The organism is Pusillimonas caeni (assembly GCF_003545815.1).
GTDB lineage: Bacteria > Pseudomonadota > Gammaproteobacteria > Burkholderiales > Burkholderiaceae_B > Pusillimonas > Pusillimonas caeni.
In genome coordinates this window covers 1-106,148 of the sequence record NZ_PDUW01000011.1, presented here as the reverse complement: position 1 = coordinate 106,148, position 106,148 = coordinate 1, and the positions used below count along the sequence as shown (strand labels likewise).

Genomic DNA, 106,148 nt, shown 5'->3' with positions numbered 1-106,148 from the left:
GCGAGATACGTGAAGACATAAACGGCTCAACGGCCGGGCAGGAAACCTGAGCTTAAGAAAAGCGCATCGACGCTGATTGAGTTCTTAGGCTTGCCCGGCGCGGCTCTCATCATGGAGCGGGGATGGAACCCCAACTGACTCCGGATAGATTCAAGCAAGCCTAATTTACGTCAACACCGTCACGCTTGCAAAATGCGGGCTGACCATAGATTCTTTAGCGCCGCCGGAGGGGCAGAGCCTGGGCCGGACGTTGGAGGGCGCTGCCTCGGTCCGCCCGACCGGCCGGCCCAGGCTCTGCCCCTCCGGCGGCGCTTTAGAACACAATAGAAGCCCTGCAAAACAAGGCCAGCGCCAATTTAGAACCCAACAAAGAGACCCAGAGAAGTAAGCTCAGCGCCACCTTGGAACACAGCAAAATCACGGCAACATAGAAGACCAGCGCCGCTTATAAAAAGACGATCGACTCAGCTCTCAGCCTGAAGAGCAGCATGCGCCGGTGCGTCATCCAGCAACCCAGCCCCATGCAGCGCCTTGACCTCTTCCCAGGCGCGGCGGATGAAACGGGCGGCCTCGACGTTCTGCTCGAACAGGTTGTACTTGGCGTTCAAGGCATAGTCGGGCAGATTGATCATCTCGGTCGTGATGTAGCGCAGGGGGCTGTCCGCATGCGTGATGTGGTAGCGCATGGCCCGGCGTATCGCCTCTTTCGAGGGCTCCACCATGTAGGCGTGCCAGGGCGAATGCCACTCGCCCGGCTCGGGGCGCGTGATGGGATACTGGATGCCGCGGCCATTCGAACCATCTTCGTTCACATGCCATAGGTTCTTGGGCTGATTGGGACCCACCGTGCGCAGCTGCGTCCACTTGACGATGCCCAGATCGAGCCATTGCTGGCACAGCGAATCGTGGGCGAAAGGGTCCAGCACCATGTCCCCGGCCTCGACCGCTTCGCGGCATTCGGAGATGTCCAGCTCTTGCGGATCGCCGATCTTGAAGATGGCGTGGCTGTAGTCCATGGTGTAGTTGAACGGTATGCCCCGCGCCATGATGCGCTGCGCGATCGGCGTGACGCGGGCGAAGGACTCCGTCCACATATTGACGTGCAATTCGAACGAGGGCTCGACGCCCAGCTTCATGCCGACGTCGTAGGCGTCCAGATAATGATCGACGATCTCGTCGTCGGTCAGCACGTGCCCATCGGCATGATGGGTGAAGGTCATGATGTTGTGGCAGGTGGCCCCGACTTCCTGGCAGATCTTCAGGTTGTCGTGCAGCAGCGCCTCGTCGCGGCCCAGCATGTAGAACCAACTGCAGGTGTGCACCGGCAGATCGTACTTCTGCATGGCCTTTTCGTACTCGCCCTGGTTGCTGCGCAGCGGCAGGCGGTCGAAATAGTCGAAGACGCCCGCCTCTTTCACCAGCCTGAACTGCTCGTCGATGGAATGCTCTTCGAGCGACACCGGCCTGTCGATCGACGAGGCCTGCGCGCCGCGTCCATTGCATCCCAGCAAGAAGGGAAAATCATCTTTCATGTGTTTTGTCTCCGTCCGGAACAGTTGTTGCAGCGGCAAGCCCGCGCCCGTGGACGCGGGCTTGCGGGCATGGTGCAGAAAAACGAGAAGGCGGCCCCGCTTGTGTTGCCGGGGCGGGCCATGGTCAGGCGTGCGAAGGCTCGGGCTGCGCGATTGTCGCTGCGCCCTGGCTGCGCTCGGTCTTGATCCATTCTTCGACCATCTTGCGCATGCGTATCGGCGAGGCGTCGATGGCCAGCCGGACCGGAGTGGGGTTGACCGAGCGCTGCTCGTTCTGGTGAATGGCTTCGAGTATGGTCTTGTCTTCGTTGAAAGCCACGCGGAACTCGGCGGACAGCTTCTTGTTGGTTTCTTCGTCGGCCTTGAAATTCTTGACGTGCAGCCAGTGGTCGATGGTGGTGTTTTCGTCGACCGGCGTCATGAAGTGACAGGCGTAGATCTGGATGCAGTCGTCGCGATTGCCCTCGGGCGCGCCGGTGCCGGTGGGCGCGCTGCCGAAATCGATGACGGCGATGCTGGGCGCCGTGTAATGGTAGTAGTGCCAGCGATCGACGTTGGTGGTGAAATTGCCGAACTTCTGGAACAGGGGTATGGCGGGAGAATCATTGATCCAGCGCCACGTGACGAGGCCGTCCGGAGTCTGCTTCATCTGCACGGGAATGTCCTCGCCCGCGGGGGTGCCCAGGGTGCTGAGGTGAACGAAGCTGACGTGGGCGGGGTCGCACAGGTTGTCGCACAGGTTCAGGTAATGGCAGCCGATCTCCAATGCATCGCCCTCGGCCGAGCTCCAGGCCGGGTCGTGATACTGGGGCAGGTTGTACACCAGCGAAGTGTCGGCCTTGGCCGGGTCGCCCATCCAGATCCAGACCAGGCCCATGTTTTCATGGGTGGGATAGGTTTCGACGGCCGGGCTGCCGACGATGCGCTGGCCCGGTATCCGGATGCAGGCGCCGGAACAATCGAAAGTCATGCCATGGTAGCCGCACTCGATCGAATCGCCCTTGAGCCGGCCCATGGAAAGCGGCGCCATGCGATGCGGGCAGACGTCCAGATGGGCCGCCACCTGGCCGGTGCTGCTGCGGTACAGCACGATGTCCTTGCCGACGATGCGGCGCTTCGCCAGCTCGTATGAAATGTCGCGCGACCAGGCAATGGGATACCAGGTGTTCAGAACGTAATCAGCCATGATGTGTCTCCAGATGCAGAGGTTTGCGCCCCGCCGCCCGCCAAACTGCCCGGCAGCCGGGGCCCGAACCGCCAAGTTTATTTAGTACTCACTACATTAGCGTATAATATACTGGAAGGCGCCTGATGTGGCAAACTGTTTTTTTTCGCCCTCTCCGGGCCGCCCGAGGCGAAGGCGCCCCACCACTTTGAGCGAGCCATGAACACCAACGACGAAGACATCCGAGGCAGCACGGCATTTGACGCAAGGTCCGAGGCCCCCGGCCCGGAGCCGGCCAAACGCAAGTCCCGGCCCCGGTCGGCCAAGACCACGCGCGAGAACATTCTGCGGGCGGCCAAGAAGATTTTTTCCAAGGACGGCTACGACGGCGCCCGCGTCGACAAGATCTCGAAGGCGGCCAAGTCGTATGACAGCCTCATCTACTATTACTTCGGCAGCAAAGAAAAGCTGTTCGTGGAAGTGCTGGAAGGGGCGTACAAAGACATTTTCGAGGCCGAGAAGAATCTCGAGCTCGACATGGAAGACCCCGTGGGCTCGCTGCGCAAGATCATCGAGTTTCCCTTCCGGTATTACCTCGCCAACCCCGAGGTGATCACCCTGCTGGGCACCGAGAACCTGCAAAAGGGCAAACACATCGGCAAGTCGCGCACCGCCGACCAGTACGCGCTGCCCGCCATCTCCATTCTCGAGGAGGTCATCCAGCGGGGCGTCGACAAAGGCCTGTTCCGCAAGGGCGTCAACTGCCGCAAGCTGTACATGGCCATGACGGCGCTGGGCTATTTTTATGTTTCCAACCGCTATACGTTCTCGGCCTTCCTGAACGTCGACCTCATGGACGCCGAAAAGATCGACGGCTGGGCCAGCTACATGAGCGACCTGCTGCTGGATTCGGTGCTGAAGAAATAAGCCGGGTTAGGGCCTGTTCCGCAAGGGCGTCAACAGGCCCTAGATGGCTTTCAGGGCCCGCAGCTCGGCCACCCGGGCGGCGTCCACGCCCAATTCGGCCAGCACCGCCTCGGTATCCTGGCCCAGTTCAGGCGGCGCCGAATCATAGTGGATGGGGGTCTCCGAAAACCGCATCGGGCTGGCCACCAGCCCCACTTTGCCGTAGCGCGGCGAATCGACGTCGACCCGAACCTGCCTGGCCCGGATGTGCTCGTCGTCGAATACCCGGTCGACCGTGTTGATGGGCCCGCAAGGGAAGCCATGGCGAGTGGCCAGTTCGCACCACTGGTCGATGGTCTTGGCCTGGATGCGCTCCTGCAGCAGCGGGATGAGCTGTGCCCGGTTGTGCACCCGGTCGGCGTTGGTGGCAAAGCGCGCATCGCCTGCCAGCTCGGGGCAGCCCGCGGCCTGGCAGAAGTTGGCGAACTGGGTGTCGTTGCCGATGGCCAGCATCACATGGCCGTCGGCGCAGGAAAACGGCTGATAGGGCACGATGGAAGGATGGGCGCTGCCCAGCCGGCCGGGCACCTGGCCCGCGATCAGGAAGTTGCTGGCCTGGTTGGCCAGTGCGGCCACTTGTACGTCGAGCAGCGCAACGTCGATGTGCTGCCCCTTGCCGCTGCGGCCGCGATGGTGCAGCGCCGCCAGGATGGCGGTGGTGGCGTACAGGCCGGTCAGGATGTCCACCACGGCCACGCCCACTTTTTGCGGCCCGCCGCCCGGCGCCTCGTCGGGTTCGCCGGTGATGCTCATGAGCCCGCCCATGGCCTGGATGAGGGCATCGTAGCCGGGGCGTGCGGCATAGGGGCCGGTCTGGCCGAAGCCGGTGATGGAGCAATAGATCAGGCGCGGGTTGATCTCGGACAGCGTTTCGTAGTCGAGCCCGTATTTCTTCAGGCCGCCCACTTTGTAGTTCTCGACCAGGATGTCGGCTTTCTTGACCAGTTCGATCAGCACGGCGCGGCCCTGCTCGACGGTGAAGTCGAGCGTGAGCGAACGCTTGCCGCGATTACAGCAGAAGAAGTAGGCAGCGTCGCCGGCGGCGCCGTCGCTGCCGATGGCAAAGGGGGGCCCCCATCTGCGGGTGTCGTCGCCCGTCTCCGGGCGCTCGACCTTGATGACGTCGGCGCCCAGGTCGGCCAGATTCTGAGTGGACCAGGGCCCCGCCAGAATGCGCGACAGATCGAGTACCACCACATCCTGCAATGCTGCTGTCATGTCTTGCCTTGATCCCTTGACTCGGTCAGTGCCGCTCGATGGCCGGAAGCTCGGTGGCCGGCGGCGTGTTGCGGCTGCGCTGGCAGCGCACGATGCCGTCGATGATGACCATGCCGATGCCCGGCAGGTCGCCCAGCTGCACGCTTTCCAGCAGCGTCGACGCGGCCGTGTGCTGCGCGCGGTCCATGATGACGAAGTCGGCCGCGCGCCCTACCTCGATCAGGCCGCAGTCGAGGTCGCGCATGCGGGCGGTGTTGCCTGTTGCGAAACAGAAAGCAATCTCGGCGGGAATGTCGGCAAGGCTGGAAAGCTGTGAAACCATGCGCAGTATACCCAGCGGCTGCACGCCCGATCCGGCCGGGCCGTCGGTGCCCAGGATGACCCGGTGCAGGCATTTGAGCTCGTGGGCGTGGCGGGCGGTAAGGATGGCGATGCGCTCGTTGCCGTTGTGGACGATTTCGATGCCCCGGCTCGAACGTTCGCACAGTTCGCACACGTGCTTGTAAGGCAGGGAGGTATGGCCGCCGTTGATGTGGCCGATGATGTCGGCATCGGCTTCCAGCACCACGTCCTTGTCGATCAGGCCCGAACCCGGAATGGAGGGCCCGCCCGTATGGATGGTGCTCTGGATGCCGTACTTGCGGGCCCATTCGACCATCTGGCGCGCCTCGTCGCCGGCCTTGACGCTGCCCAGGCCGATTTCTCCCAGCAGCTTCACGCCCGCGTCGGCCAGTTCCTTGAAGTCGGACTCGACCATGCCTTTTTCGATCACCGGCGCGCCCGCCAGCACCTTGACGCCGCCCGGCCGGGCGTTCTCGAAGGCGCGCTGCGAGGTGATGGCCAGGGCCTTCAGGCCCAGGATGTCCTTGGGGCGGCCGGGGTAGTGCACTTCGCCGGCCGAGATCATGGTGGTCACGCCGCCGTTCAGCGACGAGTCGATCCAGCCCAGCTGGCCTTGGCGCGGCGTCCAGTCGCCGGCCACCGGATGCACGTGCGAGTCGATGAGGCCCGGGGACAGCGTGGTGCCGCGGCAATCGATGACGGTCTTGGCGCCCTCGACGTCGCAGTCGGCGTACTTGCCGACCGCCGCGATGCGGCCGTCGTCCACGACGATGGTGTCGGCATCGAGTATGGGCTTGTCCAGATCGCCCGACAACAGCAGGCCGATGTTCTTGATGACGACTTTTCCTGATTTCTCCACTGCAGCGGCGGTGGCCATGTTTACTCTCCTTTCTGTGTCGATGCGGGACGCCGCATCGCGTCCGCCGGCCCATGGCCGTGATCGCGATGCGGCGCGCTGCGGCCTAGCGCAGGCCGTCCTCGCCCTTGATCTCGCTGACCTGCAAACCGCCCACGCGCGGCAGCGGCCGGCCCGAATCGGTGACCGCGACGGCGACCACGATCTCGTTGGCGCGAGGCGCATCGGAAACGCGCGCTTCGACCGCGTCGAAATGGCTGCGCACGAACGCCGCGTCCTTGTGGCCCAGCGGCACGTCGATGGCCGCCCCGATGCCGCCCATTTTTTTGGACGAGGGTACCAAGGCCGCGCCCTTCTGGACCGCCTTGCGCAGCGGCGCGCCGAGCTTGGGATGCAGGATGGCGGCGGCATGCTCGAGCTCGCCCGCCTCGCCGACGATGGCCGCCTTGCCATAGCTCTCGGCCTGTTCGGGCTGGATGCCCAGGGCCTTGACGCACTGTTCGCCCAGAAGGCCGCCCAGCTCTTCGCCGATGGCGGTCAGCTCGTCGAGGTTCTCGGCGTAGCGCCCGGAATAGGGATTCTCGATGACGGCCATGGCGACCGCGCGGCGGGTCGCCGGCTCGATGCGCCGACCCATTTCGACGCGGGTTTCATCGACCACGACCACCAGTTTGCGGATGTTTGCTGACATGTATTTCTCCTCGTGTATTCAATGTTGCCACATGGCCCGGATCGATCGCTACGACCGGGATGCGGCGATCAACGCAGGCCGTCGTACTTGCTGATCTGTTCCGGGCGCAGGCCGCCCACGCGCTGGTGTATGCGTTCGCCGGTCGTCATGACCAGGACGAACACGATCTCGTCCGCCGCCGGCGCCCCCGGCACATGGACCTCCATCGCGTCGAAATGGCCACGCACATAGCTGGCGGTGACGTGGGTGAGGGGAACGTCCAGCCGGGTGCCCGGGCCACCCACTTTCTTGGTGGACGGCACGATGGACAGGGCGCGGCCCATCTCCAGGCCCTTGGGGCCGGAGCTTTGGCCCTGCTTGTAGGACGAGCGGTCGCCCTTCCATCCCAGCAGTTCGCGCATGGCGTAGCCGCCTGGCACGTGCCACAGCGCGCCATGCTCGAGCTCGCCGGCGCCGCCGACGATGGAGCCCTTGCCATAGCTCTCGATATCGTCGGGTTCGACGCCCATGGCGGCCACCAGCCGCCTGGCCATGTCCAGCCCTACGTCGTTGAGCTCTTCCATCATGGGCAGGATGTTCTCTTCGTAGCGCCCGGCGTAGGGGTTCTTGAGCACCGCCGCGACCGTGCCGCGGATCAAGGGCTTTTTATCCCTGGGCCCGAACTCGTGGAAGATGGTCTCCACTTCGGTCAGGACCTGGCGTACTTCGATCAAGTCAGACATGGCTTTCCTTTTGTCGTTGCATTCCGGAGAGGCTGGCGCGCCCCTCCATCGCTTTGAATTGAGTGAGCGGGCGCGGGCCGGACTCCAGCGCATCCGGACCGCAGGCGATGCCCACGGTGCGCACCGAGCCTTGCAGCATCAGTACCGCCCCATGGATAGAGCCGTCGTCGCACAGGCGCTGCGCATAGGCGGCTCCGAAGCCGAGCGCCTGATCGATGGCGGCGCGAGGCAGCGGCCCCACGTCCACGGTGACGAGGCGGGAGCCCAGGTCGGTGTCGTCCTTGAGCGTGTCGGCCGGCGCGCGCCGTACTGCGGCATGATCGACGAACACCTGGTTGGCGACCAGCGTGGCGGCCACATCGGCCTGGGCCGCGTCGGCAGCCAGCACCGTCACGCTGTCGGCGATGCCCATGCTGAAGCTGCGACCGCGCCATCCGCTGGTGGCGACGCCGCGCACCGGCATGCCGGCCGTGATTTCGAAGGCCCCGTCCAGGCCCGGCGGAAGGTGGCCGACACGGCCCAGGTCGGAGAACAAGCCGATGCGATACGTCCGGTCCGGCCCGATATGCAGCGCAATGTCGCCGCCGTTGTTGATATAGGCGCGTTCGATGCCTGCCTGAGCCGAAAAGAAACCGATGAGCTCGTCGGCCACCGAGCCCGCCACGGCGGCCATCGGCGTCACGAAGACCTGCGCGGCATAAGGCCGGCATGCCGCAAGCATGCGGGCGGCGACCCGGCCTTGCGCTTGTGTGCCCTGCCCGGCAGGCCTGCGCAGCCAGGCCAGTTCGCCGGCGAGTTCGGGCAGTATCTGCGTGAAGCGCTGCCAGGCGCCCGGAATGGCGGCGTGGACGGCGTCCGAAGACCCATCGACGCCGATGACGAGGTCGATGGGCCCATGCTGGAAATGCCAGCGGCCGTCCTGCAGCATCGCGCATGCGGCCCCCGACGGATGGGGGGCCGCCACGGCGGCCGCCATGGAGGGAATGGACACAGGCCTGCTCACGCCCGTCCTAGCCCAACACGGGCTTGCCGGCGATGGGCCAGGGGCTTGCGCCGTCGACCCAGTCGATGATGCGGTGGTTGGCCCTGGCCAGCACGTCGCCGATGGCCTGCACGTCGCCTACGTGACCGCCCAGGCGCTCGTAGTCGCTGAGCCGCATGCTGAACTCGATGGGGGCCACGATGGCGGGCGTGGGCACATAGCCGAAAGAGTTGTCGGGCATGCGCATGACGTCGACCATGACGGTGATGCCGCCGCCCGCCCAGATGTAGGCAGGCGCGCCGCCGCAGGTGACGTTGACCAGGGACTTCTTGATGGAATTGGTGAGCCAGATGGGGTTTTCGGTGACGCCGGCGCGCAGGGACCCCCCCGCCCCGCCGAGGAACAGGACACTGGCCAGCGACGGCTCGCAGTTCTCGCCGATGCGGTCGACCGTTTTCTGCAGGGGCGCGGGCATGGGCTTGCGCTGCGGCTGCAGGGAGTCGTCCAGTTCGTAGTATTCGGCATGCTCGCCCGTGGTGGAGGTGATGAGCAGGCGCAGGCCCGGCCGGGCCACTTCGGGGTCGAAGCCCTCGATGATGGAAAGGGGGTCGGAGATGTCGGTGCCGCCCCAGCCGTTGCCCGGGTTGGCCACCTGAAAGTAGCGCCCCGGCGTCGACTTGCGCCCCTTCATCTTGATGCCCGAGAGCGGAATGTCCAGGCAGCGGCCGGCCTGGTGCTCGGTAAGCACGCCGGTGATGTGGTCGTCCACCACCACCACCTCGTCCGTATGGCCGTACCACTGCTTGGCGAAAATGCCGATGGCGGCCGATCCGCAGCCCACGCGCATGCGTTTTTCTTCGACGCCGTCGACGATGGGCGCCTTGCCCGCCTGCACCACCAGCTGCGCCCCGCCGTCGATGCTGAGCTCGACCGCCTGCTTGTTGCCCAGCGCCATCATCACATCGCAGGTGATGCGGCCTTCTTTCTTGCTGCCGCCCGTAAGGTGGTGCACTCCCCCCAGGGAAAGCATCTGCGAGCCGTATTCGGCCGTGGTGACGTGGCCGACGATCTCGCCCTTGTGGCGGATGTTGGACTGCTCGGGGCCCAGGTAGCGGTCGGTGTCGATCTTTACCTTGAAGCTGCAATAGCTGAATATGCCTTCTGTCACCACGGTGACCATGTCGACGCCGTCGGCCTTGGAGGCCACGATGAAGGGCGCGGGCTTGTAGTCGGGATAAGTGGTTCCCGAGCCGACGCCGCTGACGAACAGGTCGGTTTCGGGCACCAGTCCGGTGGCCGCCGACGCCTCCTGCACGGCGACATCGCCCTCGGCCCGGGCTTCCGCCTCCAGGCGCGAGGCCGGCGACGCGGGCGGCCCGAAGGGACGGCGCATGAGAATGACCGGGTCGATGCGCGTCAGTACTCCCTCGACGTTGCCCCAGCGATCACAGGCGCCCGTGCGGCCCTCGGTGATCTGGCACAGAACCGGACAGGCATTGCACTCGACCTTGTTGGCCGCCATGTTGGCGCTGCGCGGCTTGGACTTCTCGAGCACGGTGGGGCCGGGCGTGGACGGCATGGTCTCGTCCAGGTTGTCGGAGCTGTGGTCCACTTTGGTATGTTCGGTCATTGCCGGCGACTCCTTGCTTGGGTATCGAACCGCGCCACATCCAGGCCCGGTGACGCCATCCGCCTGAAAACTGAATGTAGTGCTTACTATAAATTGTAGTGGTTACTACATTTACTGCTTGATATTAGCGTAAAAGCCATGGCGCGACAAGACGGTTTCAACCCTTAGAGTTCGGCTCGTTGCGCGACGGCCGTTTACTCAGGCAGCTTGAGCAGCACGCTGCGCAGGACGGTGTCGGTGATGACGGATTTCCAGTGCTCGAGCTCGCCTTTGCCGCGCAGGTCGGAGTTCAGGAAGACGCTGAGCGTGTAGCGGTTGGACAGATAGAAATAGCCCAGGGCCGCGATCTCGATGTAGAGGTCGCGCGCGGTCTTGTCGGAGCGGAACAGGCCCAGCTGGACGCCCGAGCGCAGGACGTCGTCCAGGATGGCGACCGCGGGCGAGGACAACTGGCTGGCGCGCGCCGACTTCTTGATGTGCCTTCCCTTGAGCAGGTTTTCGCTGTTGAGCAGGGTGATGAATTCAGGATGGTCGAGGTAGTACTGCCACACGAAATGCACGACGGTGGTCAGCGCATCGACCGGCTCGCTCAGGTCGATGTCGATCTTTGCTTCGGCCTCGTTCATTTTTTCGTAGGCCGTTTCCAGTACTTCGACGAACAATTGCGCCTTGCTGCCGAAGTAGTAGTAGATCATGCGGTCGTGGGTGCGCGACAGGCGCGAGATGCTTTCGATCTTGCCGTCGGTGAAACCGTTGCGCGCGAAGACGCGGGTGGCCGCCTTCAGGATGGCCTCGCGGGTCTTGTGGGCGCGGACCTGGGTGGCCACGTGTATCGAAGCCTTGCCCCGCACGCCCTCGGCCGAGCTTTTTCTGCCCCCGGCGCGCTTCGAGGCAGACGCCCCCTTGGAAGGCGGCAAGCGGGCGTCGGAAGGCACGGCGCGCGGGCCTTCTTCGGGGGCGATGGCTTTCTTGCGCGCGTTGGTGGGCATGGGCATGAAGGCTTGAGGGTTCAGACCCATCCAGATTCTACCTAACAAAAAAATGTAGTCAATACCGAAAAATTTGGTGTTTACTACATTCATTGAATACACTACGATACGCCGGAAATCATCGTCCGAATCCATTTTAAGATAGGTTCACCATGACCCACGTCGTCACCGAAGCCTGTATACGCTGCCGCTACACCGACTGCGTCGACGTCTGTCCCGTCGACTGTTTCCACGCCGGCCCGAATTTCCTCGTCATCGATCCCGACGAATGCATAGACTGCGCCGTGTGCGTGGCCGAGTGCCCCGTCGAGGCGATCTACGCCGAAGAAGACCTGCCGGCGGACCAGACGCACTTCATCGAGATCAACGCCGAGCTGGCCCAGCAATGGGAGGTCATCTCCCGCAGCGTGGGCCCGCTGCCCGATGCCGAGGAATGGAAGGACAAGACCGGCAAGCTGGACGAGCTGGAACGCTGAAACAGGCAATAGCGCCTTGGCTGCGATAGGCAGTATTCTGTCATCCCTTCGCACACCCAAACGGAAACCGCCCCATGCACGAGAATTGGATCGCCGGACAATGGACCGGGAGTGACAACGTTCAGCAGAACATCAATCCGTCGGATCTGTCCGACGTCGTGGGCGAGTACGTACGCGCCAGCGCCGCCGACGTGGACATGGCGCTGGAAGCCGCGCACGCCGCCTGGCCCGCCTGGTCGCTCAGCACGCCGCAACAGCGCTTCGACGCGCTGGACATGATCGGCAGCGAACTGCTGGCGCGCAAGAGCGAACTGGGCGAACTGCTGGCGCGCGAAGAAGGCAAGACACTGCCCGAAGGCATCGCCGAGGTGGGCCGCGCGGGCCAGATATTCAAGTTCTTCGCCGGCGAAGCGCTGCGCATCGAAGGCGAGTCGCTGGCATCGGTGCGCCCGGGCATCCAGGTCGAGGTGTCGCGCGAACCCATCGGCGTCGTGGGCATCATTACGCCCTGGAACTTCCCCATCGCCATCCCCGCCTGGAAGATCGCGCCCGCCCTGGCCTATGGCAATTGCGTGGTGTTCAAGCCGGCCGACCTGGTTCCCGGCTCGGGCTGGGCGCTGGCCGAGATCATCAGCCGCAGCGGCCTGCCCGCCGGCGTGTTCAATCTGGTCATGGGACGCGGCTCGATCGTGGGCGCCGCCTTCATCGAAGACCCCCGCGTCGAGGCCATTACCTTCACCGGCTCCGTGTCCACCGGCCGCCAGGTGCTGCAGCAGGCGGCGGCCCGCCAGAAAAAGGTGCAGCTCGAACTGGGCGGCAAGAACCCGCTGGTCGTGCTGGACGACGCCGACCTCGAGGTCGCGCTCGACTGCACCATACAGGGCGCTTTCTACTCCACGGGCCAGCGCTGCACGGCCAGCAGCCGCATCATCGTCCAGCGCGGCATCTACGACCGCTTCGTCAGCGAACTGGCCCATCGCACCCAGGCGCTGCGGGTGGGCCACGCCCTGCGTCCCGACACGCAGATCGGCCCGGTCAGCGAGGCGTCCCAGCTCGAACAGGACCTGTCCTACATAGACATCGGTCGCCAGGAAGGCGCGCGGCTGCTGTGCGGCGGCGAGCGCCTGCAACGGGATACCGAGGGCTATTATTTCAGCCCCGCCGTCTTTGCCGACGTCGCCAGTTCGATGCGTATTGCGCAGGAGGAAATCTTCGGCCCGGTCGCCAGCGTGATCCCGGCCGACGACTACGAACATGCCCTGGCGCTGGCCAACGATACCGAGTTCGGACTGAGCTCGGGCATCTGCACGCGTTCGCTCAAGCATGCCACCCACTTCAAGCGCTCGGTGCGGGCCGGCATGGTGATGGTCAACGTGCCTACGGCCGGCGTCGACTACCACGTGCCCTTCGGCGGCCGCAAAGGCTCCAGCTACGGGCCCCGGGAGCAAGGGCGCTACGCGCGCGAGTTCTTCACCATCGTCAAGACCGCTTATACCGCGGCCTGATCCCGCTACAGAAACATCCCGCCCGAAACCTCGATGCGCTGCGCCGTCACCCAGCGGTTGCCTTCGCCCAGCAGGGCGGCGATGGCGCCGCCGACGTCGTCCGGCAATCCCGCCCTGCCCAGTGCCGTCTGGCCGGCGAGGTAGCGGTTGAGCTCGGGGTCGTCGCGCACGGCGCCGCCGCCGAAGTCGGTCTCGATGGCGCCCGGTGCAACGATGTTCACGGCGATGCCGCGCGCGCCCAGCTCCTTGGCCTGGTAGCGCGTGAGCACCTCCATGGCGCCCTTCATCGACGCGTAGGCCGCATGACCGGGCAGGGCGAAGCGGGTCAGGCCGCTGGATATATTGACGATGCGCCCGCCATCGGCAATCAGCGGCAGCAGCGCCTGGGTCAGGAAGAACGGACCCTTGAAGTGCACATTCACCAGGTCATCGAACTGTTGCGGTGTGGTTTCAGCATAGGATGCGTACACGCCCATGCCCGCGTTGTTGACCAGAAAATCGAACTGGCCGCGCTGCCACTGCGCGGCCAGTTCCCGGCCGATCCGTTCGGCGAAGCCGGCAAAGCTCGCTGCGTCCGCAACATCCAGCTGCAGGGCGGCGGCGCGACGGCCCATGGCCCGGATCTCCGCCACGGCCTCTTCCGCCTGGCGTTCGCCGCTTCGGTAGGTGAGGATGATGTCGGCGCCCCGGCGGGCGGCGTGAAGGGCCGTATTGCGGCCTAAGCCGCGGCTGCCGCCGGTGATCAGTGCGATCTTGTCTTGCATGGTGGTTCCTTTTTGCTTGATCGGATGCCGCACATCGGCACCTCGTGGATACGAGTCTATTGATGTATATGAAGGCAATAAACCGGGGTTCTGGAACTACACTGTTGTTAGTGTGTAGACAATAAGGATAGCGTCATGAATCGCATGGACGCCTTGCAGGTATTCGTGAAGGTGGCCGAACTGGCCAGCTTCACCCAGGCGGCGCTGGCCCTCAACCTGCCGCGAGCCACTGTCTCCAAGGCCGTGCAGCAGCTCGAGGCCCAGTTGGGCGCGCGATTGCTGCAGCGGACCACGCGCCAAGTGCAGCTCACGCAGGAAGGCCAGGCCGCATACGAACGAGGCAGGGAGCTCCTGGCCGGGCTCGACGACCTGCAGGGCATGTTCCGGCGCACGCCGGTGGCACTGGCCGGGCGCCTGCGCGTCGACATGTCCTCGGGCATAGCCCGCCATGCGGTGATTCCCCGCCTTCCCGAATTCCTTCTGGCGCATCCGGGCCTGTCGCTCGAGTTGAGCAGCACCGACAGGCTGGTCGACGTGGTGCGCGAGGGCTTCGATTGCGTGCTGCGCGCCGGCGGGCCGCGCGACTCCTCTTTGGTGGGGCGCCCGCTGGGGCACATGACGCAGATCAACTATGCCAGCCCCGCCTACTTGAGCCGCTACGGTACGCCGCAGCGGCTCGAAGATCTGGCTCGGCATCGCCTGGTGCACTACGCCAGCGTGCTGGGCGCCCGGCCGTTGGGTTGGGAATACCACGAGCGCGGCCGCAGCCGCGCCGTGGAGATGGGCGGCGTGCTCACCGTCAATAATGCCGACGCCTACATGGCCGCCTGCCTGGCCGGGCTGGGCATGATCCAGGCGCCCTTGCTGGGCGGCGCCGCGCATCTGGCGAGCGGCGATCTGGTAGAGGTGCTGCCCCGATACAGAGCCGCCCCGCTGCCGCTGACCCTGCTCTATCCCGACCGCCGCGTGCCGCCCCGCGTGCGTGTTTTCATGGAATGGCTGGAAGATGTGGTCGGCCGGTGCCTGGCCGAGTTCCAGTCCGAACCGCCTCCCGATTCCGTCTAGGATTTCGGCCGGGTGTGCTGGTGCATCAGGTCCGCGGCCGGCTCTTCCTCTCTACCCTCGCCATGGTCATGCCCATGGCCGTGATCATGCGCGTGGCTTTCGTCCGGCACATGCGCATGGCTGTGCGTACGGATATCCACCGGGACCAGATTCATGCCTCCATGCCTGACCCCCCTTTCGGCCGTGAGGCGGTCGGCGCAGGCGCGCACCCGGTCTATGGGACCTTTCAGGAACAGGCTTTCCATGCACTGATCGTGGTCCAGATGCACGTGCATGGTGGCAATGGCGAGGTCGTGGAAATGGTGCTGCAGGGCGATGACCCGATCGGCCAGTTCGCGCTCGTGATGGCTGTACACATAGCTGACATTGGCCACGCAATGCGAGGCTTCGCGCACCCGTAGGCGCTGTTCCTCGATGTGCCGGCGCAGGATGTCGCGCATCGCTTCGGAGCGGTTCTGGTATCCCCGCGCATGGATCAGTTCGTCGAACTCGCGGGCCAGCTCCGCGCTGAGGGAAATCGTGAAACGCTCCATGTCTTTTCCTTTGAAGAGGTGTGGTCGCGTATGAAATTTCAGGCAGACCACATAAAGAAGTGCTTGACGCGTCAAGACGGCTTGGGTACGATTAAACCATATAAAGGAACCACGTTCCACTTATCAGAACATAAAGATGCTGATGGGAGGAAATCCGGTTCCGCCGTTGCTAGATTTTCGCCGCAGCAAGCGCCAGAAACACCGGCAAAGGCCAATTCGTTGGCTTTTATTTTGCGCATATGTATGAAGAAAAATCTTTTCTTCATACAGCAAGGATCGGGAAAGCGGGAGCCATGCGCGAAGCAGAATAAAAGGAGACTCGTCTTGCTGCACTTCACCCCCTTGCGTCTCGCCGTCCTGGCCGCGGGCGCCGCCCTTGGAGCCGGCACCGCCCACGCATTGGAAACGCCGGACACCGGAAGCGAGCCGATGCTGCTCGCCCAGGCCGAGCCCGTCCAGCTTTCCCGTCTCGTCGTCAAGGGACAGCGCTTCGCCCCCGAAAATTCCGGCTTCACCGCCAACGTGCTGGAACAGGACACCATCCGCGAACGCCACGCCGGACACATCCAGGAACTGTTCCGCGAGGTGCCCGGCATGTCCGTGAATGGCCTGGGCCTGGGCGGCGTGGCCGACAATCTCGTCATGCGCGGCTTCGCCAACGGCGGCCACGGCGGCGACATCGGCATGGTCATAGACGGCATCCCCCTCAACGAAGCCATGTCGCACGCCGACGGCTATGTCGACCAGAACGTCATCATTCCGCTCGAGATCGAGCAGATGACGGTGTTCAAAGGCCCTTCGTCCGCCCTGTACGGCAACTACAATCGCGGCGGCACGGTGGCCTTCGAATCGCGCAAGGGCGGCGACTACCGCGAGCTCGATCTCAAGACAGGCTCTTTCGGCACGGTCGACCTGCAGGGCGCGCTGGGCACGCCGCTGGGCGATGGCCACGAAGGCAACTTCGCCGCCCAGCTTTATCGTTCGGACGGCTTTCGCGAGCAATCCAAGACAGAACAGGGCACCGTCGCCGGACGCCTGGGCTTCCAGCTGGGCGGCGGCACCACGCTCGCCGTGTCGGGCCGGGCCCACCAGGGACGCTGGGACTCCGCCGGCTACATCACTGAAGAACAAAACGACAGTTCGGGCCGGCGCTTCGACAAGGATCCGCGCGTGCAGAACGACGGCGGCAAGAAAGACTTCTACACCGGCCGCATCGACCTGAGCACGCCGCTTTCCGACGACGTCAGCCTCCTGGCCTATGGCTACTTCACGCGCCAGACCTTCACCCGTTCGTTCAGCCGGCCCGTTTCCGCGACGGAATGGCGGCAGCGCGAAGAAGATTACGACCGCGACGTCCTGGGCGCCGGGGTCAGCCTCAACGGCTTGAACGCCGTGGCCGGACACGACCTGAACTGGATCCTGGGCACCGAAGTAGTGGACGAGTCCACCCGCTATCACTTTCGCGACGGCCTGGACAACCGGCAAGACACGGCGCTTACCACCAGCGGCACGCTGCCTTACCTGGACCGGGATTACGGCAGCAAGACTTTCTCGGTATACGGGCAGGCCGAATGGAACCTCTCGCCCCTGTTCCGTCCCATACTGGGCCTGCGCCACGACCGCATGACCGGCGACTGCAGCGCCAAGCCCGACGAGATCCTGGGCGGCACTTCCTGTGGCGATATGCCCCGCTACACGCACACCAGTCCCAAGATAGGCATCCGGTCCGCCTGGTCGCCCATGGTCGAAACCCGGGTCAGCTATTCAGAGGGCTTCCAGCTGCCGCCCTCCGACGCCCGCTACGGCCCCGACGGGCAGGCGCTGGACCCTACAGTGCTGCGCCAGATCGAAGCCGGCCTGACCCTCAAGCCGCTGGACGGCCTGTTCATCGATACCGCATTGTTCCGCATCGATACCTCGAACGAAGTGCGCAGCCTGGGAGACGGCATCTACGAGAATTTCGGCAAGACCCGCCGCCAGGGCATCGAACTGGACGTCAGCTATGCCGTGACGCCCCGCTTCGACCTTTCCGCCGCCCTCACCTGGCTGGACACCAAGGTGCTGGAACACGCCGACACCGCCATCGAAGGCCAGGCGGTACCGACCGTGCCCAGGCGCACCGCCCTGCTTCGCGGCACCTATCGCTTCGACAACGGCTGGGCGGCCGACCTGGCCCTGCAGCGCAACTCGGGCTATCCGGTCTCGCCCGACGGGTCAAAAACGCTCGATGGCTTTACCATCGCCGACCTCACTATTTCGTACGAACGCAAGCTGTGGGGCCAGAACCAGCGCTTCTACCTGGCCATCAACAACCTGACCAACCGCGACTACAGCACCAACTCCTTCATCATGGGCGGGCAGCAGCTGTATGCCCCCGGCGCGCCCCGCAGCTTCATGGTGGGCGTCAACCTCAATCTCTGAACCGGTGGAACGACATGAAACATCTGATAGGCAAACTCTCCCTCATGGCTCTTGCCGGCGCGGCGGTCGTGCTGCCTTGCGCGCAGGCCCACGATGCCTGGCCGGTGGCGCAGGACGGCGGCTATACGGTTGTCTACGGGCATCTCGGCAAACAGGAAGCCTATGCCGGCGACAAAGTGCGCCGGATCCAGGCCTTCGACGCCCAGGGGCAGGCGCTGCAAACCACGCGCCACGACACGGACAAGGGCGTGCACTTCGCCGTGCAGGGCGAGCCCGCCGTGCTGATGCTGGAATTCGACAACGGCTACTGGAGCAAGACCACCAAGGGCTCGGTCAATCTTCCCAAGAACAAAGCCGAAGGCGCGCTGAGCGCCTCCCATGCGGTCAAGTTCAGCAAGACCGTGCTGCGCTTCAGCCCGGCCGCGGCCGCGGCCCATGGCCAGCGTCTCGAGATCGTCCCGCAGGGCGGCGAAGCGCCGAAGGCCGGCGGCGCCCTGCCGGTGCAGGTGCTGTGGGACGGCAAGCCCCTGCCCGACGCCAGGCTGATGCGCGGCCATGACGACGACAAGCCCGTGGTCACCGACGCCCAGGGCAAGGCCAGCCTGCCCGTGGAAGCCGGCAGGCAGGCGTGGGCCGTCATGCACAAGCAAGCCCTGCAAGGCGACCCCCGGGCCGACGAGTACTCGGCCTCGGCCAACCTGATCTTCCAGGCGCAGTAAACGCGCCATCCAGCGTAGACCCATAAAGGAGCTTTTTTGACGATTCTGCTTTCCCTGATGCGAAACGGCGCGCACCGCGCCGTGGCCCTGGCGGCCATGGCGTTCATCTTCGCCGCCCCCTCGCGGGCCCATGAGGTAGTGAACGAGATCCAGCGCCGGCAAGCCGTGACGGTCACGCTGGAGTACTCGGACGGCGAACCGTTTTCATATGAAACCTACGAGCTCTACGCCGGCCACGGCAAGACGCCGGTGCAAACCGGCCGCACCGATGCTCATGGCCGGGTCGTGTTCCTGCCGGGCCGGGAAGACGCGATGCGCCTGCGCGCCTTTTCCGCCGACGGGCATGGCGTGGACCTGCGCTTTCAAGTGCCGGCCGCCTCGCCGGAAGCGGCGGCCGGCGACGAGGCGGCCGCGGCGGCGCTGGGCAGACCCGCAAAACTCCTGGCCGGGCTGGCCGCCATCCTGGTGCTATTCGCCGGATGGCAGCTGTTCGTCCGCAAGAAGAACAAGCCCTGACCACGGCTTACCGCAAGGCCTTCGCATGCATATCCCAGACGGCTTCCTCTCTCCCCAAACCTATCTGCCGGCTTACGGCGTGGCAGCGGCCGCCTGGTTCTGGGCCGCCAAGGGCCTGCGCCGGCGGCTGGACGAGCAGACCGTGCCCAAGCTGGCTGCGATGACCGCGCTGGCCTATGGCCTGGGACTGATCATGGTGCCCATACCGGGCGGAACGTCCGGGCACGCGCTGGGCATCGCCATGCTGGCGCTGCTGTTCGGCGCGAGGCTGGCCTTTCTTTCCTATAGCCTGGTGCTGCTGCTGCAATCGCTGTTGTTCGGAGCGGGAGGCGTCACGGCCCTGCCCGTCAATGCTCTGGCCATGGGACTGGTCGGCGCCTGGTCGGCCGTCGCCGCCTTCCACGCCCTGCGCAGCCTGAATGAATCCCTGGCCGTCGTGGCGGCAGCCTGGCTGTCGGTCATGACGTCGGGCCTTGCGGTGGCGCTGGTGCTGGGCGCCCAACCGCTCGTCGCCCATGGCGCCGACGGCGCGCCGCTGTTCTTTCCGTTCGGATTGTCCATCGTCCTGCCGGCCGTGCTGCTGCCCCATGCCCTGATCGGCGTGGGCGAAGCCCTGCTGACATTATTCGTATGGCGCTTTGCGCGCAAGCGAAACTGGTGCCCCGCATGAAGACTCAAGCACTGCAAAGAATCCCCGCGCTGCGCGCTCCGTCGCCGTTCAAGGGCCGCGCCACGACCCAGTTCTGGCTGGCTGCCTATCTGGCCGGCGTGGTGGCCATTACCTTCGTTCACCAGCCGGCCTGGCTGGCCGCCGCCCTGGCGGCCGCCATCAGCGCCGCGGGGCCCGCGCGCTGGCGGCTGCTGCGCCGCACGATACTGGCGGTGCTGGCCTTCAATCTTGCGGTCAGCGCGGGCTATGCCGCCGTGGCGTGGTGGCAGGGCCGCTATTCCGGCCACTACCTGCTGATGATCAATCTACGCGTCGTGCTGCTGGTGTTTCTGGGTTTCTGGTTCATCAGCCGCGTCAATGTGTTGCGGGCGCTGGGCTTCTCGCGCACGCTGGCCTTCGTCGCCACCCTGGCGGTCGGCCAGATAGGCACGTTCACGCGCATCATACGGGACTTCCGGCTCGCCTTCGCCAGCCGCAACCCGGTGCGGGCGAGCTTGGCCTCGCGAGGACGCCATGCCGCCGCCCAGGCCGGGCACCTGCTGGACAAGTCGGTCTGCGGCGCGGCCGACACCGCCATGGCCATGCGCTCCAGGGGATGCTTCGATGATTGAACTGCAAGGAGTGGATTTCGGCTGGCCCGACTCGCGCGAGACGTTGAAGGATATTTCCCTGTCCTTGGCCCCCGGCGAGAAGACCATATTGCTGGGAGCCAACGGCTGCGGCAAGTCCACCCTGCTCAAGCTGCTGAACGGCTTGGTAACGCCCAGCCGGGGCAGCTACCGCTACGAAGGCCGGGCCATCGACAAGGCCAGCATGGCCGACCGCCAATGGCTGCGGCGCTTCCGCCAGGAGGTGGTCCTGCTGTTCCAGCACCCCGAGGCTATGCTGTTCAACCCCACGGTGCGTGACGAAATCGCCTACGGCCCGCAGCGCCTAGGCTGGAAGAACACGGACGAGCGCGTGGCCTACTGGGCCGATCAGTTGGGTCTGCGGCCCATCCTGGACCAAGCCCCGTTCACGCTGTCGGGCGGCCAGAAACAGAAGGTGGCGCTGGCCAGCATACTGATACTGGAACCCAAAGTCATTCTGATGGACGAACCTTCGGCAAGCCTGGACCCGCGCTCGGTGGGCTGGCTGGTGGACTTTCTGCTGGATACAACGGCAACCGTGGTGGTCAGCACCCACAATCTGTCGATGGCGGCGGAGTTCGGTTCACGCTGCCTGGTATTGGGCGAGAACGGGCAATTGGCTTACGACGGACCCGTCGGCCCCGCGATGCGCGACATGCAATTGCTGGAACGCTGCAATCTCGCGCATCGGCACCGTCACCGCCACGGCAGCGGCGAGCACACCCATTTGCATGGGCATGAATGGGAAAGCTCCTGACTCGCCCCGCGGCGCCCGCGGCCGCGATGGTTCAGTCGAGATCTGTGCGCGTCCAGCCCAGCCAGCTGTCGCACTCGTAGACGATGGCATTGCCCGATTTGGCCGCCAGCTGGGATTGAATGATGCCCATGGGCTCGCCATGGCTGAAAGCATGCTTGAATTCTTTGCCGATCAAGGCCAAAAGAGCGGCTGCGAGCGAAGCCAGGCTGGTCGCCTTGCCCCGGGACACGCCGGCGTTGTCGTCGATGGTAACGACGGACATATGCTACTCCTAACTGTACAAGGGAATTGTGCAGTGCAGTGTAACATACCTCTATGCGGAACGCCAGGCGCTATGACGGCACATTATGAAATAGCGGCATGGCCGGCCTGGGGAGTGCGGCGGGCCAGGCATTTTTATGCGCTGCAAAAAAATCGCATCATGCCGGCTGGTAGGACAGCACCAGCGGAGAGCCGGCATGACGGCGGCCCAACCCATTTTTGTCGCGGCCTACACCGAGGCCGCCGGCACGTCCGGCTTGGCGATGAGCGCTTCCTTGGCGGCCTCTTTGAACACCGCGTCGGGCGGCAGCACGATCGAAGCCGAGCGCACCCTCTGCTCGTCCAGATCGCGGCCCGGCGGCTGGACGCCTTTTTGCAGCTCCATCGCCGCCTTGCGCAGGCGGTGCCGCGCCATGATGATGCCGCTGTCCGTCGCCACCAGGTTTTCTTTGCTGCGATCGACAATGGCGCCCATGCTTTCCTGCAGCGAGGCGTCCTGGATGCCTATGCCTTCGATGCCGCTGTAGGTGACGCCGGCCTTCTGGGCGGCGCGGTCCATCAGGTAATCGTTGTCCTTGTTCTGCGCGGGAATATAGGTGCCGGGTATCAGCTTGACGTGGATGCCCTTGCCGTCCTCCATCGCCTTGCGTTCTTCGGGCGTCAGGGCGCGGGTGGGATGGTAGTCGTAGCTCCAGGCCCAGCAGGTCTCTTCGTCGATGGGAATCCAGAAATGACCGTGGATGGGATGGTCGCCGCGCGGCGGAATGGCGGTGAAGCAGGGCATGACCCACTGCGTGATGCGCCAGTAGTAATTGCCGTTCTCGGCGTTGCGGCGCGCGCCGATCAGCAGGCCGCCCTTCGATTCGACCACTTCGAACTTGACCTTGTAGTCGCCCAGGTTGTACTGGTTGCCCTTGGCGCCCTTGAACAGCGGATCGTGGTTGAGCGCGCCGCTGTGCAGGAAGGACACGTGGCTGGAGTCGATGCCGCCCTCCATGGCCTGCAGGTAGTTGCAGTCCTGGAAGCGCTTGGAGACGTAGCTGCGCTCGGGCGCCACGGTGCAGAACTCGAATTCGGGCGGTTCGGGCTGCAGTTCGGGCGGGCCCATATAGGTCCACAGTACGCCGCCGCGCTCGATCAGCGGATAGGACTTGAGCTTGATGCGCGCGGCATAGCCGTTTTCAACCGGCTCCGAAGGCACGTCCACGCATTGGCCCGTCACGTCGTACTTCCACCCATGGTACGGGCAGCGCAGGCCGTCCTCTTCGTTGCGCCCGAACCAGAGCGACACGCCACGGTGCGCGCAGAACTCGTCCACCAGGCCCAGGCGCCCGCTGCTGTCGCGAAACGCCAGCAGGCGTTCGGACAGCAACTGCACCCGCACCGGCGCACAGTCCGGCTCGGGAAGCTCCTCGGACAGCAGCGCCGGTAGCCAGTAGCGGCGAAACAGTTCACCCATCGCCGTGCCCGGCCCCGTGCGCGTCAGCAGTTCGTTCTGTTCCTGTTTTGTTGCCATGCTTGTTCTCCTCGCGGCAATAATGAAAATCCCTTTGGCAGGAGCGCCGCCTATTGCGGGCGAGGGGCTGGACCTTCGTTGTTCCGTTATAAAGAACGGCGTTCCTATATAGGGATAAGATAGCACCGAAGAAAACCGTCTGTCAATACGGAAAGAACCGGGCGGCGCGCCCATCCCCCGTCGAAAAGGAAGCGCCGCGCCAATTTCTTGTTGACTGGGAACACGGCCAGGACTACATTCGTTTGTGCCTTTATATAGATCAATGTTCCATATAAAGGAATAAAATCAATGATGCCACGCGGCTTACAGGAGACAAGCAATGAAAAAACGACCGCTGTACCTGTTCCAAAGCTTCATGTTGTTCAGCCTGTGCGCTGTGCTTTCCCTCCATGCCTCCCATGCCCGGCCCACGCCCGACGAAGTCGGGGCGGTCCTGTCTTATGAAGGCCAGGACCGCGAACAGCGCCTGCTCGAGGGCGCCCGCAAAGAGGGCACCGTCGTCATCTATACCTCGCTGAACCTGAAAGACTCCGTGCCCATCACCGAGGCGTTCGAAAAGAAGTATCCGGGCGTCAAGGTCACCCTGTGGCGGGCGGGCAGCGAGAAAGTGCTCAATCGCGCAGTCACCGAAGCGCGTGCGGGCCGCTATTCGCCGGACGTCATCGAAACCAACGGCCCTGAAATGGAAGCCCTGTACCGCGAGCAGATTCTTACCCCCTTCTTCAGCCCGCATTTCAAGGACATACCCGACGTCGCCTTTCCCGAACATCGGCATTACGTGGCCGATCGCTTCAACTTCTTCGTACTGGGCTACAACACCGACCTGGTCAAGGAAGACGAAGTGCCCGGCAGCTACGACGACCTGCTCGACCCGCGCTGGCACGGCAAGGTCGCCATCGAAGCCGGCGACAGCGACTGGTTCGCGGCCGTCGTCAAGAACATGGGCGAAGAAAAGGGGCTGGAGTACTTTCGCAAGCTGGCCGCCACCAAGCCGCAGATACGCACCGGCCACACATTGATCGCCGAACTGCTGGCCGCGGGCGAAATGCCCATGGCCGCCACGGTCTACAACCAGAATGTGGAGCGCCTGCGCCTGAAAGGCGCGCCGGTGGGCTGGAAGCCGTTGGCGCCCACTTTCGGACGCCCCAACGCCATCGGCATCGCCGCGCACGCGCCCCATCCCCATGCCGCGCTGCTGTTCACCGACTTCATGCTGTCCCGGGAAGGGCAGGAGCTCATCAAGGCCCGCAATCGCGTTCCCTCCAGCAATGCCGTCGACAGCCCGCTCAACAAGTTTCCCTACAAAATGATCGACCCGGTCATCGTGCTGGACGAGGCCCGGAAGTGGCAAGCCATATGGGAAGACCTGTTCCTGAAGGATCAGGCCGCTTCGAAGCAAGGTTGAACCTGCGCGGGCGGCGTTCCAGCGCCGCCTTGCGCAGCCTACGAAACGAGGAAGAGACATGGCCGATGAATCGCACCACTTCAGCACCAAGGACCGCACTTTCCTGCGCGCCATCGCCGGCGAATACAGCCTGAAGGACGAGCTCGAACGCCTGAGATCCGCGCCCCGCGTCATCAAGGGCGCCACGATCAAGCTCAAGGACGGGCCGCAGTCATTCAGCCGCCATTATGTCGAACCGCCCGACGGGCTCACGCAGACGCTGCACATCCATCTGGAGGAATACGCGCCGGGCGGGCGCAACGGCAAGCATGGCCACGTGAACGAGGCGGCCTTCTACATTCTGGATGGCGTGGGCTATGAAATCCATGACGGCATCCGCTACGACTGGAAGGCGGGCGACGTGGCCATCGTGCACAGCAACTGCGTGCACCAGCATTTCAACGCCGACCCGAAAAAGCCGGCCCGGGCCCTGGTCATCAAGACCAAGCCCATGTACATGTTCATGAACATGCTGTTTCAGAAACGTGTGATATCGCGGCCCAAAGAGCCCGCCCCCGGCGCCGAGGGCTTCGAGCCGCGGCAGCTCGAGGACGACTACAACCACTAGAACCCGGCGGAACGCCGGACGGCGCGCCGCCGCAAGGCGGCGCGGCCGAGTTACAGCGCGTCGACTCCCGCGGCGTGCGCCTGCTCGTCGGCATGGTACGAGGAACGCACCATGGCGCCCACGGCCGCATGGGTGAAGCCCATGTCGTAGGCTTCGCGCTCGAACATGGCGAAGGTGTCGGGATGCACGTAGCGCAGCACGGGCAGGTGGTGCTCGGAAGGCTGCAGGTACTGGCCGATGGTAAGCATGTCGACGTTGTGGGCGCGCAGGTCGCGCATGACCTCGAGGATTTCCTCGTCGGTTTCGCCCAGGCCCAGCATCAGCCCCGATTTGGTCGGCACGTCGGGGTGCAGCGCCTTGAATTCGGACAGCAGCTTGAGCGAATGCTGGTAGTCGGAGCCGGGACGGGCCTGCTTGTACAGGCGCGGCACGGTTTCAAGATTGTGGTTCATGACGTCGGGCGGACCGCCGTTGAGGATGGCCAGCGCGCGGTCGAGACGGCCGCGGAAGTCGGGCACCAGCACCTCGATGCGGGTCGAGGGCGACAGCTCGCGCACCTTCTGGATGCACTCGACAAAGTGCGCGGCGCCGCCGTCGCGCAGATCGTCGCGGTCGACCGAGGTGATGACCACATACGAAAGCTTGAGCGCGGCGATGGTGCGCGCCAGGTTGAGCGGCTCGTCGACGTCGAGGGGATCGGGCCGGCCGTGGCCGACGTCACAGAAGGGACAGCGGCGGGTGCATTTATCGCCCATGATCATGAAAGTGGCCGTACCCTTGCCGAAGCATTCTCCGATGTTGGGACACGAGGCCTCTTCACAGACGGTATGCAGATTGTGCTCGCGCAAAATGCGCTTGATGTCGTAGAAGCGCGAACCGGGCGAGGCCGCCTTGACGCGGATCCACTCGGGCTTCTTGAGCCGCTCGGCGGGAATGATCTTGATGGGAATGCGCGAGGTCTTGGCTTGCGACTTCTGTTTCTGGCTCGGATCGTAGCCAGGTGCAGCGCCTGCCGCTTCGTGGGCGGCGGGCCGATCGAGGGGTGTAGTCATTACCTGTTCCCGAGGTGCGAAACCGGCGGCTTCGCGTTCAACAAGCGGCCGCGCCGGGCAGCCGCATAATGGAATGGCCGGCACCGACAAGCACGACACGAGGCGCGCGGCCAGCGCTCATTTTAACGCCGTTCGCCCAAAGCAGCTAAACCGGCGCGGCGCGGCCGAACGGAGCCCGACCGAACGCGGCCCGACCGTTTGCCTTGCCCCGTAAGCCGTCTCATAATAGGGGTCTACCCCAGGGCCGGTCGATACCAACATAAACCCCAACATAAACCGCCCCCTTATCGGTATGGAGCCGACGCCATGGAACGACTCTCCAGTGCAAGCCTGCAAGCGGTACCCGGTCACATCGCGCGCCCCGGCTATCCGCGCGACGCCCTGCCCACGCGCATCGTCCATCTGGGCGCCGGCGCCTTCCACCGCAGCCATCAGGCCGTCTACACCGACGACGCCATGCAGGCCGGCGAAGCGCTCTGGGGCATCCTCAGCGTCAGCCTGCGCAACGCCGCCCTGGCCCAGGCGCTGGGGCCGCAAGACAATCTCTACACCCTGCTGGTGCGCGACGACGACAAGCTCGAAGCGCGCATCATCGGCAGCATCGCCCGCAGCGCCTGCCTGCGGGACGAACGCCAGGTCGTGCTCGACGCCCTGACGTCGCCACAGACCCAGATCGTCACGCTGACCATCACGCAAAGGGGATACTGCTACGATGCCGTGCACGACGCCCTCGACGTGGACGATCCCGACATCCGGCTGGACCTGAATTCGCCCCAGAACGCCGGCACCGCCATCGGCCTGCTGGCCTGGGCCATATACCAGCGCAAGCGGCTGGGCCTTGCGCCCTTCACCCTGCTCAGCTGCGACAACATGGCCGCCAACGGCAAAGTGCTGCAACGCGTGCTAGAGCACTACATCGAGCGCGTGCAGCGCGACCTGGGCGACCATGATCTGCTGCAGCACTTCCTCGACCGCTACGCCTGCCCCTGCTCGCTGGTCGACCGCGACACCCCGCCGGCGCGGGCCGGCGACCTGGCTCAGGTCGAAACGCTGCTGGGCCTGCACGACGCGGCGCCGGTCGTCACCGAGCCCTTCTCGCAATGGGTCATCCAGGACTGGTTCTCCGCCGGCAGGCCGCCGTGGGAAGAGGCGGGCGCGGTCCTCACCGCCCACGTCCTGCCCTACGAGCAGATGCACGAGCGCCTGCTGGGCGGCGCGCAATGCGCGCTGGCCTACCTGGGCAGCGCGGCCGGATACCGGACCACGCACGAAGCCATGCAGCTGGCCGACATGGCGCGCTTCATCGACGACCTGATGGTCGACGCGGCGGCCACCCTGCCGCGGCTGGCCAAGCCCGGCTGGCAGGACTACAAGGCGCGCCTGCTGCGCCGCTTCACCAACAGCGCCGTCGAGCGCTCCATTTCCCAATCGGCCATGGACGGCACCCTGGTCCTGCCCGGCAGCATCATCCAGCCCATGCAGGCCCGCCTCGCCCACGGCCTGCCCATCGACCGCCACGCCCTGGTCGTCGCGGCCTGGATACGCTGCCTCACGGGCCTGAACGAGCGCCTCGAAGAACTGTTCGTTAACGATCCACTGCGCGACAAACTGCTGGCCGCCGTCGACAAGGCCGGCGGACGCCGGGCCAGCCCGCACGATCTGGTCGATGCGGTGCTGCAGGTCGAGGCCGTGTTCGGCGCCTCGCTGCCTCAGGACATGGAGTTCACCCGCTGCATCACCGCCGCGCTGCAAAGCCTGCTCGAAAACCGCGTCGCGGGGGCGCTGGCGGCAATCAACGCGGCCGACAGCGTGCAGTAAGCGCTTCAGCGGCGGGCGGGCGCCGCCGTGCCGGTACGCTGTGGGCGTCCGCCGTGAATATCTGCAGGCGCCGGCTCGCCTATTCGAAACGCCCGCTTTCCCAGCGCCAGGCGTCGCGGCACATGTCGGCGATGCCTTTTTCGGCCCGCCACCCCAGGGCGCGCCAGGCCAGCGTGGTGTCGGCCCAGCATGCGGCGATGTCGCCGGGGCGCCTTTCCACCACCTCGTAGGCGATCTCCCTTCCGCTGGCCGCCTCGAAGGCCTCGATCATCTGCAGCACCGAATAGCCGGTGCCCGTGCCCAGGTTGACCGTCAGCATGTCGCCCTCGGATTGCAGGCAATGCCGCAGCGCCGCCACGTGCCCTTCGGCCAGGTCCATGACGTGGATGTAGTCGCGCACCCCGGTGCCGTCCGGCGTGTCGTAGTCGTTGCCGAACACCTGCAGGCGCGGGCGCTGTCCCGAGGCCACCTGGGCCACATAGGGCATGAGGTTGTTGGGCACGCCCTGCGGCGCCTCGCCGATGAGGCCGCTGGGATGCGCTCCCACCGGATTGAAGTAGCGCAGGCGCGCGATGCGCCAGCCCGGTTCGGACCGGTGCACGCTTTCGAGAATGTCCTCGACCACGAGCTTGCTGTGGCCATAGGGATTGGTTGCCGAGCGCGGATGCGACTCGACCAGCGGCAGCTGCTGCGGGTCGCCGTATACGGTGGCGGACGACGAAAACACGAAGGTGCGCACACCCGCCTCGCGCATGGCCTGCAGCAGGCATACACTGCCATGGACATTGTTGTCGTAGTAAGACAGCGGCAGGCGGGTGGACTCGCCCACCGCCTTGAGCCCCGCGAAATGCAGCACGGCGTCAATGTCGTGGTCGGCGAACAGGCGCTTCAGCATATCGGGGTCGCGGATGTCGCCCTCGACGAAACCGGGACGGGCGCCTGTGATGCGGGCGACGCGGTCGATGACGTCGGCGCTGCTGTTGCACAGATTGTCCAGAACGAGCACGCGATGGCCGGCCTGCTGCAGCGCGACCACCGTATGGCTGCCGATGAAGCCGGCGCCGCCTGTGACGAGAATATTCGATGCCATATTGCTGGACCGGCCGCGTTCCGCGGCGAAGCGAAGCGGGGCCGAAATATTGTTGAGGACAGACCCGCAGTGTACCGCCCCGGCGGCTCCGGTTTATTCCGGCATCGGCCCGTCCGGGCCGTTCTCTTTATAATCGCGCCATGACAACGAAAATCCTCATCGTTCGATCATCCTCGCTGGGCGATCTCGTCCACATGCTGCCGGCCATTTCGGATATCGCGCGGCACGTTCCGCATGCGCGCATCGACTGGGTGGTCGAAGAGAATTTCGCCGAGATCCCCGCCTGGCACCCCGCCGTCAACGAGGTGATCACGGTGGCGCACCGCCGCTGGCGCAAGCACTGGTGGTCGCGCCAGTCGCGCAACGAGCGGGCGGCGCTGCGCGAAACCCTCAGATCGCGCCAATACGACGTCGTGCTGGACATGCAAGCACTGATGAAATCCGTGTGGGTGGTGCGTCAGACCCGCGGCCTGCGCCATGGCCTGGACCGCAAGTCGGCGCGCGAACCGCTGGCGTCGTTTTTCTACGACGTCAAGCATACGGTCAAGTTCTGGCAGCCGGCCGTCACGCGCCAGCGCGAACTGGCCGCCGCGACCTTCGGCTACCAGTACGAGGGGCCGCCCGATTTCGGCCTGCAGGCCTTCACCGACGGACAGCCCATCGAACCCTACGCCATCATCATGCCCTCGGCCAGCCGGCCGGACAAACTCTGGCCGGCCGAAGACTGGCACGCCGTATTCGACCGGCTGCAGGAGCACGGGCTCGATCTGAAGCTGCTCGCCGGCAACGAGGCCGAGGCCGCCCGCGGCCAGGCCTTGATCGCCGGCCGGCATGGCGCCGAGGTGCTGCCGCGCATGAACCTGACCGACATCGCCAGGGTCGTGGCCCGCGCCCGCATCATGGTGGGGCTGGACAGCGGCCTCACCCATCTTTCGGCGGGCCTGGGCCGGCCGACCATCGGCATCTACAAAGCCTCTACCCCGGTGCGCACGCCGCTGCAGGGCGCAGCCTATACGGCCAGCCTGGGCGAGCGGGGCAACGCCCCCTCGGCGCAAACCGTCCTCAGCGCCGTCGAACAGGCGCTCGACTACAGCAAGCCGGCTCCGCTCACCGGGCAGTCCTCCGCCGGCCAGGGCCTGTCGACGTGAATCGCTTCGCCTACACCGCCTGCGTCACCCTGCTGGCACCTGCGCTGCTCGTCTGGATGGGCCTGCGCGCCCGGCGCGCCGGCGGCCGATGGGAAGTCATGTCGGGCCCGCGCTTCGGACGCTACGCCAAGGCCGCGCCCCAGCGCCGGCCGGTTTGGGTCCACGCCGTAAGCCTGGGCGAAACGCGCGCCGCCCAGCCGCTGATACAGGCCCTGCTCGACGAAGGGCGCATCGTCCTGCTCACCCACATGACGGCCACCGGCCGCGCGGAAGCCGGACGCATGTTCGCCCAGGCCGTCGCCGAGGGCCGCCTCGTCCAGGAATGGCTGCCCTACGACTTTCCCGGCAGCGTGCAGCGCTTTCTCGCTCATTACAGGCCCTACATGGGGGTCATGATCGAGCGCGAAGTCTGGCCCAACATCATCGCCACGGCGCGCCGCATGGGCATACCCATGGTCCTGGCCAGCGCCCGCTTCTCGGATCACTCCCTGCGCCAGAGCCTGCGCGCCGGCCGGGTCATGCGCGAGGCCTACGAAAGCCTGCAGGCCGTCTACGCCCAGACCCTGCAGGACGCGCAGCGCCTGGAACAGGCGGGCGCCGTCGCCGTGCGGGTATCGGGCAATTTCAAATTCGACGTCTCGCCGCCGGCGGAGGAAGTAGCGCGCGGCAAGGCTTTCGCCGCCGCCCTGCCGCGCAAGATGCTCACCATCGCCAGCACGCGCGAGGGCGAGGACGAGCTCTTCGTCAATGCCATCGCGCAGCAGCTCAAGCGCGCGGCGGCCCTGGGCAATCATCTGTCCGATGAAGTCCTGTTCTGCCTGATCCCGCGCCACCCCCAGCGTTTCGATGAAGCGGCCGCCCTGCTTGCCAAGGCCGGCATTCCATTCGTGCGCCGCAGCCAGTTCGCCAGCGGCGACGGCACGGCCTCGCGCAACATCAAGGCCTGCGCCACCGCGGCGGTGCTGCTGGGAGACAGCATAGGCGAAATGACGCGCTACTACGCCGCCAGCCAGATCGCCATCGTCGCCGGCAGCTTTGCGCCCCTGGGCGGGCAGAATCTGATCGAGGCTTGCGCGGTCGGGCTGCCCGTCATCGTGGGGCCGCACACGCGCAACTTCGAGCAGGCCGCCGCCGATGCCATCCAGGAAGGCGCCGCCTTGCGCGCCCCCGACGCCGCCAGCGCGGTTCAGCTCGCGCTGCAGCTGCTGGACGATCCGCAACGGCTGGGCAGGATGGGAGAAGCGGGCGCCTGCTGGGTCAAGCAACATGCGGGCGCGGTCGAGCGCGTGCTCATCGGGCTGCACGAGCTGGCAGCCGCGTAGGCGTCCTGAAGCGCCCGGACCAAAGGGCGCCATGCGGCCCGCGTTCAAGAACCCGGGGGGCGGGTTCCGAAAAACCCTACATGCCGTGGTACTTGCGGCCCAGCTCGAGCGTGGCCCGATAGAAGCCCTCTTTGCTGCCGCAATCGTAGCGGATGCCTTCGTATTCGTAGCCGAATACGTCGCGCGCCTTGAGCAGGCCCGCGATGCCGTCCGTGAGCTGGATCTCGCCGCCCACGCCGGCCTGGGTCTGGCGCAGGTGCTCGAAGATTTCGGGCTCGAGCACATAGCGGCCGACCACCGCCAGCGTGCTGGGGGCGTCCTCGGGCAAGGGCTTCTCGACGATGCCTTCGACCCGGCTGGTCTTGTCGTTGACGCGGGGGCCGGAAATGATGCCGTACTTGTTGGTCTGGCTGCGCTCGACATTGTTGATGCCCAGGACGCTGCCGTTCTGCTGGTGCGCGGCTTCGACGAGCTGGCGGGTGACCGGCGTCTGGGCGTCGATCAGGTCGTCGGCCAGAATCACCACGAAAGGCTCATTGCCCACGATGGGCGCCGCGCACAGCACGGCGTGGCCCAACCCAAGCGGCGCGGGCTGCCGCGTATAGATGCAGTTGACGTACGAAGGGATCACGTTCTGCACGGCGTGCAGCAGCTCGGTCTTGTTCTTGGCGGCCAGATCGGCTTCGAGCTCGGGGGCGCTGTCGAAGTGGTCTTCGATGGCACGCTTGTTGCGCCCCGTGATGAAGATCAGGTCGGTCACCCCGGCCGCAATGGCTTCCTCGACCGCATACTGTATCAGCGGCTTGTCGAAAACAGGCAACATCTCTTTGGGCATGGCCTTGGTGGCCGGCAGAAAGCGCGTGCCCATTCCCGCCACGGGAAATACAGCTTTGCGAATAGGTTTCATAGCTTAGCGGTCGATTGAAGAAAAACTTGAGGGAAAGGCGCTCATGATTGTACCTGCGCGGCCGGGCGGGCCGCCCGAGTCCGCCGAGGCATGCGGCGCCTGAATAGCTGCAGATTTCCCAAGGGCCTGTTAACGCCTGTCATGAGCGGACAGCACCGGTTCACCCAGGACGATGCGCTCGGCGTTGAGCTGGGACAGCCGTGCCGGCGAGCGCCCCTCCTGGCTGGGCGGAACGCCGAAAAAACCCTGGCCGTAGGCGAACAGGCCCACGTTCACGGCAACGATCAGTAAAAGCAGCAAGCGCATGATGGATACCTCTTCAACACAATGGTCAAGACCTGGCAAAGGCCAGGCAGGCCAGGCCGTCCAGCACCGGCGCATCCAGCCAGCGGGCCGCCTGCTCCGGCAGGCCCAGGCCGGCGCGGGCACGGGCCAGCAGGCGCAGGGTCTCGTCCCGCACCGCCGGCCAGCCGCCCCCCGAGACATACAGTTCGGGCGGCACGCCGCTGTGCTCGAGCCCCGCCATCCATTGGCGCAGCACGGCGCCGGCCTGGGCCGCCGCCACCCCCGTGGCGATGGCCTGATGGGTATGGGTCGGGTACAGCGCGGCGTCTCCTTCGCCCATGGGCAGGTTGGCCGTGCCCGCCGACAGGGACGACAACATCATGGCCGGCCCCGGCAGTATCAGCCCGCCTGGAAACTCGAAGGCGGCCTCGTCCACGGCGCCGCTTCGGACCGATGCGGCCGACAGCGGCTGCAAGGTGTCGATGGTGGTGGCCGTGCCGAAGTTCGCTAGCAAGGCGCAGGCCCGTCCGCGCGGCGGCGCCATGGCGCTTCCCGCCGGGCTGCCTGAATCCGCCGACCGGCGTTCCCGCTCGTGCCGTGCCAGGCCCAGCATGGCGGCCCAGCGGTCGGCGCCGAGTTGAGCCGGATCGCGATAGCCGTTGCGCACGCCCATGGCCGATGCGCCCGCCTGGATCCACTCTATAGGCCGCTGAAGCAGGGATTCGAGCATCGCCGCGACCGCTTCGCCCGCGACATTGACGCCCAGCACATGCGAAGGCCGCGCGGGCAGCGCCGCCAGCCAATCGCGGGCCGCCTCCAGATCATTGGGCGTGAATGCATGGACGCAACGGGCCCGGGCCGGGCTCCCGGCGTCCATCCAGTCCAGCTTGATGCGCGTATTGCCCGCGTCGACGAGAAGCATCATGACTTCGGAGGATAAAGGCTGCGGTCCACGGGCAGCGGCCGCACGGAGACCTCTCCCACCGACACCCGCACGATATCCCCCGCCGTCCTGACCAGCAGCTGGCCGTGCTCGTCGACGCCGCCGGCAATGCCCGCATGCAGGATCCTTCCGTCGTCGAGCACCTCGATATGCTGGCCCAGCAAATGGTCCACCGAGGCATAGCGCTCGGGAAAGCCCGCGAAGCCCTCGCGCACCACGCGGGTCAGCGCCTGCGACCAGGCCCGCGCAATCGTCAGCACGATGTCGTGGGCCTCGGCGCGCCGGGCCCGCTCGTCGCAGGCAATGATCTCGGTCCAGTCGGCCACCGAACGGTTCAGCGAGCTGCTGAGGGCGCGCGCGTCATGCAGGTTCAATCCAAGGCCGATGATCACGACATGGTGGTCGGCCGACTGCCGTATGGCGCCCGAGCGGGTGGCCTCGACCAGTATTCCGGCCAGCTTTGAAAACCTCCATTGCAGATCGTTGGGCCATTTCAGCGACAACAGCGGCTGGTTGTCCGGCTCGAGCAGGCTGCGCAGCGCCTCGCAGGCCGCCACCCCCGCCAGGGGCGACAGCGCCGGCAAGGAGCGCGGCGGGAGAAAGACGTCGAAGGCGCAGGAAAACATCAGATTGGCGCCCGGCCGGTTCTGCCAGGTGCGGCCCGCGCGGCCGCGTCCGCTGTCCTGCAAATGGGCTCCCAGCAGCCAGGGGCGGGCCGGCTGGCTGTCGCTGCGGGCCAGCTGCAGCAGATCGGCATTGGTCGAGCCGGTGCGCTCGACCCAGTCGACGTGGCAAAAGCCGGGCAAGGCCGAGCGCAAGCGGTTTGCCATGGGCAAAGGCGGGGGCAGCATCGGCGACGCGGTGGCGGAAGGAGTCGAGTTCAAGGCGGAAAAGCCCGAAGGGCCGTCTGTATCAGGACATATTGTAGTGAAGGTCTACAATATTCCATCCGCCATTTTCCCAGCATCCATGTCCGCACGCACCGAACACACCACTTTCGCCGGCCTGGCCGGCGACATCGATTGCGCCATCGACTGGCCGGAAGGCACGCCCAGAGGCTGGGCCCTGGTGCTGCATCCCCACCCCCTTCACGGCGGCGCGCGCGACAACAAAGTGGTGACGACCATTTCGCGCAGCTGCGTTCAGCAGGGCCTGGCGGCGCTGCGGCCGAACTTTCGCGGCGTCGGCGCGTCCAACGGCGAGTTCGACAATGCGAAGGGCGAAACGGCCGACATGCACGAACTGGTCGCCCAGTTCGCACAACGCCATCCCGACGTCGCCGCCGGCCCCTGGGTGCTGGGCGGCTTCTCGTTCGGCACGGCCGTCGCGGCACAGCTCTATTCGGGCCTGCAAGAGCACCTTCCCCAGGCGGTGATACTGGCGGGCACGGCGGCGCAGCGCTTCACCTTCCGCGACATCGCACTGCCGGACGACACGCTGCTGATCCACGGCGAAACCGACGACGTCGTGCCGCTGGACGAAGCCATGGGCTTCGCCCGGCAGCACGAGCTGCCCATGGTGGTCATTCCCGACGCCTCGCATTTCTTCCATGGCAAGCTTCTGACGTTGCGCCGGCTCGTGCAGCAACGGCTGTCCCTGCTCGGCGCCTGTCGAGGCTGAAGCCGAAGGGACCGCCGCATGAGAAACACGCACAAGGCATATCATCGAAGCACGGCCGTCTGCCTATAATGGAGCGCGACGCGCAATTTGTGTTGAACACCGACTTTTTGATCTACGACTATCAATGACTCCTACCCCGCTACGTCCATTGACCGCAGTTTCCCGACAACTGGCCCTGAGCATCGCACTGGCTTGCGCCCCCGCGCTCGCCTCGGCCCAGGCCGACGCGCCGGCGCCGGCGACGGCCTCCGCGCCCGCCGAGGTCGTCGCAGTCGGCGAACTGTCGTCCATACCGGCGCCCGCGGTGCCGGCCAAGGCCTGGCTTACCCTGGACGTCAACAGCGGACAGATCGTCGGCGCAAACAACCCGGACCAGAAAGTCGAACCCGCCTCCCTGACCAAACTGATGTCCGCCTACGTCGTCTTCGACGCCATCAAGAACGGCCGCCTGTCGCTCGATCAGGAAGTCAACGTCTCCGAAAAAGCCTGGCGCACCGAAGGCTCGCGCATGTTCATCAACGTCAATACCCGCGTCAAGGTCGATGAGCTGCTGCAGGGCGTCATCGTGCAGTCGGGCAACGACGCCACCGTCGCGCTGGCCGAGGCCGTCGCCGGCAGCGAGGGCGCTTTCGTCGCCCTCATGAACGAAGAAGCCAAGCGCCAGGGGCTGGCCGACACGCACTACACCAACTCGCCGGGCCTGCCCGATCCCCAGCACATGACCACGGTGCGCGATCTGGCGACCCTGGCCGCCAACCTGGTCTCCGACTTTCCCGAGTTCCTGCACTACTACAGCCAGAAAGAATTCACCTACAACAAGATCAAGCAGCCCAATCGCAACCGGCTGCTGTGGGCCGATCCCACCGTCGACGGCCTCAAGACCGGCCACACCTCGTCGGCCGGCTACTGCCTGGTCTCCACCGCCCTGCGCGACGGCCGCCGCGTCGTCTCGGTACTGGTGGGCGCCGACAGCGACGCCGCCCGCACCGAGGCCAGCCTGAAGCTGCTCAACTGGAGCTACCAGAACTTCGACACGATCAAGCTGTTCGACGAAGGCCAGCCCGCCGTCCAGGCCCGGGTCTGGGAAGGCGAGGCCGAAACCGTCGATCTCGGGCAGACCACGCCCATCTGGATCACGGTGCCGCGCGGCAAGGGCCCCGAAGTCGAACCCATCGCCCGCTACACCCAGCCTCTCGTCGCTCCCCTGACCAAGGGCAGCGAGGTGGGCACGGTGTCGCTCTCGCTCGACGGCAAAGTGCTGCGCCAGGAACCTCTGGCCGTGATGAACGACGTGCCCCAGGCCGGCTTCTTCGGCCGCATGTACGACAAGGTCCGGCTCATGCTGCAATAAGCGGCTGCCACGGCACGTATCCATCCTCTTGCGCCCAGGGCTTACATCATGATTCCCGACGTCGACGGCGACAGCGTCGTCTATCTGAATGGCCAATATCTGCGTCTGGCCGACGCAAAAGTGTCCGTGCTCGACCGCGGCTTCATCTTCGGCGACGGCATCTACGAAGTCGTGCCCTTCTACCGGGGCGAGCCCTTCCGCATGGAAGAGCACCTGGCCCGGCTCGAACGCAGCCTGGCCAGCATCGGCATCGATCCCGGCTACAGCCGCGACGACTGGCGCGCGCTGGTGCACGGCATGGCCTCGCGCAGCGGCCATAGCCATTTCACCGTCTACCTGCAGGTCACGCGCGGGCCGGCCAAGCGCGACCACGCTTTTCCCCACACCGCCCAACCCACGGTCTTCTGCATGGTTTCGCCGTTTTCGCGCCCCGATGCGCGCATGCGCGAACAGGGCCTCACCGCCATTTCCGTGCCCGACATCCGCTGGTTGCGCTGCGAGATCAAATCGGTTTCGCTGCTGGGCAACGTGCTGGCCAAGCAGCAGGCCGTCCAGGCCGGCGTGGACGAGGTGCTGCAGTTTCGCGACGGCTTCCTGACCGAGGGCGCGTCCTGCAATGTCTGGATCGCGCGCGACGGCGTCCTGCTGGCGCCCCCCCTGGACAACCTCATCCTCGAAGGCATACGCTATCGTTTCCTGGAAGAGCTGGCGGCCAAGGCCGGCATTCCCTTCGAATCGCGCCGGATTGCGCAGGCCGAAGTGGCGCAGGCCGACGAGATCATGCTGTCGTCCGCCACCAAAGAGGTGCTCCCCGTCGTCCAGTACGATGGCAATCCCGTCGGAAACGGCAAGCCGGGCCCCATTTATGCCGCACTGCGCGCCGCCTACGACCAGATCCTGGGTTGAAACGACATGGTCACCACACCGCCCCCCATTCCGCCCGAAGAATCCCTCATCGAGTATCCCAGCGACTTTCCCATCAAGGTCATGGGCAAGAGCCATCCCGAGCTGGCCCAGCGCCTGACGGAAGTCGTGCTGCGCTTCGACCCCGGCTTCGATCCGGCCACGGTCGAGATGCGCGCCAGCAAACAGGGCAACTACATCGGCCTGACCTTTACTGTGCGCGCCACCTCGCGCGAGCAGCTCGACGACCTGTACCGGGCCCTGCACGGCCATCCCCTGGTATCGATAGTGCTGTAATGATTGCCGTCAAATGGCTGCCCCGGCCCGCTCCCTATCCGCAGGTATGGCAGGCCATGCAGCGCTACACCGAAGATCGGGGCCCCGATACGCCTGATGAAATCTGGCTGGTCGAGCACGAGCCCGTCTACACGCTGGGCCAGGCCGGCAAGCCCGAACACATTTTGAACAGCGGCGCGATTCCCGTCGTCCGCTCCAACCGGGGCGGACAGGTCACCTATCACGGGCCGGGCCAGGTCGTGGCGTACTGCCTCGTCGACCTGCGCCGTGCCGGCTTGTACGTGAAGGAATACGTCGCCTTGCTGGAGGACACCGTCATCGGGCTGCTGCGCGACCTGGGCCTGGACGGCGCCTGCCGCAAGCCGGGCGCGCCGGGCGTCTATGTGCCCGTGGGCGCGCCCTCCGACACGGCCGAACTGGCCAAGATCGCCGCCCTGGGCATCAAGGTGCGCAACGGCTGCGCCTATCACGGCATCGCCCTGAACGTCGACATGGATCTGACGCCCTTCCTGGGCATCAACCCCTGCGGCTACGAAGGCCTGCGCACCACCGACCTGGCCGAGCAGGGCGTGCGCACCACGGTGCAGCAAGCGGGAGAAGCGCTCGCCCGGCGCCTGGTCGATGACCTGACGCCGGCGCCAAAGCATTGAATCCGACGCCGCCGCAGCGGCGCTGTGTGTTCATTGGGCCGCCGCGCCCCGGCCGCGCTCGGGCACGGGCACGGGCACGAAGAATATGAACAGATTGGCCACGACGATGGTAAAGGCCAGGAAGGTAAAGGTCGCCATCAGGCCATAGGTGTCGGCGATCAGGCCGCCTATCACCGGCCCGATGGACGACCCCACGGCCTGGGTGCCGAACAGGAAGCCGATACTGGTGCCGCCCATGTTCTTGGGGGTCGAATCGAGCAGCCATGCCTGCAGAACGGGCCTGATGGCGTACAGGAAGAAGCCCAGCAGGGCGATGAACAGGATGAACAGGTTGGACTGGCCGGCCAGCACCATGAAGACCAGCACCACCGCCGTCATGCCCATGCTGCTCATGACGATGCGGCGGCGGCCCATCTTGTCCGACAGGTGGCCGGCCACCGGCGCCGCCAGAAAGCCCGCAGCCTGCAGCGTGAACAGGCAGGCGCCTACCCAGAAAGGCGAATAGCCCATCTTGTGCGCCAGGTAGACGGGCAGAAAGGTGAGCAGCGTGGTCTGGGTCATGGAGCGGAAGGCCGAGCTGACCGCGAGCAGGATCATGATGCGGTTGCGCACCAGGCTCTTGAACCCCGTGCCGTATTCCTTGAGGCTTTGGCTCGCCTCTTCGGCCGCCGCGGGGGCCTTCTTCTTGCGCGAACCCATGCGCAGAGCGCCCATGCTCACCAGAATGAGCACCGCCATGATCGCGCCCGGAACCACGTTGAGCACCACGATTTCGCGCCATGTGAAGGTGACGAGCAGGGCGCCTATGACGAGGGGCGCGATGGCATCGCCCGCGTTGCCGCCCATGCCGTGCACCGACAGCACCAGGCCTTTCTTTTCCGGATAGCGCTGGGCCAGCGTGGGAATGGCGGTGGGGTGCCAGAGGTTGTTGCCGATGCCGACCATCGAAATGCAGATCAGCAGCATGATGTAGTTATGGGCAAAGCCCATGAGCAGGTAGGGCACGCCCACCCACATCAGGGACAGGGCCATCAGCAGCCCCTTCTTGCCCACCGTATCGACCAGCATTCCGCCCGGCACATTGGACAGGGCGCCCGCCACGTACTGGCAGGTCATGATGAAGCCGATCTGCCCGTAGCTGAGACCCAGTTCGGCGCCGATCAGGGGCAGGATCAGGTAGAACGTGGCCGGATACCAGTGCGTCAGCGCGTGGCCCACGGTAATGAGCCATACGTCCCGGAACGATTTCCGGGGTGGCGCTTCGGGTGTGATGGCGGCAGTGCTCATGGCGTTTCCTTGCAGGGAGGTTGTGTCTCTATACCGCGCGGGGTTCCGGTCCGGCGGCCCGGAGCCCGCGTGCTTCCTTCATCGGCGCCCCTGGCTCACGATGACCTGGTCATACAGCTGGCTCCATTTGGCCATGCCGCTCAGCGATACTTCGGGGTCGATCAGCGTAAGCTCCATGCCCTTCAGGGGTGATTCGACCTGGGTGCTGGACGGCACGTAGCTCAGTGAAGCCAGGATGCGCTGCGCGTCCTGGGAGAGCATGTAGTCGTAGAACAGCAGCGCGGCATTGGGGTGCTTGGCGTTGCGGGTAATGCCTATGCCATTGGCGCGGGCCACGACGGGATCGATCGTGAACCAGTCTATGGGGGCGCCGCGCTCCTTGGCGGCCTCGGGCATGTAGTTGTACACGGTAAGCCCCAGGGGCACTTCACCCGCGACCACCATATTGGTCAGCAGCGAGTGCCCCTTGCGCACCGAAATGCCGTTGGTGGCCACGATGTCGCGAAACAGCTGCACGCCTTTTTCTTCGCCCAGGGCGGTGACCACGGCGGCGAACCAGTCGAAGTCCTCGGTCTCGATGCCCAGCTTGCCCTTCCACTTGGGGTCTTTCAGGTCTTCAAAGCTTTGGGGCAGGTCTTCTTTCTTGATGCGGTCGGTGTTGTAGGCCTGTACGAACACCGTCAGCATGGTGGCCGCCCATTCGCGATGGTCGGGCACGGCCTTGGGCAGCAATTGTCCAAACAAGGGAGATTTGACGGGCTGCAGCACTTTTTCCTGGCTCAGGGCCTCCATTTCGGGTGCACTGATATGGATGGCGTCGACGTCGTGCCGGCCGGCCTGGGCCTCGGTAAGGGTGCGCTGCAAGACCTTGTCGGTGCCCGCGCGCCATATCTTGACCTTGATGCCGTACTTTTCTTCGAACGGCTTGATCAGCGGGGGAATGTCTTTTTCGGCGATGGACGTATACAAGGTGAGTTCGCCTTCTTCCTTGGCCGCCTGGACGATTTTTTCGCTACGGTCGGCACCCTGGTATTCAAGCAAGGGCTGGGCAAAAGCCGGCGCGGCCAGCGCCACCGACATCAGCGCGGCGGCCAGACAGCGTGTGAAATCGAAACTGCTCATGTCTGCTCCTTCTCGTATCCGCTGGCGGGCTAGAGCCGCGGGCCGGGGCATGCCGTCGATGCGACGGCACGGCGCCTGAGACCCGCGCGCTTCGGGCGTGTCCGCCCGTCCGCTGGCTACGATTATTGTTCTGTTATAAAGAACGATGTTCTTTATATTGGATAAATTAGCATGAAAGGACCGAGCTTGTCAGCCCCTTCGTGCTTCGTCGGAGAGCCCGTCCTCACGGGCTCAGCGGGTGGTTTTCCACCCGGGGGCTCTACGCGGTCTGGGTGGTTTTCTTTTTCATGTACTGCTCGACCAGCTCGGCCGTCAGCACCAGCCCCGGCTCGTACTCGGGCGCATCCTCGAGCTGCTCCAGATCGTTCAGGCCGAACTTCTCGTAGATCCGGTTGATCGCCGAAATCAGACGCACCGGACGGTCCGGGTCCGCATTGAAGTGCTGGTGGATCGTGTTGGGCGGAATGTAGATCACGTCCCCGGCCTCCCACTCGTAGCGCTTGACCTCATCCTGCGCCTTCCAGTGGTACGTATCGGTGATCTCCACGTCGCAATCCTGGTGCAGGTCGTAGCCCCGGCCCTCCAGCACGTACAGGCACTCCTCGGCCAGGTGCCGGTGCTTGCCCGAGCGGCTGCCCGGCGGAATCAGCTGCATGTACACGTCCACCGACTCCATGCGCGTGTTCATCTTCTCGTTCAGCAGATGCTTGAGCAGCCCCTGGCGCGACATCTCCCAGGGCATCTCCTCCGGATGCACCACCTTCTTGCGCTTGGACTGCAGCGATGGAAGCTGCGCCGCGTCCTCCAGCAGCTCTTGATAAAGTCCCTGGTTCAGCGCTCCGGCCAACCACGCCTTCGATTCTCCCCATGCCATGTGCTTTGCTCCTTTGACTTGATGTAGACGATTGGAAAACCGGCCGGGACGCTCAGTCCGGATGGTTGTAGTTTTCCTCGAAGTGGCGCGGCTCGTAGCCCTCGGCGCCGGGAGCGGGCTCGGTCGGGCGCGGTATCACCTGCTTCTGGAACAGCAGGTTCATGAACATCATCATCGGCTTGGGCTTCATGACCAGGGCGCGCGCCGGCTTCTCGGGGTCGGCGTTGAAGTGCTGGTGCACGCAGTTGTTGTGCACGATGGCCACGTCGCCCGCCTTCCAGTCGTAGCGGATGCCGTCGTGGATCTCGTAGCCGACCCCATCCAGAATGTAGAAGGCTGCCTCGTTCACGTGGCCGTGCTTCTGGGTGCGGCCGCCGGGCGCGTATTCTTCCAGATGGATGTGCAGGGTCTGGGTCAGGCCGTCCTCGGGCTCGACGAAGTGTTTGCTGAAGGACTGCGGGCCGTCGTTGAACAGGAGTTCGCGTCCCTTGATCACCCGGGGCATGGCCCGCAGGCGATTGAGTTCGTCCTTGAGGTTGTAGGGACCGGCGATGGCGCGCAGGAACACGCGGTCGCGCTTGCTGTTGTAGTGAGATTCCTTTCCCATGATGCTTCCTTATAAAAAATCGTGGCTCACTTGGATTGCCGTGTGAAGATTTCTTCGTACAAGCCCGTCCACTTCTGGTTTTCGTCCAGGATGACGCTGGGATCGACGAACTTGATCGGCATGTCGTTCAGGGCGGTGTCGACCTTCTCGCTGGTGGGAACGAAGTCGCGCTCCAGCAGGATCTGCTGCGCATCGCTCAGCATGAAATCCACGAACAAGGCCGCCGCATGCGGGTGGGGCGCCTTCTTGGTCATGGCCACTCCGTTGGGGCGGGCGATGGCCGGGTCGAAGGTGAACCAGTCGAGCGGCGCGCCCTTGTTCTTGAGCTGCTCGGCCTTGTAGTTGTAGACAGTCAAGGCCATGGGCACCTCACCCGACGCGACCAGATTGGTCAGCAAGGTATGGCCCTTGCGCACCGAGATGCCGTTCTTCTCGACGATGTCGCGGAACAGCTGCACGCCCTTCTCTTCGCCCATGTTCTTGACCACGCCGGCGAACCAGTCGGCGTCCTCGGCCTCGATGCCCAGCTTGCCCTTCCACTTGGGATCGAGCAGTTCTTCGTACGACTTGGGCACTTCCTCTTTCTTGATGAGGTTGGTGTTGTAGGCGGCCGCAAAGATGTTCAGGCGGGTGCTGATCCATTCCTTATGAGGCATGATGGCTTCGGGAATCAGATCTGCCAGATAGGGCGACTTGACCTCCTGAAGCAGCCCTTCGCGATGCAGGGCTTCGAGTTCGGGGCCGTTCGTCTCGACGATGTCCACATCGAAACGCCCCGCATTGCCTTCGGTGACGGTGCGCTGCAGCACCTTCTCGGACCCCGCCCGCCACATCCGCACCCGGATGCCGTATTTGTCTTCGAACGCCTTGGCCAGCGCGGTCATGTCGTCGACGGGCGCCGAGGTGTAGATCATCAGCTGGCCTTCTTCTTTGGCGCCCTTGGCCAGGAACTGTTCGCGATCCGAGCCGGCATAGCCCGCGGCCGTCTGCTGGGTCGATTCCTGCGCCCAGGCGCCCGCCGCCCCCATCGACAAGGCGGCGCCCAGCAGCAGAGAAGCCGAGAGGGCCTTGAGAGCGTGGCGCCGGCCGGCGCCGGTCGCAGGCCCGGGATGAGTGAAGGGAGTCGATTTTATAGTCATGATGTCTTCCAACAAAATATAAAAAGATTTACTTTGATCGCTTGGTGAAGATGTCTTCGTAAAGCCCGGCCCATTTCGCATTCTCGTCCAGGACCACCGCCGGGTCTACGAATTTGAGCGGCATGCGGTTGAGTTTGGACTGCGCCTTCTTGCTGGTGGTGACGAAGTCGCGCTCAAGAAGGATTTGCTGGCCGTCGGTCAACAGAAAGTCGAAGAACAGCAGCGCCGCATTGGGATGGGGCGCGCCCTTGGCCAGCGCAACGCCGTTGGCCCGGACGATGGCCGGGTCGATGGTGAACCAGTCGAGCGGCGCGCCCTTGTTCTTGAGCTGCTCGGCCTTGTAGTTGTAGACCGTCAAGGCCAGGGGCACTTCGCCCGATGCGACCAGGTTGGTCAGTAGGGTATGACCCTTGCGCACCGATATGCCGTTCTTCTCGACCATGTCGCGGAACAGCTTCAGTCCTTTCTCTTCGCCCAGCTCGGCGTTCACCGTCGCGAACCAGTCCAGGTCTTCGGCCTCGATGCCCAGCCTCCCCTTCCAGCGCGGGTCGAGCAGGTCTTCGTATGTCCTGGGCAACTCCTCCTTCTTGACGAGATTGGTGTTGTAGGCCATGGCGAAGACGTTCAGGCGGGTCGCGGTCCAGTCCCCGTGCGGGCGCACCGCGCCCTCCATCAGCTCGGCCTGATAGGGCGACTTGACCGGCTGCAGCGCGCCCTCGCGGTGCAAAGCCTCCAGCTCTATTCCATCGGTTTCGATGATGTCCACCTCGTTGCGGCCGGCGCGCGCCTCGGTGAGCGTGCGCTGGGTGACCTTCTCGCCTCCCGCGCGCCAGAGCCTGGCCTTGATGCCGTACTTCTTCTCGAATGCATCGATCAGCACGGTCATGTCCTCGACCGTGGCGGAAGTGTAGATCAGCAGCCCGTCCTCCTTGCGAGCGGCCTCTTCCAGTTTCTGCTGGCGATCCGGGCCGGTGTAGCCGGCCATGCCGGACGGCTGGGCCATGGCGGCCGGCGCCGCGCCCAGGCCCGCCGCCAGGCATACCGACAACAAGGTTCCGATGAACTCGCGGCGCGGTCCGGGGCGCGAGTTTTTGCTACCGGATTGATGGTCCATGGCTCATCCGTCCTATAGGTATGGATTGCGGTCCGGCCGGCCGGTCAGAAGCTGTGGGCCAGGCCCACGGCGACCTGGGTGATGTCCGCCCCCGGGCTGATGTCCCCATCCAGGCTCAGGTTGTTGAATCGCGCCGACTCGCCGTTGATCAGCTTCGATGCGATGGCGAACAGATAGGTGCGCTTGGACAATGCATAGGACGCGCCGATGTTGAACTGCCGGCCCTGCAGGCCCGAGGTGCTGCATTCCACGTCGCCCACCAGCGTGCAGGAACCCGCCGTCGCCTGGGCATACGACGCCTGAAGCGTGGTGGCGCCTATCTTGTGCTGCACGTTCAGCGACCAGGTGTTGTGCCGGTAGCTTTCGAAGTCGCCGGCCGGTCCGCCCGACTCCTTCAGCCTGAGGTGAGCGAAGTTGGCCTCGGCCCGGGTGTTTTTGGTAAAGCGATAGCCCGCCGTCAGGCGCACCGCCGAGTCCTTGGCCTCTTTGCCCGCCAGGTCGCGCTGAGCCGCCGTGGGCATATTGCGCGATCCGCCATACAGGTCCTTGTGATACTCATAGGCCAATGCCAGGTACAGGGGCCCCTGTTCATAGAGAACGCCGGTGGAGAACACCCATGGCTTGGGATCGTCCGCCGTGAAGTCGGGGGTGTTCTTGGAGTACTGCGCCAGGAACTGGAAGCCGTTGAGCTTGGGCGATTCGTAGGTGATGGCGTTGCTGCGACGCAGGTGGAAGCTGGACGCCGAACTGGTTCCGAAGGCGTGCTTGGACAAGATGGTGCTGTTGGCCACGAAATTGCCGCTCGACACGCCCAGGAAACTCAAGGTGTCTCCCACTTCCTTGTACGGCGTGTCCATCTGGCCGAACTTGATGGTGCCCAGGTCGCCCTTCAGGCCGACGAACGTATTGCGGTTCCACATCGACGAACTCGAACCGCCGCTGCCGTCGTGGACGCCGACGTTCATCTCCAGCTGGAAAATCGCCTTGAGGTTGCCGCCCAGGTCTTCCGAGCCCTTCAGGCCGAATTTGGAGTTGCTGGATGCCATGCCCGTGCCGCTGTAGTCGGCATTGGGCAGGCGGGTCTGATTGCTGAGCGAGCTGGTGCCCGCGTCGCTGGCGCCGCTGACCTTGCCATAGACGATCTCGGGATACAGCTTGCCGTACATGGTGACGCTGGTTTCGGCCTGGACGGCCCAAGGCAGCCCCAGGGCCGCGGCGACCGCGACCAGTCCTGCCTTCTTCACGTGCTTCATTTTTGTCTCCCCCTGAATTGTAGAGTCGGATCGACGTCCGCTAGATGAGCAATAGTTGAGTATCTTTATGCGGAACATCGGTCCATTTAAGTTCGCGCAAAAAAAAGAACCGAAAATATCGGTGGTTCTTTTTGCGCGGACGCGCCAAGCCGGCTCAGACCTTTTCAGGCAAGTCGGCCAATTCTGCTTCGTATACGGATTCCATGCGGGGCTCCAGCCCGATCTCGGCCAAGGCGTCCTTGAACATGGTGCGCACCACCGGGCTTTCGTCGGCGTAGTCGATCTGGTCGCCGCCCAGGCGCTTGCTGATCCACGCCTTGGGCACGCCCTGCGCATTGCGGATCGACACCACCTCGTGCTTGAACGCCAGATAGCGGGCCGGTTCCGAGCCGGTATTGAAGTGCTGGTGGTACCACATATTGGGCGGCACGATCATAGTGCCCTTGCCCCAATCGTATCGGCGCGGCTCTTCGCCTTCCTGCCACATCAGACTGTAGCCGGTGCCCGACATCATGATGACGTGCGCGCCGGGGCCATGGCAGTGCGCCTTCTTGTAGGTGCCCACGGGAAACTGGGATATATGGCTGTTCATCGAGCCCTTGGCCATGTTGAAACGGATGTGTCCGCCGCCGGCGCCGCGCTCTTTGGCGTGGATGAGCGGCAGGTTGATCGCGTCCGCCACGAAGTTGGTTTCGAGCAGCAGGCCCTTCTGCTCGCCCTTGTTGTCGAAGTAGTCCGGCTCGCCCGAGAAGCGGTTCTTGAAGTCGTACTGGGTGCCGAAGATGAAATCGATGTCCTCGTACAGATTGATGATGCCCGGGCCGTTGGTGACGGCGACGAAGCGGGCGGCATCCTTGCCCGAGCCATTGAAATGCTGGCAGAAGGCGTTGAGCGGAATGGCAAAGAGCGAACCCGCCTGCCACTCGAACGTGATGCGCTTGCCGGCGTCGTTCCAGACCGTGGTCGAACCGCGGCCGTCCAGCACATAGATCATTTCCTCGAACAGCTGGCGCTGGGGCTCGAGCTGCTTGCCGGGCGGAATCTCGCAGACGTAGCAGTCGTTGGACGTGCGCGACGCTTCATGGTTGATGTATACGCCTTTGCCGCCACGGCGCGCCCAGGGCTTCAGGTCGACCGTATGCAGATCGGGAATGTAATGGGCGCTGATGATGTCCAGGCCCTCGTTGGCGACCCAACGCGTATAGGGTGTTTCTTTTTCTGTAGCGAACTTGCTCGCCAGCTCTTCAGTTACTAGAGCGTTCTTGGTCATGCAAAACTCCTGCTTAGGTGATGATTGATCGTTGCCGGGCGCGCCTGCTTGTACGGCCGCCCGGCCCACCGCGTCCTACGCGGTCTGGGTGGTTTTCTTCTTCATGTACTGCTCGACCAGCTCGGCCGTCAGCACCAGCCCCGGCTCGTACTCGGGCGCATCCTCGAGCTGCTCCAGATCGTTCAGACCGAACTTCTCGTAGATCCGGTTGATCGCCGAAATCAGCCGCACCGGACGGTCCGGGTCCGCATTGAAGTGCTGGTGGATCGTGTTGGGCGGAATGTAGATCACGTCCCCGGCTTCCCACTCGTAGCGCTTGACCTCATCCTGCGCCTTCCAGTGGTACGTATCGGTGATCTCCACGTCGCAATCCTGGTGCAGGTCGTAGCCGCGCCCTTCCAGCACGTACAGGCACTCCTCGGCCAGGTGCCGGTGCTTGCCCGAGCGGCTGCCCGGCGGAATCAACTGCATGTACGCGTCCACCGACTCCATGCGCGTGTTCATCTTCTCGTTCAGCAAGTGCTTGAGCAGCCCCTGGCGCGACATCTCCCAGGGCATCTCCTCCGGATGCACCACCTTCTTGCGCTTGGACTGCAGCGATGGAAGCTGCGCCGCGTCCTCCAGCAGCTCTTGATAAAGTCCCTGGTTCAGCGCTCCGGCCAACCACGCCTTCGATTCTCCCCATGCCATGTGCTTTGCTCCTTGTGTTTCGTTGATCGGATCGCGCGGATCACTCCGCGTGGTTGTAGTTGTCTTCAAGATGCCTCGGCTCGAAGCCCTCGCCGCCGGGCGCCGGCTTGCCGGCCCGGGGCTCGACCTGGTACTGGAACAGCATGTTCATGAACAGGTACATGGGCTTGGTCTTGATGACCAGGGCCCGGGCCGGCTTCTCGGGGTCGGCGTTGAAATGCTGATGCACGCAGTTGTTGTGCACGATGGCCACGTCGCCCGCCTTCCAGTCGTAGCGGATGCCGTCGTGGATCTCGTAGCCCACCCCGTCCAGGATGTAGAACGCCGCCTCGTTCACGTGGCCGTGCTTTTGCGACTTTCCGCCCGGGCCGTATTCCTCCAGATGCAGATGGAAGGTCTGCGTGATGCCGTCCTTGGGTTCGATGTAGTGGCGGCTGTATGCCTGGGGGCCGTCCACGAAATGGATCTCCTTGCCCTTGCGCACGCGCGGCATGGCCCGCAAGCGGGTCAGTTCGTCCTTCAGGTTGTAGGGGCCCGCTATCGCCCGCACGAACACGCGGTTCTTGTTGCTGTGGTAAAGATCTTCGCGCGCGGGTTTCTCGCCCAGGGTTTCCCCGTCGGTCGCCACGCCGGTCGTCGATGCTTCTGTTTTCATTCCTTGCCTCCGTTGCTTGTCAGGTTCCGTACTGGTCTATCCGATAGCGTCGCGGCTTGAGCGTGCGGCAGATTTCGCGCACGAGGCCGGATTGGGGCAGCGAGATGCCGCAGTCGTCGGCCATTTCGGCCACGATGTTCATGTCGTCCTGCGCCCACGCCATGGACTGCTTGCCCCAGTTTCCCAGGGCGCCGTTCACGGCGCTGCTCATCATCAGCGCTTCGCGCAGCGCCTCGGTGTCGACGCCGTAGCGATCCGCCAGCGCCATGCCCTCGTGGTTGGCCACCAGGCAGGCCCACAATATGAGGTTGTTGACGGCCTTGGACACCTGGGCCGTGCCGACCCCGCCGCTATGCACCACGTCGGACGAATAGGCCGACAACACCGGCCGCAGCCGCTCGACCACCGCCGTGTCGCCGCCCACGAAGGACAGCAAGGTGCCCTCGTCCGCGGCGCGGCCGCCGCGGCACACCGTGGAATCGACCACGTGGATGCGCCGGGGCGAAGCCAGAGCCGCCAGTTCGCGCACTGTCCTGGGATGGACGGTGCTGAGCACCGCCACGATGGTTTCGGGGCGGGCATTGTCCAGAATGCCCTCGGCGCCCTCCAGCAGGGCGCGCACTTCGGCGTCGTAGCCCACGCATAGCAGAATGACGTCGGACGCCGCCGCCAGGGCGGGCGTGTCCACACACTGGGCGCCCATTTGCGTGACACGCTCGACCGCCGCCGGATTGCGCTCGCCGACCAGCGTGCAGTAGCCCGCGCGCAACAGATGCCCCACGATGGGCATGCCCATGCGCCCCGCGCCGATAAGGCCGACCTTGGTCATGCGTGATCCTCTTCGGGTTGTACGCGCAGATTGACGGAAACCTGCATTTCGGGCGCCGTCTCCAGCGCGGCGCCGCGCGGCAGGACGGCCGAGAAGGCCCGGACCCGCTGCGCGGCATGATCGATGCCCGGCGGCGGCTGCCCCTGCCCCACGGCCTTGGCCGCGCGCATCAGCCGCTGGCGCGTCATGATGATGCCCTTGTCCGTGCCCACCAGATTCTCGCGCGTGCGGTCCTCGATGGGGCCCATGCTTTCCTGCACCGCGGCGTCCTGCTCGGCCACGCCCATCACGCCGCAAAAGGTGCGGCGCTGTTTCTGGGCCTGGCGGTCGATGAGATAGTCGTTGCCCTTGTTGGCCACCGGGATGAAAGTGCCCGGGATGGTGCGGCAATGAATGCCCCGGCCCGCTTCCATGGCCTCGAGCTCATCGCTCGTCAGCCGCCTGTCGGGGTGGTAGTCGATGCTGAAGGTGTAGGAGTGCTCGTCGTCGATGGGCACCCAGGCGTGGGCGCCGTAGGGGTTGCCCTCGTAGGGCGGGAACAGGTTGAAGCAGGGCATCAGCCACTGCGTCACGCGCCAGTAGTAGCTCTCGTCGCCGTTCCTGCGGCGGGTGGCGATGTACAGCCCGCCGGGCGATTCGCGCGGCACGAAGACCGGGTGCGGGTCGGCCTTGAGATACCCGGCGCTGCGCGCATCGCGCTTGAGCAGCGGATCGTCGCCCACCGACATGCGGTGCAGAAAGGTGGAGTGGAAGGAATCCAGGCCTCCTTCCATGGCCTGCAGATAGTTGCACTCCTGCCGGCGCTTGGAGACATGGCGATGGCCGTCCGGCACGGTGGCCCACTCGTACATGGGCGGTTCGGGCTGCAGTTCGGGCGGGCCCATATAGGTCCACAGCACGCCGCCGCGCTCGATCAGCGGATAGGACTTGAGCTTGATGCGCGCGGCATAGCCGTTTTCAACCGGCTCCGAAGGCACGTCCACGCATTGGCCCGTCACGTCGTACTTCCACCCATGGTACGGGCAGCGCAGGCCGTCCTCTTCGTTGCGCCCGAACCAGAGCGACACGCCACGGTGCGCGCAGAACTCGTCCACCAGGCCCAGGCGCCCGCTGCTGTCGCGAAACGCCAGCAGGCGCTCGGACAGCAACTGCACCCGCACCGGCGCACAGTCCGGCTCGGGAAGCTCCTCGGACAGCAGCGCCGGTAGCCAGTAGCGGCGAAACAGTTCACCCATCGCCGTGCCCGGCCCCGTGCGCGTCAGCAGTTCGTTCTGTTCAGCTTTCATATCGGCTCACTTCGACGGCGCGTCGGCGATCGGCCGACCATTGAGCACATCGTCATACCGCTTGCGCCATTCATCATAGGTATCCAGCACCTTGGCCGGATCGATGTACACGGGGGAGAAGGCGTCCAGCTTGGGCAGGTCGCGCCGATGTGTCGTGATCTGGTGGTCCCTGGCCACCATTTGCTGTCCCTCGCTCAGCATGAATTCGTAGAACAGCATGGCCGCATGGGGGTGCGGCGCCTTGCGGGCTATGCCGATGCCGTCGGTATAGGCGATGGTGGGCGCAAGCGCCACGTAGTCGATCGGCGCGCCCTCGGCCTTCTTCTGCTCGACCAGATAGCTGTACATGGTGATGGCCAAGGGCACTTCGCCCGCCACCACCATATTGGCCAGCAGCGAATGGCCGGTGCGCAGCGAAACGCCGTTCGTCGCCACCAGCCTCTGGAAGTAATCCAGGCCTTTCTTCTCGCCCATCTGCTGCATCAGGGTCATGAACCATTCCTGGTTCTTGGCCTCGATGCCCAGCCTTCCCTTCCAGCGCGGATCGAGCAGGTCTTCATAAGAAGCCGGCAGCTCGTCGCGCGATACCCGTTGCGGATTGAAGGCCTGCACGAACACATAGGTGCGCATGCCGGCCCATTCACCATGCTCGGGAAGCGCCTGCTCGATGAGCTGCGCGTGCAAGGGCGAGGACACCGGCTGCAGCAGCTTCTCGCGGTGCAGGGCCTCCATTTCGGGAGCGGGATTCTGCACCACGTCGACCACGTTCCGCCCGGCGCCGGCCTCGGCCAGCGCCCGCTGCAGCACCTTGTTCTTGCCCGAGCGCCATACTTCCACCTTGATGCCGTAGCGCTTCTCGAAGGCCCCGACCAGATCCTGGACGTCTTTCTCGGCCATCGAGGTATACAGCATCAGCTTGCCCTCCTCCCGTGCGCCTTCCTGCAGGCGCTGCCCGCGGTCGGGCCCCTGGTATTGCAGGGGCGACTGTGCAGCCGCCCCCGCCGCACAGGAGATCCCCAGTGCGAGAAGCAGGCCGCGCAAGAAGAAGGAAAGCGTGTTCATCGTCCGTGCGTCCCGTTCAGGCAGCCTTCTTCAGCTTGGGATCGTCGGCGATGCAGATGCATTTGGCGGGATCGAGGCTGAGGTATACCTTGTCGCCGACGGGCGCCTTGATCGAAGGGTGGGCGCGCGCCAGCACTTCGCGGTTGCCCACCTTGATCTGCAGGTCCAGGTACTCGCCCAGGAAGACCTTGAAGGCCACCGTGCCCTCGAACACATTGGCGCCCTCGGGCCGCTGATGCTCGTGCACCCGGATGTCCTCCGGACGCACCGAGATCACGGCGGCATCGCCCTTGTTGAAGGAGTCGTAGGCGGTCGTCTTCAGCTGGCCGATGCCGGTCGAGACGCGATAGCTGTTCTCGCCTTCGTCGGGCCCTTCGACCGTCGCCTCGAGGAAGTTCGTCAGCCCGACGAAATCGGCCACGAACTTGTTGCGGGGACGCTCGTAGATGTCGCGGGGTGTGCCGATCTGCGCAATGCGTCCGGTGGACATCACCGCAATCTCGTGGGACAGCGCAAGCGCCTCGCTTTGATCATGGGTCACGTAGATGGTGGTCAGGCCCAGTTCGCGCTGCATGCGCTTGAGTTCGAAGCGCATGCGCTCGCGCAGCTTGGCGTCGAGGTTGGAGAGAGGCTCGTCCAGCAGCAGGAGCTTGGGCTCCATGACGAGCGCGCGAGCCAGCGCCAGCCTTTGCTGCTGGCCGCCCGACATCTTGGTGGCCTCGCGGTCGGCGAACTGGTCCAGGCCCACGGCCGTGAGCACGCGCATGACCTTGTCCTGGATTTCCTTTTTGCTGAAGCGCTTCGTGCCCACCTCGAGCGGAAACGCGGCATTCTGGAACACGTTCATGTGCGGCCAGATCGCGTATGACTGGAACACCATGCCGAAGTTGCGGCGGTTGGGCGCGATGAACACATTGTTGGCCGAGGAGTACACCGTGGTGCCGTTGACCGAGATCAGGCCGGACTTGGGACGCTCGAGTCCCGCGATGGAACGCAGCGTCGTGGTCTTGCCGCAGCCGCTGGGGCCCAGCAGCGTGAACAGCTTGCCTTCGGGAACCTCGAAGCAGATGTCCTGCGCGGCCTTGACGGTCTCGCCCTTTTCATTGGGGTATTCGGTGTACAGGTTTTGCACGCTCAACATGATTTGTCTCCAACTGGAATTCGTTTCTCGGTTTTGATCAGGATTCTTTGACGCCGAAGCGCTTGCCCAGGAGCTGAGCCGTCATGACCAGCAGGAAGAGGGCGATGATGAACATGACGCCCAGGGCGGAGAGCTCGACATACTGGCCGTTCTCCCACAGCTCCCAGATCATGATCGAGATGACCTCGGTGCCGGGGCTGTACAGCAGGATGGAGGTGGACAGCTCGCGTATGGACACGATGACGATGTAGATCCAGCCCGCCATCAGGCCCGGCTTGAGCAGCGGCAGGATGATGCGCCAGAACGTTGTGCCCCACGATGCGCCGCTCATGGCGGAGGATTCTTCGAGCTCCTTGTGGATCTGCAGCATGGACGTGGTGTTGTAGCGCAGGCCGTAGGGCAGGAAGCGCGTCACGTAGGCGATGAACATGATCCACATCGTGCCGTAGATGCCGATGTCGAAGTTCAGGTAGAACACCATGATGGCCAGGCCCAGCACCAGGCCCGGAAACACCATGGGCAGCGAGGCCATGTTGTCCAGCAGCCAGCGGCCGGGCAGCTTGGTCTTGACCACGATCCAGCAGATCACCGAAGTGGCCAGCATGATGATGGTCGCGCTGCCCAGGGCCAGCACCAGGCTGTTCCAGACCGAGTCCCACAGGGTCGGATAGTCGAGCATGAAGCGATAGGCGTCGAAGGTGAGGTTCTTCACGGCTTCCATCGACGGCACGCTGTAGAACTTCTGCATCGAGGACCACACCAGCACCAGGAAGGGCAGCACCACGATCAGAAAAAAGTACACGATGAAGATCGCGGCGGTGAGATAGCGCCATTTGCCCAGGTCCATGGCGCGCGGGCGATAGCCCTTGCCCGTGACGGTCGAGTATTTGTTGCCCCGGCTGGACAGGCGCGACTGCAGGTAGACGCCGACCGTGGTGATGAGCAGCAGGGTGACCGCATACGACGAGGCCAGGCCCACTTTGCTGGGATACTGGTGGATCGCCTGGTAGATGGACGACGTGAACACCTGGATGCCCACCGGCAGCCCCAGCAGCGCCGGCACCTCGAACGACTCGATGGCGCGCACGAAGAGGATGAGTATGGTGGCGAAAATGGCCGGCCAGGTCAGCTTCAAGGTGATGCGCCAGGCAATCTGGCGCACGCTCGCGCCGCTCATCAACGCCGATTCCTCGAGCGAGGGATCCATGGAGCGGAACGCCGCCGTCATGATCAGGAAGGCCATGGGCGAATAATGCAGGCCTTCGACCCAGATCATGCCCCACATCGAGTAGACGTTGATGAACACGTAGTCGGTGTCGAACCAGTTCTGCAGCAACAGGTTGAAGATGCCTATCTTGGGACTGCCCAGCAGAATCCACGACACGGTGAAAAGAATGCCGGGAATGATCAGCGGGATGATGGACAGCGCGAAGAACAGGGACTTGAACGGCGTGTTGGTGCGCTCGTTCATCCACGCCAGGCCGGTGCCCACCACGAAGGCCAGCGCCGCGGTGCCCGTGGCGAACCATATCGAATTGCCCAGCAGGCGCAGCGTTTCGACGCTGGTGTAGGCGTCGGCGTAGTTGGCCAATGTGAATTCCGCCGGCGCCGTCGCCGTCTGAGGCGTGTAGAAGCTTTGCCACAGCAGAAAAAACAAGGGCATGAGAGCCAGATAGGCGACCCCTATCACACAGACCCCGATGATGATCCATTTCAAGTCCAAGCGCCGCCATAGGGGAGGCTTGGCTTCCGGTCGCACGTGTCCTTTGGCGACTACTTCCATTGCTGCGTCTCCTTGCTGAAGAGCTCGGATGCCCTGTATCCGGCCTCAGTTTCTGATTGAATGATTTATGTTCTGCTATACGGATCGTCGGTCTGTATAGTAGACCTGGGCTAATTTACCAACGCTTTAAGGCGGTGTCAATAAAAAATGACCCGTGCCCAAGCTGTAAGAAGAAACTTAAAATCTTCTTAAAAACCGCATGAAATGGGGCTCCACGCAATATACTCAGCACTCTGAATATCAGGCCGGGCAACATTGGGGGACAAGGAAAAACGCCGCTCAGCCCCGTTTTCCGTAGTGATAGTCCCAGACCTTGCGCAGCAGGTGGGGCTTCCACAGGTTGCGTGAAATGGTGTCCACCTGTTCCGCATCGAGGACCGTCACCGTTCCCAACCGGGACGCCATGTACTGTTTCTGGGCGGTTTCCTCAAGGTAAACCCCTAGAACGAAAGTCTCGACAATATCGCCGCCGGCCGCCACCGCGCCGTGGGACTTGAGCATCACCACCCGGTTGTCGCCCAGGCACTCGGCCAGTTCCTCCCCCAATGGCCGCGTATTGATGGAAGCCGTCTTGGGAAAAACCGGAATCGGTCCGAGCACCGCGGCCTGCATGATGACGGGCAGCACCGGCTGGCCCGCCATGCTGAACAGGGTGGACCAATAAGGATGGGTATGCACCACCGCGTTGACGTCCGGCCGGCGCCGGTAGGTCTGCGCGTGGATGTGGAACTCCATGGGCGGCACGGCATCGCCCTCGATGAGATTGCCGTCCAGGTCGATGGTGACGATGTCGTCCACCGTCAGCGCGCTGCGCACCGACCTGCCCGAATTGATCAGCATGCGATCGCCCGGCAGCCTGGCGCTGAAGTGCCCATTGAAGTCGATGATGCCGGCCCGTTCCATCATCGTGATGGCATCGACCAGCATCTGCTTGAGCTTGGCGGTATCTGTCTCCACTCGGCCTCCTTGCGGCGATGCGCCGCTGATGCGTGTCTTGGATGCGCCGCGCCGGCTGGCGCCCGCTCGGCGCGTTTCTTGTCTCACCCAGCCGGAAACCGGTCTGCGGCCTGCGTGGCGCCGACCGTTGCGCCGGCCGGACATCTCATGCGTTCCGGTCCTCGCTCCGGCGATCCTCATGTCCGCCGCCGCCCTCACGGCCGTGGGCATGGCTGTGTTCATGATCATGCTCGTGGCTGTGGGCGTGGCCATGATCCTGCCTGTCCGCATGCGCATGATCGTGGCCGTGATCATGGTCGTGCGCGTGCCCATGATGATGATGCGCGTGCGGCCGGCTGCCGTGCTCGTGGGCGTGCGGGCGGTACTTGAGGTCGGTGCGCACATTGCCGGCGGGCGTGCGCGGGTCCTGGCTGAAGACCAGCGACTTGACCGTGACGGGCACGGTTTGCGAAGGCATGCGGATGCGGCCCAGATCGATGTAATCGAAGTCCCACAGAATCACGCCGTCGATCACCAGCACGTCGCTCTTGAGCTCCAGTTCTTCGCGCAGCAGGGCGCCCAGCGTGTGCGCCAGGTCGCCGTCCAGAATGAGATAGAGCGGTTTCTCCTGGGCCAGCGTCGAGTTCATGCCCTGGATGACGCCGTCGGCGAAGGCGCGGATGCGCGTGTAAGAAGGCGGGCCGCTCCAGCGGAAGGCCAGCGCCACCTCGTTCTCGCCCTCGACCAGGTCGAACTGGGTAAAGTGCTCGCGTATGGCCTGCGCCAGGTCGTCCGGAACGATCTCGCCGGAACAGTCGTACGCGGGCAGCAGCACCTGCACATTGCGCCGCGGCAGCAAGCGGCCCGGGCTGGAGATGTAGGTCGTGTTGCCGCTGAGCTGTACCGAATATTCGGACGCCCCCAGCGCCGTGGCGCGTATGCATTCGCCCTCGGGCAGGCGCGACCAGGGCAGGCGCCCTTCGTCCAGCCGGCGGCGCAGCGCCGTGCCCAGCAGCTTGCCCATGTCGCCGAAGTCGCGTTCTTCGTGCTCGTAGATGTACTCGGAGACGCCCCCGGAGAACATCACGCCCTCTATCGGACCGAAGTCCGGCAGGGGGTCGGTCAGGTACAGAAGATCGATCTCGGGCGGCAGCGGGCGTCGGCCGACGGCGGTCACGAGGGCGTCCGCCATCCAGTCGGCCAGCTTCTTCATGTCGTCGCGACTGACGCGGTCGCCCAGCCTCCAGGAGAACCCCGCCTCGCTTGCCAGGTGGCGTCCGGCCGGATCCAGCCGGACGATGCGGCCCTGCTCGTCGACCACCTGCAGGCGGCCGCCGATGTGGATGGCCGCCGTGCCCAGCACCTTGCCCTTTTCGACCACGGCCAGCTTGGTCGTGCCGCCGCCGATGTCGACGTTCAGGATGCGCTTGCCCAGGTCATGGGAGGCCCGCGCCGCGCCCGAGCCGTAGGCCGCCAGCATGGATTCCATGTGATGGCCCGCCGTGGCGCAGACGAATTCCCCGCCCCGATCGGCGATCACGTCGGAAATGGCTTGCGCGTTCTCGCGCCGCAGGGCTTCGCCGGTGAGGATGACCGCGCCGGTATCGATGTCGTCGGGATGCAGCCTGGCCGCCTGGTAGGCCTCGTCGATGATGCCGCCCAGCGCCGACTCGTCGATGCGGGTCTCGCTCTGGTAGGGGGTCAGCGCCACGGGCGATTGATACAGTGTTTCGCGGTCGACCACGAAATAACGGCTGGAAAGATCCTCGCCAAGGCGGCGCAGGTTGATGCGCGAGAACACCACCTGGGTTCCGGAGGAACCGATGTCGATGCCGACGCTGACCAGGGTGACGTGGTCCTGCTGCCAGATGGGATTGTCCTCGAGCGGCCCCAGCGATTCGAAATCGTCGTGATCGTGGTCCGACTCCTCGCCGGGCAGGTGCACATGGTCGTAATAGAGGTCGCCCAGCCGGTGGTCGTCCAGGCTGTGCCCCCCTTTCGCGGGCGGATTCTTGTCGTCGGGTTTCTTGTCTTCAATCATTTCTCTCTTCCTTTTACTTCCAGTACCTCTTTTGGTGTTCGACTTGAGGTGTTCTTGAATACGCTCGATTTGAATTGATACCGTGGTTGGTTGATGCAGACCCGGTCGACCAATTGAAGGCAACCTTCAGGGCAAGGGGCGGAGGGTCTTTTGCAGTCCATCCAGCATGCGCCGAATTTCTCTTGCCTGGTCGGGGGCTTTCGGCGACAGCCTGTCCGAATCCCGAAGCGCGAAGCGCTGAGGTCGAGTTCTGCCGCCGCCCGACCAGGCAAGAGAAATTCGGGAAGCCCGAAGGGCCGCATGATGTGGACTGCAAAAGACCCTCCGCCCCTCGCCCGGCTCAAGAACCCAACTAACCCCCGGCTCAAACCCAACCCAGTCGGTTTCGGATTTGACAGTCGCTTCGCTTAGCTCAAACCCAAACCTGTCGGTTTCGGGTTTGCTTAGCTCAAACCCGGAACTCCTCCAGAGTTTCAGGGGCGAAGAGGTCGTGGGGGTCTAGGCGGCGCTTGGACAGGCCCTGCTCGTGCGAGTAACGCAGGAAAGTGGAAAGCGTGTGCTCGTTGCGCGCGAAACCGTAGGGCCAGAAATCGTCGCCCATGTCGCGGCGGGCCTGCTCGACGTGCGCGGCCGTCCAGGGCAGCATGGCCTTGAGCGCGGCGGTCTGGTACAGGTCCTCGTAGGTGATGCGCTGGGCCTCGCACAACGCCTTGTACAACGATTGCGCCACCCAGCGGTCGCGCTCATAGACATCACGGCGTATCACCACCGTATGCATGATGGGGAAAATGCCGGTGCGCTTGAAATAATCCTGCTCCAGGGGCACGTAGTCTTCGAACAGGCGCTTGACCTTGCCGCCCGCGTTCCGGTAGCTCGAAGGCATGCGGGCCGTGTACAGCGCATCGATCTCGCCGCTGGCCAGCATGGACGACAGGGTCTTGTCCGGGCCGATCGGCTCGACGCGGATGTTGGACGGCAGATCCAGCTTCAGCTTCTCGGGCCTGTTGGGCTCTTCTTCGCCGCCGGTGCAATAGGTGACGCTATCGACCGGCACGCCGTATTCGTCGGCAAGTATGCCGCGTATCCAGGCCGGGGCCGTCATCTGGTATTCGGGACAGCCCACCCGCTTTCCGATCAGGTCCTTCGGCTCCTTGATGCCGCTGTTCGCGTTGACATAGATGCAGGAATGGCGGAAAAAGCGCGAGGGGAACACCGGTATGGCGATGAAGGGGCTGTCCCGGAACAGGGACATCGTGTACGAGGACAGGGACATCTCGGCCGCGTCGAACTCCCGATGCCTGAGCATGCGGAAGAAGGTCTCTTCCACCGACAGGTTCAGATAATTGAGCTCGATGCCGTCGGGCCGTACGCTATCGTCCATCAGCGCGCGCGTGCGGTCGTAGTTCCAGCAGGCAAATGTCATTCTCAGCTTGGCCACTTCGTCTCCTTTCCTCCGCCCGGCTTCGGCCGGGACCATTCCTCGTTGAAAGAAACAGGGCGGTTGTCCGCCTGCTGTTCCGATATGTTGAATAGTGTTCTGTAAATTTGTGTTGCTTCAAAAATAGCCGCCAAGCTCGGCTTGGCGGCTGGTTGCGACCTTGGGCGCCGGTCAGGCCCGGCGTCGCGCGTTGCGCAAGGGCTGGTAGCCCAGACGCAGCGAAATCGCCTCGCCGGCCGACACCACGTCCGACACATACGAGGCCAGTATGCGCTTGGTCAGGCGCTGCGAAGGCCCCACCACGCTGACCGCCGCCACCACGTTGCCGCCATGGTCGCGGATGGGCACGGCAATGCTGCGCAGGCCGATCTCGCCTTCTTCGTCGTCCAGGGCATAGCCGGAACTGCGGATGCCGGCCAGCTCTTGGCGAAAGGCGGCGGGATCGGTGATGGTGTTGTCGGTTTCGGCTTCCCAGCCCTCGGCGATGATCTCGTCGATGACCTCGACCGGCTGGAAGGCCAGCAAGGCCTTGCCGCCCGCCGTGTAGCAGGCATGGCGGCGCACGCCCACGTCGACCGTCATGCGCACAGAGTATTTGCTCTCCAGACTGTTGATCACCAGCATGCTGCTGTGCTCCAGCACGCTGAGCAATACGGTTTCGCCGGTTTTCTCGCGCAGTTCCATCAGATAGGGCTTGGCTTCGTTGGAGAAATCCATTTTGCGCCGCACCAGCGAGCCCAGTTCGAAGATGGTCAGGCCGAGCCTGTATTTGCCGTTCTCGGCATTCTGCTCCAGCATGCCCGCATCGACCAGCGTGCTGGCCAGGCGATGGACCGTGCTTTTCGGCAGCGACAGGCGCTTGCCCAGATCGCTGATGCCGATCTCGTATTCTTCGTCGGAAAAGACCTTGATGATGCGTATCGCATTGGCCACCGACGACAGTCGCGTCTTGGGTTTGGCCGGCTTCTTGGCGGCTTTCAAAACTTTGGCACCCTGTTCCATAAACACCGTCCTTTTCTGTTATACAGAACAGCAGTGTAGCGTAAAGTCATTGCCGCCGCTGCCTCCGTCCATACCGTCAACGGGTCAGGAACAGTTCGTTCCACAATCCGTACCACTCGTCGTGCTCGTCCAGCACCGTGGCCGGATCGACCATGATGTAGGGAAACGCCTTGAGGTCGGTCTTGACGCTTTCGCTGGCCGGGATGCGCCCCATCGAATGGAAGAACTCCTGGCCTTCGCGCGACAGGACGAAGTCCGCGAACAGCAGCGCGGCGTGCGGATTGGGCGCATTGCGCATCACGCCTATGCCCTGCGGGCGGCCCACCACGGGCTGGACCGGCTTCCAGGCCACCGGCCCGCCGCGGCGGGAGATGGACTCGATTTCGGAGTTGTAGACGGTGAGGGCCACCGGCACCTCGCCCGCCCCCACCATTTCGGACAGCAGCATGTGGCCCTTGCGCACGTCCGGCCTCATGGCGGCCAGCTTGCGGAAGAAGTCTTCGCCCTTGTCGCGCCCGCGCTCTTTGATGAGGGTGGCCATCCACTCGACGTCGGTGGCCTCCAGGCCTATCTTGCCCTGCCATTTCGGATCGAGAAAGCCTTCGTACTGCTCGGGCAATTCGTCTTTCTTGACCAGATTGGTGTTGTACGCCACCACGAAGAAATTCAGCCGGTCGGTCACCCAAAGGCCGTGCGCCGGCCGCGCGGACGCCGGCAGGTCGGCGATATGGGGGCTTTCGAAGTGGGCCAGCAGTTTTTCACGCGCCAGCATCTCCATCTCGGGACCGTTGGTCTCCACCACGTCGACGGCGTGCCGCCCGCCCCGCGCCTCGGTGACGGCGCGCTGCACCACCTTGTCGCTGGTGGAACGCCATAGCGTCACCTTGATGCCGTACTTGTCCTCGAAGGCCTGGGCCAGCGGGCGGGACTCCGATGTGGCCAGCGAAGTGTAGAGAGTGAGCGAGCCTTCCTTGCGCGCGGCCTCGATCAGCTTCTGTTCGCGGTCCGGGCCCTGATACTGGTAGATCGCCTCGTTGGGAGATGCCTCCTGGGCCTTCCCGCCCGGCGCATAGATGCATAAGGCCGTTGCCAGCGCCAGCATCCAGACTGTCCACCTGTTGTTCATGCTTCCTCCATTCAGCTCGGGGTCTCGTCTCGTTTTGCCGCATGCAATGCATGCCTCTTGTGCGATTCATTGTACGGACATATTTCGGCAAGGGCAATTAAAATGAAACGTCGTTCTGTATAATGGAAAATATTCAGTCACCCGGGGAAGTCCGATGAACGGTTCGACGCACTCTCCCTTCCGGGCCTTTTCGGGCGCCGGAAGAATGGGATCCTTCCGGCGCGAAGCTTCCCATCTCGCATCCATGGAACGCGTCAAGGCCATGACCCGCGAACGCTTCGAACTGGACGAAGACACGCCGCTGCTGGTGACCGAGGTGGCCTGCGCCTCGCCCGGCTGTCCGCCGCTCGAGACCGTGGTGGTCTTCTGGACCAGCCCGGCCGACCGCCATCAGTTCAAGGTATTCAAGCCTCTGCACGAGGTCGGCGAAGACGATCTGCCGTTTCACTGGATGAAGCCCGCGCTGATTGTTCCGGAAGGGTATGGCTGCGACTGCTGCTGACCGTCCGCCATCGCGGCCGTGTGTTCTGATATAGAGAACTGCGTTTCAAATTTGTTGCCTTGGTCCGATTTTCATCCTAGAATTCCAGCAGGCATTACGGAGGCATCATGGCAAACCATAAACTGACAACCGCCATACAGACATTGGGACACACCCAGGCGCTCAAGGACGGCACCGTCCAGCCCCGCGGCTTCGAACTGGAGTTCGAAGAAGTCAGCCCCATCATCAAGGCCTTCCGCCGCATGGTGCGGGGCCTGGAGTTCGACGTCAGCGAAATGGCGCTCACCACCTACATCTGCGCCAAGTCGCACGGCAAGCGCTTCACCGCCCTGCCCGTCTTCGTGGTGCGCGCCTTCCATCACGGCGCCATCCTGGTCAACGCCAAGTCGGGCATCACCGACCCGCGCCAGCTCGAAGGCGGCAAAGTGGGCGTCAACCGGGGCTATACGGTTACCACGGGCGTATGGGCGCGCGGCATCATGCAGGACGAATACGGCGTGGATCTCGGCCGCATCACCTGGGTATTGTCCGGCGACGAGCACGTGGAAGAGTTCCGGCCGGGCGCCAATGTGGTCTCAATGCCCCAGGGCCGGACACTCGAGGCCATGCTGGAGGCGGGCGAACTGGACGCCGCCATCGGCATCGCCTCCGACCATCCCGACCTGCGTCCCCTCATCCCCGATGCCGCCGAACGCGGCTTCCGGCTGCTGGCCGGGCAAGGGCACTATCCCATCAACCACACCATCGTGGTCAAGGACGAACTGCTCCAGGCCCATCCCGGGCTGGCGCAGGCCGTCTACGACGCTTTCGATCAGGCCAAGCAGCTTTATCTGGCGCGCCTGGCCAAGGGCGAAATCGAAGCGCCGACCAAGGCCGACCAGACCTATCGGCGCGTCATGCAGACCCTGGGCGGTGATCCGCTGCCCTATGGACTGGAACCCAATCGGGCCATGGTGGACACCGTCATCCGCTACGCCCGCGAACAAGGAATCATCGATCGGGCCTATACCGCGGACGAACTCTTCGCCCCCGTGCGGGCGTCGACCCGCAGCGCCTGAGGCGCGAACCGAGCCGGGATACGGAGCCGCCCGGACGCAAGAGTTTCCCGGCTCCAGCATCCATTCAATAACGAGGCAGAACCACCCATGGAGACACAGGATTCCGTCACCATCCCGGCCCTTCAGCAAATGAAGCGCGAAGGCAAGAAAATCGTCGGGGTCGTGGCCTGGGACTATCAAATCGCGCAGATCGTCGATCGCGCCGGCGTCGACATCGTCTCGGTGGGCGACACCGTGGGCATCAATCTATGGGGCCACCCCAATCCGCTTGAAATCACCATGGACGAAGTGCTGGTCGTGTGCAAGGCGGTACGGCGCGGGGTCAAGCGGGCCCTGGTCAGCTGCGACTTTCCCTATGGGCCGCTGCAAGAGGGCGCGGACGCCGCGGTCAGGGCCGCCATAAGGCTGGTCAAGGAAGGCGGCATCGACATCGTCAAGCTGGACGGCGCCAATGATTTTCCCGAGGCGGTGACCGCCATCGCGCGCGCCGGCATACCCGTCTTCGCGCAGTTCGGCATCACGCCGCAAACCGCGCTGCAATACGGCTTGCAGTACAGCAATGCCGCCAAGCCGGGGGCACAGATTCCGCCCGAGCTCACCGCCCGCTTCGTCGAGGAAGCGCAGCGGCTCGAGGCCGCGGGCGCCTCGCTGCTTGATTTCACCAATTCGGGGCCGGTGGCCGGCGAAGCCGTCGCCAAGGCCGTGTCCATCCCCGTCATCGGCGGCTTCGGCGGCGGACCCTGGCTGGACGGACGCATGCGCATGGTCAATGCGGCCATCGGCTATGCCGCGAGCTCCATCGACTCGCCCGCCGAAACCTACGCCAACGTAGCCCGCATCGTGCTCGATGCGATCACCGAGTACTCGACCGACGTGCGGGCGGCGCGCCAGATCAAGGGCGCCGTACCCGCGCCCAGGCCCGCGGCGTAACGCCATGGCGTCGGCATCAGCATAAGGAAATTCGTTCATGGCAAGCGCACTCATCGACGGAATCGAGACCCGCTACGAAGTCGTGGGTCAATCGGGTCCGCCGCTGCTCATGTTCTCGCCGGGCGGCTTCAATGCCACCCTGGACCAATGGTCTTCCCTGGGCATCTACGCCAAGGTCAGGCCGCTGGACCATCTCAGCAAGCATTACCGCTGCATTATTTTCGATCGGCGCGAAACCGGCCGCTCGGGCGGACGGGTCGAACGGGTGGGCTGGTCCGACTACGTCGCCCAGGGCGCAGGGCTGCTCGATCATCTGGGCATAGACAAGGCTTTTCTGATGGGCGGCTGCATGGGCTGCTGCCCGGTCGCCGCCTTCGCCGTGGCCCACCCCCGGCGCACGCTGGGCATGATTCTGTACTGGCCGGTGGGCGGCGCCAAGTACCGCATCGGCGGCCACGAGCGCTTCGCCCGCCACCTGGCCTACGTGCACGAGCACGGGCTGCAGCGCGTGGTCGAACTGGTGCGGACCGAGGGCAAGCCCTTTGGCGCCGATCCGCGCGGCGGACCGTGGGCCTCGGTCATATTGAACGACCCCGATTTCGCCGAGCAATACGCGCGCCAGGACGTCGATCAGTACAAGCTCATCGTCGCGTCGATGGGCCGCACGCTGATAGACCGCGACACCGTGCCCGGCGCCGAGCCCGAAGACCTGCTGCGGCTCGACGTGCCTGCGCTGGTCGTACCGGGGCGCGACGCCGCGCATGCCGCCTCGGCCGCCTGGTACCTGGAAGAATGCCTGCCCCAGGCCGAAATCTGGAACGTGCCGGTCGACGCGCAGACCTCCGAAGACACCGGCGCGCGCCTGCTGCGCTTTCTCGAAGCCGCCGGCCAACGCGACCCCCTGGAAGCCGCCTCATCATGATCATCGACATCCACTGCCACTATACGACCGAGCCCAAGGCCCTGCAGGTTTTCCGCGACAAGCAGCTGGCCGCCCTGGCCGCCCTGGCCGACCCGGCGCGCCGGCCATCGAGCACCGACCTGGGCATCACCGACGACCAGCTGCGCGAGAGCGTGGCGCCGCAGCTCAAGCTGCAGGCCGAACGCGGCAGCGACCTGACCGTGTTCTCGCCGCGCGCCGCCGGCATGGCCCATCACATCGGCACCGAGGCGACCAGCGTCGAATGGACCACCCTGTCCAACGACCTGATCCACCGCGTCTGCACCCTGCTGCCCGACAACTTCGCCCCCGTGGGACAGTTGCCGCAGTATCCCGGCGTGTCGCCCAGGAACTGCCTGCCCGAGCTCGAACGCATCGTCAATCAGCTCGGCTTCGTCGGCGTCAACCTCAACCCGGACCCTTCGGGCGGCTACTGGACCGACCCGCCGCTGATCGACCGGTATTGGTATCCGGTGTATGAAAAGCTGTGCGAACTGGACGTGCCCGCCATGATCCATGTGTCGTCATGCTGCAATCCCAACTTCCACCACACGGGCGCGCACTACATCAACGCCGATACGGCGGCCTTCATGCAGTTGATCCAGGGCGACCTCTTCAAGGACTTTCCCACGCTCAAGTTCGTGATTCCGCACGGCGGCGGTGCCGTTCCCTATCACTGGGGCCGCTATCGCGGCCTGTGCCTGGCGCTCAAGGATGCGCCCCTGCACGACCATCTGATGGACAACGTGTATTTCGACACCTGTGTGTACCACCTGCCCGGCATCGAACTGCTGACCAAGGTGGTTCCGGTGGACAACATTCTGTTCGCTTCGGAAATGCTGGGCGCGGTCAAGGGCATCGACCCCGAGACGGGCCATCCCTTCGACGACACCAAGCGCTATCTCGACCAGATCGAAAACCTGGACGAGGAAAGCCGCTACAAGATCTTCGAAGGCAATGCCCGGCGCGTCTATCCTCGCCTGGACGCACTGCTGACAAAACGCGGCCGCGCGGGCCGCGAGGCCATGGCGAATTAAGTCTCGACACACACAGGACTCTTCATGCAAAGCATTCCCCGCCTCAACGGCATCATCCGCGCCCTAGAATCGGGCCGGCACGCCTTCTCGCTGTTCGCGCCCTGCGAAATCGAAACCGCCGTCGAGCTCCAGGCCTCTCGCTACGACAGCGTGGTGTTCGAAGGCGAGCATCGCGGCTGGGACATCGCCGCCCTGCGCAACAGCCTGCAGTTCCTGCTCAATCGCGGCCAGATTGCGCGCTCGGCCTCGGTGGCGCCGGCCGTCACCCCGCTGGCCCGCGTGCCCGCCAACGGCATCGAGAAAAACCAGTTCCTGGCCAAGCAGGCCCTGGACCTGGGCTGCTACGGCATCGTATGGCCCCACGTCAGCACGGTCGAAGAAGCCTACAACGCCGTGGCCGCCTGCCGCTATCCGCGCCTGAAGGACAAGCCGCTGTACGAACCGGCCGGCATACGCGGCGACGGCCCCATGCAGGCGGCCCGCTATTGGGGCATCACCCAGCAGGAATACTACGAGCGCGCCGACGTGTGGCCGCTGGCCAGACAGGGCGAGATCTTCGTCATCATCCAGATCGAGGACACCGCCGGCATACAGAACCTGCCCGACATGCTGAAGAATGTGCCCGGCATCGGCGCGGTGCTGATCGGCGAGGGCGACCTCAGCCAGGAGCTCGGCTATCCCCGCCAGACCGAGCACAAGGAAGTGCTGGACGCCATGGCCCAGGTGGTGTCGATCTGCCGCGAGCACGACGTGGTGGTGGGCCATCCGCACGTCACGCCGGCCAACGCGCAGCGCGTGATCGACGAGGGCTACCGTTTTCTGATGTGCGCCGCGCCGCGCAGCTTCGCCAACCTGGACCAGGCGCGCACCCTGGCCGGCCGCGGCTAGCCGCCGGCCACGACAAACCTTCCGGAACACCCATGAATTCATCCATCGCCCAAACATCGCCAAACGAAGAAACACTCGAAGGAAACAATGTGGAAACAGTGAAAGCAGCAGTCAAGGTCGGTCCCAACCAGATCGAGCTCCAGGAGTTCCCCATGCCCGACATCCCGGTCGACGGGGCCTTGATGAAAGTCGAGGTCGCGGGCATCTGCGGCACCGATGTCAAGATGTTCAAGGAACCGCTCAAGACGGGCGGCCCGGTCATCATGGGCCACGAGAACATCGGCTACATCGTCAAGGCGGGGCCGGAGTTCACCGCCCGGAAAGGCTTCAAGGAGGGCGATCTGGTCTTCGTCGAGCACTATGTGGCCTGCGGCAAGTGCGAGTGGTGCCACAAGGGCGAATACCGCCACTGCGAGCTGACCGACTGGCGCACCAACCCGGACGGCATCCGCTACGGCTATTCCACGTCCGACAAGCCGCCCCATCTGTGGGGGGGCTTCGCCCAGTACATGTACCTGCCCTGGAACGCCGTGGTGCACAAGGTGCCCGAAGGCGTCACGCCCGAGCTGGCCGGCCTCGTCACCCCCATGGCCAACGGCATCGAATGGGCGCTGTTCGACTGCCAGGTGGGCTACAACTCCACTGTGCTGATACAGGGGCCGGGCCAGCAGGGGCTGTCGCAGACCATCGCATGCAAGCAGGCCGGCGCATCGCTGATCATCGTGACCGGCACCACCAAGGACAAGGCCCGCCTGGAAGTGGCCAAGAAACTGGGCGCCGACTACGTCATCGACGTGCAGGCCGAAGATCCCCTGGCCCGCATCATGGAGATCACCGGCGGCAAGGGCGTGGACGTAGCCCTGGACTGCACCGCCGGCGCGGGCACGATGGCCATCCTGCTGGGCGTCGAAGCCCTCAAGCGCAAGGGCGGGACACTGCTGATACAAGGCGAGATGGCCGACTTCCCCAACTTTCCCATCGGCAAGGTCACCACCAAGTACATCACCATCAAGAGCGCCCGCGGGCACAGCTATCGCGCCTGCGAGCTGGCGCTGCAGCAGCTGGCGTCAAAGCGCTTCCCGCTGGAACTGCTCACCACTCACCGCTTCGGCCTGGACGACACCGAATACGCCATCAAGTCGGTGGGCGGCGAAGGCGCCAAGGACGTGGTGCACGTTTCTCTCATACCCTGGATGTAGGCGACGCCATGCAAGACGCTTTCCGCACTCAGGACCCGGCGCCCGCGCCGGACGATCGCCTTCCGGTCACCATACTGACCGGCTATCTGGGCGCGGGCAAGACCACCCTGCTGAACCGCATCCTGTCCGAAGACCACGGCCGGCGCTACGCCGTCATCGTGAACGAGTTCGGCGAGATCGGCATCGACAACGAACTGGTCGTGGACACCGACGAAGAGCTGTTCGAAATGAACAACGGCTGCGTCTGCTGCACCGTGCGCGGCGACCTCATACGCACGCTGCACGGCCTGCTCGCGCGTCCCGGACTTGCGCGCTCCGGACGTTTCGACGCCATCATCATCGAAACCACCGGCCTGGCCGATCCCGGCCCGGTGGCCCAGACCTTTCTGGTCGACCAGGACTTGCTGGCCCGCACGCGCCTGGACTCCATCACCACCGTGGTGGACGCGCACAATATACGCCGCCAGCTCGAGCACAGCGCGGATGCGGCCGGGCAGATCGCCTTCGCCGACCAGATCGTGCTCAACAAGGTCGAGCTCGCCGCTCCGCAGGAGCTGGCTGGCCTGGAGTCCTTGCTGCGCGGACTGAACCCCCTGGCTCCCATACATCGCAGCCAGCGCGCCAACGTCGCGCTGGACCGCATCCTGAACCGCGGCGGTTTCGACATCGGCCGCATCGGCACGCTGGCCCGGGAAACTCCGGCGCCGCACGCGCACGCGCATGAAGACGGGCGCAAAGCCCCGGTGCATCATGGACACGCATGCGAAGAGGATCACGATCGTCGCGGACACGAGCACGATGAGGCCTGCGGCCACGAGCATGGCCATGACCACGGCCACCATGGCGAGCCCCACGATCACGCCCATGAAGCCGGCCACATCCATCAAAGCGGCATCTCCAGCCTGTCGCTCACCTCGCACCGCCCCATGGACGAGACGCGGATCAGCCAATGGCTGGGCGAGCTGGTGGCCGAGCAGGGCGCCGACATCCTGCGCGCCAAGGGCATCATCGACGTCGCGGGCGACGACCGGCGCCTGGTGTTCCAGTCGGTGCACATGCTGATGGAGGGCGACTGGCAGCGATTCTGGCGGCCCGGCGAAGAGCGTTACAGCCGCCTGGTCTTCATCGGGCGCAAGCTCGAAGAAAAAGGCCTGCCCGAGGCCTTCGAAGCCTGCGCCGCCGAATCCGGCGGCGCTCACGGCATCCCATAGCGCCCGCCCTCATACGTCCCATACGTTGCCACCGCGAGGACCCCATGTCGTTCACCACCCTGTACAGCCAAGCCCGCCAGTATCATCACCTGCCGCCCCATTCGCTGGTGCAGCCCCTGAGCAACGCCCGCGCCAACAGCGACACGCGCAATCGCATCGACGCGCCGAACTCGCGGCCGCGCCATATCAAGCTGGTGGGCCTGCACAGCGGCGGCGCGCGCCTGGTGTCGGCACTGCCGATCGAACGCTGGAGGAACGTCCAGGCGCTCAGCCTGGCGGACGCCGGCGCGCCGGGCGGCGAGACACCGCCCACGCTGGACGACGCTGAAATGATTTTCATCGTGGCCTGCAGCGGCGACGACCTGTCGTGGGCCCCGCGCATCCGGGAGGTGGCCCAGCGGCGCGGCATCATCACCACGGGCATCCTCGTCTCGGCCGCCATCGTCACCGAAGCCCAGCATGCCGAACTGCGCGCCCTGCGCGCGGCATCCGACATGCTGGTCATCGCATCGGATGAAAGCTACGTGCCCGACATGCTGACCGAACTGGGCGCCTGAACCGACTCCAGCAACGCGCACGCGACGCCGGGCTCATCCGAGGCATGGCCCGCGCCTTCCACCACGCGTAGGACGGAGCCCGGCCATGCCTTGTGCAGGGCCCAGGCAGAAGCCATCGGCGTGACGAGATCGTAGCGGCCCTGGACGATGGCGCCTTGCAGGCCACCGAGCCGGTCGGCGCCGGCCAGCAATGCCCCCTCCTGAAGAAAGGCGCCATGCGCCAGATAATGCGCGCCGATGCGCGCCGTCGCCCAGGTTCCGATATCGCCGGCCGATTCTTCCGAAGCCATGGAGTCCGGCCCCGCCATCAGGGAGTCCTCCCAATGGCACCAGGCCCGGGCCAGTGCAACCGTATCCTCCGTCATCGGGCCGGCCAGGGCAGCGGCATAGGCGCCGGACACGTCCCGCCGCCCTTGCTGGGGAAGCCGCCCCACGAAACGCTGCCAGGCCTCGGGATGGAATTGCGCCGCGCCGCCCTGGTACAGCCAGCGCAGCTCGCGCGAACAGGCCAGGAACACGCCTCGCAGCACCAGGCGGCTGACACGTCCGGTATGCGCCTGGGCATAAGCCAGCGCCAGCGTCGCGCCCCACGACCCTCCGAACAGCAGCCAGCGCTCCACACCCAGATGGACGCGCAGGCGCTCCATGTCGCCGATCAAGTGCGCCGTGGTGTTGGCGCGCAATTCGGCGGCAGGTGTAGAGCGGCCGCAGCCCCGTTGATCGAAAGCGATGATGCGATACCGGCCGGGATCGAAGAAGCGCCGGTCGCGGGGCATGATTGCCCCTCCCGGTCCGCCATGCAGCAGCAGAGCCGCTTCGCCTCGCGGATTGCCGCTGGCCTCCCAGTACACGCGATGCCCCTCACCCACTTCCAACCAGCCCGCGTCATAGGGCTCGATCGTAGGATGCAGCTGTGCAAAGCCCGGGCGGTTGCGGCTGTATAGAACGGCGGAGTTTGGCGCTTGGCGTCTGGTGATCGTGCTCATTCTTGCACCGCCTGGGCGGGCGGCGTCTTGATTACATGCGTCGCAGATCTAGACTGAATCGGCTTCAAGGACCCGCCCCAGCGCCGCACTGGAAGGAAACACCAGCGACTTGATCACCACCGGCACCGCGCCCGACGTATCCAGCATCTTCCCGATATCGATGAAATCGAACTCCTTCAAGGCAATCCCGTCGATCGAGGCGATCGTGTTCTTCATGCCCAGCACCTGCTTCAGATGCATTCCGATCAACCCGCCGATGTCCCCCTCGCCCACCAGGATCAAGGGCCGGCCCTTGGCGAGATGATTCGACAGGCCTTCGCTCACCCCCCGGCAGAATGCGTCCATGCGCCCATACATCGCCGACTCCCGCCAGCGGTAGCACAAGGCCACCGGCCTGTCGCCCTCATGCAGATCGAGCCGGCGCAGCGCCGCGGCGATCGCCCGGGCAATGCCCTTTGCGTCCAGCTCTTCGGGCGCCAGGTCCAGGTCGGGATTGATCACCGGCACATTGCGCAGGGGCAGCGCTTCGAGGGGTTCCACGTAGATCGTGCTGCCGCTGACCTGTATGGTGTATTGCGATGCGCCCACCACCGTTGCGCGTATGCCCTGTTCGGGCCGGTGCAATCGCGGTCCCCAAGCGTCCACGCGCTTTAGCATGGCCCGGGCCAGGCGCGCGCCCAGGTCGCCGAAGCCGGCCGCCTGACGGCCATAGATGTATTCGGACACGCCGCCCGAGAACGTAATGGCGTCGGGCGGGCGCGCGTTGCGCAGCGGGTCCAGGCGCAGCAGTTCCGCCGTGCTTTCACTGAGCTTGGGCTGCTGCACCGCCTCCATCAAGCGGTCGGCCATGATCTCGACCATGCGCTGCAGGCCCGCCTCGTCGGGCGCCAGCCCCGGCTCCAGGTTCAGTCCCGCTTCATGCGCGAAGCGCCGGCCGGCCTCTTCGATGCGCGCCACGCGCCCCTGCTCGTCGAAGGAGACACTGCGCGCGCCCACGTCCATCGCCGTCATTTCAATGAGTTCGCCCGCCTCGCACACCGCGATCTTGGACGTGCCTCCGCCGATGTCGATGTTCATCACGCGCGAATTGTCGCGGATGGAGCGGGCCATGGCGCCCGACCCATAGGCGGCAAGCGTGGTTTCCAGGCCGTCGCCGGCGCTGACCGACACGAACTTGCCCGCCTGCGAGGCGAAGAGGTCTCCGATGGCGCGGGCATTGCTGCGCCGTACCGCCACGCCGGTGAGGATGAGCGCCCCCGTGTCGATGTTGCGCGGCTCGACCCCGGCCAGCTCGTACTGGCGGTCGATGAAAGCGCCCAGCGCCGCCGCGTCGATGGTCTGGTCTTGAGCATAGGGGGTAAGCAGCACCTCGGACTCGTGCAGCACCACGCGCTCGGACACGATGTAGCGGTTGTCCAGCCGTTCGAGCACGATGCGCGAGAACACCAGGTGCGACGTCGACGAGCCGATGTCCACCCCGACGCTGACGAGGCGGATCTCGTCTTCCTCCTCGAGGCTGCGCCCCATATTGCTGAAGAAGATGCGTCCGCCCGAACTGTCGCTCATTGCCGGCTCACTTGTCGTACGAGCGCTCGTACCACTCGGGCTTCATGCGGTTGGTCACGCCGTTCTGCTTGAGCAGCGCCTCGTATTCCTGGCGGATGTGGGGGTCTTCCATGGAGTACGGAATGGCCGTTCCGCCCTCGTTGACGTCGATGGCGGTGTAATCGGTGTGCTTCTCGCCCGGCGGCCCCGGGTCGCGGCCCGGGTTGTGGGGGCCGAACCAGGCCGTCAGGCGGAAAGGGTCTTCGGACACGCTGAAGTGCTGGTGATACCAGCGCGCGCCGCCCGGCGCCGCCGTGACCATGCCCACCGGCTCGTAGTCCAGGCGGCGCACCTTGTCGCCGTGCCCATCCTTCCAGGGGTTGACGCCCAGCTCTTCGGGCCAGGTGTAGGTGTAGCCCTTGCCCTTGAGGCAGATCAGCACCGCGGCCGAGGTATGGGCATGCGCCTTGGAATAGCGGCCGTTCTCGTGCTGGCCTATCCAGAAGTAGAACACGTTGTTGGTCATGAACGGCTCGATGCGCCGATAGCCGGGCGAGCGGCGGTTGTCGAGCGGCAGTTCGCAGTTCATTGCGTCGGGGATGAGGTTGGTGCGACGCATGGCAAGTCCGCGCACCGGGTCGGGCTCGATGTCGTCCTTGGGTTTAAAAAAGTCTTCCGCGCCGCTGAAGCGGTCACGGAAGACAAACGGGTTATTGAACACCGCATCGAAGTTGTTGATCATGTTGATCACATTGGGCGCGGTCGTGCCGGCCAGCAGCAGGGCGCCGCTGTTGGTTCCATTGACGATGCGGTACATCGCGTTCATCGGAATGGAGAACATCGACCCGGCCTGCCACTCGAAGACGTGCTTCTTGGTATCGCCCTCTTGCCATACCTCGGTCGTGCCGCGCCCTTCGACCACGAGGAAGATCTCCTCGTACATGTGTTTCTCGACATTGAGGGCGCCCGCCGGCGGCACTTCGACCACGTAGCAGCCCCATTTTCCCTCGGTGCCGTACAGCTGGATGTAGTGGCCGCGGCCGCCCTTGCGCTTCCAGGGATACAGGGGAAGATTCTGCACCTTGCTGATGCCCAGGTCGCGATATACCGGTATGCCTTCTTCTTCCATGAAGGCATCGTAAGGAGTGGGCTGCTTCTTGAACTGCCCGAACCCCGCCTTTTTATGGCCAGCCGGCTCGTGCCAGTGGGTCCGGTCCTTGTCGTGCGGCATGTTGTTCCTCCGTATGCCTGGCCGACCGCCGTTGGCCGCGCCAATGTTCTGTTATATGGGATATCGTTCTGTTATAGTAAAAATGGTAGACAAAGCCGCCGCAAAAGTCAATGCGGAGGGCAGAAAGGCGGCCGCGCGCAAGGCGCGCGGCCGGATACGGCATTACGTCGCGGCGGCGTGCGCCTTGAAAGCCGCTTTGAGGTTCTCGGGTGTGAACGGCACGCGGCGTATGCGCACCCCCGTCGCGTCGAACAGGGCATTGGCCAGGACGGCGGCCACCGGCCGTATGCTCGGCTCGCCGGCCCCCGCCGGCTTGGCGCCGGGATGATTGTTCACCATCACGACGTCCAGGCGGTCGGGCGCATCGTCGATCTCCGCGATGGGGTAGGAAGCCCAGTCGACGCTCGTGACCTGGTCGGCGCTGAAGCGTACCGCTTCGTATTTTGCGCGGCTCAGGCCCATGAGCAGATTGCCTTCGATGGTCCGGTCCAGTCCCAGGGGGTTGACCACGAAGCCGCAATCGTGGGCCACGACGAAGCGGGTGACATGGAATTGCCCCGTCTCCATGTTGACACGGACTTCCGCCACCAGCGCCACGACGCTCGCGTCGCGAGGCGAATAGGCGATGCCGCGGCCGACCATTTCGGCTCCGTCCCGCATCATGGCCGGCACGGGGCGCGGCTCCCACCCGGCCGCCTTCGCCACCGCCTCGACCACCCCTTTGTCGCGCGGCTCGGTCAGATGAGCAAGACGGAACGCTACTGGATCGACGCCCGCGGCCGCGGCTATCTCGTCGATGAAGCATTCGCTGGCAAAACAGGTGGCCATGCCGTCGGGATCGCGCAAATGAGTGGTGCGCAGGCCGGTGGGCAGCGACTGGCGCCATTCGAACAGATGGCTGGTCTTGCGCTTGTTGCGAAATACGTAGTTCTCTTCCGAGAATTGGTGCTTTTCGGTGCTGGCGGCCGTGCCGTCGCCCATCAGCTGCACCGATATCGTGTCGCCCGGATGGTCGGTGCCCGAAGGGCGCACGCGGCTCGAATAGCCCATGGCTTCGTAGTCGAAGGCCTGTACCTTGCCTTGTCCGTCCAGGGCCGCGCGCATGTTGAACGCGATGGGCGCCCCTTTGGCATCCCAGGCCGTGCCGTCGACGCGCATGTACTGCACCCGGACCGGCCTGCCCATTTCACGTGAAAGCAGCACGGCGTCCATGGCGGCGTCATCGGCATCGTTCATGCCGTAGGAGCCCGGCCCCGGCATCCACGTGACGCGCACCTTCTCGGCCTCCATCCCCAGCAGTTCAGCCACGGCGCGGCGCAGGGGATAAGGCTTCTGCCCGCCCGACCACACTTGCGCGCCGTCGGCCCGCACGTCGGCCACGGCGCATGCGGGTCCCATGCAGGCATGCGACTGGAAAGGATATTCGTACTGCGCCTGCAAAACCTTGGCGGCGCCGGCGATGGCCTGCTCGACGTCGCCCACCACGTCCGCCGTCTTGGACTGCTTGGGGGTGTCGCTGCGCAAGGAAGCGTACAGCGCTTCATAAGACTCGGCGAACATCGGCTCCGGCGTCGACCATTCGACTTTCAATTCGCGCGCGGCCTTGACGGCCTGCTCTTCGCGCTCGCACACCACGGCCACGTAATCGCCCTTGGCTACTACTTTCAGCAAGCCCGGCAGTTTCTGGCCCGAGGGTACGCTTATCAGGCGAGCACCGGCTCTGGGCGGGCGGATGACCCGGCCGTGCAGCATGCCCGGCACCTTGTGATCGACCAGGTAGACGTATTCTCCCGTCACTTTGAGTGGAATGTCGGTGCGCGGCACGGGCTTTCCCACCAGCTTGTAGCGGGAGGCTTCTTTCGTGGCGACCTTGTCGTCCAGCGCCATCTCGAAGCGCTTGCCGCCGATCAGATCGCCATAGGCGATGGACTTGCCCGGGTCCGCCGCGACGCGCACCACGCCGTCCTCGACCTCCAGCTGCTCGGCGGGAACGCCCAGGCGCGCGGCGGCCATGGACACCAGCGCATGGCGCGCCTGGGCGCCGGCCTTGCGCAAGGCGTCGCCGCCCTTCATGATGCCGTTGCTGGAACCGGTGCCGCGCTGATCGACCGTGGTGGCCGTGTCGCCCATGTGAATGGTGACTTTGTCCAGGGACACGTCGAGTTCGTCGGCCACGATCTGGGCGAACGCTGTGCTGATGCCCATGCCCGCCTCGATCTTGCCCACGCCGGCCACCACCGAACCATCGGGCAGTACGGCCAGCCAGGAGTCGAGCTGTTTCTGGTCCACCGTATCGGCCCACGGCCCGGGCCGGTATCCGGCGGCGGAACCGTCGGCAACGGAAGGAGCTTGCGTGCGGGCGGCCGCCGGCAGCGCGAAAGACACGACGAGCGCGCCCGAAGCAGCGAGAAACCTTCTGCGCGTGACGCCGCCGGGAGCCTTGGATGAAAGATTGTCCATGCCGCCCTCCTATGCCATGGCCTTGGAAGCGCGCCGCACCGCGCGCATGACGCTGATCTGCGTTCCGCAGCGGCACTTGAGCCCGCGCAGACCCTCCTTGATCTGCTCATCGGACGCATCGGGCGTCTTGTCGAGCAGGGCGGCGGAAGTCATGATCCAGGCGTTGACGCAGTATCCGCACTGCGCCGCCTGCTCGTCGATGAAGGCCTGCTGCACGGGATGCAGCCCCTCGCCCTCCTTGCCGTGATAGGCGGCGGCCAGGCCCTCGAGCGTGGTGATGCGGGCGCCCGCTGCGGCCGATGCCGGCGTAACGCAGGAACGGATGGCTACGCCATCCATGTGCACGGTACAGGCGCCGCACTGCGCCAAGCCGCAGCCGAAGCGGGGGCCGCGCAAGTCCATTTCATTACGCAGCACATAGAGCAGAGGCGTATCGGGCGGCGCCTCGACCGCGTGCCGTCTGCCATTGACCTCGATTTCCAACGGTTTTTCCATCGTCTCCTCCTTGGTTTCACGTCATTGCGCGTCGATAAATTCTTTATTTTTGGAATGCTATTCCACATAACAGCACATTACCAGAGGCAGGCCGCAAGCCGTTACAACAACTCCCTAGTTGTTCTTGTATAAAGAACAATGTTCTATTTTTAACAAAAATTGCCCGTCCGTTGATAGAATCGTTTCTTTCCATCGACGATGAAAACCGCGTCAGACGGTTCCACAGAGGAGACAACAAGCATGTTCAAACATCTTTCGCTGCTTGCCGTAGCACTGTGCTTTGCCGCCGACCAGGCGGCGGCCTGGAGCCTGCCGCCCGACAAAGGGATGGTCGAACCGGACACCGTCGCCGCCATCCTTCAGGGCGGCGACTACCCCGAAACCAGCGACTACACCGAGAAGATCGACTACATCGACTTCGAGGCCTACGGCCAACCCTTCACCCAGGTGGTCGTCACCCTGACCCCTGCCAAGCCCAGGCTGCACGACGGCAGGAAGATCGTGGTGGTGGGCGGCGAGCCCGGCAGCGAATACGCCATGGACTTTCTTGAAACGCCCGAAGGCAAGGAAGGCCCGGGCGTGTGGCTGGCCAAGCGGGGCGTGAAGTTCGTCGCCCTGACCCGGGTCGGCCGCTGGAATTTCTTCGACGAGAAAGGCAGGGGCTCATGGGAAAGCATCCCGCTGGAGCAGCGCATGCCCATCTTCAGCCGCCATCAGAAAGCGCCCTGGACGCAGGCCGACTATGCCACCAAGCAGAGCGACGTGAAGCAGGCCACGTCGGGCGACAGCGCCGTCTATCGGTATCCGAAAGAGGACTCCCCTCTGTACCGGCAGATGCTGGCCGCCACGCCGAACACCTTCGTCGAGGGCTATCGCCTGGCCGTCGAGCATGCGGTGCCCGAAAGCGAGCGCAAGGATTCCTATCTGCTGTACTGGGGCATGTCCACCGGCGGCGCCTTTCTTTATCCGCTGGCCAAGTACATCCAGCCCGACGGCTATCTGGGCTGGGGCACCAGCAACGTCGGCATTGCCTATGCCTACCGCAAGGCCAAGTACGGCGACTTCTCCAACTCGTATTCAAAGACCGCGCAACGCCTGCGTGAACGCGGCGAGGATGATTTCGGCTACTACACCAAGGACCTGGACGAAGCCACGCGCAAACAATGGTGGAAGGGCGCGCTGAAAGGCCCGCGCTTCAAGAGCGGCGAAGACATGGGGATGCAGTTCACCCCGGCGGCCCTGACCGAGGGCGCGCTGCGCATGTGGCTGTCCGACTGGCTGCCCGAAGAAGACAGAAAGCGCCGTCTTGGAGGCCTGATCCAGGACGTCATGGAACCCAGCTTTCCGCCCGAGGCCTTGAAGAACGTGGCCATCCTGGACATGAACGGCACGCGGGACGAGGCCATTCCGCCGAAGACCGTGGACGCGCACCGCGAAGTGCTGGAGCCCTATGCGGGCAAGTACCGCGTGGCCCGGGTGCGCGACATGCACCACTACCTCTTCACCCAGGACAGCATCAAGACGGTGGGAAGCCTGTGGCTGCGCTTCATCGATTCGGGCTATTTCGATTCGGTGAACGGCAAACAGGACAAGTAGGCCCGCCGTCCAGGGCCGAAGTCATGCACGGAGCAGCCGCTTGAATCCCGCCTTGGCCGTCTACCTGACCGTCGCGCTGTCGGTGCTGAACCAGATCGGCCTCAAGGGCAGCAAGGTTCTGGTGGCGCTGTACGCCCTGCACTTCGGCGCCGGGCCCATCGCCATCGGCGTGCTGGCCGCCACCTATGCCAGCGTGCCGTTGCTGGTGGCGGTCTACGCGGGCCGCGTGTCCGACCGGGCCGGGGTGCGCCCGCCCATGATCCTGGGCTCGTTCGGCATGGGCCTGGGCCTGCTGATTCCCCTGCTGCATCCGGCCCTGTCCTCGCTGTACCTGGCGGCGGCGATCCTGGGCACCTCCAACATCTTCTTCCACGTCGCCACCCACAACCTCATCGGAGCGCTGGGCGACAAGCAGGCGCGCACGAAGAACTTCAGCACCTTCAGCCTGGGCTCTTCCATATCGGGGTTTCTCGGGCCGGTGCTGGTCGGCTGGCAGATCGACAGCGCGGGATACCCCAGCGCGCTGGCCATCCTGGCCGCCATCGCGTTCATTCCCGGCACGCTGCTGTGCGTGTACGGCCGCTTCATCCCCGCGCATGCGGTGGGCAAGAAAGAGCATGCGCCCGGCGGGGTGCGCGAACTATTGGCCAATGGCCCCCTGCGCAACACGCTGATCACCAGCGGCCTGATCCTGACCGGCATAGACCTGTTCAACTTCTACATGCCCATCCATGGGCGCTCGATCGGCCTGACGGCCTCCTTCATCGGCATCGTCATCGGCATGCAGGCCGCGGCCGCCTTCATCGTGCGCCTGGCCCTGCCCCGACTGGCCCAGCGCTATACCGAGAAGCGCGTCCTGACCTATTGCCTGCTGATGGCGGGCCTGACCTATTTCCTGTTCCCGCTGCTGCAGCAGCCCGTCCTTCTGGCCGCGGTGTCTTTCATCCTGGGCCTGGCGCTGGGTTGCGGACAACCCCTGTCCATCATTCTCACGTACAACCATTCACCGCCCGGCCGGGCCGGCGAGGCGCTGGGCATGCGCCTGACGGTCAACAAGCTCATACAGATCATCGTGCCGCTGGCTTTCGGCTCGATGGGCGCGGCCTTCGGCGTGTTTCCGATCTTCTGGAGCAATGCGGCCCTGCTGCTGGCAGGCGGTTGGCTGAACACGCTGTATGACAGGCGCCATGGGCCGGGAAGTCAGAGCAGGACGGGGCGGTCGGGCAGCTGATTGGCGCCGTCCTGGCCTTCGGCCGGCGGGCAATGGCGGGCGCAGATGCCTTCGATATCGTCCACGGCGGCCAGTATGCCTTCGACATAGCGACCCTGGCGCAGGTGGTGCCGCAGGCGTTCGCAGACTTCGGGCCAGGCGGCCGCGGGCGCGGCCACGCCCCGGTCGGCGATGAGTTCGATACAGTGCCGGTCCAGCGCCAGATACAGCAGCACGCCGGTATTCAAAGGAGTATCCCAGACGCGCAGCTTGCCGAAGACCTCGAGCGCGCGGGCATGGCTGTCGGGCTCGTGCGCCGGCGAGACGGCCTCGATCGCCAGCATCAGCTCGCCTGTGTGCGCGCGTTCGCACTCGCCGATGCGCTGGGCGATGCGTTCGAGTATGGCCGGCGTGAAATGCCGCCTGCGCAGGATCTGGCCCTCGATCGTGGCCCACCCCGTCAATCGTTTCCAGCCGCTGCCCCGCACCTGTACCTCCTGTTCATGGGCCGGCTTGCGGCCCCCGCGCCACGCCTTGCGGCGGCCCTACCAGCTTCCGGAGGCGCCGCCTCCGCCGCTGGAACCGCCGCCCCCGCCAAAGCCGCCGCCCCCGAAACCGCCGCCGCCAAAGCCGCCTCGGCCGAAACCGCCCCCGGCCATGCCTCCCAGCCCGCCGATGACGCCGCCCCGCCGCGAAGCCCGCGCGCCGCCGCCCCCCGCCTTCAAGGCACGGCCAGCCAGGCTCAGCAGGAAGGCGGCCATGCCCGCCAGCACGGCAAAGACCACGCTGCCGAAAATGAGGTAGGTAAGCAGGGCCGCCCCCGCCACGGCGATGAGGGGGGGCAGCACGGTGGCCATGATGACCAGCATGGCGATGATGCCGAAGGTGTCTTCCGTGTCCGATGGCTCTTCCGCTGCCTGCGGCGGCGGAAGGTCCTCGCCGTCGACCAGGGCAATCAGGCTGTTCACGCCCGCCTCGACCCCGCCGGCGAAGTCGCCCTGCTGAAAGCGCGGCGCCACCTGCTCGCGGATGATGCGGCCCGCCAGCAGGTCGGGCACCGCACCCTCCAGGCCGTAGCCCACCTCGATGCGCAGGCGGCGGTCATCCTTGGCGACCAGGAAGAGAATGCCGTCGTCGACGTCCTCGCGGCCCAGTCTCCATTGCTCGAAAGCCCGCACCGCGTATTGCTCTATGCCTTCCTGCCCGGTGGTGGGAATCATCAGGACGGCGATCTGGGCGCCCTTGCGCTGCTCCAGGTCGGCCAGGGCCTGGGTGATGCGGCTCTGGGCCGAGGCGTCGAGGGTGCCCGTCGTGTCGGTGACGCGCTGCTCGAGCGCGGGGATGGGCGCCGGCTGGCCCCACGCCTGCGAAGCAAGCATGAAGGCCAGCAGGCCCGCCAGCAGCCAGAGCCAGGCCTGCCACGATTGAAGCGCCCGGCCCGGGCCGGCGGCCGCAGGCATTGGGTGCGTTCGCATTGCCTTATCCGTTGGCGCCGGCTCCGGCCGGCACATCGAACTTCACTTCGGGGTCGCGCATGATCTGGTCCTGCCGGTCGACGCCGTAGTTCTGGATGACGTCGTAGCCGAAGATCTTGGCCGTGATCACGGTGGGAAACTGCCTGATGTAGACGTTATAGGCCTGCACGGCCTGCACATAGCGGCCCCGTTCGGTGGCGATGCGGTTCTCGGTGCCCTCGAGCTGGGTCATGAGGTCGCGGAACAGGCCGTCGCTCTTGAGCTGCGGATAATTCTCGGACACCGCGATCAGGCGCGACAGCGCCGAGGACAGCTGGCTTTGCGCCTGCGCGAACCGGGCCATGAGCTCGGGGTTGTCCAGGTCGTCGACGCTGATCTGTATGCTGCCCACCTTGGAGCGCGCCTCGGTCACTTCGGTGAGCACCGTGCGCTCGTTGACCATATAGGCATTGACCGAGTTCACCAGCTTGGGCACCAGCTCGGCGCGGCGCTCGTACTGATTGAGCGTCTGCGACCAGGCCGCCTTGACCTGTTCGTCGAGCCGCTGAATCTCGTTGTAGCCGCAGCCGGTGAGGAACATCGCCAGCAAGGGCGCCAAGAGCAGGAGCAGGATTCGTTTCATGACTGCAGATCTCGAGAGGTCGGGACAAACGGAAGTGTAAAGCAGTTTGACGTATTCCGATCACCCGATCTGCCCGCGAGGCCGCGGTGTTTACCATTCTTTACCAAGCGCCGGCGGAGGGCATCCGCATGGCGGCCGAGGGCAGTCGGAGCGGCTAGCCCGGAGGAGGGTCCATGCCCTAGCGATTCTGCGTCCGCACCTCGACCAAAGCCGGCCGCCCCTGCTTGACCTGCTCGATGGCCCGGCGCAGCGCCTCCGGCAGATCGGCGCTGCGCATGACCGGCCCCTCGCCATGGACCCCCATCGACCGCGCCATGGCGGCGTAGTCGAAGTCCGGGTTCTCGATGCGCGTGCCCAGCGCGGCGTTCTCGACCGGCCGGCTGCGATGCGCCGCGATCTTCTCCCCGTGCTCCTCGGAGTTGTAATAGCTGCGATTGTTCATGATGATGGTCAGCAGCGGTATCCCGTGGTGCGCCGCCGTCCACAAGGCCGTGGGGGTGAACAGGAAGTCGCCGTCGCCCTGCAGATTGACGCACAGCCGGCCCGGATTGGCCAGCGTCGCGCCCAGCGAAGACCCCATGCCGTAGCCCAGGCCTCCTCCGCTGTACCGGCCCATGTACTGGTCCGGCCGGCTGATGTCCCAGATCCGCTTGACCCAACCATTGGCGATGCCGTTGGTCAGCACCCAGGGCTCGTCCTTGACGGCGTCCCAGACGATGGCGGCGAAAGTGGACAATGCAATAGGCTCGCCACCGCTCTCCGACTGCGCTCTGGCGCGCCATTCGTTACGCAGCTTCTCGCTGTGCGCGCTCCACTTGGCCAGCCTTTCCTGAGCCGCCTTCACCACATCGCCGCGGCCTTCGACCACGGCATGGCAGCGCTCGAGCAGGGCTGGAACGAAGCTTTCGGTATCGGCCGCAATGGCATCGTCCGTTTCCTGGACGCGCCGGAAGTCGTGGCTCCAGCTTCGTACCGCATAACCGTCCAGCGTGACGTGGGCGATGCGCGTGCCCGGCTTGTACATGGGGCGCGTCTCGCGCGTCAGGCGATCGACGGTGTGCAGGGCGCCATACAGGTCCATGGCATCCAGCGCCAGCACGAAATCGGCCTCGGCCAGCACCTGCGCCGCCGACTCGACCAGAAACAGCGGATGCCGGGTGGGGAAGTTGTGGCGGTTGCCCTGGTCGAGCACCGGAATGCCCAGCAGTTCGGCCAGGCGCAGCAGGGCGTCGAAGGCGATGGCCGAACGCCCCATGCGATCGGCCACGATGACCGGCGCCTCGGCCTCGCACAGCGCCCGGGCAATGCGCTGTATGGTCTGCGGGCCCGCCGCGGGCGGTTCGGGGGGCTGGAACTTCGAAGGATCCGGCAGCTCGGGAAACCGCTCGCACTCGACCTCCTGGATCTGCGCGTCGTAGCAGATATAGACCGGCCCCTGCGGGTGGGTCATGGCGGTCTGATAGGCGCGGGCGAACGATTCGGGCGTGCTGTCCAGATCGTCCGGCTGGTCGTCCCATTTGACGAAGTCGCGGATGAGGTTGCCCTGCACCAGGGCGGTGTGCACCCAGTCGCTGCCGGGCCGCCTCTTGGTGTAGGACATGGGGCCCGTGCCCCCCAGCAGGATGATGGGGATGCGGTCGCACCAAGCGTTGTAGATGGCCATGGTGGCGTGCTGCAGGCCCACCACATTGTGCAGTATGGCCGCCATGGGCCTGCCGGTGGCGCGCGCGTAGCCGTGGGCGATGGCCACCGAGATCTCTTCGTGCATGCACTCCAGGAACTCGGGCGACTCGTTGCCCAGGTAATTCACCAAAGAATCATGGATGCCGCGAAAAGAGGCGCCCGGATTGAAGGCGGCGTAGGGCAGTTGATAGCGGCGCAACAGGTCGACGATGAAGTCCGACCCATAGCGGCGGGGCGTCAGGCGCTTGCCCGCGTCGTTTTGCACACTCATGCGGATGCTCAGTAGGTAACGTTGATGTTCTTGACCTGGGTGTAGCTCAGCAGCTCGTCCAGCGAGTGCTCGCGCCCGATGCCGCTGTTCTTGAAGCCGCCGAAGGGCGCCCCCTTGTAGCGTTTCCCGCCATGGCCGTTGACCCACACGTAGCCGCATTCCACGGCATCGGCCATGCGCAGGCCGGTGGAGATGTCGTTGGTCCAGATGTTGGCGCACAGTCCGTAGTCGCTGTCGTTGACCTCTTCGAGCATGGTCGCCTCGTCGTCCCATTCCAGCACGCTCATGACCGGGCCGAAGATTTCCTCGCGCTCTATCGCCATGCCGTGGCGCACCTGGTCGAAGACGGTGACGTCGACGAAGCAGCCCTTGCGCAGCGCCTCGCCGGGTGCATGGCCGCCGCCCCGCACCACGCGCGCGCCCTCCTTGCGGCCGGTCTCGATATAGCCCATGACCCGCTCGTAATGGCGGCGTGTCACCACAGGCCCCATCTGGGTCGATTCGAGCTCGGGCAGCCCGATGTCGATCCGGTCGGTCAGCGCCAGGACCGCGTCCATGAAATCGTTCTTGATGGAGGCATGGACAAAGACGCGCGAGTTGGAGCCGCAGGACTGGCCCTGCGAGCGGGTGAAGTTCATGCCCGCCACCGCGGCGGCGGCCACCTTGTCGATGTCCACGTCCGGGTAGATGATGAGCGGATTCTTGCCGCCCAGTTCGAGGCTCAGCGTCTTGATGCCCGCCTGCCGCGTAATGGCCCGCCCCGTCTCCACGCTGCCCGTGAAGGCGATGCGGCGCACGTCCTTGTGGGCGACGAGCGCCCCACCGCATGCCGGGCCGTCGCCCGTGACGATGTTCACCACCCCGGGCGGGAAGCACTCGCGCACGAGCTTGCCCATCCACAAGGACGACAGCGGCGTCTGGTCGGCCGGCTTGAGCACCACGGTGTTGCCGGCGATGAGGGCGGGCGCCAGCTTGCCCGCGCCGAACGAGATCGGGTGATTGAAGGGAATGATGCGGCCCACTACGCCGAAGGGCTGCAGCCGCGTGTAGTCGAGCCCGCCGCCGGGCGTGGGAATGGTCTCGCCCTTGATCTCCATGCCCAGCCCGGAAAAGAAATCGTGCAGCGAGGCGCCCTTCTTGGCGTCGTCCACCATGGCCAGAAAGGGATTGCCGCTGTCTATGGCGTCCAGCATGCCGAATTCGCGCGCTTCTTTGCGCAGGGCCTGGGCGAAACGCCGGCAGTACGCCGCCCGCTCGTCCACATGCAGGCGGCTCCAGGCGGGAAAGGCCGCCTTGGCGGCCCGCACCGCCAGTTCGATGTCGTCCGCGCCGCCCGCCGGCACCCGGGCGATTTCCTCGTCGTAGGCCGGGTTGACCGACGCCATGGTGGCGCCCGAACGGCTGGCCACCCATTCATTGTTGATCAACATCTTCCAGTCCTGGGTTTCCTCCCGGGCCCGGTTCAATACCTGTGCTGCAAAACCGTCTGCAAGATTCACTCTGTCGCCTCCATATCGTCATGACGGGCGCGCCGGACAGCGCGCCCCGTGGCCCGTCAACGCGTCGGGCCTTGTCCGAACACTTCCCTGAACTGCCCCACCCACTTGTCCACCTCATCCAGCGCCGCGACCGGATCCGCCATGCGCAGGCGCAGGTCCGGCAAAGGAGAGGGCAGCTTGGTGTTGGCCGGGACGTAGTCCATGGAAGCGAATACGCCCTGGGCGCCGTCGGCCGACAGCATGTATTCATAGAACAGCAGGGCCGCGTTGGGATGCTTGGCGTGGCGGGCGATGGCGATGCCGTTGGCGCGCGCAATCGCCGGTTCGAGCACGAACCAGTCGATGGGCGCGCCCTTGTCTTTGGACGCCTGGGGCATGTGGCTGTACACCGTCAGCGCCAGGGGCACCTCGCCGGCCACCACCATGTTGTTCACCAGCGAGTAGCCATAGCGCTGCGACATGCCGTTGCGCTCGACGATCTCGGTGAAGAGCGCGCGGCCTTTCTCCTCGCCCATGGACTTCATCAGGGCGGCATACCACAGCCATGATTCGCTTTCTATGCCCAGCTTGCCTTTCCACTTCGGATCGAGCAGGTCTTCGTAGCGCCTGGGAAGCGCTTCTTTCTTGATTCTGTCGGTGTTGTAGGCCTGGACATAGACCTGGAAAACGGTGGAGGCCCATTGCTTGTGCGCCGGCACGGCTTCATCGGCCAGCTGGGCGAACAGCGGCGACTCGACCGGCTGCAGCAGATTCTCGCGGTACAGCGCCTCGAGCTGTGGCGAGCCGAAATGATAGGCGTCCACCTCGTGGCGTCCCGCCGCGGCTTCGCTCACCGCGCGCTGCAGCACCCGGCTGGTGCCGGCCCGCCACACCTCCACCTTGACGCCGTATTGCTTTTCAAACGGCTCGATGAGCGGACGCAGGTTTTTTTCGGCCAGCGTCGTGTAGAGCATGAGTTCGCCCTCGGCCCGGGCGGCCTCGACCAGCCTTTCCTGGCGGTCGGATCCCTGGTACAGCAACAACGATTCGTTCTGCGCCATTGCGGGCGCGGCCAGAACCGCAGCCGTCAGCCAGGCGCCCGCCACCCGTATGATCCGCTTCATCGTCACGTCCTTCACTTGCCCGCTCCGCACATGGGGCTCGCGACAGCGCGCGCCTGCTCCATCGTTCACTCCTAGTCCGTGCGCTTCACAAAAGTCTCGTCGAACAGCCGGGTCCATTTGTCCACCTCCTCGAGTACGGTTTCGGGATCGACCAGAGCGAACTTCACATTGGGAAGCGGGGAATCCAGCCGGGCGTTGGTCGGCACGTAGTCCATGGCGGCGAATTCCTTTTGCGCACCGTCCGCCGACAGCATGTATTCGTAGAACAGCAGGGCCGCGTTGGGATGCTTGGCATGGCGGGCTATCGCCACGCCGTTGGCCCGGGCGATGGTGGGGTCCAGCGTGAACCAGTCGATGGCCGCGCCCCTGTCCTTGGAAGCCTGGGGCATGTGGCTGTACACCGTCAGCGCCAGGGGCACCTCGCCGGCCACCACCATATTGTTCAGCAGCGACGTGCCATGGCGGACCGAGATGCCGTTCCGGTCGACCAGATCATCGAAGAGCCTGACGCCTTTTTCTTCGCCCAGCCGACGCACCAGCGCGGCATACCAGGGCCAGGCCTTGGCCTCGATGCCCAGCTTGCCCTTCCACTTCGGATCGAGCAGGTCCTGGTAGCTTTCGGGCAGTTCTTCTTTCTTGATCTTGTCGGTGTTGTAGGCCTGCACGAACACCTGCAGTATGGTGGCGGCCCACTCGCGATGCTCGGGCACCGAGCCCTCGGACAACTGCTGGAACACGGGCGAATCCACCGGCTGCAGTATGCGCTCGCGCTGCAGGGCCTCGAGCTCGGGCGAGCCCATGTGTATCGCGTCCACCTCGTGGCGGCCGGCGCTGGCCTCGGTGAGTATGCGCTGCAATACCCGGCTCTGGCCCGAACGCCACACCACCACCTTGATGCCGTACTTTTTCTCGAAGGGGTCGACCAGAGCGCGGATGTTCTTTTCGGCCAGGCTGGTGTAGAGCGTGAGCGTGCCTTCGCGCCTGGCCGCGGCCTCGATCCGCGCGGCGCGGTCCTGGCCCTTGTACTGCATCAGCGAAGTATCGGGTCGCTCCTGCCCCATGGCGGGCCAGGCCGCCATCGCCGCCATCATCGCCACGGCGATGCGCCGCCTCCATTCACTCCAGCTCATACACCCTCCTTTGGACGGCGTTTGAACGCCGTCATGCCCATGAGTGCCGCCTTTGCTCGGAATGTTCTGTTATAAAGAACACCATTCCAATTTATTATGATCGGAGTGTATAGAAGCGCATGAGCGGCGTCAATAAAAAGAAATGCCGCGCCGACGCGCGAACCGGCCAGTTACAGTACAATGGCAGCTTCGCGCGCAACCAATCAGCGCGCAGCAGCAAGCGGTACTTCCTCGCCTTGCCATTTCCGGCCTCGTTTTGGCCTCATTACTTTTCCGTCCGCCTAGATTGGTGTCTCTCGACTCGAGCGATAGGCTGTCGCTGGAGTTGTCTTCTTGAATACCCAAATTCCTTTTGCCGCCCTCGGGCTGGCCGAATCCCTTTTGCGTGCCATCGCCGAGACCGGCTACACCGCGCCCACCCCCATCCAGGCCCAGGCCATTCCGCAAGTGCTGAAGGGCGGCGACCTGCTGGCCGCCGCGCAGACCGGCACCGGCAAGACGGCCGGCTTTACCCTGCCCATTCTTCATCGCCTGCTCGAGACGCCCCTGCGCCAGGCCAAGGCCGGTCGGCCGCGCTGCCTGATCCTGACCCCCACGCGCGAACTCGCCGCCCAGGTGGAAGAGTCGGTGCGCACCTACGGCAAGCACACGCCCATACGCTCGATGGTGATGTTCGGCGGCGTCAACATCAATCCCCAGATCACCGCGCTGCGCAAGCCGGTCGACATCCTCGTCGCCACGCCGGGCCGCCTGCTCGACCACGCCCAGCAGAAAACCGTCGACCTGTCCGGCGTCGAGATCCTCGTCCTGGACGAAGCCGACCGCATGCTCGACATGGGCTTCATCCGCGACATCCGCCGCGTCCTCGCCCTGCTGCCCAAGCAGCGCCAGAACCTGCTGTTCTCGGCCACTTTCTCGGACGAGATCCGCGAACTTGCGCGCGGCGTGCTGGACAATCCGGCCGAAATCTCGGTCGCGCGCCGCAACACGGCCTCCGAGCTGGTCAGGCAAAGCCTGGTCATGACCGAGCAGGCGCACAAGCGCGATCTGCTCAGCCACATCATCCGCGAAAGCGGCTGGCACCAGGTGCTGGTCTTCACCCGCACCAAGCACGGCGCCAACCGCCTGGCCGAGAAGCTGGTCAAGGACGGCCTGACGGCGGCCGCCATCCATGGCAACAAGAGCCAGGCCGCCCGCACTCGCGCGCTCAGCGGCTTCAAAGAAGGCAAGGTGGCCGTGCTGGTGGCGACCGACATCGCGGCGCGCGGCATCGACATCGACCAGCTTCCCCACGTCGTCAACTTCGAGCTGCCCAATGTGCCCGAAGACTACGTGCACCGCATCGGCCGCACCGGCCGCGCCGGCAGCGAAGGCTCGGCCCTGTCCCTCGTCGACAGGACGGAGATCAAGTACCTGAACGCCATCGAGAAACTCATCAAGCGCCCCATCGATCGCACCACCATCGAGGGCTGGACGCCGCCGGCCGGCGCCGCCGAATCCTTCGCCGCCGAAGAGCGCGAACCGCGCCCGCCGCGACGCGGCAGCGCTCCGGGCCGTCCGCAGGGCCAGGCCCGGCGGCCCGCGCCAGGCGAAGCGGCTCGCCGCGGCGGCGCGCGCGGATCGGGCCAGGGGGGCCGGCCCGGACGCCCGGCTCGCTCGGGCAACGCCCCGGCCGGAAGCCGGCGCGATCCGGCGCGCGCCTGAGCGCCCGGTGTTCATGTGAACAAGTAAAATCCGACGCTGCCCGGCTGTGCCGGGCTCTCCATGACTATTCAGTACAGATGACCATAGCCAACGAAGTCGCCCGGCGACGCACCTTTGCCATCATCTCCCACCCCGACGCGGGCAAGACGACCCTGACCGAGAAGCTGCTGCTGTTCGCAGGCGCGATCCAGATCGCCGGCAGCGTCAAGGCACGCAAGGCCAGCCGCCACGCCTCCTCGGACTGGATGGAGATCGAAAAGCAGCGGGGCATTTCGGTGGCGTCCTCGGTGATGCAGATGGAGTACCGGGACTGCGTCATCAATCTACTCGACACGCCGGGACACCAGGACTTCTCCGAAGACACCTACCGTGTGCTGACGGCCGTGGATGCGGCCCTGATGGTGCTCGACGCCGCCAACGGCGTCGAGCCGCAGACCATCCGGCTGCTGCAGGTCTGCCGCGCGCGCAACACCCCCATCATCACCTTCGTCAACAAGTTCGACCGCGAAGTGCAGGAGCCGCTGGAGCTGCTCTCCGAGATCGAATCCCACCTGGGCATGGACACCGCGCCCCTGTCCTGGCCCGTGGGCATGGGCCGCTCCTTCGGCGGGGTGTTCGACCTGCGCCGCAATCGCATGCGCGTGTTCAAGGCCGGACAAGAGCGCCGCGGCGGCGACGACGAGATGATCGACGGCCTGGACAACCCCCTCATCGCCGAACGGTTCGGCGATGCTTTCGCCAAGGCGAGCGAAGAAATCGAACTCATCCAGGAGGCCTCGCCCGCCTTCGATCCCCAGGCCTTTCTGGAGGGCAGGCAGACGCCGGTGTTTTTCGGCTCGGCCATCAACAACTTCGGCGTCCAGGAGGTGCTGGACGCGCTCGTCGATTTCGCGCCGCCGCCCGGTCCGCGCGAGGCGCTGCAACGCCTGGTCCAGCCCCAAGAAAGCAAGTTCAGCGGAGTGGTGTTCAAGGTACAGGCCAATATGGACCCGGCGCACCGCGACCGCGTCGCATTCGTGCGCGTCAGCTCGGGGCGCTTCGAACGGGGCATGCGCCTGAAAGTGGCGCGCACCGGCAAAGAAATCCGCCCCAACAACGTCGTGTCCTTCCTGTCGCAGCGCCGCGAGCTCGTGGACGAGGCCTACGCCGGCGACGTCATCGGCATCCCCAATCATGGCGTGCTGCACCTGGGAGACGTCCTGACCGAGGGCGAAGCCCTGCAGTTCACCGGCCTGCCCTTCTTCGCGCCCGAACTCTTCCAGGCGGTCGAAGTCAAAGATCCCTTGCGCATCAAGCAGCTGCGCACCGGCCTGACCCAGCTCGGCGAAGAAGGCGCCATCCAGGTGTTCCGGCCCGAGGCCGCAGGCGGCGCCTTGCTGCTGGGAGCGGTCGGCCAGCTTCAGTTCGAAGTGGTGGCCCACCGCCTCAAGACGGAATACGGCGTGGACGCGCGCATGATGCCCACGCGCTACAACATGGCCCGGTGGATTACCGCCGACGACCCCAAAGAGCTGCGCAAATTCATGCAGGCCAACGCGGCCAACATCGCCTACGACGTGGTCGACGCGGTGGCTTTCCTGGCCGGATCGCCGGCTCAGCTGCGCGTGGCGCAAGAACTGTATCCGGCCATCCAGTTCCACGCCATGCGCGAACACGGCGGCCAGGTCTTCGCATAAAACGCTTACATTGCCCGCGGAGGCGCTGGGCTAACGTTCTATACTAGACAAGGTAAAGCACACGAAGGACCTCAATGTCTTGGCGTTCAATTTTCGTAATTCTGATACTGGCCGCGGGCGCTTCCGTCTGGGGCGGATTGCGCCTGGGTGAATGGCTGGTGGCGCACGGCCCGGTGGCCACGGCAACGTCCCACCACGCTCCGCTCGTCACCGTGCCGGTGCTGGATGCCGACGGCAAACCCTATACCGCCCAGCCGCCGCAGCCGCTCGTCGACGGCCGCCTGGCCATACCCGAGGACCTGCCCCAGATCGCCTGGCATATTCCCGAATCCTCGCTGGACGACACCAAGTCCAATCAGGTCATCCCCGTGGCCACGACGTCCATCACCATGGTCGAGGCCCAGCAGATTGCGGCCGGAGGCGGCTCCAACAGCTTCACCGGCATCGCCGACGTCGGCGACCTCATGGGCGGGCTGAACCAGCGTAGTCAGGGCGGGCAGGGTGGCCAGCCCCTGCAGCCGATCGAGGCGCCCAATGCGCCTCCCCAGGTGGCGTCCCGGCCGGTCGGCAATACCGGCGCCTGGCAGGCCCAACTGCGCCAGGATCTACAGGCCTGCGACGCCGAGAGCTTCTTCGACCGGCCCAGCTGCGCCTGGGCGGCGCGCAATAAATACTGCACGCCCAACAACGCCTGGGGCCGCGTCGCCGACTGCCCGGCCAAGAACTTCTAAAGCGTTTCAGGCGCGAGCACGTCGCAAAAAAAGCCGGGCCCCTTGAGGAGCCCGGCTTTTTTGTCAATGTTCGATACGGCCCGCGCTTGTTCGGCGGTTTTGCCTTATTCGTCCATTTGCGACTGCAGGTAATTCTGCAGGCCCACCTTGTCGACGAGTTCGATCTGGGTTTCGAGCCAGTCGATATGCTCTTCGGTGTCGTCGAGAATGTCCTGGAACAGGTCGCGCGACACATAGTCGCGTACGGATTCGCAATAAGCGATGGCTTCAGTGACCGTGCCGTGCGCGGCGGTCTCGAGCTTGAGGTCACAGGACAGGATCTCGGGCACGTCTTCGCCGATGAGCAGCTTATGCAGGTCCTGCAGATTGGGCAGGCCGTCGAGCATGAAAATGCGTTCGATCAGGCGGTCGGCGTGCTTCATTTCGCCGATTGATTCGTCGTACTCGTGCTTGCCCAGCTTGTTCAGGCCCCAGTGATTCAGCATGCGCGCATGCAGGAAATACTGGTTGATGGCCGTGAGTTCGTTCTTGAGCTGTTTGTTCAAGTGCTGGATAACGGTGGGGTCGCCCTTCATGAGGTTCTCCTGGAAAGCCCTGCAGCCGCTCGCGCGGCGCCATGATTATCGGTATGGCGCTAGCCTAACATGGCGCAGACGATTTATCAGCATGGCCGAGCCCCTGTCCGACGGCTGGAAACCCGCATGAATACAAGTGTTTGGCTAAATAGGAATGAGTCCGCTTGTCGCTAGCACTTCATGGACGATGACCGTCTCATGCGCCTGGACACGCGTCGAACCCGCCATATGGCGGGTAACAATATATGACTTGAAGGGAAGGGCAGCCGATTCGCGCAGCGGAATCCGGCGGAAAGACGGAAGAGAAGAAATTGTGTCGCTTTGTAAAATCAGGCGTAGGCGCGACGCGTGACGACCTGAACCACCATGCCTCCCGCCGAGGCGTCGTTGGCGGCTTCTTCGACGACCGCACCGATGGCGGTGGCCGACAGGTGCTCGGCATAACGCCCGCCGGGGAGATACTCGCTGGCGGTTTCCGCGCAACGGCCGCAACACATCGCAACCCCCAGGTCCACCTGGAGATCGTCGAGCGTTTGGGCTCCGTCTGCTACGGCCTTGATGACCTGGCGCTCGGATACGGCGCTACATATACAAATGAACATGAGAATAATTATTATCTAGGCGATCGGAAAAATCAACGCCTATTTCCGCCCCCGCCGCAAGAAAATTGTAAACGTGCTGAAAAACTTCAGCCCATGCTATCCAGGCGCGCCCGGGCGCGCCTGAGCGAGGCGGCCGGAATGCCCGCCGCTTCGCGGTATTTGGCGACGGTGCGCCGCGCGATCACGACGCCGCGCTCGGCCAGCATCGAGGCGATGAGGTTGTCCGACAGCGGCTTGGCCGCCGGCTCGCCCTGCACCAGATCCTGGATCAGCGAGCGCACCGCGGCCGATGACGTGGTCTCGCCATCGTCGCGGCTTACCGCGGTGGTGAAGAAATACTTGAGCTCGAACACGCCCCAGGGCGTCTGGGCGTATTTGTGCCGGGTGGCGCGCGATACGGTGGATTCGTGCATCTGCAGTTCCTGGGCGATGTCGCGCAACACCAGCGGGCGCAGCGCCTGCTCGCCCAGTTCGAAGAAGGCCTGCTGATGTTCTATCACGGCGCTCGCAACCCTCAATATGGTGTCGAATCGCTGGTGGATGCTCCTGATCAGGCCGTGCGCCTGCTGCAGCTGCTGCTGCAGACCCTCGCCGCTGGCCTGGCGCGACTGCCTGATGATGCGTTCGTAATCGGCATTGACCCGCAAGCCGGGCATGACGGCGGGATTGATGAAGGCCTTCCAGCGCCCCCCAGCCTTGCGCACGATGACCTCGGGCCTGACATAATCGGCGACGTCGTGCGCCCAGCCGCGTCCCGGTTTGGGATCGAGTTGCAGCAGCAATTGCCGCGCATCCCTCAGCACGCCCAGGCTGCACCCCAGCTTGCGGCGCAAGCCGGGCAGATTGCCCGAGGCCAGCAGCGCCAGATGCTCGCGCGCGAGCTCGCGCGCACAGGCCAGCACCTCGGGAGGCGCATCGCGCTCGCCGCGCTGCAGCTGCAACAGCAGGCAGTCGCTGATCGAGGCCGCGCCCACGCCGGGCGGGTCGAAGGACTGCAACAGTCGCAAGGCCGCCTGCCAGTCGCAACGCTCGATGCCCAGTTCGCCGGGCAGCAGGTCGGCCAGCTCGTCCAGGGGCGTGACGAGGTAGCCGTTGTCGTCGAGTTCGTCGATCAACAGCTCGACCAGGACCCGGTCGCGCGGCGCGGCCCGGGTAAGCCGCAATTGCTCCAGCAGGTGCTGGCGCAGCGTGGGCGCGGGCGCGGCCTCCGGCCGCACGTATTCATCGTCGCCGTCGCGCGATCGCGACGCAAACTCCGCGGGCTCGCGGAAACCGTCGTCATCGTGCGACGCCGCCGGTTCCGCCGCGGCGCCTTCGATGTCATACTCTTCATCACGTTCGAGCAGGGGGTTGTCCAGCAGCGCCTGTGCCACCTCCTGTTCGAGATCCTGCGCCGAATACTGCAGCAGCCTAATGGCCTGCTGCAGCTGTGGGGTCAGCGCAAGCTGCTGATGCTGACGTAGTTCGATCGACTGGCGCGATTGCATAGGTAAAATGATTTGCATGAAACAGACTTCAAGCCCTTTGGCGACCCCGCAAGACACCGCCGTGTTGCGCAGCACGCTGCTCAAGCTTACCGCAACGCAAAAAATCCTGTGCACCGTGGTCGTCGCAGTCGTGGCCATCGTCTGGTATGACCTGCTCAACCGCATGGTCGCCTTCGGCGACGAAATCGACTATTCGGGCCTGCAGGTGCTGGGCGGAGAAGGCATCGCCTTCCTGCAGCGCTACAACCCTTTCTTCTGGTGGGCGCTGGTGGCGCTTTGCACGCTCATCATTGCCTACCTGCTGTTCGGCTTCGTCCAGGCCAGCCGCCAGAGGGTGCAAAGCAAAATTGTCACGGCCGACACCTTCCGGACCCTGGTAGCGCAGTTGTCGGAACCGGCTCGGGACGTCCTGCGCTGGGCCTGGCAAGACCGCAGCCAGCCGGTCACTGTTGGCGTTTTGCAACGCACTGCCGAAGAATTGCGCTCCGGCCGGGCGGGCAAGATCCTGCTGTCCCGCCAACAGGCCCAATTGCTGGACGAGCCCGCGGCAGCCGCCGTTTCCCGAGAGCGGTCCGCCGAGGCGCCCTCCGCTTAGGGTCGCACGCTGCTTCGTTGCGCCCTTGCTTGCCCGATATGGCCGAACCATGCCCAAGCCGCCTGCGCTTGCGCGCGTGCGTAACAATGTTTAGACTATTAAGCATGAAATCCCCGAGCGCCACCCCCTCTTCTATCGCCGTCGGCAGCACTGCTGCCGGCGCGGTGGCGGCTCCTTCCCAAGCCGGCGTTCGCCGCGCTCCCCTTCTCGCTCTGGCCCTATCGCTGCTGCTACCGATCGGTTGCCGGGCCTAGCGTCGTGTGGCAGTTCGGCAGCCTGTTCGCCACGCCGATATTTTCTCGTCATCAGTTTGTTCCATTCGGCCCCTTGAGCTGAAAAACGCCCATCACGAATCCGGCGCTGCAAACGATGCTCTACACCAAGAAAGAATTCCGTCAATAGGTGCTTTATGCTTTCCAATCCGTCCGATAAATATCGCCCGTTCGTTGCGTTCGACCGCGACTACGCCGAGCGCACATGGCCCAGCAAGCGCATCACCCATCCCCCCATCTGGATGAGTACCGACCTGCGCGATGGCAATCAGTCCCTCATCGAACCCATGAGCGTCGAGCGCAAGCTGCGCTTCTTCGAGCAACTGATCAAGATCGGCTTCAAGGAAATCGAGGTGGGTTTTCCCTCGGCCTCGCAGACCGATTTCGACTTCGTGCGCAAGCTGGTCGACGAAAAACGCATCCCCGACGACGTGACCATCATCGTGCTGACCCAGTCGCGCGAAGACCTCATCCAGCGCACGGTCGAGGCCGCGGCAGGCGCACACAAGGCCATCGTCCACCTCTACAACGCCTGCGCGCCCGCCTTCCGCAAGATCGTGTTCAACATGAGCAAGGACGAGGTGCGTGAACTGGCTGTGGGCGGCACCCGGATGGTCAAGCACTACACCTCGCAGCACCCCGAAACCTCGTGGCGCTACGAATATTCCCCGGAGGTCTTCAGCACGACCGAACCCGAGTTCGCGCTCGAAGTCTGCAACGCTGTGTGCGAAGCCTGGGGCCCCACCCCGCAGTCCAAGATCATCTTCAATCTGCCGGCCACCATCGAGGCCACCACGCCCAATCTGTATGCCGACCAGATTGAATGGATGCACAACAACCTGAAGCATCGCGACAGCATCGTGCTCAGCGTGCACCCGCACAACGACCGCGGCACCGCCGTCGCGGCGGCCGAATTCGCCGTCATGGCGGGCGCCGACCGCATCGAAGGCTGCCTGTTCGGCAACGGCGAGCGCACCGGCAACGTCGACCTCGTCACCTTGGCCCTCAATCTGTACACCCAGGGCATCCACCCCGGCCTGGATTTCTCGGACATCGACGAAGTGCGGCGCTGCGTCGAATACTGCAACCAGTTGCCCGTCCACCCGCGCCATCCCTATGCCGGGGATCTGGTCTTCACGGCCTTCTCGGGCTCGCACCAGGACGCCATCAAAAAGGGCTTCGCCCAGCAAAAACCCGATACGCCCTGGGAGGTGCCCTACCTGCCCATCGATCCGGCCGACCTCGGCCGCAGCTACGACGCCGTCATCCGGGTCAACAGCCAGTCGGGCAAGGGCGGCGTGTCCTACTTGCTCGAGCAGGAGCACGGCCTGGCGTTGCCGCGCCGCCTCCAGATCGAGTTCAGCCGGGCCATCCAGCGGGTATCGGACGAAACCGGCGCCGAAGTCACCTCCGGCGCGGTCTACAGCCTGTTCAGCAGCGAATACCTCGAGCTCGCTGCGCCCTGGAAGCTGGTGCGCCACCGCATCACCGGCACACCCGAGGCCAAGTCGGGCGAGCAGTTCTCGATCGAGGTCGAGCTGCAGCATCAGGGTGAAACCCGGCGCCTGACCGGCCACGGCGACGGCGCGATTTCGGCCTTCGTCAACGCGCTCGACCTGGACATCCGCATCATGGACTACCACGAGCACGCCATCGGCACCGGTACCGAGACCAAGGCGGCCTGCTACGTCGAAGTACGCGTGGGAGACTCGCCCACCGGCTTTGGCGTGGGCATCAATGCCGACATCGTCACGGCCTCGTTCCAGGCGATTCTGAGCGCGGTCAATCGCCACGCCGTGGCGCATCCCGCGCAAAAATCGCAGGCCGTGGAGGTATAGTCCCGGCGCGGCCTTCTCTACCAGGAGGGGGCCGGCTCCCAGGTGACGTCGGCCTGGTGCTGCTGCGCCAGGCGCAGCATGGCCAGCAGCGGAAACGAGCGCTGGCGGAAGCTCACCGGCTGCGAGATGGGATGCTCGCGGTCGTCGTTTTCGTCGTCGCTTTCGACGTGGTCCAGCGCGGGGCCTTCCGCAATAGCCCTTTCTATGCCGGCGATGGCGTCGGCCAGTTGTTCGCGCGTGATGACACCGCGCTCGGGCAGGGTGTCGGTGTAGGGCTTGCCGGCTGCCTTGAGGATGGGCAGGGCATGCTGGGCGAACATGAGGACTTCGGCGGCGGGCTTGGAATGAAAGACTACTAGCATGTCGGTTTTCCTCAATAGACGGACTTCTACACTACCCTAACATCAAGACCCTGCCAAGCAGCAAGATCATGGTTTATTTCGCCCCCGGAACAAGCCCATGGTCGCCCGTTTCCCGTGCATCGCCCTGCTGCATTTTGCGTGCCTCGCTCTGCTGGCGCCCACGGCCGGTGCCCTTGCCCAAGGCACCTGTTCCCCGCCCGCGCTGGGTCACCCCTGCTCGGCGGGCGGCGTGGCCACCCAGGGCGCGGCCGAACCGGACCTGAGCCTGGGCATCGGCAACCCGGTCAACCTGGCCACCGGCAACAAGCATCAGCACGAAACCGACCTTCCGGCCAATCCGTGGGCTCCGCTGCTGCAGATAGCGCGGCACTACAACTCCCTCGATCTCCGCCATGGCGCTTTCGGCCGGGGCTGGACCAGCTCGTACGACACACGCCTGTATTACGCCGGCGGCCGCTACCAGGTCGTCCAGGCCGACGGCAGCCGCATCGACTTCGGCTCCGCGGGCCAGTGGCCCCTGCGCAACCGCCACGGCCTGCTGCAAGCCGGCGCGGATCATTGGACATGGACCTGGCCCGACGGCCGCAGCCTGCGCTTCGACGCTCGGGGGCGGCTGATACGCATCGCCGCGCCGGACGGCAGCGCCGCCGACATCGTCCGCCACGCCGAGGCCGGGCTCCTGCAGGGAAGCATCGCCCGCGTCGCCGCCAGCGACGGCCGCCGGACACGCGCTACGCTGAGCTTCCGTTATCGGCGCCATGCGGGCCGTGCCTACGTCAGCGCCATCGACACCCCTTTGGGCCGATTCGATTATCGCTACGAACCCTCGGCGCAGGCCGACGGCGCCTCGCCCTTGCGCTTGACGGCCGTGCGCCGCCCCGATGGATATGAACGGCGCTATCTGCATGAAGCGGACCGGCAGTCCGGCATGCCGCATCTCGTTACCGGCATCGCCCTGGCCCCGCCGGAAGGGCCGCCTCTGCGCATGCATAGCTGGGCTTATGATGCAGAAGGCCGCGCCGTCGCTTCGGAAAAACATCATCCCCGGCATAGCGCTTATGCGCTGCGCATCTCCTATGCGCGATCGGCATCGGCCCGCCATCCGGGCCTGACGGTGGTCGAAGGCGCGGACGGCCGCCAGACCCGCTTTGAATTCGGCCCCCAGGCCGGGCGGCTGCGCCTGCTCGAGGTCTCCGGCGCACCCTGTCCCGGCTGCGCGGCACCGGGCAGCGCCGCCGGTTACGACGAACACGGCCGCCTGCAGCGGCTCAATAATGTCCGCATCCTGCGCCACGCCTCGGGCGCTGTGCGGCGCCTGGCTCCCGATGCGCCGGGCTGGCCCGGGCTGGCCTTCGAGTTCGACACGCAGGGCCGTCGCAAGGCATGGCTGACGGCATTGAGCGGCGCCGAAAATACCGTGTTCGACGACCGGGGCCGCCCTGTCCTGCGGCGCTTCGCCAACGGCGACGCATGGCGCTATCACTACGACGGGCAAGGGCGGCCGACACGGATTACGGCGCGCAACCAACGCGCCGCCCGGGCCACCCGGCTGTCCTGGGACGGCAAGCGCCTCGCGGCCATACGGCATCCGCAAGAGAACGAGTTCCGGCGCCACGACGCTCAGGGGCGCCTGATCGAGCGGCGCGTGCAGCGGCCCCTTGCCCGGATGGCGGCCACTGTCCCCGAATACGTTGAACGTTTCGAATACGATGCCCGGCACCGGCTCGCCGTCCATCATCTGCCCGAGGGCGGCGCGCTGCTTTACGACTGGAGCCCGCGGGGCAGGCTGATGCGCATAGCGTGGCTCGACACCGGGGGACACCGGCACGAAGTCATCGGCGCCTGGCCTGGCCAAGCCGGCTACCGGTATGGCAACGGCCTGGCGCTGGCGCTGCATTTCCAGGACGGCAACACCCGCGCCCTGAGCGTTCATGACGAGAGCGCAGTCTACTGGGACCATTTCCGTGCCGCCGACGCCCACGGCCGGCCGGTCCGCGAGACGGACCGCTTCCCCATGGCGCCCGGCTCCGCCCGCGGCTGGCGCTACGCCTACGACGGCCAGTCCCGCCTGGCCATCGCGGTCGCCGCGCCCACGCAAGGCATTGCAGCTTCCACCTTCCCCGCCCCCGCTCCACTCGCCCCCTCTCTTCCCTCCGCCTCCGATGCAAATGCTTCCCCACATGGTTCGTCCTTTTCAGCGGATGCCCATGCCGCTACGGTTTCGGAACACTGGCATGCCTGGCTGCCCGATGGCTCGGCAGCCGCCTTGCGGCTGAATGGCGACGATGCCAAGCCGCACATCGAGCGCGATGCCAGCGGCCTGCCCCTGCGAGTGGATGGATTCGATTTGGAATACGGGCCCCAGCGCCGCCTGGAGCAGCTGCGGCGCGACGGAAATATTCTGGCGCGCTATCGGCACAACGCCTTCGGGCACCGCATCGAAGCCGACTCCCCGAACGAGTATGCGCAGTACTTCTACCTGGACAATCGCCTCGTCGCCGAATCGCGCCAACCCGGCAAGCCGGCGTCGCGCCCGGACGGCCGGCTGGTCACCCGCCGCTACATCCATGCGGGCGATGCCATCGTGGGCATGATCGACTACTCGAGCGAGGCGCCCTCGGGCGCCCTGTATGCCGTTCATGCAGACCTGCTTGGCGCGCCACGCATGGTGACCGATGCCCAGCGGCGCATACGCTGGCTGGCCCGCGTCACGCCTTTCGGCGCGGCCCAACGGGTGGCGGGCGACCTGGAATTCGATCTGCGGCTGCCCGGCCAGATCGCCGACGCCGTCACAGGCTGGCACGACAACCTGCTGCGCACCTACCATCCGCGCTGGGGCCAATATCTGGAACCCGACCCGCTGGGACCGCTGCCCGGCACCCAGGCGCTGGGCTACGCCGACCAGCAGCCCAGGCGCTACATCGACCCCATGGGCCTGCTGCTGTTCGCCTTCGACGGAACGCGCCAGAATGCCCGGAACCGCAGCAATGTCTGGCTTTTCGGCCAGCACTATCAGGACGGCTCCGTGTTTTACCATTCGGGGCCCGGCAATCCTTATTATCTGGATATGGACGCCGTGGCCGCCCATACCGCCTCCCAGACCATCGAAACCCAGTGGCAGCATCTGCTCAACGCCTTGCATGCCGCCACGCTGCGTCCGGACCACACCGTTCCCATCGACATCATCGGCTATTCGCGCGGCGCGGCGCTGGCCCGGCACTTCGGCCTGGGCGGTGCGCTCGACACCCAATACGATTTCAGCATTTCAGCCGCCTGGGCCTGGGTGGCCCACGCCGTGGCGCTGCACGAAAGGCGCTGGCTGTTTCCTTTGCTTGCCGCCACGCGCGATGCGGCCGACAACGTCGTCGAAGCGCCTTTCGTGGGGGCGCATGCCGACATCGGCGGCGGCGTGCCTCTGGGCCAAAAGCCTTCGGCCGAAACGCACGGCGATCTGTCCGACGTCGCCTTGAACTGGATGCTGTGGCAGGCCCGGGCGGCGTCCGTGCCGCTGACCAGGCTCGCCGCCGAGCAGGCCGTGGTCAGCCGCCCGGTCCTGCACGACCCGCGCTCGTCTCTGGCGCGCAGCGTGCAAGAGGGCGACCGCCGCGTCGACGGGCCCGACGGACGCAAGCAGTACGACTATCAGGACGACCATCATCGCCTGGGCCGGGCCCAGCGCCAGGCCACCGAAGCCTTGATAAACCGCTACGAGGACTGGCGCCGCAGCGGTTCGAGCGAGGTCGGCACGGTCGACCTGGACGCCTATGCACGCTGGCTTTACGATGAACTGGGATGGCATGCCGCGCCCCGGCAGGGCCCGCCGGAGCCCGAAAAGTCGGCTGCATGATCATGCAAAAACCCGGCCGTCAACGCGCGCCGCGCAATCGGGACAATTGCCGGCGCACCCGCCCGGACGGGCTGAAGGGCCACGGCCACGAAAATCACGCTATGATTTAAGTCTTTACGCGCATTGCAATGGGCCGCTGGTTCCAGCCAGTGCGCATTTCCTAATCATATAAATCAACGGTAGAGACGACTGCTCGGGAGTCCTGCGCTCTCCACACGCCGAGCCGCCCCCCAAGGCGGCGATGCCTCATCAGTCGCCTATATCTCGAACCTTCTATGCTTTCTGGGCAACAACAGCAACTCATCTCCCTCATTCGCTCCGCGATCGAGCCCATCGTTCCGGACGCCTCGCCCGCCATCCTGCTGGAGCGGCCCAAGGTCGCCAGCCACGGCGACGTCGCCACCAATATCGCCATGCAGCTGGCCAAGGCGGCCCGCCGCAATCCGCGCGAACTCGCCGAGCAGATCGTGCAGGCGCTCACGGCCCAGCCCGGCGCCGCCGACCTCGTCGCCTCGGCCGAAGTGGCCGGGCCCGGCTTCATCAATCTGCGCCTGACGGCCGCCGCCCATCAGGCGGTGCTCGACGCCATCCAGAAAGAAGGCGGCCGCTTCGGCATGCAGCCGGCCCGCAATGAAAAAATGCTGGTCGAGTTCGTCTCGGCCAACCCCACCGGCCCGCTGCACGTGGGGCATGCGCGCCAGGCGGCCCTGGGCGATTCGCTGTGCCGCCTCCTTGCCGCCCAGGGCTACGACGTCACCCGCGAGTTCTATTACAACGACGCGGGCAACCAGATCGACAACCTGGCCATCAGCGTCCAGGCCCGGGCCAAGGGCATCGCGCCGGACGCGCCCGAGTTCCCCGCCGACGGCTACAAGGGCGACTACATCCTCGACATCGCACGCGACTTTGCCGCCAAGGCCACCGTGCAGGCCGCCGACGGCGACTCGGTGACGGCCAGCGGCAACCTCGACAGCCTGGACGACATCCGCCGCTTCGCGGTCGCCTATCTGCGCCGCGAGCAAGACCTCGACCTGCAGGCTTTCGGCCTGAAGTTCGACAACTTCTATCTTGAAAGCTCGCTCTACACCAGCGGGCGGGTCGAAGAAACCGTCCAGGCCCTGACCCGGGCGGGACACACCTATGAGCAGGACGGCGCGCTGTGGCTGCGCACGACCGAGCTGGGCACGGGCGACGACAAGGACCGCGTCATGCGCAAGTCCGAAGGCGGCTACACCTATTTCGTGCCCGACGTCGCCTACCACGTGGCCAAGTGGCAGCGGGGCTTCCACCATGCCGTCAACATCCAGGGCAGCGACCACCACGGCACCATCGCGCGCGTGCGCGCCGGCCTGCAGGGCCTGAACCTGGGCATACCCAAGGAATTCCCCGCCTACATCCTGCACAAGATGGTCAAGGTGATGCGCAACGGCGCCGAGGTCAAGATCTCCAAGCGCGCCGGCAGCTACGTCACCATGCGCGACCTCATCGATTGGGTGGGGCAGGACGCCGTGCGCTTCTTTCTGGTGCAGCGGCGCGCCGATTCCGAATTCGTTTTCGATATCGACCTGGCGTTGTCCAAAAGCGAAGAAAACCCGGTTTACTATATTCAGTATGCGCATGCACGCATTTGTTCGATGCTGGCCCAGTCGCCCGAACCGCAGGCCCGCCTCGATCAGGCCGACTCGGCGCGCCTGACCGCGCCCACCGAAATCGCCCTGCTGCAGCGCCTGGCCGAGTATCCCGCCGTCGTCGCGCAGGCGGCTCAAGAGCTCGCTCCGCATCATGTGGCGTTTTGGCTGCGCGACTGCGCCTCCGACTTCCACACCTGGTATAACTGCGAGCGGGTGCTGGTGGACGACGAGGCGCTCAAGCTGGCGCGGCTGCGGCTGGCCCGGGCCACGCGGCAGGTATTGGCCGGCGGGCTGCAACTACTGGGGGTCTCGGCTCCTGAAAGGATGTAATCGCTGATATGGCACGTCGCAAATCATCCGGCTCGAAATCCGGCGGCAGCACCCTTTTCGGCCTGCTGGCCGGGCTCATCATCGGCCTCGCCGCCGCGGCGGCGGTCGCGTACTTCGTCACCCAGGTGCCCATGCCCTTCGTCGACAAGGCCAGCCGCGACCCCGCCAATATCCTTCTGCCGGACGTGCGCGATGCCCCCGACCCCAATCTAGGACTGTACGGCCAAGGCGGGGGGGCGGGCAGCGCGGCGAACGGGCCCACCGTGACCCCGCCCACGCCGCTGCCCGGCACCCCGCCCAGCCAGGCGCGCGGCTCGATGTCGGACGAGATCGGCGCCCTGCTCGAGACACTGAGCACGCCCGAGCCCGGCACCCCGCCCAAACCCGCGCCGCCGGCCCAGGCCGAGAAAAAGCAGGCGCCGTCGGCCGCCGACATCGCAGCCACCACGCAAACCACCTACTACCTGCAGGCGGGCGCTTTCCGTTCCGGCAACGACGCCGAGGCGGTCAAGGCGCAAATCCTCATGATGGGCCTGCCGGTGCAGGTTCAGCAGGCCCAGGTCAATGGTTCCACCATCCATCGCGTGCGGGTCGGCCCGTTCAAGGGCATAGACGAAATGAACCGCTCGCGCGTGCGCCTGGGCGAGGCCAAGATCGAGTCGTCCGTCGTACGCCCTTGATGCCGGCTTGAACTTGGCGCCCTTTTTTCGGTCTCAAAGCTCACCTTCGTTCAGGATAACCACACATGTCGCTCAAAACTTTTTTTTCCCGCGCCCTGGCCGCAACGACGATAGGCGCGGCCGCTTTCATGGCCCCGGCCGCCCTGGCGCAGTCGGCGTCCCACACTGTCGTCGATCCCGCCCAGCCTTCCGACACGGCCGGCAAGACCGAAGTGCTGGAGTTCTTCGCCTATAGCTGCCCGCACTGCGCCAGCATGGAGCCCCTGGTCGAAAAATGGGCCCAGTCCCTGCCCGAAGACACGGTGCTCAAGCGCGTGCCGGTTGCTTTCAACGCCAGCATGGTCGACCTGCAGAAGCTGTACTATTCGCTCGAGAGCCTGGGCCGCCTCGACTTGCATCCCGCCGTCTTCAAGGCCATACACCAAGAACGCAAGCGCATCTACACCCAGGACGCCATCATCGACTGGGTGGCCGAGCAAGGCGTCGACAAGGCCAAGTTCGAATCGGTCTTCAAGTCGTTCGGCATCCAGACCAAGATCGCCCGCGCCAACGAACTGACCGATACCTACGGTATCCAGGGCACGCCCAGCCTGGCGGTTGGCGGCAAGTACGTGGTGTCGCCTTCCATGACGGGCAGCTATCAGGGCGCTATCGACGAAGCGCAGCGCCTGCTGGAAGGCATGAAGAAATAAGCACGACGGAATTCTGGCCCCCGGCAAGGGGGCAATCCGGCAAAATGCTTCAGCGGGCCGCCTGAAATGCCTGATCCAGGTCGGCCATGAGGTCCTGCGGGGCCTCCAGGCCGATGTGCAGGCGCACCACCGAGCGGTCCGCTTCGCCGTCGGCCCAGTAGCCATGAACAGCCAGGGCCGAGGGCTCGACCAGTTGGACCAGGCTTTCGAAGCCCCCCCACGAATACCCGATGCTGAACAGCCGCAGGCTGTCGACGAAACGGCGCGCCCGGGCCTCGTCCAGCGCGAGCTCGACGGCCAGCATGCCGTTCGAACCCTGGCAGTCGCGCTTCCATAGGGCATGGCCCGGGTCGTCGGGAAAGGCCGGGTGGAACAGGCGCAGTGTTTCGGGCCGCGCGGCCAGGTAGCGGCATATCTCGAGCGCATTGGCGGCATGCTGGCGCATGCGCAGCGGCAGGGTGCGCACCCCGCGCAGCGCCAGCCAGGCATCGTCGGCGCTGACCGAATAGCCCATGGCGTAGTGGGTTTCATTGATGCGGCGGACGAGGTCCGGATCCTTGGCCATGACCGCGCCCAGCATCAGGTCGGAATGCCCGCCGATGTACTTGGTGCCCGCCACCACGGAGACGTCGGCCCCCAGATGCAGGGGCTTGTAGACATAGCCCGCCCCCCAGGTATTGTCGTCCACCAGCACCAGTCCGTGCCGGCGCGCGAATTCCGCCAGAGCCGGGACGTCCAGCATCTCGAACAGCAGCGAACCCGGCGATTCGATATACAGCATGCGCGTGTTGGGCTGCAGCTGGGCCTCGAGCGCCTCGGGCGTGGCGCGGCAGTAGCTGACCTCGATGCCCAGCCGGCCCAGAACGATCTTGTCCAGGTAGTGCACCGGGCCGTAGACGCAATCGGCCACCAGGACGTGGTCGCCGGCATTCAGCAGGGCGAGAAAGGCCAGCGTGATGCCCGACAGGCCGGAGGGCGCCAGAAATGCCCGTTGGGCGCCCTCGAGGTCGCAGAACACCTGCTCCAGGGCCGCATGCGTGTCCATGCCGGCCCTTCCGTAGGTGGCGGCGCGCTCGCCGCGCGACTTTTCGGCTATGGCCCTGTCCAGGGCGTCCATGTTGGCAAAGCGCACCGTGCTGGTCCGCATGGACGGCAGCGCCACCGGGGCGGACTGGGTTTTGGGATTAAACTCGGCGATGCCCGAGTGCAACAACAGGGTATCGATGTGCGACGGAGTGCTGGCCATGGTTTTTCGAGGTGTTTGCTCTGTACGCCTAAAGCTACCACATAATCCGCCCGTTCCATGCTCACTTACCAGATCGCCCTTTCTTTCTTCGGTATCGCTATTCTGCTGGCCCTTGCTCCGGGGCCCGACAATCTGTTCGTGCTGATGCAGGCGGCGCTGTGGGGCAAGGCTGCGGGCATGGTGGTGGTGCTGGGCCTGTGCACGGGGCTGATCGGCCATACGGTGGCCGTGGCGGTCGGCCTGGCGGCGGTGTTCGCCACGTCGGAGACGGCCTTCATGGTGCTGAAGCTGGCGGGGGCGGCCTATCTGCTGTATCTGGCCTGGGGGGCTTTCCGGGCGCCGGCCATGGCGGCGACGGACGCGGGCAAGGCGCCGCGGCTGCCTTACGGCACGCTGTATCGGCGGGGCATCATCATGAATCTGACGAATCCGAAGGTGTCGCTGTTCTTTCTGGCCTTCCTGCCGCAGTTCACTACGCCCACGCGGGGCTCGGTGGCGCTGCAGACGGTGAGCCTGGGGGCGCTGTTCATGCTGGCGACGCTGCTGGTGTTCGGCGCCATCGCTTTCTTTTCGGGCGCCTTCGGACAGATGCTGCAGAGGTCGGTGCGGGCGCAGCAGTGGCTGAATCGGGTCGCGGGGGTTGTCTTTGTGGGGCTGGCGCTGCGGCTGGTGTTTTCGCAGCGGTGAAATTTTTCGCTGCCGGGTCGCTCTAGACTCTAGACTATTGCTAGCGCCGCTCTTGGGTTAGCGTTCTTGCGTTAGTTTCGTATCTGGGTTCTTGAGCGCCGCCGAGGGCGAGGCTGTTTAGGCCGGGCGGTCGGGCGGTCCGAGGCAGCGCCCTCCAACGCCCGGCCTAAACAGCCTCGCCCCCGACGGCTTGCATTGGCGGCTGGCCATGGACGGGGAGAGCCCCGGATCCCCAGCCCACCATGGAGAGGGCGGAATCTCGAATCTGCGGCTCACACGGATGTGGCGACGCCGATAGATATTCGCGGACTGCCGACATCCCCTATCGCAGCAAAAGAACTTCGGCTTGTATGGCTTGCCCAAACATCAGCCGCTGGAGCGGGGAGTATTTGCGCCGGGCGTTGGAGGGCGCTGCCTCGGACTGTCGTGGTCTAATTTTGGTGGACACTGAGATAGGTGGATCACTAGGAGATCATCATGTCCCAAGACAGAAGGCGGGTGTTTACGACGGACTTCAAGCTCGAAGCGGTACGGATGGTCAGAGACCGAGGCTATAGCGTGTCTGAGGTCTGTGAGTCGGTGGGGGT

98 protein-coding genes are annotated in these 106,148 nt (G+C 65.0%); 42 read left to right on the top strand and 56 right to left on the bottom strand.

The window, feature by feature from the left end:
- Nucleotides 1-464: 464 nt before the first annotated feature.
- Nucleotides 465-1,532, bottom strand: coding sequence for a xylose isomerase (locus tag CSC67_RS19440; protein WP_118996120.1), 1,068 nt, complete (start codon nt 1,530-1,532; stop codon nt 465-467).
- A 124-nt stretch (nt 1,533-1,656) separates the two neighbouring features.
- Complete coding sequence (locus CSC67_RS19435) at nt 1,657-2,718, bottom strand: aromatic ring-hydroxylating dioxygenase subunit alpha (protein ID WP_118996119.1); 1,062 nt, start codon at nt 2,716-2,718, stop codon at nt 1,657-1,659.
- A gap of 198 nt (nt 2,719-2,916) precedes the next feature.
- Between CSC67_RS19435 and CSC67_RS19430 the strand changes: the two genes are divergently transcribed.
- Nucleotides 2,917-3,624, top strand: coding sequence for a TetR/AcrR family transcriptional regulator (locus CSC67_RS19430; protein ID WP_118996118.1), 708 nt, complete (start codon nt 2,917-2,919; stop codon nt 3,622-3,624).
- A gap of 39 nt (nt 3,625-3,663) precedes the next feature.
- Here the strand turns inward: CSC67_RS19430 and CSC67_RS19425 are convergent, their stop codons facing one another.
- The 7 genes from CSC67_RS19425 to CSC67_RS19395 form a co-directional block, all read right to left on the bottom strand.
- Nucleotides 3,664-4,881, bottom strand: a complete 1,218-nt coding sequence (locus tag CSC67_RS19425) for a CaiB/BaiF CoA transferase family protein (protein ID WP_167752970.1) — start codon at nt 4,879-4,881, stop codon at nt 3,664-3,666.
- A 25-nt stretch (nt 4,882-4,906) separates the two neighbouring features.
- Entirely contained in the window at nt 4,907-6,100 is a 1,194-nt protein-coding gene (locus tag CSC67_RS19420; protein WP_118996116.1) for an amidohydrolase family protein, read from the bottom strand.
- Nucleotides 6,101-6,185: 85 nt separating this feature from the next.
- Nucleotides 6,186-6,770 (bottom strand): amino acid synthesis family protein, encoded by a 585-nt coding sequence (locus CSC67_RS19415; protein WP_118996115.1) that lies wholly within the window; start codon nt 6,768-6,770, stop codon nt 6,186-6,188.
- Nucleotides 6,771-6,838: 68 nt separating this feature from the next.
- Entirely contained in the window at nt 6,839-7,483 is a 645-nt protein-coding gene (locus tag CSC67_RS19410; protein WP_118996114.1) for an amino acid synthesis family protein, read from the bottom strand.
- Nucleotide 7,484: 1 nt separating this feature from the next.
- Nucleotides 7,485-8,495, bottom strand: a complete 1,011-nt coding sequence (locus tag CSC67_RS19405; RefSeq protein WP_245220303.1) for a UPF0280 family protein — start codon at nt 8,493-8,495, stop codon at nt 7,485-7,487.
- 7 nt (nt 8,496-8,502) lie between these two features.
- A complete protein-coding gene (locus CSC67_RS19400) occupies nt 8,503-10,104 on the bottom strand; it encodes a 6-hydroxynicotinate reductase (RefSeq protein ID WP_118996112.1) in 1,602 nt (533 codons plus the stop codon).
- Nucleotides 10,105-10,298: 194 nt separating this feature from the next.
- Nucleotides 10,299-11,123: a TetR/AcrR family transcriptional regulator gene (locus CSC67_RS19395; protein ID WP_118996111.1), complete on the bottom strand. Its 825-nt coding sequence runs from the start codon at nt 11,121-11,123 to the stop codon at nt 10,299-10,301.
- A 122-nt stretch (nt 11,124-11,245) separates the two neighbouring features.
- Here CSC67_RS19395 and fdxA point away from each other — a divergent pair, with 122 nt between their 5' ends.
- A complete protein-coding gene (gene fdxA, locus CSC67_RS19390) occupies nt 11,246-11,569 on the top strand; it encodes a ferredoxin FdxA (RefSeq protein WP_118996110.1) in 324 nt (107 codons plus the stop codon).
- 74 nt (nt 11,570-11,643) lie between these two features.
- A complete protein-coding gene (locus tag CSC67_RS19385) occupies nt 11,644-13,074 on the top strand; it encodes an aldehyde dehydrogenase family protein (protein ID WP_118996109.1) in 1,431 nt (476 codons plus the stop codon).
- A 5-nt stretch (nt 13,075-13,079) separates the two neighbouring features.
- Here the strand turns inward: CSC67_RS19385 and CSC67_RS19380 are convergent, their stop codons facing one another.
- Nucleotides 13,080-13,838 carry an SDR family NAD(P)-dependent oxidoreductase gene (locus CSC67_RS19380; protein ID WP_118996108.1) on the bottom strand — a complete coding sequence of 253 codons (759 nt, stop codon included), beginning with the start codon at nt 13,836-13,838 and terminating at the stop codon, nt 13,080-13,082.
- Between the two features lie 135 nt (nt 13,839-13,973).
- Between CSC67_RS19380 and CSC67_RS19375 the strand changes: the two genes are divergently transcribed.
- Complete coding sequence (locus CSC67_RS19375) at nt 13,974-14,903, top strand: LysR family transcriptional regulator (RefSeq protein ID WP_118996107.1); 930 nt, start codon at nt 13,974-13,976, stop codon at nt 14,901-14,903.
- Here the strand turns inward: CSC67_RS19375 and nikR are convergent.
- The gene (gene nikR, locus CSC67_RS19370) at nt 14,900-15,436 is read right to left on the bottom strand and encodes a nickel-responsive transcriptional regulator NikR (protein WP_118996106.1); all 537 of its coding nucleotides are present in this window, start codon (nt 15,434-15,436) and stop codon (nt 14,900-14,902) included. The genes CSC67_RS19375 and nikR overlap by 4 nt on opposite strands.
- A gap of 324 nt (nt 15,437-15,760) precedes the next feature.
- On the opposite strand from nikR, the gene CSC67_RS19365 reads away from it, so the two are divergent.
- Genes CSC67_RS19365 through CSC67_RS19340 form a run of 6 tightly spaced genes read left to right on the top strand, consistent with a single transcriptional unit; the run spans nt 15,761 to nt 21,148 of the window.
- Nucleotides 15,761-17,857: a TonB-dependent receptor gene (locus CSC67_RS19365; RefSeq protein ID WP_118996105.1), complete on the top strand. Its 2,097-nt coding sequence runs from the start codon at nt 15,761-15,763 to the stop codon at nt 17,855-17,857.
- Nucleotides 17,858-17,871: 14 nt separating this feature from the next.
- Nucleotides 17,872-18,576, top strand: a complete 705-nt coding sequence (locus tag CSC67_RS19360; protein ID WP_118996104.1) for a DUF4198 domain-containing protein — start codon at nt 17,872-17,874, stop codon at nt 18,574-18,576.
- Nucleotides 18,577-18,612: 36 nt separating this feature from the next.
- Nucleotides 18,613-19,092: an ABC transporter permease gene (locus tag CSC67_RS19355; RefSeq protein ID WP_118996103.1), complete on the top strand. Its 480-nt coding sequence runs from the start codon at nt 18,613-18,615 to the stop codon at nt 19,090-19,092.
- Between the two features lie 25 nt (nt 19,093-19,117).
- Nucleotides 19,118-19,762, top strand: coding sequence for an energy-coupling factor ABC transporter permease (locus tag CSC67_RS19350; protein ID WP_118996102.1), 645 nt, complete (start codon nt 19,118-19,120; stop codon nt 19,760-19,762).
- Nucleotides 19,759-20,373 (top strand): energy-coupling factor transporter transmembrane component T family protein, encoded by a 615-nt coding sequence (locus tag CSC67_RS19345; RefSeq protein WP_118996101.1) that lies wholly within the window; start codon nt 19,759-19,761, stop codon nt 20,371-20,373. The genes CSC67_RS19350 and CSC67_RS19345 overlap by 4 nt, the downstream gene beginning before the upstream one ends.
- A complete protein-coding gene (locus CSC67_RS19340) occupies nt 20,366-21,148 on the top strand; it encodes an energy-coupling factor ABC transporter ATP-binding protein (protein ID WP_118996100.1) in 783 nt (260 codons plus the stop codon). The genes CSC67_RS19345 and CSC67_RS19340 overlap by 8 nt, the downstream gene beginning before the upstream one ends.
- 31 nt (nt 21,149-21,179) lie before the next feature.
- On the opposite strand, the gene CSC67_RS19335 is transcribed toward CSC67_RS19340, so the two are convergent.
- Both CSC67_RS19335 and CSC67_RS19330 read right to left on the bottom strand, forming a co-directional pair.
- Complete coding sequence (locus CSC67_RS19335; RefSeq protein ID WP_118996099.1) at nt 21,180-21,410, bottom strand: hypothetical protein; 231 nt, start codon at nt 21,408-21,410, stop codon at nt 21,180-21,182.
- 228 nt (nt 21,411-21,638) lie between these two features.
- Nucleotides 21,639-22,925, bottom strand: a complete 1,287-nt coding sequence (locus CSC67_RS19330) for an aromatic ring-hydroxylating dioxygenase subunit alpha (protein ID WP_118996098.1) — start codon at nt 22,923-22,925, stop codon at nt 21,639-21,641.
- 319 nt (nt 22,926-23,244) lie between these two features.
- Here CSC67_RS19330 and CSC67_RS19325 point away from each other — a divergent pair, with 319 nt between their 5' ends.
- Nucleotides 23,245-24,330, top strand: a complete 1,086-nt coding sequence (locus CSC67_RS19325) for an ABC transporter substrate-binding protein (RefSeq protein WP_118996097.1) — start codon at nt 23,245-23,247, stop codon at nt 24,328-24,330.
- Between the two features lie 58 nt (nt 24,331-24,388).
- On the top strand, nt 24,389-24,937 hold the full coding sequence (locus tag CSC67_RS19320) for a cupin domain-containing protein (protein ID WP_118996096.1): 549 nt from the start codon (nt 24,389-24,391) through the stop codon (nt 24,935-24,937).
- Between the two features lie 50 nt (nt 24,938-24,987).
- On the opposite strand, the gene lipA is transcribed toward CSC67_RS19320, so the two are convergent.
- On the bottom strand, nt 24,988-25,989 hold the full coding sequence (gene lipA, locus CSC67_RS19315; protein ID WP_118996095.1) for a lipoyl synthase: 1,002 nt from the start codon (nt 25,987-25,989) through the stop codon (nt 24,988-24,990).
- Nucleotides 25,990-26,295: 306 nt separating this feature from the next.
- On the opposite strand from lipA, the gene CSC67_RS19310 reads away from it, so the two are divergent.
- A complete protein-coding gene (locus tag CSC67_RS19310) occupies nt 26,296-27,807 on the top strand; it encodes a mannitol dehydrogenase family protein (protein WP_118996094.1) in 1,512 nt (503 codons plus the stop codon).
- A gap of 79 nt (nt 27,808-27,886) precedes the next feature.
- Here CSC67_RS19310 and galE read toward each other — a convergent pair whose 3' ends face one another.
- Entirely contained in the window at nt 27,887-28,897 is a 1,011-nt protein-coding gene (gene galE, locus CSC67_RS19305; protein WP_118996093.1) for a UDP-glucose 4-epimerase GalE, read from the bottom strand.
- A 140-nt stretch (nt 28,898-29,037) separates the two neighbouring features.
- On the opposite strand from galE, the gene waaC reads away from it, so the two are divergent.
- A complete protein-coding gene (gene waaC / locus CSC67_RS19300) occupies nt 29,038-30,045 on the top strand; it encodes a lipopolysaccharide heptosyltransferase I (protein ID WP_118996092.1) in 1,008 nt (335 codons plus the stop codon).
- The gene (locus CSC67_RS19295; RefSeq protein ID WP_118996091.1) at nt 30,042-31,367 is read left to right on the top strand and encodes a 3-deoxy-D-manno-octulosonic acid transferase; all 1,326 of its coding nucleotides are present in this window, start codon (nt 30,042-30,044) and stop codon (nt 31,365-31,367) included. The genes waaC and CSC67_RS19295 overlap by 4 nt, the downstream gene beginning before the upstream one ends.
- A 76-nt stretch (nt 31,368-31,443) precedes the next feature.
- On the opposite strand, the gene galU is transcribed toward CSC67_RS19295, so the two are convergent.
- The 4 genes from galU to CSC67_RS19280 all read right to left on the bottom strand — a co-directional run bounded on the left by galU (nt 31,444) and on the right by CSC67_RS19280 (nt 34,332).
- A complete protein-coding gene (galU, locus tag CSC67_RS19290; protein ID WP_118996090.1) occupies nt 31,444-32,274 on the bottom strand; it encodes a UTP--glucose-1-phosphate uridylyltransferase GalU in 831 nt (276 codons plus the stop codon).
- A 129-nt stretch (nt 32,275-32,403) separates the two neighbouring features.
- Nucleotides 32,404-32,580 (bottom strand): hypothetical protein, encoded by a 177-nt coding sequence (locus CSC67_RS21405; protein ID WP_167752969.1) that lies wholly within the window; start codon nt 32,578-32,580, stop codon nt 32,404-32,406.
- 25 nt (nt 32,581-32,605) lie between these two features.
- A complete protein-coding gene (locus tag CSC67_RS19285) occupies nt 32,606-33,484 on the bottom strand; it encodes a type III pantothenate kinase (protein ID WP_118996089.1) in 879 nt (292 codons plus the stop codon).
- Nucleotides 33,481-34,332 (bottom strand): biotin--[acetyl-CoA-carboxylase] ligase, encoded by an 852-nt coding sequence (locus tag CSC67_RS19280; RefSeq protein ID WP_245220302.1) that lies wholly within the window; start codon nt 34,330-34,332, stop codon nt 33,481-33,483. Before CSC67_RS19280 ends, CSC67_RS19285 begins: the two co-directional genes overlap by 4 nt.
- Before the next feature lie 139 nt (nt 34,333-34,471).
- Here CSC67_RS19280 and CSC67_RS19275 point away from each other — a divergent pair, with 139 nt between their 5' ends.
- The 5 genes from CSC67_RS19275 (at nt 34,472) to lipB (ending at nt 38,323) form a co-directional block, all read left to right on the top strand.
- Nucleotides 34,472-35,122, top strand: a complete 651-nt coding sequence (locus CSC67_RS19275; RefSeq protein ID WP_118996126.1) for an alpha/beta hydrolase — start codon at nt 34,472-34,474, stop codon at nt 35,120-35,122.
- A 124-nt stretch (nt 35,123-35,246) separates the two neighbouring features.
- Complete coding sequence (locus CSC67_RS19270; RefSeq protein WP_245220301.1) at nt 35,247-36,473, top strand: D-alanyl-D-alanine carboxypeptidase family protein; 1,227 nt, start codon at nt 35,247-35,249, stop codon at nt 36,471-36,473.
- 48 nt (nt 36,474-36,521) lie between these two features.
- On the top strand, nt 36,522-37,379 hold the full coding sequence (locus CSC67_RS19265; RefSeq protein WP_118996086.1) for a D-amino acid aminotransferase: 858 nt from the start codon (nt 36,522-36,524) through the stop codon (nt 37,377-37,379).
- 6 nt (nt 37,380-37,385) lie between these two features.
- Nucleotides 37,386-37,673, top strand: coding sequence for a DUF493 family protein (locus CSC67_RS19260; protein ID WP_118996085.1), 288 nt, complete (start codon nt 37,386-37,388; stop codon nt 37,671-37,673).
- The gene (lipB, locus tag CSC67_RS19255; protein ID WP_118996084.1) at nt 37,673-38,323 is read left to right on the top strand and encodes a lipoyl(octanoyl) transferase LipB; all 651 of its coding nucleotides are present in this window, start codon (nt 37,673-37,675) and stop codon (nt 38,321-38,323) included. The genes CSC67_RS19260 and lipB overlap by 1 nt, the downstream gene beginning before the upstream one ends.
- Nucleotides 38,324-38,353: 30 nt before the next feature.
- Here the strand turns inward: lipB and CSC67_RS19250 are convergent, their stop codons facing one another.
- The 20 genes from CSC67_RS19250 to CSC67_RS19155 all read right to left on the bottom strand — a co-directional run bounded on the left by CSC67_RS19250 (nt 38,354) and on the right by CSC67_RS19155 (nt 60,978).
- Nucleotides 38,354-39,610 (bottom strand): MFS transporter, encoded by a 1,257-nt coding sequence (locus CSC67_RS19250; protein ID WP_118996083.1) that lies wholly within the window; start codon nt 39,608-39,610, stop codon nt 38,354-38,356.
- Nucleotides 39,611-39,688: 78 nt separating this feature from the next.
- Nucleotides 39,689-40,732: an ABC transporter substrate-binding protein gene (locus CSC67_RS19245; RefSeq protein ID WP_118996082.1), complete on the bottom strand. Its 1,044-nt coding sequence runs from the start codon at nt 40,730-40,732 to the stop codon at nt 39,689-39,691.
- A gap of 259 nt (nt 40,733-40,991) precedes the next feature.
- Nucleotides 40,992-41,606, bottom strand: a complete 615-nt coding sequence (locus CSC67_RS19240; protein WP_118996081.1) for a cupin domain-containing protein — start codon at nt 41,604-41,606, stop codon at nt 40,992-40,994.
- A 52-nt stretch (nt 41,607-41,658) separates the two neighbouring features.
- Nucleotides 41,659-42,213: a cupin domain-containing protein gene (locus tag CSC67_RS19235; protein ID WP_118996080.1), complete on the bottom strand. Its 555-nt coding sequence runs from the start codon at nt 42,211-42,213 to the stop codon at nt 41,659-41,661.
- Between the two features lie 26 nt (nt 42,214-42,239).
- The gene (locus CSC67_RS19230; RefSeq protein WP_245220300.1) at nt 42,240-43,352 is read right to left on the bottom strand and encodes an ABC transporter substrate-binding protein; all 1,113 of its coding nucleotides are present in this window, start codon (nt 43,350-43,352) and stop codon (nt 42,240-42,242) included.
- 28 nt (nt 43,353-43,380) lie between these two features.
- Nucleotides 43,381-44,466, bottom strand: coding sequence for an ABC transporter substrate-binding protein (locus CSC67_RS19225; RefSeq protein ID WP_342447680.1), 1,086 nt, complete (start codon nt 44,464-44,466; stop codon nt 43,381-43,383).
- A 44-nt stretch (nt 44,467-44,510) separates the two neighbouring features.
- Entirely contained in the window at nt 44,511-45,719 is a 1,209-nt protein-coding gene (locus CSC67_RS19220; RefSeq protein WP_118996078.1) for a porin, read from the bottom strand.
- 154 nt (nt 45,720-45,873) lie between these two features.
- The gene (locus CSC67_RS19215) at nt 45,874-46,989 is read right to left on the bottom strand and encodes a cupin domain-containing protein (protein WP_118996077.1); all 1,116 of its coding nucleotides are present in this window, start codon (nt 46,987-46,989) and stop codon (nt 45,874-45,876) included.
- A gap of 75 nt (nt 46,990-47,064) precedes the next feature.
- Nucleotides 47,065-47,679: a cupin domain-containing protein gene (locus CSC67_RS19210; protein WP_118996076.1), complete on the bottom strand. Its 615-nt coding sequence runs from the start codon at nt 47,677-47,679 to the stop codon at nt 47,065-47,067.
- A gap of 40 nt (nt 47,680-47,719) precedes the next feature.
- Complete coding sequence (locus CSC67_RS19205; RefSeq protein WP_245220299.1) at nt 47,720-48,334, bottom strand: cupin domain-containing protein; 615 nt, start codon at nt 48,332-48,334, stop codon at nt 47,720-47,722.
- Between the two features lie 19 nt (nt 48,335-48,353).
- Entirely contained in the window at nt 48,354-49,163 is an 810-nt protein-coding gene (locus tag CSC67_RS19200) for an NAD(P)-dependent oxidoreductase (protein WP_118996075.1), read from the bottom strand.
- Nucleotides 49,160-50,449 carry an aromatic ring-hydroxylating dioxygenase subunit alpha gene (locus tag CSC67_RS19195; RefSeq protein WP_118996074.1) on the bottom strand — a complete coding sequence of 430 codons (1,290 nt, stop codon included), beginning with the start codon at nt 50,447-50,449 and terminating at the stop codon, nt 49,160-49,162. Before CSC67_RS19195 ends, CSC67_RS19200 begins: the two co-directional genes overlap by 4 nt.
- A 6-nt stretch (nt 50,450-50,455) precedes the next feature.
- Nucleotides 50,456-51,511, bottom strand: coding sequence for an ABC transporter substrate-binding protein (locus CSC67_RS19190; RefSeq protein WP_118996073.1), 1,056 nt, complete (start codon nt 51,509-51,511; stop codon nt 50,456-50,458).
- A gap of 16 nt (nt 51,512-51,527) precedes the next feature.
- On the bottom strand, nt 51,528-52,652 hold the full coding sequence (locus tag CSC67_RS19185; protein ID WP_118996072.1) for an ABC transporter ATP-binding protein: 1,125 nt from the start codon (nt 52,650-52,652) through the stop codon (nt 51,528-51,530).
- 37 nt (nt 52,653-52,689) lie between these two features.
- A complete protein-coding gene (locus CSC67_RS19180) occupies nt 52,690-54,435 on the bottom strand; it encodes an ABC transporter permease (protein WP_118996071.1) in 1,746 nt (581 codons plus the stop codon).
- A 279-nt stretch (nt 54,436-54,714) separates the two neighbouring features.
- Complete coding sequence (locus CSC67_RS19175) at nt 54,715-55,392, bottom strand: class II aldolase/adducin family protein (protein ID WP_118996070.1); 678 nt, start codon at nt 55,390-55,392, stop codon at nt 54,715-54,717.
- 145 nt (nt 55,393-55,537) lie between these two features.
- The gene (locus CSC67_RS19170) at nt 55,538-57,412 is read right to left on the bottom strand and encodes an ethanolamine ammonia-lyase reactivating factor EutA (RefSeq protein ID WP_118996069.1); all 1,875 of its coding nucleotides are present in this window, start codon (nt 57,410-57,412) and stop codon (nt 55,538-55,540) included.
- Nucleotides 57,413-57,860: 448 nt separating this feature from the next.
- Entirely contained in the window at nt 57,861-58,850 is a 990-nt protein-coding gene (locus CSC67_RS19165) for a substrate-binding domain-containing protein (protein WP_118996123.1), read from the bottom strand.
- Nucleotides 58,851-59,021: 171 nt separating this feature from the next.
- Entirely contained in the window at nt 59,022-59,852 is an 831-nt protein-coding gene (locus CSC67_RS19160) for an IclR family transcriptional regulator (RefSeq protein ID WP_118996068.1), read from the bottom strand.
- A gap of 76 nt (nt 59,853-59,928) precedes the next feature.
- Nucleotides 59,929-60,978, bottom strand: a complete 1,050-nt coding sequence (locus CSC67_RS19155; protein ID WP_118996067.1) for an ABC transporter substrate-binding protein — start codon at nt 60,976-60,978, stop codon at nt 59,929-59,931.
- A 154-nt stretch (nt 60,979-61,132) separates the two neighbouring features.
- On the opposite strand from CSC67_RS19155, the gene CSC67_RS19150 reads away from it, so the two are divergent.
- The 9 genes from CSC67_RS19150 (at nt 61,133) to CSC67_RS19110 (ending at nt 69,300) form a co-directional block, all read left to right on the top strand.
- The gene (locus CSC67_RS19150) at nt 61,133-61,480 is read left to right on the top strand and encodes a hypothetical protein (protein WP_245220298.1); all 348 of its coding nucleotides are present in this window, start codon (nt 61,133-61,135) and stop codon (nt 61,478-61,480) included.
- 107 nt (nt 61,481-61,587) lie between these two features.
- Nucleotides 61,588-62,538 (top strand): ABC transporter substrate-binding protein, encoded by a 951-nt coding sequence (locus CSC67_RS19145; RefSeq protein ID WP_118996066.1) that lies wholly within the window; start codon nt 61,588-61,590, stop codon nt 62,536-62,538.
- Nucleotides 62,539-62,625: 87 nt separating this feature from the next.
- Nucleotides 62,626-63,468, top strand: coding sequence for a 3-methyl-2-oxobutanoate hydroxymethyltransferase (locus CSC67_RS19140; RefSeq protein ID WP_118996065.1), 843 nt, complete (start codon nt 62,626-62,628; stop codon nt 63,466-63,468).
- Nucleotides 63,469-63,505: 37 nt separating this feature from the next.
- A complete protein-coding gene (locus tag CSC67_RS19135; protein ID WP_118996064.1) occupies nt 63,506-64,390 on the top strand; it encodes an alpha/beta hydrolase in 885 nt (294 codons plus the stop codon).
- On the top strand, nt 64,387-65,445 hold the full coding sequence (locus tag CSC67_RS19130) for an amidohydrolase family protein (RefSeq protein ID WP_118996063.1): 1,059 nt from the start codon (nt 64,387-64,389) through the stop codon (nt 65,443-65,445). The genes CSC67_RS19135 and CSC67_RS19130 overlap by 4 nt, the downstream gene beginning before the upstream one ends.
- 24 nt (nt 65,446-65,469) lie before the next feature.
- Nucleotides 65,470-66,333 carry an HpcH/HpaI aldolase family protein gene (locus CSC67_RS19125; protein ID WP_118996062.1) on the top strand — a complete coding sequence of 288 codons (864 nt, stop codon included), beginning with the start codon at nt 65,470-65,472 and terminating at the stop codon, nt 66,331-66,333.
- A gap of 32 nt (nt 66,334-66,365) precedes the next feature.
- Nucleotides 66,366-67,532 carry a zinc-dependent alcohol dehydrogenase gene (locus CSC67_RS19120; protein ID WP_209304354.1) on the top strand — a complete coding sequence of 389 codons (1,167 nt, stop codon included), beginning with the start codon at nt 66,366-66,368 and terminating at the stop codon, nt 67,530-67,532.
- Between the two features lie 8 nt (nt 67,533-67,540).
- A complete protein-coding gene (locus CSC67_RS19115) occupies nt 67,541-68,743 on the top strand; it encodes a CobW family GTP-binding protein (protein ID WP_118996061.1) in 1,203 nt (400 codons plus the stop codon).
- A 44-nt stretch (nt 68,744-68,787) separates the two neighbouring features.
- Entirely contained in the window at nt 68,788-69,300 is a 513-nt protein-coding gene (locus CSC67_RS19110; RefSeq protein ID WP_118996060.1) for a hypothetical protein, read from the top strand.
- Here CSC67_RS19110 and pip read toward each other — a convergent pair.
- The 5 genes from pip to CSC67_RS19085 all read right to left on the bottom strand — a co-directional run bounded on the left by pip (nt 69,264) and on the right by CSC67_RS19085 (nt 76,017).
- Nucleotides 69,264-70,286, bottom strand: coding sequence for a prolyl aminopeptidase (gene pip, locus CSC67_RS19105; protein WP_118996059.1), 1,023 nt, complete (start codon nt 70,284-70,286; stop codon nt 69,264-69,266). The genes CSC67_RS19110 and pip overlap by 37 nt on opposite strands.
- A gap of 48 nt (nt 70,287-70,334) precedes the next feature.
- Nucleotides 70,335-71,852 carry an ethanolamine ammonia-lyase reactivating factor EutA gene (locus tag CSC67_RS19100; protein ID WP_118996058.1) on the bottom strand — a complete coding sequence of 506 codons (1,518 nt, stop codon included), beginning with the start codon at nt 71,850-71,852 and terminating at the stop codon, nt 70,335-70,337.
- A 7-nt stretch (nt 71,853-71,859) separates the two neighbouring features.
- A complete protein-coding gene (locus tag CSC67_RS19095) occupies nt 71,860-73,062 on the bottom strand; it encodes a cupin domain-containing protein (protein ID WP_118996057.1) in 1,203 nt (400 codons plus the stop codon).
- Nucleotides 73,063-73,224: 162 nt separating this feature from the next.
- Nucleotides 73,225-75,522, bottom strand: a complete 2,298-nt coding sequence (locus tag CSC67_RS19090) for a xanthine dehydrogenase family protein molybdopterin-binding subunit (protein WP_118996056.1) — start codon at nt 75,520-75,522, stop codon at nt 73,225-73,227.
- Nucleotides 75,523-75,531: 9 nt separating this feature from the next.
- The gene (locus tag CSC67_RS19085; protein WP_118996055.1) at nt 75,532-76,017 is read right to left on the bottom strand and encodes a (2Fe-2S)-binding protein; all 486 of its coding nucleotides are present in this window, start codon (nt 76,015-76,017) and stop codon (nt 75,532-75,534) included.
- A 240-nt stretch (nt 76,018-76,257) separates the two neighbouring features.
- Between CSC67_RS19085 and CSC67_RS19080 the strand changes: the two genes are divergently transcribed.
- Together CSC67_RS19080 and CSC67_RS19075 are read left to right on the top strand one after the other, a co-directional pair.
- Nucleotides 76,258-77,613: a hypothetical protein gene (locus CSC67_RS19080; protein WP_118996054.1), complete on the top strand. Its 1,356-nt coding sequence runs from the start codon at nt 76,258-76,260 to the stop codon at nt 77,611-77,613.
- A 40-nt stretch (nt 77,614-77,653) separates the two neighbouring features.
- Nucleotides 77,654-78,844, top strand: a complete 1,191-nt coding sequence (locus tag CSC67_RS19075) for an MFS transporter (RefSeq protein ID WP_118996053.1) — start codon at nt 77,654-77,656, stop codon at nt 78,842-78,844.
- Here CSC67_RS19075 and CSC67_RS19070 read toward each other — a convergent pair.
- The 7 genes from CSC67_RS19070 to CSC67_RS19040 all read right to left on the bottom strand — a co-directional run bounded on the left by CSC67_RS19070 (nt 78,814) and on the right by CSC67_RS19040 (nt 86,606).
- Nucleotides 78,814-79,311 (bottom strand): TPM domain-containing protein, encoded by a 498-nt coding sequence (locus tag CSC67_RS19070; RefSeq protein ID WP_118996052.1) that lies wholly within the window; start codon nt 79,309-79,311, stop codon nt 78,814-78,816. The two genes, CSC67_RS19075 and CSC67_RS19070, sit on opposite strands and share 31 nt — an antisense overlap.
- Nucleotides 79,312-79,368: 57 nt before the next feature.
- Nucleotides 79,369-80,298, bottom strand: a complete 930-nt coding sequence (locus tag CSC67_RS19065; protein ID WP_118996051.1) for a TPM domain-containing protein — start codon at nt 80,296-80,298, stop codon at nt 79,369-79,371.
- 4 nt (nt 80,299-80,302) lie between these two features.
- Nucleotides 80,303-80,920 (bottom strand): LemA family protein, encoded by a 618-nt coding sequence (locus tag CSC67_RS19060; RefSeq protein WP_118996050.1) that lies wholly within the window; start codon nt 80,918-80,920, stop codon nt 80,303-80,305.
- Nucleotides 80,921-81,098: 178 nt separating this feature from the next.
- Nucleotides 81,099-82,874, bottom strand: coding sequence for a thiamine pyrophosphate-binding protein (locus tag CSC67_RS19055; RefSeq protein WP_118996049.1), 1,776 nt, complete (start codon nt 82,872-82,874; stop codon nt 81,099-81,101).
- Nucleotides 82,875-82,882: 8 nt separating this feature from the next.
- Complete coding sequence (locus tag CSC67_RS19050) at nt 82,883-84,373, bottom strand: aldehyde dehydrogenase family protein (protein WP_118996048.1); 1,491 nt, start codon at nt 84,371-84,373, stop codon at nt 82,883-82,885.
- A gap of 56 nt (nt 84,374-84,429) precedes the next feature.
- Nucleotides 84,430-85,476 (bottom strand): ABC transporter substrate-binding protein, encoded by a 1,047-nt coding sequence (locus CSC67_RS19045; protein ID WP_118996047.1) that lies wholly within the window; start codon nt 85,474-85,476, stop codon nt 84,430-84,432.
- A gap of 71 nt (nt 85,477-85,547) precedes the next feature.
- On the bottom strand, nt 85,548-86,606 hold the full coding sequence (locus CSC67_RS19040) for an ABC transporter substrate-binding protein (RefSeq protein WP_118996046.1): 1,059 nt from the start codon (nt 86,604-86,606) through the stop codon (nt 85,548-85,550).
- A 333-nt stretch (nt 86,607-86,939) separates the two neighbouring features.
- Between CSC67_RS19040 and CSC67_RS19035 the strand changes: the two genes are divergently transcribed.
- The 3 genes from CSC67_RS19035 to CSC67_RS19025 all read left to right on the top strand — a co-directional run bounded on the left by CSC67_RS19035 (nt 86,940) and on the right by CSC67_RS19025 (nt 90,717).
- A complete protein-coding gene (locus CSC67_RS19035) occupies nt 86,940-88,310 on the top strand; it encodes a DEAD/DEAH box helicase (RefSeq protein ID WP_118996045.1) in 1,371 nt (456 codons plus the stop codon).
- A gap of 77 nt (nt 88,311-88,387) precedes the next feature.
- Nucleotides 88,388-89,986 carry a peptide chain release factor 3 gene (locus CSC67_RS19030; protein WP_118996044.1) on the top strand — a complete coding sequence of 533 codons (1,599 nt, stop codon included), beginning with the start codon at nt 88,388-88,390 and terminating at the stop codon, nt 89,984-89,986.
- 74 nt (nt 89,987-90,060) lie between these two features.
- Nucleotides 90,061-90,717: a hypothetical protein gene (locus CSC67_RS19025; RefSeq protein ID WP_118996043.1), complete on the top strand. Its 657-nt coding sequence runs from the start codon at nt 90,061-90,063 to the stop codon at nt 90,715-90,717.
- Between the two features lie 104 nt (nt 90,718-90,821).
- Here the strand turns inward: CSC67_RS19025 and bfr are convergent, their stop codons facing one another.
- The 3 genes from bfr to rpoN all read right to left on the bottom strand — a co-directional run bounded on the left by bfr (nt 90,822) and on the right by rpoN (nt 93,399).
- On the bottom strand, nt 90,822-91,292 hold the full coding sequence (gene bfr, locus CSC67_RS19020; RefSeq protein WP_118996042.1) for a bacterioferritin: 471 nt from the start codon (nt 91,290-91,292) through the stop codon (nt 90,822-90,824).
- A 329-nt stretch (nt 91,293-91,621) separates the two neighbouring features.
- Complete coding sequence (locus CSC67_RS19015) at nt 91,622-91,894, bottom strand: (2Fe-2S)-binding protein (protein WP_118996041.1); 273 nt, start codon at nt 91,892-91,894, stop codon at nt 91,622-91,624.
- Between the two features lie 86 nt (nt 91,895-91,980).
- Nucleotides 91,981-93,399, bottom strand: coding sequence for an RNA polymerase factor sigma-54 (gene rpoN / locus CSC67_RS19010; protein ID WP_167752968.1), 1,419 nt, complete (start codon nt 93,397-93,399; stop codon nt 91,981-91,983).
- Here rpoN and CSC67_RS19005 point away from each other — a divergent pair.
- Nucleotides 93,398-93,976 (top strand): hypothetical protein, encoded by a 579-nt coding sequence (locus CSC67_RS19005; RefSeq protein WP_118996039.1) that lies wholly within the window; start codon nt 93,398-93,400, stop codon nt 93,974-93,976. The two genes, rpoN and CSC67_RS19005, sit on opposite strands and share 2 nt — an antisense overlap.
- Before the next feature lie 409 nt (nt 93,977-94,385).
- Nucleotides 94,386-96,086: a 2-isopropylmalate synthase gene (gene leuA, locus CSC67_RS19000; protein ID WP_118996038.1), complete on the top strand. Its 1,701-nt coding sequence runs from the start codon at nt 94,386-94,388 to the stop codon at nt 96,084-96,086.
- Between the two features lie 17 nt (nt 96,087-96,103).
- On the opposite strand, the gene CSC67_RS18995 is transcribed toward leuA, so the two are convergent.
- A complete protein-coding gene (locus CSC67_RS18995; RefSeq protein ID WP_118996037.1) occupies nt 96,104-96,448 on the bottom strand; it encodes a DUF1840 domain-containing protein in 345 nt (114 codons plus the stop codon).
- A 97-nt stretch (nt 96,449-96,545) separates the two neighbouring features.
- Between CSC67_RS18995 and CSC67_RS18990 the strand changes: the two genes are divergently transcribed.
- The 4 genes from CSC67_RS18990 to CSC67_RS18975 all read left to right on the top strand — a co-directional run bounded on the left by CSC67_RS18990 (nt 96,546) and on the right by CSC67_RS18975 (nt 103,628).
- Nucleotides 96,546-100,295: a DUF6531 domain-containing protein gene (locus CSC67_RS18990; RefSeq protein WP_118996036.1), complete on the top strand. Its 3,750-nt coding sequence runs from the start codon at nt 96,546-96,548 to the stop codon at nt 100,293-100,295.
- 275 nt (nt 100,296-100,570) lie between these two features.
- Nucleotides 100,571-102,256 (top strand): arginine--tRNA ligase, encoded by a 1,686-nt coding sequence (gene argS / locus CSC67_RS18985; RefSeq protein ID WP_118996035.1) that lies wholly within the window; start codon nt 100,571-100,573, stop codon nt 102,254-102,256.
- An 8-nt stretch (nt 102,257-102,264) separates the two neighbouring features.
- Complete coding sequence (locus tag CSC67_RS18980) at nt 102,265-102,936, top strand: SPOR domain-containing protein (RefSeq protein WP_118996034.1); 672 nt, start codon at nt 102,265-102,267, stop codon at nt 102,934-102,936.
- Nucleotides 102,937-103,001: 65 nt separating this feature from the next.
- Nucleotides 103,002-103,628, top strand: coding sequence for a thiol:disulfide interchange protein DsbA/DsbL (locus tag CSC67_RS18975; RefSeq protein WP_118996033.1), 627 nt, complete (start codon nt 103,002-103,004; stop codon nt 103,626-103,628).
- A 49-nt stretch (nt 103,629-103,677) separates the two neighbouring features.
- Here the strand turns inward: CSC67_RS18975 and metC are convergent, their stop codons facing one another.
- Nucleotides 103,678-104,874: a cystathionine beta-lyase gene (gene metC, locus CSC67_RS18970; RefSeq protein ID WP_118996032.1), complete on the bottom strand. Its 1,197-nt coding sequence runs from the start codon at nt 104,872-104,874 to the stop codon at nt 103,678-103,680.
- Between the two features lie 57 nt (nt 104,875-104,931).
- Here metC and CSC67_RS18965 point away from each other — a divergent pair, with 57 nt between their 5' ends.
- Nucleotides 104,932-105,561 carry a LysE family translocator gene (locus CSC67_RS18965; RefSeq protein ID WP_118996031.1) on the top strand — a complete coding sequence of 210 codons (630 nt, stop codon included), beginning with the start codon at nt 104,932-104,934 and terminating at the stop codon, nt 105,559-105,561.
- A gap of 477 nt (nt 105,562-106,038) precedes the next feature.
- On the top strand, nt 106,039-106,148 hold a 110-nt coding region (locus tag CSC67_RS21785), incomplete at its 3' end, for a transposase (RefSeq protein ID WP_135227482.1).

Excerpts from the sequence above, each read along its gene's own strand:
- CSC67_RS19360 (WP_118996104.1), top strand. The coding sequence starts at position 17,872 with ATGAAACATCTGATAGGCAAACTCTCCCTCATGGCTCTTGCCGGCGCG.
- CSC67_RS19120 (WP_209304354.1), top strand. The coding sequence starts at position 66,366 with ATGAATTCATCCATCGCCCAAACATCGCCAAACGAAGAAACACTCGAA.
- CSC67_RS19100 (WP_118996058.1), bottom strand. The coding sequence starts at position 71,852 with ATGAGCGACAGTTCGGGCGGACGCATCTTCTTCAGCAATATGGGGCGC.
- CSC67_RS19145 (WP_118996066.1), top strand. The coding sequence starts at position 61,588 with ATGGCAAACCATAAACTGACAACCGCCATACAGACATTGGGACACACC.
- CSC67_RS19220 (WP_118996078.1), bottom strand. The coding sequence starts at position 45,719 with ATGAAGCACGTGAAGAAGGCAGGACTGGTCGCGGTCGCCGCGGCCCTG.
- CSC67_RS19245 (WP_118996082.1), bottom strand. The coding sequence starts at position 40,732 with ATGAGCAGTTTCGATTTCACACGCTGTCTGGCCGCCGCGCTGATGTCG.
- CSC67_RS19395 (WP_118996111.1), bottom strand. The coding sequence starts at position 11,123 with ATGGGTCTGAACCCTCAAGCCTTCATGCCCATGCCCACCAACGCGCGC.
- CSC67_RS19240 (WP_118996081.1), bottom strand. The coding sequence starts at position 41,606 with ATGGCATGGGGAGAATCGAAGGCGTGGTTGGCCGGAGCGCTGAACCAG.
- CSC67_RS19325 (WP_118996097.1), top strand. The coding sequence starts at position 23,245 with ATGAAAAAACGACCGCTGTACCTGTTCCAAAGCTTCATGTTGTTCAGC.
- CSC67_RS19435 (WP_118996119.1), bottom strand. The coding sequence starts at position 2,718 with ATGGCTGATTACGTTCTGAACACCTGGTATCCCATTGCCTGGTCGCGC.
- CSC67_RS19005 (WP_118996039.1), top strand. The coding sequence starts at position 93,398 with ATGAAACAGACTTCAAGCCCTTTGGCGACCCCGCAAGACACCGCCGTG.
- CSC67_RS19425 (WP_167752970.1), bottom strand. The coding sequence starts at position 4,881 with ATGACAGCAGCATTGCAGGATGTGGTGGTACTCGATCTGTCGCGCATT.
- CSC67_RS19205 (WP_245220299.1), bottom strand. The coding sequence starts at position 48,334 with ATGAAAACAGAAGCATCGACGACCGGCGTGGCGACCGACGGGGAAACC.
- CSC67_RS19150 (WP_245220298.1), top strand. The coding sequence starts at position 61,133 with ATGAACGGTTCGACGCACTCTCCCTTCCGGGCCTTTTCGGGCGCCGGA.
- CSC67_RS21405 (WP_167752969.1), bottom strand. The coding sequence starts at position 32,580 with ATGCGCTTGCTGCTTTTACTGATCGTTGCCGTGAACGTGGGCCTGTTC.
- CSC67_RS19195 (WP_118996074.1), bottom strand. The coding sequence starts at position 50,449 with ATGAAAGCTGAACAGAACGAACTGCTGACGCGCACGGGGCCGGGCACG.
- CSC67_RS19380 (WP_118996108.1), bottom strand. The coding sequence starts at position 13,838 with ATGCAAGACAAGATCGCACTGATCACCGGCGGCAGCCGCGGCTTAGGC.
- CSC67_RS19285 (WP_118996089.1), bottom strand. The coding sequence starts at position 33,484 with ATGATGCTTCTCGTCGACGCGGGCAATACGCGCATCAAGCTGGACTGG.
- CSC67_RS19045 (WP_118996047.1), bottom strand. The coding sequence starts at position 85,476 with ATGAAGCGGATCATACGGGTGGCGGGCGCCTGGCTGACGGCTGCGGTT.
- CSC67_RS19060 (WP_118996050.1), bottom strand. The coding sequence starts at position 80,920 with ATGAAACGAATCCTGCTCCTGCTCTTGGCGCCCTTGCTGGCGATGTTC.
- CSC67_RS18995 (WP_118996037.1), bottom strand. The coding sequence starts at position 96,448 with ATGCTAGTAGTCTTTCATTCCAAGCCCGCCGCCGAAGTCCTCATGTTC.
- CSC67_RS19185 (WP_118996072.1), bottom strand. The coding sequence starts at position 52,652 with ATGTTGAGCGTGCAAAACCTGTACACCGAATACCCCAATGAAAAGGGC.
- CSC67_RS19090 (WP_118996056.1), bottom strand. The coding sequence starts at position 75,522 with ATGGACAATCTTTCATCCAAGGCTCCCGGCGGCGTCACGCGCAGAAGG.
- argS (WP_118996035.1), top strand. The coding sequence starts at position 100,571 with ATGCTTTCTGGGCAACAACAGCAACTCATCTCCCTCATTCGCTCCGCG.
- CSC67_RS19215 (WP_118996077.1), bottom strand. The coding sequence starts at position 46,989 with ATGACCAAGAACGCTCTAGTAACTGAAGAGCTGGCGAGCAAGTTCGCT.
- nikR (WP_118996106.1), bottom strand. The coding sequence starts at position 15,436 with ATGGAGCGTTTCACGATTTCCCTCAGCGCGGAGCTGGCCCGCGAGTTC.
- CSC67_RS19260 (WP_118996085.1), top strand. The coding sequence starts at position 37,386 with ATGGTCACCACACCGCCCCCCATTCCGCCCGAAGAATCCCTCATCGAG.
- CSC67_RS19335 (WP_118996099.1), bottom strand. The coding sequence starts at position 21,410 with ATGTCCGTCGTTACCATCGACGACAACGCCGGCGTGTCCCGGGGCAAG.
- CSC67_RS19330 (WP_118996098.1), bottom strand. The coding sequence starts at position 22,925 with ATGGCAACAAAACAGGAACAGAACGAACTGCTGACGCGCACGGGGCCG.
- CSC67_RS19430 (WP_118996118.1), top strand. The coding sequence starts at position 2,917 with ATGAACACCAACGACGAAGACATCCGAGGCAGCACGGCATTTGACGCA.
- CSC67_RS19025 (WP_118996043.1), top strand. The coding sequence starts at position 90,061 with ATGTCTTGGCGTTCAATTTTCGTAATTCTGATACTGGCCGCGGGCGCT.
- CSC67_RS19140 (WP_118996065.1), top strand. The coding sequence starts at position 62,626 with ATGGAGACACAGGATTCCGTCACCATCCCGGCCCTTCAGCAAATGAAG.
- galU (WP_118996090.1), bottom strand. The coding sequence starts at position 32,274 with ATGAAACCTATTCGCAAAGCTGTATTTCCCGTGGCGGGAATGGGCACG.
- CSC67_RS19130 (WP_118996063.1), top strand. The coding sequence starts at position 64,387 with ATGATCATCGACATCCACTGCCACTATACGACCGAGCCCAAGGCCCTG.
- CSC67_RS19115 (WP_118996061.1), top strand. The coding sequence starts at position 67,541 with ATGCAAGACGCTTTCCGCACTCAGGACCCGGCGCCCGCGCCGGACGAT.
- CSC67_RS19190 (WP_118996073.1), bottom strand. The coding sequence starts at position 51,511 with ATGAACACGCTTTCCTTCTTCTTGCGCGGCCTGCTTCTCGCACTGGGG.
- CSC67_RS19350 (WP_118996102.1), top strand. The coding sequence starts at position 19,118 with ATGCATATCCCAGACGGCTTCCTCTCTCCCCAAACCTATCTGCCGGCT.
- CSC67_RS19085 (WP_118996055.1), bottom strand. The coding sequence starts at position 76,017 with ATGGAAAAACCGTTGGAAATCGAGGTCAATGGCAGACGGCACGCGGTC.
- CSC67_RS19440 (WP_118996120.1), bottom strand. The coding sequence starts at position 1,532 with ATGAAAGATGATTTTCCCTTCTTGCTGGGATGCAATGGACGCGGCGCG.
- CSC67_RS19200 (WP_118996075.1), bottom strand. The coding sequence starts at position 49,163 with ATGACCAAGGTCGGCCTTATCGGCGCGGGGCGCATGGGCATGCCCATC.
- CSC67_RS19400 (WP_118996112.1), bottom strand. The coding sequence starts at position 10,104 with ATGACCGAACATACCAAAGTGGACCACAGCTCCGACAACCTGGACGAG.
- CSC67_RS18990 (WP_118996036.1), top strand. The coding sequence starts at position 96,546 with ATGGTCGCCCGTTTCCCGTGCATCGCCCTGCTGCATTTTGCGTGCCTC.
- CSC67_RS18980 (WP_118996034.1), top strand. The coding sequence starts at position 102,265 with ATGGCACGTCGCAAATCATCCGGCTCGAAATCCGGCGGCAGCACCCTT.
- bfr (WP_118996042.1), bottom strand. The coding sequence starts at position 91,292 with ATGAAGGGCGACCCCACCGTTATCCAGCACTTGAACAAACAGCTCAAG.
- CSC67_RS19040 (WP_118996046.1), bottom strand. The coding sequence starts at position 86,606 with ATGAGCTGGAGTGAATGGAGGCGGCGCATCGCCGTGGCGATGATGGCG.
- CSC67_RS18965 (WP_118996031.1), top strand. The coding sequence starts at position 104,932 with ATGCTCACTTACCAGATCGCCCTTTCTTTCTTCGGTATCGCTATTCTG.
- CSC67_RS19230 (WP_245220300.1), bottom strand. The coding sequence starts at position 43,352 with ATGACTATAAAATCGACTCCCTTCACTCATCCCGGGCCTGCGACCGGC.
- fdxA (WP_118996110.1), top strand. The coding sequence starts at position 11,246 with ATGACCCACGTCGTCACCGAAGCCTGTATACGCTGCCGCTACACCGAC.
- CSC67_RS19225 (WP_342447680.1), bottom strand. The coding sequence starts at position 44,466 with ATGGACCATCAATCCGGTAGCAAAAACTCGCGCCCCGGACCGCGCCGC.
- CSC67_RS19210 (WP_118996076.1), bottom strand. The coding sequence starts at position 47,679 with ATGGCATGGGGAGAATCGAAGGCGTGGTTGGCCGGAGCGCTGAACCAG.
- CSC67_RS19160 (WP_118996068.1), bottom strand. The coding sequence starts at position 59,852 with ATGGAACAGGGTGCCAAAGTTTTGAAAGCCGCCAAGAAGCCGGCCAAA.
- CSC67_RS19375 (WP_118996107.1), top strand. The coding sequence starts at position 13,974 with ATGAATCGCATGGACGCCTTGCAGGTATTCGTGAAGGTGGCCGAACTG.
- waaC (WP_118996092.1), top strand. The coding sequence starts at position 29,038 with ATGACAACGAAAATCCTCATCGTTCGATCATCCTCGCTGGGCGATCTC.
- CSC67_RS19155 (WP_118996067.1), bottom strand. The coding sequence starts at position 60,978 with ATGAACAACAGGTGGACAGTCTGGATGCTGGCGCTGGCAACGGCCTTA.
- CSC67_RS19415 (WP_118996115.1), bottom strand. The coding sequence starts at position 6,770 with ATGTCAGCAAACATCCGCAAACTGGTGGTCGTGGTCGATGAAACCCGC.
- CSC67_RS19015 (WP_118996041.1), bottom strand. The coding sequence starts at position 91,894 with ATGTTCATTTGTATATGTAGCGCCGTATCCGAGCGCCAGGTCATCAAG.
- CSC67_RS19280 (WP_245220302.1), bottom strand. The coding sequence starts at position 34,332 with ATGGCAAACCGCTTGCGCTCGGCCTTGCCCGGCTTTTGCCACGTCGAC.
- CSC67_RS19265 (WP_118996086.1), top strand. The coding sequence starts at position 36,522 with ATGATTCCCGACGTCGACGGCGACAGCGTCGTCTATCTGAATGGCCAA.
- CSC67_RS19270 (WP_245220301.1), top strand. The coding sequence starts at position 35,247 with ATGACTCCTACCCCGCTACGTCCATTGACCGCAGTTTCCCGACAACTG.
- CSC67_RS19180 (WP_118996071.1), bottom strand. The coding sequence starts at position 54,435 with ATGGAAGTAGTCGCCAAAGGACACGTGCGACCGGAAGCCAAGCCTCCC.
- lipB (WP_118996084.1), top strand. The coding sequence starts at position 37,673 with ATGATTGCCGTCAAATGGCTGCCCCGGCCCGCTCCCTATCCGCAGGTA.
- CSC67_RS19275 (WP_118996126.1), top strand. The coding sequence starts at position 34,472 with ATGTCCGCACGCACCGAACACACCACTTTCGCCGGCCTGGCCGGCGAC.
- galE (WP_118996093.1), bottom strand. The coding sequence starts at position 28,897 with ATGGCATCGAATATTCTCGTCACAGGCGGCGCCGGCTTCATCGGCAGC.
- rpoN (WP_167752968.1), bottom strand. The coding sequence starts at position 93,399 with ATGCAAATCATTTTACCTATGCAATCGCGCCAGTCGATCGAACTACGT.
- CSC67_RS18975 (WP_118996033.1), top strand. The coding sequence starts at position 103,002 with ATGTCGCTCAAAACTTTTTTTTCCCGCGCCCTGGCCGCAACGACGATA.
- CSC67_RS19385 (WP_118996109.1), top strand. The coding sequence starts at position 11,644 with ATGCACGAGAATTGGATCGCCGGACAATGGACCGGGAGTGACAACGTT.
- CSC67_RS19170 (WP_118996069.1), bottom strand. The coding sequence starts at position 57,412 with ATGATTGAAGACAAGAAACCCGACGACAAGAATCCGCCCGCGAAAGGG.
- pip (WP_118996059.1), bottom strand. The coding sequence starts at position 70,286 with ATGAGCACGATCACCAGACGCCAAGCGCCAAACTCCGCCGTTCTATAC.
- CSC67_RS19250 (WP_118996083.1), bottom strand. The coding sequence starts at position 39,610 with ATGAGCACTGCCGCCATCACACCCGAAGCGCCACCCCGGAAATCGTTC.
- lipA (WP_118996095.1), bottom strand. The coding sequence starts at position 25,989 with ATGACTACACCCCTCGATCGGCCCGCCGCCCACGAAGCGGCAGGCGCT.
- CSC67_RS19125 (WP_118996062.1), top strand. The coding sequence starts at position 65,470 with ATGCAAAGCATTCCCCGCCTCAACGGCATCATCCGCGCCCTAGAATCG.
- CSC67_RS19320 (WP_118996096.1), top strand. The coding sequence starts at position 24,389 with ATGGCCGATGAATCGCACCACTTCAGCACCAAGGACCGCACTTTCCTG.
- CSC67_RS19065 (WP_118996051.1), bottom strand. The coding sequence starts at position 80,298 with ATGCGAACGCACCCAATGCCTGCGGCCGCCGGCCCGGGCCGGGCGCTT.
- CSC67_RS19110 (WP_118996060.1), top strand. The coding sequence starts at position 68,788 with ATGTCGTTCACCACCCTGTACAGCCAAGCCCGCCAGTATCATCACCTG.
- leuA (WP_118996038.1), top strand. The coding sequence starts at position 94,386 with ATGCTTTCCAATCCGTCCGATAAATATCGCCCGTTCGTTGCGTTCGAC.
- metC (WP_118996032.1), bottom strand. The coding sequence starts at position 104,874 with ATGGCCAGCACTCCGTCGCACATCGATACCCTGTTGTTGCACTCGGGC.
- CSC67_RS19345 (WP_118996101.1), top strand. The coding sequence starts at position 19,759 with ATGAAGACTCAAGCACTGCAAAGAATCCCCGCGCTGCGCGCTCCGTCG.
- CSC67_RS19055 (WP_118996049.1), bottom strand. The coding sequence starts at position 82,874 with ATGAGTGTGCAAAACGACGCGGGCAAGCGCCTGACGCCCCGCCGCTAT.
- CSC67_RS19080 (WP_118996054.1), top strand. The coding sequence starts at position 76,258 with ATGTTCAAACATCTTTCGCTGCTTGCCGTAGCACTGTGCTTTGCCGCC.
- CSC67_RS19340 (WP_118996100.1), top strand. The coding sequence starts at position 20,366 with ATGATTGAACTGCAAGGAGTGGATTTCGGCTGGCCCGACTCGCGCGAG.
- CSC67_RS19095 (WP_118996057.1), bottom strand. The coding sequence starts at position 73,062 with ATGCCGCACGACAAGGACCGGACCCACTGGCACGAGCCGGCTGGCCAT.
- CSC67_RS19135 (WP_118996064.1), top strand. The coding sequence starts at position 63,506 with ATGGCAAGCGCACTCATCGACGGAATCGAGACCCGCTACGAAGTCGTG.
- CSC67_RS19310 (WP_118996094.1), top strand. The coding sequence starts at position 26,296 with ATGGAACGACTCTCCAGTGCAAGCCTGCAAGCGGTACCCGGTCACATC.
- CSC67_RS19235 (WP_118996080.1), bottom strand. The coding sequence starts at position 42,213 with ATGGGAAAGGAATCTCACTACAACAGCAAGCGCGACCGCGTGTTCCTG.
- CSC67_RS19030 (WP_118996044.1), top strand. The coding sequence starts at position 88,388 with ATGACCATAGCCAACGAAGTCGCCCGGCGACGCACCTTTGCCATCATC.
- CSC67_RS19420 (WP_118996116.1), bottom strand. The coding sequence starts at position 6,100 with ATGGCCACCGCCGCTGCAGTGGAGAAATCAGGAAAAGTCGTCATCAAG.